The organism is Aeromonas sp. SE22 (assembly GCF_038739755.1).
GTDB classification, from domain to species: Bacteria; Pseudomonadota; Gammaproteobacteria; order Enterobacterales; family Aeromonadaceae; genus Aeromonas; species Aeromonas jandaei.
Genome location: NZ_JBCGFD010000010.1, coordinates 56,144 through 148,181, shown reverse-complemented (window position 1 = coordinate 148,181; position 92,038 = coordinate 56,144). Strand labels below are relative to the sequence as shown.

Here is a 92,038-nt window from a genome sequence, read left to right as displayed (position 1 = left end):
ATTACCTGATTACCTGATTACCTGATTACCTGATTACCTGATTACCTGATTACCTGATTACCTCTTTGGTGGTGGTTCGCAAGGTTGGTGATAACTATTACCAAATAACTTGAAGTTATTTTTGTTTTGCTTTTGTTGTATGCTTGTTAACCGCTTTAAATTCATGGCCTGACAATATTGAAATAGATGTCTCTTATATGAACTTTATTTATTTCATGAGATCTCCTTATGTTGCGTGGTCGCGCTAACCATTTGTTTTCATTGTGTTTATAAAAAAATTTATACAAATCAAAATGTATTTGATGTGCATCAAACGAGTCGTTAATTTGCTCGTCAAGCAAAAGTGGAATGCGGCTTTCTACACAGAAAACAAGGATGTATGTAGCTGTGTGGTTCAGGGGTAGCGGGAACTACCCCTGATGCGGTGTGTTGCTTTTGCTTATTTAAATAAACCTGAAAAGGCACAGTTTATTATTGGCATGACCTCTCATCGGCTTAATGAGGGGCGAGCGCCAACAGTTGCTGTGCAGTATATCGCCGCATCACTAAATATCGTGACTCCAGCATGATGTGAGTGATGCAGTACAACACACGTTAATGTAGGTATAAACGAATGAAAGCTAATAAGATTTTGGTTGCTATGGGTGTTGGTTCCATGCTGCTGTGCGGCTCCGCTTTTGCTGCTGGCGGCGCTGGTTCAGGTAAAGTCACCTTTAACGGTGAAATCATCAACGCCCCTTGCTCTGTAGCCCCTGAGTCTGTTGACCAGGTAGTTGAAATGGGTCAGATCAGCACAAAAGAGCTGGCTAATGGTGGTGAGTCCAGCTCCAAGCCGTTCAGCATCAAGCTGCTGAACTGTGAAATCTCCGATAAGGATGATGCCGTCAAGGTGACCTTCAGCGGTGCTAAGGACCCGGTAGATTCCACCCTGCTGGTTATCGGTGGTGGTGACGCCGCTGGTGCCGGTATCAAGATGACCGCTCCGGGCGGTGCTCCGATTGTTCTGGGTGCCCCGACTGCCGCCTTCGGCCTGGTCAACGGTGATAACGAGCTGCCCTTCAGCGCCGTGCTGAAAGGTTATGCAAGCCAAGACACCAACCCGCTGAAAGCAGGCGCTTTCACTGCAGTGACCAACTTTACTCTCTCCTACGAGTAATAGACTGCCTTAACGTGTGACAAGGGTTGTGGTGGAGTGAGCCACCACAACCTCACACATTCTGTCTCCTCACATCGAACCTTGATCATGAAAACTTCAATGATGACGGCCATGGTGCTGCAGCTGGTGATGATGGCGGGATCAGTCCACTCCAACGAACGCACGGATGGACTGGCCGAATCGGGCTGTACGCTGGAGGTGCATCGCAGCATTCCGCTGCAGGCTCAGCAGCCGGGCACGCTGAAAATCAGCGGCTGTCAGGTCGAGGGGGCGATGGAGGCATCACTGCCTTTTATTTCCATGTCCGTGCGCGGAGCCATGAGCGATGAGCTCGGCATTCTCAAAAACGGCCAATATCACAAGGTATCCGGCGAACGTTTTATTATCTCGGATATCGTCAACAGTGATCTGGAATTCAATTTGGGGTTCATCAGTAGTCAGCTGTTTTTTCCGGACAGTACGACTTTATTTGAACTCAATTATATGTAAGCAAGCCAATTGCTTAGTGTAGATACCTCATTACGTGAGACCGTTATGCAATTCCTAGAGTGAAAATATGAGCGTTTCAACATCAGACTCTGTGAGAAAAAAACATTATTCAAAAATGGCTTTTATGCTATGTGTGCCTGGCCTGATGGCGGTGGCAAATCACGCATGGGCAGAAACGGAGTTTAATATTGATGCGCTCGATCTGGATGAGCGAACCAAGATCGACCTCTCCCAGTTTGCCGACGAAGGCTATATCTTGCCCGGCGACTATTATCTCGAAATCGAGGTCAACAAGAACAAGCTGCCCCTGCAGAAGATCCCTTTCTACGAGACCGACACCGGTAAGGGAAAGGGCGGGGTTGCCTGCTTGCCACAAGAAGTGATCCCCAAGCTGGCACTGACCGACGAGGCTGTCGCCAAGATCGATACCTGGCACGATGGCCAGTGTGCCAACCTGTTGGCACTGGACGGTGTGGTGATCTCCAACGACATCGGTAACGGTTTGCTGCGCATCGCCGTGCCCCAAGCGTGGATGAAGTACAGCGATCCGAACTGGATTCCGCCCGAACAGTGGGATGAAGGGATCCCGGGGATGATGCTGGATTACAACATCAACGCCCAGGTCAACGAAGGGGATGGTTACTCCAACCGCAACATCAGCAGCTACGGTACGCTGGGGTTCAACTATGGCGCTTGGCGCCTGCGGGGCGACTACCAGGCCAGCTCTTACTGGGGCGACAATGAACGGACATCGACCGAGCTGAACCGTATCTATGCCTATCGCCCCTTGACCGACATGGCTGCCAAGCTGACGGTGGGCGAGCAGCAGCTCAACTCCCAGCTGATCGACGGCTTCCGTTATACCGGCGTCAACCTGGCCAATGATGAGCGCATGTTGCCGCCAAGTCTGCAGGGCTATGCGCCGGAAGTGAGCGGCATCGCCAAGACCAACGCCAAGGTCACCATCTCCCAGTCCGGCCGGATCATCTATGAGACCAACGTGCCGGCCGGTCCGTTTCGCATCCAGGGGCTAGACAGTTCGGTGCGCGGTCGTCTCGACGTGCGGGTGGAGGAGCAGGATGGCAGTGTCAGCTCGTTCCAGGTAGACACTGCGACCGTTCCCTATCTGACTCGTCCCGGTTACGTCCGATACAACCTGGCGGTGGGTGCGCCTTCCGAACAGACGGATTCGGTACACGATGTGCACGGCCCTGCCTTTGTGACTGGTGATTTCTCCTGGGGGGTGGCCAACTCCTGGTCGCTGTACGGTGGCAGCCTAGTTGCGGGTGAATACAACTCCATGGGGTTGGGTCTCGGTCGAGACCTCTATGCGTTTGGTGCCATCTCGGCTGACTTGACCCAATCCATTTCCAAGCTGCCTGGCCTGTCGACCAAGATTGGCCAGTCGGTGCGGGTGAACTACGCCAAGCAGTTCGATGAATACAACAGCTCGATCACCTTTGCAGGTTATCGCTTCTCCCAACATGACTTCATGACCATGTCGCAGTTCCTCAATAACAAGGAGCGGTTGGAGAAAAACGAGACCGCCTCGAGTGATGACTACAACAACTGGGGTGACAAGGAGCTCTATACCATCACCGCCAACAAGACCTTCTGGGCGGATGATGCAGCCAAGGCGCTGACCGTCTACCTGGACTACACCCACAGAACCTACTGGGATCATGATGCCGAGGATCGCTACGGTCTCTCCATCAACAAGAACGTGAACATCGGCAGCTTCAAGGATGTCTCCGTCTACGTATCGGCCTACAAGACCAAGACCGAAAACTACGAGGATGACAAGAGCATCATGCTGACCCTGAGCATGCCGATCGGGGATAGAAAGAGCGCGGGATATAGCGTGCAGTCCTCCAATGGCAAGGTGACCCATCTTGCCACTTATCAGGATTACAGCCGGCCGGATGATACCTATCAGCTGGGGGCGGGTGTGCAGAGCAATGGCCACGCCGTGGCGCGGGGCTACTACAACCACAATAGCGACATCGGGGCGGTCAGTCTCAATGCCTATAGCGTGCAGAGCGAATACACCTCTGTCGGGGCCAGCCTGCGTGGCGGCCTGACGGCGACCCAGCACGGCGCGGCCCTGCACCAGGCGACCCGCCGTGGTGGTACCCGCATGATGGTGGATACCGACAAGACCTCTGGCGTCTCCTTCAACAACGGCCGCGCCGTGACCAACCGTTTTGGTGTCGCGGTGATCAGCGACATGACCGATTATCGCAAGAGCGATACCCGGGTCGATGTGGATCAGCTGAGCGACGACATTGATGCGATGAACGCCATCAAGCAGGGGACCCTGACCGAGGGTGCAATTGGGTATAATGCCTTCGAAATTGCGGAAGGGTTCAAGCTGCTGGCCAATGTCAGGCTGCCCGATGGCTCAGTGCCGCCGTTTGGTGCTACCGTCGTCAAGAATTCCGGCCGGGTGCTCTCGGTGGTGGATGAAGATGGCCTGGTCTATCTGACCGGGGTGAAACCGAATGAAGCGTTTGAACTTTCATGGGGCGGGGCCCGCCAGTGCAAGATAGTGGCGCCGCAACAAGTAACCGATCTGTCGATGAAGACTCTCACTTGCAAGTAATGGGATACCGATGAAAAAGCTGCTCTCTTATACCTGTCTGGCTGTGCTGGGCATGACCTCGCTCAACGTCAGCGCCGCCATCGTGCTGGACCGTACTCGCGCCGTTTATCCGGGCGGTGCCAAGTCCATCAGCCTAAACATCAAGAACGAGAACCAGAAGCTGCCCTACCTGGCGCAGGCCTGGATTGAAGATGCCCAGGGCCAGAAGATCTCTTCTCCTTTCGTGGTGCTGCCGCCGGTACAGCGGGTGGATGCCAACCAAAAGTCCATCGTGCGCATCGCCAGCGTGCCGGCCATCGACAGCCTGCCCAAGGATCGCGAGTCCATCTACTACTTCAACCTGCGCGAAATCCCGCCCAAGAGCGAGAAGAGCAACGTGATGCAGATTGCCGTGCAGTCCAAGATCAAGCTGTTCTATCGCCCTGAGGCCATCCTGCCAGAGCGCGGTGCCGTATGGCAGGATAAGGTGCTGATCACCAAGCAGGGCAAAGCCCTGAAGGTCAACAACCCGACCCCTTACTACATCACCTACGTGGGCCTCGGCCATCCGCAGGGCAAGGAGCGGACCACCATCAAGGGTTTCTCTGCCTTTATGGTTGCCCCCAAGTCAGAGCAGACGGTCACTATCCCGGAAACCCTGGGCAACGAATTTGTGATCAGCTACGTCAATGACTACGGCGGATATATGGATATCAAATACCAGTGCACAGGCAATGCCTGTAAAGCTGTGAAGAGCGAGTAACGTTATGTATCGTTTCATTATCTGTGCAGGGATGATTGCTTTAGCTTCCCCGGCATTGGCAGTCAATGGCGCAGTGGTACCAGATGCAACTCAAACATATAATATAAATCTTGATAAGGCTGACATTGTAAATAAGCCAGGATCGAAGACTAAGCCTTTTAAATGGGAGCTGGGCACAACCTATGGTGGAACAGTCTATTGTCCAACCCAGACAATTCAGACATCTCCTATTTATTACAAAGCGGTGATCAGTGATGGTTTGCCACAGGTTGGTGAGGGTTTTGTAAAGCTTAATGAATTTTTGGATATGAAGGTTGAAATATTTATAGCGGGCAATAGAAGAGAACTTGTCACTGCACCATTCAATAATGAAACAAATAAAGGTAGATATGGGCCTTGTTATCAGGGTGGGAAGGTTAGGTTCAACTTTGAGAGTGGCAGTCATGGTCAGGTTACCTTCCGTGTAAGAAAACCCATCATAAATGGGGTGCATATATCTGACCACCAAATAGTGGAAATGTTTGGGCGATTGGGAATGACCGACTCAGACTTCAGTGGCGACGTAATGTCACGAATTGTAATTCAGTCATCTATTCTCTATGTGCCGGAAGAGTGTGTGATAAATGGCGGCCAGACCATCGAGGTTGAATTTGGTGATCTTCCTGGTAATGGATTGGACGGAAATAACTTTGAAAAAATACTTCCATTGACTTTCCAATGTAAAGGGGGGGCATTTGAGGGAAATGCGCTAAAAATCAACCTAGGTATTTCTGGAAGACCAGCATCCTTCAATCAAGACTATTTGCGAACAACCAAAGATGGCTATCAGGGGGGAACAGTTATCCCTGACTTGGGTATCAAGTTTAAACAGTTGGATGGTTCACCGCTTAATTTGAATACATTCTATCCAGTTTCCATGCAGGGCAATATCGGTGATTGGGGTTTTATCGCTGCGCCAGTAACACCCGCAGGAGCGGATATCCCAGCTGGTGACTTTTACGCCACAGCCACTATCGTTGCAGAGTTCCAATGAGGAGTCATTTTATGCTACGGACATTGTGGATAGGCTTGGCAGTGTGCCCACTGTTGGGGGTAACGGCAGCCCCCCGTGCTAGCAATGACTTGGAATTGTTGGGTAACACAGTTCATCTTCACGGCCGGATCATCGATCAGCCATGCGTGGTTGCCCCGGAATCCGTTGACCAAGAGGTCGACATGGGGGTGGTCGACGTGAAGGAGCTCTATGCCAACGGGGTCGGTGCCCACGTGCCTTTCGTGATCCGGTTGACCAACTGCAAGCCCGGAATCTTCCGTATGGCCAAGGTGACCTTTACCGGCTCGCAGGATACCCAACTCAGCGGCGGGTTGGCATTCACGGCTGGGATTGCCAAGGGGGCTGGTATCCGCCTATATGATGTGACTCAATCACCCCTGAATTTGGGTACTGCCTCTCGTGGCTATCTGCTGGGAGGTACGGCAGATAATCAGCTGCAATTCTTTGCCCGGGTTGAAGGGCATCCGGCGGCACTGGCGGCCAAGAACATCCAGCCTGGCGACTATTCTGCCGTCGCCAATTTCATCATTGCTTATGAATAAATTCAGAAGTCGTTGCGCTGGATGACTTTTGAGTTACCAAGGCTGGGCCAGGTGATGACGCCCCCCAGATAACTGGAGAGGTAAATTCCGCCAGGCAATTGAATGAACTGGGACTTTTGTTTAGGTGGTGTCAGCGCAGCCACCAGAGTCGCAACCATACTGTTATTGGTTAGTGCCTGCTGATCAATGAAATTGACAATGGTATTTTTGATCTCGACCGAAATATCGCCATTATCCCGTTCCAGATCCCCGACGGAATCCATATTGAACAGTATCTTTCCCTGATTGTCGGTTGCTATCATGGTTGCCACAACTATTTCCCTGTTCATGGTTACAATGAATTTACTCTTTCTGGTTATCTCTACCCAGTTGTCCGGTGCCTGACAATTTTTGTGATATCTGACAGTGGTGTCTGGATTATTGTAATAGTTGTGGAAAACATTGTCTCCCTGTTGGGTCATGGTTGTGATGACGCATTGCACTTCTTCAGCCACCGGATGACCACTGCGCAGCAAAAACACATTCTCTGATAATTTTTTGAGATTATTATCTATGGAAAAATAGCTGATAGCTTCTTTGCCAACCAAAATGGAGATCTGCTCATCAGCCTTGCGCGGAATTCGCTTTATCAAGGGGGTTATTGAATCTATTTTGACATTCAGCGCTTTTTCTGTATCGCTGGTCATATAGAGAGAAATCTGGCTGAGATTGATAGTGCGCAGCGTATTCGCCGTCACATAGTTATAAATAAAGATGGCCAGTGAAGTCAGTGAAACTAGCAGCAACACAAACAGCAGGATACGTTTCGGGTTGAAATAGCGATCATATTTTCGACGAGTATATTGCCGTCTTGCTTGAGGGGGATGGGAAGTCATCGCCGCTTGAGTTTCTTCATTTGACGTTGGTTCTTCCGTTTCACCTGCTGCCTCAATTGGGGCACAAAAGATATATCCCACTCGCGGAATAGTGTCGATAGCATCCATCAAACTGAATGATTCCAGCTTTCTTCTCAATGAGAGGATCTGCCGGTTCAAATTGGTGTCGGTATTGTCCTGATTGGGCCACAAGGCATCCTGCAGCTTGCTTCTGGGAATGACAGTACCTGCCTCATCACACAGCATTTCGAGCAGCTCGGCTTCCTTGTTGCTGAGCTTGATGTCCTTGTCTCCTTTTGAGAGTCTGAATATTGCAGCGGAGAAAAAGATATCCTCTGCAATTTTATAAATTTTGTTACTCATGTGTGACTCGTCTTACTGCCAAGGAGTGCATTTTACCACCATGCAGTCTTTGTTCAAATAATGATAAATTACTGATTTCCTTTACTATCAACCAGTTACCTCATTTCTTAAACGCATGGTGGGAGACATGGTACTACAGCTCATTAATTTGGTTCAAAAAATGTGCAAAAAAATGGCCGTTTATGTAATCGTTCTCACTTACTCCTGCCTGTGCGGGAAATTTTGACGCCGTCAGCATTTTCTTTCGAATAATGTGCGTATTTGGATGACTCTTGCATGCCGGTTTTTGTCGCATGGCCGATTATTGCGCCTTAAAAAAATTCTGATATTGCTTGCGCTGGGGTTTGAGATTACCGCCGAGATCGGGCCAGGGGAGCCAGCGGTCGGGCACCATAAAGCCGGGCAGGGTGGCACGGATCCAGGCTGCCAGCTCGGGGTAGGGGACCGGCTCACCGTGCCAGTCGATAAAGGCTGCGGGGCGCTGGCCCCACTCGTCGCTTGGCACCGGCACCACCAGTGCCTGGGCGACAGCCGGGTGGTCCACCAGCCGCTGCTCGATGGTTTCGGGCTGGATATTCTCCCCGCCCGAGATAAAGAGGTTGTCGAGTCGCCCCTCTACCACCAGTTCGCCTGTCTCGCTGAAGTGGCCCTTGTCGCGGGTATGAAACCAACCGTCAGCATCAAGGGGCAGATCGAGAGTTCCACCGCGGTAGTAACCGGCAAACAGGGTGGCACCGCGCACGCAGATCTCCTGCTCCCGGATGCACACCTCCCGTCCCGGTAGCGGGCGGCCGACCATACCGGCATTGCCGGGGATGGTGGTGCAGACCTGACTGCCCATCTCGGAGAGGCCATAACTCACCTTGGGTTCGAGCCCCATGGCGCAGAGACGGCTCACCAGTGGCTGCGGGATGGCGGCACCACCGAGCAGCAGCTCGCGCAGGCGGGTGCGGGCGGGGTCAAAGCCCTCTGCCAGCAGGCGCCAGAGCTGGGTCGGCACCAGCGAGAGGTGGGTGATCGGTTGCTGTTCAAGGCGCGCCTTGAGCGGCTGAGTGCGATCGTCCAGCACCAGAGTGGCGCCCGCCAGAAAGACCCGAAACAGGATGGCGTAACCGCCAACGTGAAACAGCGGCAGCGAGAGCAGCCAGCCGCACGTCTGATCGAGGGGGATCAGGGCGGCTGAACCGCGAGCCGAGGCCATATGGTTGGCCAGCCGGTGTACCACGGCCTTCGGCGTACCGCTGGAGCCCGAGGTGAGGATCATGTTGTTGAGCCGGGCTGGCTCCAACATAGAGTTGCTTTCGTCTGCTGGCAGCTCATGGGCGAAGTCGAGGCGCAAGGGTTGCCAGCTGCCCGTCGGGATCTCGCCAGCCGACCAGAAGGCAGTGGCATCGAGCAGGGTTGCCAGCTCGGCCTGCCGCGCCGGCGGAAAGGCGGGATTGAGCGGGCAGAAGATGATGCCGCTGCGCACGCAGGCCCACGCCAGCAGCACATCCTGCTGCGCGCCGCGCACTACCGCTGCAAGGTGATCGCCGTGCTGGAGCCCAGCTTGTGCCAGCTGTTGGCAGAGGCTGTTGATGTGGCGATCGAGCTGGCGATAGCTGAGCGGGGTTGGGCCATAAATGGCGATATGGTCGGGCGTGAGCCCTGCCCAGTGGTGTACCGGGCAGGGTTCCTTGCTGTAGGCGGGCTCAATCACGGAGAAAAAGCCGGGTCAGTTGGCTCACGTCGGGCTTGCCATCGCTATCGAGCAGCTCCCCCGCCATCCAGCGACGGGTATCGAGACCGGGAGCCTGCTCCGGCGCCCACTCACCCGCCAGACGGGCGAGCTGATTCAGCCCGAGACCCGACTCGAAGCAGGAGGAGATGATCACCTTGAGCCGCAGCTCGCGGGCACGGTTGACCAGTGCTTCGATGTTGGCGAGCGAGCCAAGCAGGGTGGGTTTGAGCACCAGCGCCTTCAGCTGCGGGATGGGCTCCCACGGTTTGCCCTGCGCCAGGAGTTCGTCCAGCGCTACCGGCATGCCGGTGCGGTTGGCAACGAAGGCGATATCGGCGAAGTCGGCGCAAGGGTCTTCCAGATACTCGATGCGGTTCGGGTCGAGATGGCCGCAGAAGGTCCAGGCCTCCTCGCGGGTCCAGCCCTGGTTGGCATCCAGCACCAGTTTGAGAGAGGGCACCCGATCGCACAGCAGGCGGATCAGTGCCAGCTCATCACGCATCGGATAGCGGGCTACCTTCAGCTTGGCCTTGCTGGGGGTGCTGTGGAGCCACTCTTTCCAATTTTTCAGCAGCTCTTGCGGCGAGCCCTGAATAAGGGGGTAAGGCGCGGGCAGCGGGTTGCTCTGCTCCGGCCATTTGCGGCGTGCGCAGTCGAGGCCAAATTGTACCGACGGCAGCACGGGATTCGGGGTATCTCCGGCGGCCAGGGCCGCCAGAGCGGCGAGCGCTTCCTGCTCCGCCTGTTGCAGGCTCTCTTGCGAGAAGCCGGGCAGAGGGGCAATTTCCCCCCAGCCGTCGTTGATGCGCACCAACAGCCCCTCTCGCGCCACCTCCACCTTGCCGTGAAAGGTCAGTGGCTGGGTAAAAGGCAGTTGATAGCGATAGAGGGCTAGTGTCATCAGGGGTTCCGCTTGTATTTGGAGAAGTCGGGACGGCGTTTTTCGTTGAACGCGTTGCGCCCTTCCTGACCCTCTTCGGTCATGTAGAACAGCATGGTGGCATTGCCAGCCAGCTCCTGCAACCCTGCCTGGCCGTCACAGTCGGCATTGAGGGCCGCCTTCAGGCAGCGCAGCGCCATCGGGCTGTTTTGCAGCATCTCGCGGCACCAGCGCACGGTTTCGCGCTCCAGATCCGCCAGCGGCACGACGGTGTTGACCAGACCCATGTCGAGGGCTTGCCGGGCATCGTACATGCGGCAGAGGAACCAGATCTCGCGGGCTTTCTTCTGGCCGACGATGCGGGCCATGTAGGAGGCGCCCCAACCGCCGTCGAAGGAGCCCACTTTCGGGCCGGTTTGGCCAAACTGGGCGTTGTCGGCGGCGATGGTCAGGTCACACATCATGTGCAGCACGTGGCCGCCACCGACCGCATAGCCGGCCACCATGGCCACCACCGGTTTCGGGCAGGTGCGGATGTCGCGCTGGAAGTCGAGCACGTTGAGGTGATGAGTCCCCTCGTCATCGCGATAGCCACCGTAGTCGCCACGGATCTTCTGGTCGCCGCCGGCGCAGAAGGCCTTCTCGCCAAAACCGGTCAGGATGATGGTACCAACCTGATCGTCATAACGGGCATCGGCCAGCGCCTGCAGCATCTCTTTGACGGTGCGGGGACGGAAGGCGTTGCGTACCTGGGGGCGGTTGATAGTGATCTTGGCAATGCCATCGCCGGACTTGTGATAGAGGATGTCCTCGTAACCGGCGGAGCAATCACGCCACTCGACAGGTGCGTAGAGTTCCGCTTCAGTCATTGCTTCAATCATGACTCTTCTCTTCTTGTTGTTGGTTGACCCACTCCGCAAGGAGTCGGGCAAAAGCCTCGGGCTGGTGGGCATGCAGGTTATGGCCGCCATCCAGCTCCAAGTGGTTGATTTTGCGATGCTGACTCGCCATGAGGCAAGCCAGCTGATGGAATTTGTGATCCCGCTTGCCGCTGACATACGTGACAGGCAACCCGCCTTGCGCCAGCCAGGAAGCGAGATCCGGCTGCTGTCCAAGGGAGGTGGCGCGCAGCATGGCGGCCACGGCCTTGCCGTCGTTGCCAAGGCGGCGGGCGATCTGGCGAGCACGGGCTGCCTCGTCGAGATCGGCAAACACCCCCTGCCGATACCAGTCGGCCAGCACGTCAGCCAGGGGCTCGCGCTCGAAGCGCCCTGCCCAGCTCTCATCGTGGGCGATGCGGGCGGCCCGCTCACCGGCTGGCAGCCCCGGGTGGCAGTTCTCCAGCAGCAGTCCCGATAGCCCTGCCGGCTCACGGCTGGCGTGGTAGAGGGCCAGTCGCCCGCCCAGCGAGTAACCGACCAGCAGGTAGCGCTCGATGCCGCGACTGGCTAGCTCCCGGCACAGCCACTGGTGACTCTGCTCGAAGTCGTTGACCCGCAGCTCGTGATGCTGGCCGTGACCCGGCAGGTCGAGGGCAATGCAGTGGTGGCCGGGCAGGCGGTCAATGACCGGTTGCCAGTCGTTTCCATCGCCGAGCAGACCGTGCAGCAGAACCAGCGGTGTGTCGTTACAGCTCACGGATGGTGGCTCCCAATGCCTTGAGATCATCGGCCACCTGCTCGCTCGGTACCCTGATCTCGATCAGGGTAACGCCACCCTTGAGGGCCAAACCGTACTCCTGCTCGAATCCGGCCAGGGTCGTCGGCGCGCGGTAGGCGAGGCCAAACATGGCGGCGGCATGTTCAAAGCCGAGGCCGTGGGGCAGCCGGTAGTAGCTCTCCAGCAGCTCCCCTTCGGTGGGGACGGGCAACATGCGAAAGATACTGCCGCCATCGTTGTTGAGCAGGATCACCACCAGCGGCTGGCTCGCCTTGCTGAGCAGGGCCAGGCTGTTGAGATCGTGCAGGGCGCTCAGATCGCCGATCAGCAGGGTGGTGGGCTGGTTGCTGCTTTGCGCAAATCCGTAAGCGGTGGCGATGAGGCCATCGATGCCGGAGGCGCCGCGGTTGGTCATTACCCGGCTCGGCCCCTTGCCCGTTTCGCCGAGCATGTCCATCAGTCGGGCCGGCATGCTGTTGCCGACAAAGAGCTGCCCCTCGATAAGGCTATTGATGCGATGGCAGACTCCGAGCTCGGAGAAGCGATCGCAGGCGGCGGCTATCGCCTGACCGACCGGTTGCAGCAGCGTGGCCAGCCGATGCCAGGGGGCATTGCTGGCCGTGACCGGATGGGCAGAGGCAAAGGCACCAGCGTTGCAGAGCAGGCGGTTGCGCAGCCGGTAGTCGGGGTCGAGCCGCGCCGGCTGCGGATCTACCAGCCAGTAGTCGTGCCACGCCTGCTGCTTGATGAACTGGCCAAGGCGCTTGGAGACCAGTCGGGCGCCAAATTGCAGCAGCACCTCGGCACAGCCCAGCTCGGCGGCCACGGCTGCATTGTTGAGGGCGAGATCCAGCTCGATCAGATTGCGGCGATCGAAGCGCAGCTGGCTCTGGATATCGGCCAGCAGCGGCCAGCCAAGTCGCTCCGCCAGCTCGGCGGCAGCCTCTGCTTGCTCCGGATCTGTAATGCGACCGGCAACAACGATGCCGCGCTTTTGCCGAAAGTTTTCCCACTCCGCCTGCGGTGGGCAGGTCGGTTCGCTCTGCTGCCACGGGCTCCAGGGCGTCTGCGAGTTGAGCCAGTTGCCGAGGGGGGTCAGATAGTCGGAGAAATCCTGATAGTGTTCGCCCGGGTAGAGGGGCTCGGGGTACATGCAGTTGAAGTGCACCACCCCGGGGGTGAGCGCCTGCCTGGCCAAGGCTTGATCTACCGAGCTCAGCACAAACGCCGCTGGAATGGTCGGGGTGGGGCTTGGCAGGCTCTGCTGATAGACGGGGTAGCGGCCGAAGATCCCCTGCTGGTCGATCGCCTGATTGGCGCCGTTGTCGATAAGCTCGTGGGGACGATCGGCGGAGAGAATGATTAGCGGCACACCGGTGAGCTGGGCTTCGGCTACCGCGGGCCAGAGGTTGGCCACCGCGGTGCCGGAGGTCATGATCACCGCCACCGGGCGATTGCTCCCCTTGGCCAGCCCGAGCGCCATAAAGCCGAGGCCGCGCTCGTCAAAATGCAGATGGCGGCGAAAGCCCTGATGTGCCGCAGCCGCCATGGTCAGCGGCGCGGAGCGGGAGCCGGGAGCCAGCACCAGATCGCGCACGCCGAGGCGAAAGAGCTCCTCCAGCAACAGGGAGGACCAGACATGGTTGAAGGTGGCGTGCTGATTTGAAAACGGGCGGCAGGCAAACACTTCGCTGGCTGGCTCTTTACGGGTGGGCATAGGGGCTCTCGTGGCGTGAAAAGGGTGAATGACTATCCCAGCAGGGAGAGCACATTGGCGATCTTGTTGTCGAGCTCGGCCCACTCTGCGGCAGGCTCGGAACCGGCGACGATGCCGGCACCGGCAAACAGGGTGACGCTGCCGGGCTGGATGCGGGCGCTGCGGATGGCGACCGAAAACTCCGAGGTCTCCCGGCTCAGCATGCCGCAGGCGCCGGCGTACCAGCCGCGCTCGTAGGGCTCGAACTCGCGGATAAAGGCGAGCGCCGCCTCGCGCGGGGCACCGCCCACCGCCGGAGTCGGGTGGAGGGCGTCGAGCAGTTGCCAGTCGCAGACGCCGGGTTTTAGCTCGGCTTCGATATCGCACTTGAGGTGTTGCAGCAGCCGCAGTTTGAGAATGCGCGGCTCGGTCAGGGTGGCATCGTGGGCCAGCGGCGCCAGTCGGCTCAGGATGTCGGCGTGAACCAGCCGGTTTTCCAGCCGGTTTTTGCTGTCGGTGAGCAGCTCGGTGGCCAGCGCTTCATCGGTCGCCTCGTCGCCAGAGCGGCGAATGGTGCCCGCCAGCGCCTCGGTAAAGAGGTGGCGCTCCTCACGGCGGTAGAGCCGCTCGGGGGAGCAGGCGATAAAGGCTTGCTCTGGAGAGAATTGAAAACCGAAGTGGAAGCAGTCCTGGGCGTGGTTGGCCCACTGATCCAGCATGGCCCAGGGATTGATCTGGTCGGCGTCATGCTGGCTGGTCAGCACGCTTTCGCGCGACAACACCACCTTGGGGGTGCAGGCCTGAAAGTCGGGGGCGGTGACGCGCTCCACCAGCATCTGCCAGCGCTCGGGGCCGGGGCAATCGTGACGATGCCAGCGCTGTTTTTGCAGCGGGGGCAGCGGCGCTTCCGGTTGCAGCGCATCGAGGGCGGTTTCGGCCGCGTGCAGCTCCTGCTCCAGATTGTCGCCGGTTAGCCAGAGGTTGAGGCAGAGGCTGACGCACTCGCCGCGGCGCACCAGCTCGATGCGCGGCAGTACGAAACGACAGGCGCCAAAGCCCTGCCAGCCTGGCTGGGTCGGGTCGAACGCCAGACCGCCATAGTAGCGGGGGCTGTCATCATGGGGCTCTGCCGTGTTGCTGCACACCTGACGGATATCTTCCGGCGCAGTCAGCTCCTGAATGGCGCCCAGCGCGACATATTCGGGGCTGCTCTGGCCACGGGCATGCCAATAGATACGCGGATAGAGGGTTTGCGCCGCGAGCCAGCCCAGAAAAGAGCGGATCTCGAACGTCACGCGCAGCCGCACGAAGCCGCTGGCCTTGCTGTGACGCAGGGCGTCCAGTTGTTGCTTGATATGGGTCTGAGCCAACATGGATTCTTGTCTGAGCCGGATAGTAACGGCCGATCCCGCAGCGGGATGCCGTAGGTTTATGCCAAAGGCGATGATTTCCTATATATTATCTGCCCATTCGTCCATGTAAATCGCCCGAGGGTGCTGCACTCTCAGGGGCCAAGTATACCCAAATCCGGTTCGATAACCCTTAATCCGATCAATATCCGATAGTTTGGCCATCACAATATGACAAATAACGTATCTGTTTGGTTGCTGGCGGCGCGTTTGCGCACCTTGCCGCTCGCCTGCTCCTCCATCCTGCTGGGCTCCGGGCTGGCTGCCAGCCGCGGTGCCTTTGATGGCACCATCATGGCGCTCTCCCTGCTGACCGCCATCCTGCTGCAGATCCTCTCCAATCTGGCCAACGACTATGGCGATGCGGTCTCCGGCGCCGACAACGGTGAGCGGATCGGGCCACAACGGGCAGTCGTTTCCGGCCTGATCACCCGCAAGCAGATGTGCGTGGCGATGGCGCTGACCGCGCTGGCTGCGGTGGCCAGCGGCCTGCTGCTGCTCGGTTGCGCCTTTGGTGGCCAGTGGTTGCAGATCCTCACCTTCGTGGTGCTGGGTGGTGCGGCCATTGTCGCGGCAGTGACCTATACGGTTGGCAAGACTCCTTACGGCTACCGCGGTTTTGGCGACATCTCTGTGTTCCTCTTCTTTGGCCTGCTCGGGGTGCTCGGCTCCTACTACCTCTTTACCAAGACGCTTGAGCTGGATCTGCTGCTCCCTGCGACAGCCTGTGGCCTGCTGGCGACCGCGGTGCTCAACATCAACAATGTGCGCGATATCGAGACCGATGCCGCCAGCGGCAAGATCACTCTGGCGGTACGCCTTGGCCGCAATCGTGCCATCGCCTATCACTGGGTTCTGCTGGGGGCGGCGCTGCTGGCGACCATCGCCTTTATCCTGACCCAGCCCGCCAGCTTCTGGCCGTGGATCTTCCTGCCCGCCATGAAGCCGCTCACCGATGCCGCCAGAACCCTGCGCGAAAGCTTCGATGGCGAGGTGCTGACCGGTGCCCTCAAGAAGACTGCCATCAGCGCATTTCTGTTCAGCCTGCTGCTCTCCATCGGGTTGGCGCTCTCCTGAGACTTACTGGATGGAACGGCGATAAATGAAAAGGGCTCCCGAACGGGAGCCCTTTTTGATCGTTATCGAGGCAGCTCAGCTGGCCTTGGCAAGCGCCGGAGTCCGGCGGGAGAAGAGCAGGGTATCCAGCAGCCAGATGGCGACCAGCGAGGCGCCCACCAGCGGGAAGGCAATGCCCAGCAGGATCAGCAGGATGATGGCGCCACGCATAGGCGGAAGTTTGGCGGGCAGCGGCGGTGCGGCGAGACGACCCTGCGGGCGGCGGCACCACCAGATCCAGAGACCGCTCACGGCGCTGGCCAGCACCATCAGGCAGATGAGCAGCATGGCAAGCTGGTGGGGCCAGCCGTAGAGCTTGCCCATGTGCAGCATAACGCCACTCTCCACCGTTTTGGCGACCGGGCCGTAATCCTGCCAGCGCACATCGGCCAGCACCTTGCCACTGTATTGATCGATATGCAGGGTAGCGTCGTTGCGCGGATCATCGGCAAAGATCGCGATGGTATAGACACCGGTGGTGCCGACCGGCGGGGTGATGCTGTACCCCGGACTCACCTTCCGGGCTGTGGCGATATCCACCACCTGTTGCAGCGGGATCCGCTGGCTGGCCATCACCATTCCCTCGTGCTCGCCATGGTTCATGGCGCCGTGATCGTGCCCCTCATCCACCGGCTGCGAGCTGGGCATCGGGGTGTTCTCCACCGCCCAGGGGACGGTCTGCTCATGGGCCTGATTCAGGCTGCGGGCCAGCGGTGCCGATTTGGGCACCTCGTTCCACATGGCGGCCGGGAAGCGGTTCCAGACCGCGGCAAACTGATCGCCCCAGAAGCCGGTCCAGGTCATGCCGCTCAAGAGCAGCAGCAACAGGAAACCTGCGCCCCAGAAGCCGACCACGGCGTGCAGATCGCGCCACCAGAGGCGGCCACGCTGGCTGACTCTGGGCCAGAGAATACCGCCCACGCCGGGCCCCTTGCGCGGCCACCAGAGATAGAGTCCGCTCAGCAGCAACACTATGCCCCAGCCGGCTGCCAGCTCGATCAGCCTATCTCCGGTGGTGCCGAGCAGCAGCTCGGCGTGCAGAGCACGAGCGACTGCCTGCAGATTCCACTTGTTATCCATGGTACCGAGCAGGGCGCCGCTGGCGGGATCGAGGAACAGGGTCAGTTCGCGATCCCCCTGATTGACGATGAACTGGGCGCTCTGGTCTGCTGCCGCAGGCGGCAGATATTTGCGCAGGCTGGCGTTCGGCATGGCGATCATGGCCTTGGCCAGCAGCTGGTCGGCACTCAGGGTTTGACTGGCGGGGGTGACCTTCATCAGCTCGGGATACATCAGGTTGTCGAGCTGGGGTTTGAACAGATAGACGATCCCGGTCAGTGACAGCAGGATCAGAAAGGGGGCGACAAAGAGCCCTGCATAGAAGTGCCAGCGCCAGATCCGCTGGTAGTGGTTAGAATCCCTGCTTTTCATTGCCCGTCCTTGTTGAGTGTTCAAACATTTCTGTAGGTGGAAGGTTTGTGGTGGCGCGGATAATAGCAGCAACGTTTCGTTAACTGCAATCACACATTCTGGCTATTCATCTGACCATGGGAGATGGTGCCGCCAGCGGGATATTCGAGGCATAACCCGCTCTGGAAGGGCTGGAGGGAGACCGGATTTATCTGGACTTTTTCATATAAATTATTACGTTATGGTAACAATCGGATTTCGGATGCCAATAAAAAGAGGGACGCAAGGATGCAGCCGCACGGTCAATTCGAGATGGAGCGCAGGGGACAGATGATGATCTGTCGGCCGAGCGGCCCCTTCAATCTGGCAGGGGCCGCCGCCTATGAAGCGCACTTTGCCCGTGAGCTGACCGGGTTGGTGGCCCATCCCTGGGGAATCGTCGAAGTGGCGACCGAGTTTGAAGCGGCCGGGCCCGAGGTGCTGAGCCGTTTTCGCCGCCAGTTTGGCTGGTGTGCCGAGAACGGCTGTCTCTTTCTGGCGGTTGTGCTGTCGGGGGGATTCAAGCGCTATCTGGCCGATCAAGTTTTCAGTGGCTTGCCGTTTCGGGCGGTGCACTATTTCGAGCAGGAGGGGGCCGCCATTCGCTGGCTGGAGCAGCAGCTGTCGCTCTGCGAAGTGAACAGCCGCTCCACTCACGTCAGCTGAGGTTGATAAACCACTTGTCCCGCTCGTCGATGCAGTCGGGTTCACCCATCTCGAAATCGCGGCAGATCAGCGGCCGAACTTCATAGATGCGGCACATCATGGTGTTGCGATCGAGCGCCGCGCACCAGCCATCTTCCAGCCGGTGCATGATCGGCACCTCGCCTTCCCGCTCTTCGATATAGCGATCCGGCACGCCGGTATCGGTAATGATCATCACTTCGAGACGGCAGCAGCAGGCTTCGCAATTCTGGCAGCTGACGGCTGGCTGGGTTGTCCGGGGCATGTTGTCTCTCTGGCCGGATAGCGGCATTGATGGATATGAAACAGGCGCCGTGACGGCGCCTGTGTCCGGGCAGGATGAACCTTAGCCCAGTTTGCGGGCGCGGTAGCTGCGGCCCTTGATCTTGCCTTCCTGCAGCCGCTTGAGTGCAGCCTTGGCCACGCTCTGTTTGACCGCGACGTAGGAGTACTGCTCGGAGATCTGGATCTTGCCGACGTCGGCGCCGGCAATGCCGCCTTCACCGGTCAGGGCACCCAGGATATCACCAGCGCGCACCTTGGTCTTGCGGCCCGCATCGATGGAGAGGGTCACCATCTGCGGCGCCAGCGGCTTGATGGCACGGCCGATGGCATCGAGATCCCCCAGCGGCATAGGTGCCTGCTGGTACTCCTCGATGACGTTTACCCGCTGCGCTTCATTCGGCTGATAGAGGCTCAGGGCCAGACCCTGCTGACCGGCGCGGCCGGTACGACCGATACGGTGTACGTGCACTTCCGGGTCATAGGTGAGCTCGTAGTTGATGACTGCGCCCAGCTCCTTGATGTCGAGGCCGCGGGCAGCCACGTCGGTGGCGACCAGAATGGTGGCGCTGCCATTGGCAAAACGCACCAGTACCTGATCCCGCTCGCGCTGCTCCAGATCGCCGTTCAGCGCCAGTGCCGAGAAGCCCTTGGCGGCCAGATGGTCAGCCACGTCATTGCAGGCCCGCTTGGTGTTGCAGAACACCACGCAGGAGCTTGGCTGATAGTGGCTCAGCAGCCAGGTGAGGGCGTCGAGGCGCTGGCCGGCCGGTACTTCATAGAGCTTCTGTTCGATGGCGCTCTCTTCATGGAGCGCCTCCACGCTCACCTCGACCGGATTGCGCTGCACGCCGCGGCTCATCTGGGCGATCCCCTCCGGATAGGTGGCGGAGAAGAGCAGGGTCTGACGGTCGCGCGGGGCATGGCTGATGACCCGGTTGATATCTTCGCCAAAGCCCATGTCCAGCATGCGATCCGCTTCATCCAGCACCAGCGTCTTGAGACTGTCCAGCTCCAGAGTGCCCTGCTCCAGATGCTTGAGAATGCGACCCGGGGTGCCGACGGCGATGTGGGCGCCAAAGCTCAGGGTGGCCGATTGCGGTGCTGTCGGGGTGCCGCCGCACAGGGTCACCAGCTTGACGTTGGGCAGGGTGCGGGCGAGACGACGGATCTCGGTCGCCACCTGATCCGCCAGTTCGCGAGTCGGGCAGAGCACCAGCGCCTGTACCTCGAGCCGGTTGACGTCGAGGCTGGAGAGCAGGCCGAGGCCGAAGGCTGCGGTCTTGCCGCTGCCAGTTTTTGCCTTGGCGATCAAGTCTTTGCCGTCGAGTACCAGAGGCAGGCTTTGAGCCTGGATCGGGGTCATCTGCAGATAACCCAGAGTGGTGAGGTTCTCGAGCAGGGCGGGGGAGAGGTTCAGGCTGCTAAATTCGCTGTTGTTCACAAAAAGGCTCTATTTCGGAGAAAAACGGGCAGCGCCATGGCGCCAGGGGCGCGCATCATACCAGAATCCGGCGCAGGATGTGGCGGAAATTTGAACGACTGGTCCGCATCGGGTCATCTCGGGGTCATTTGTCGCCAAAGTAACAAACACGCGAGACCGGGAATAAATAGCAGGCATTTTTTAAACGTGTTTTTAATTATTCATCACAGATAAACGTTTTTCGCTTGGATTGATTAAATTATCGGGTGAAAAAACGGCGCAAATGGGGGTAGAGCAATTAACTGGCTGTTATGAAAATGATATGAAAATATCGGTCGGTATCGTTGCTTACATCCGTTTATTTTCTATCATTATGTTTTATATGAAGTTTGTTGGCGGTGATGTTGCATGATTAATATGGTTTTATTGCTTAATTAATTTAAAAACGTTTGTATTATCTAGCATGCATATTATTGAGCAGGATTGTGATGGCTATCTGATTTTTAAATATGCAAATGTCTATGATGGCGCCGTCAAAAAATACAATTTACTCAGGTGCTACTGGTATGGAATACGTTCACTTTGTGCTCGGACTGGTAATGGTCCTTGCCCTCTCTCTGCTGGCTAACCGCCACAACTGGAAACAGATCAAGCTGCGTTATATCGGCCAACTGCTGGTGGTCGAACTGGCGCTGGCCTGGTTCATGCTGAACTCCGAAGTGGGTCTGGCAGTAGTGGGTGGCTTTGCCGCCGGCTTCACCAAGTTGATGGAGTTTGCCAAACAGGGTACCGACTTCGTGTTCGGTGGTCTGGTCAACGAAGGGGCCTTCTCCTTCTTCCTGATGGTGCTGATGCCTATCGTCTTTATCTCCGTGCTGATCGGTATTCTGCAGTACATCCGTCTGCTGCCGCTGGTGATCCGTGGCATCGGTACCGTGCTGGCCAAGATCAACGGCATGGGCAAGCTGGAGTCCTTCAACGCCATCAGCTCCATGATCGTCGGTCAGTCCGAGAACTTCATCGCGCTCAAGAACATCCTGCCGCACCTGAACGAGAAGCAGATGTACACCCTGGCCGCCACAGCCATGTCCACCGTCTCCATGTCCATCGTCGGTGCCTACATGCAGCTGATCGAGCCGCGCTACGTGGTCGCCGCGCTGGTGCTCAACATGTTCAGTACCTTCGTCGTGCTGTCGCTGATCAACCCCTACGAGCCGGACAATACCGTGACCGACGCCAAGGCGCTGGCCGAGGGTGACGAGCACCATACTCCGAAGAAAGAGAACTTCTTCGAGATGCTGGGCGAGTACATCATGGCCGGTTTCTCCGTCGCCGTTATCGTGGCTGCCATGCTGGTCGGTTTCATCGCCCTGATCGCGCTGGTCAACTATCTGTTCGAGATGGCGTTTGGCGTCAACTTCCAGTACGTCATGGGTTACATCTTCTATCCGATCGCCTGGATCCTGGGTATCCCGAGTGGTGAAGCGCTGCAAGCGGGCTCCATCATGGCGACCAAGCTGGTGACCAACGAGTTCGTGGCCATGATGGATCTGGGCAAGGTTGCTGCTCAGCTCTCTCCGCGCACCGTCGGCATCCTCTCCATCTTCATGGTCTCCTTCGCCAACTTCAGCTCCATCGGCATCATCGCCGGTGCGGTAAAAGCGCTGAACGAAGAGAAGGGCAACATGGTCTCCCGCTTCGGTCTGAAGCTGGTATACGGTTCTACGCTGGTCAGCCTGCTCTCCGCAGTTATCGCAGGCATCATGCTCTGATCCTCTAGTGGCACTTGCCACTGTTTAGGCCCCTGATTTCGGTCAGGGGCCTTTTTTGTTTCTGGCTTACAGGTGCCAGCCACACCACCAGCCCGCGACCAGCAGGGTGAGGGTGCAAAAGCCGGTCTCGATGGTGCCACCGCTTTTGAGCGGCCAGCCCGGCAGGCGGTAGCGGCGCTTGATGGGCCAGAAGAGCGGAATGCCCGCCGGGGTGAGCCAGTCCCCCAGCAGATGACTCAAGTAGCCGACGATCAGGGCATCCTTGACCCCGATCGGCAAGGTATCGGGCGGCAGCTGCTGGTTGAGCCCCCAGATGGCGGCCGCAACCGCCAGCAGGCTGTGGGTGAAGCCGCGATGGCCAAAGAGGCGCGACAGGGGCTTGGAGATCCACGGCAGTTGCTGCCCCAGCAGCGATTTGGGGTGGTCGAGATCCGGCAGCAGGGCGCTGGCCAGCGCGATCGGGATGCTCTGCCACAGGCTGGCATCGGCCAGGGCCGGTGTCAGCTGCAGTTTGTGGGCGATCAGGGTACAGGTAACGGAGAAGAGCAGGTGCCCTTGGGCGGTCATGGTGGCTACAACATGGGAAAATGGCGGCGCATCTTACCAGTGTTGTAGCCCGTTGCAGCAAAAAAGCGGGGCTGGCGGGTCGACCCGCTCAATCGTTGCGCGGGTCTTCCACTCTGGCGTCGGCAGGCACCCGTTTTTTGCCCACTATCATGGCACGCAGCAGGTCGTTGCGAGTGAGGCGGTCGGTCAGGATCACTACGGCGGTGTGGACGCCGACGGCTGCCAGCAGGGTGTTGGCGATGGTGCCGTGCAGCTCTTCCAGCCAATCTTCGCCCCAGAAGGCATCCCAGGTGGTGAGCCAGCCGATGGTGATGGTGCTCACCAGCAGCAGGATCAGCAGCCAGATCATCAGGGCTCCCATCGGGTTGTGGCCCAGATAGTAGGGGTGACGGCCTTTTAGCAGCTGCTGGAGGTAGCTTCGCACCTTGCCGGGGGTTGGCCACCACTGGCCGAAGCGGGCGTAGTAGGAGCCGGCAAAGCCCCATACCACTCTCACCAGCAGCAGGAGGGCCAGGGTATAACCGACGTAGCGGTGGGGCTTGCTCCCCTCTTCCAGCACGAAGAAGTTGAGCAGGCAGAGGGTGACGGTGGCCCAGTGAAACAGCCGGATGAGGGGATCCCACACTTTCACTTCAGATGAGGTTGTCATGGCAAGACTCCATGGAGGGGCCGCCAGCGCGGCCCGTCACTGCACTATTCGTCGATCTCTTCCTTCACTTTCTTCAGGTCGGTCGGATCAAAATAGATTTCGACTTTGCGCTTCTCCTTGTCCCAGCCGTAGATCTCGTAGCAGTTGGTCTTGGTGACCTTGAACTTCTTGATCTCGTAGCCCATCGCCTTGATCTGCTGTTGGGCATCAGACTCGCTCAGCCATTTGCTCTTGTCGGTCCGGGTACATTGGGGATCGGCCAGGGCTGCGCCGCTCAACAGGGGGATCAGTAACAACAGGGGGGTCAGTTTCATTGCTTGCTCCTTGCGGTTGATGTTGCAACAGCGACAAGGTTAGGCGGCAAGACTTAAGAGAGCGTTAAGAGGGGGAAGATATTTTCCCCGGCTTGCACCGGGGCTGTGTTTAGTCCAGCTTGCCCTTGACCAGCCACTTGTCGAGGGCATTGGCAAAACGCTGCTTGTCGGCGGCGTTGAAGGGGGCTGGGCCGCCGGTTTGCACTCCGGCTGAGCGCAGCTCCTCCATGAAGTTGCGCATGCCAAGACGCGCCTTGATGGTTTCGCGGGTGTAGATCTCGCCACGGGGATTAAGTGCCTCACCGCCGGCATCGATCACCCAGGAGGCGAGAGGGATGTCGCCGGTGATCACCAGATCGCCGGGTTTGACCTGCTGGGCGATGACATGATCTGCCACATCGAATCCTTTCTCCACCTGCTGGGTTTTGATGAAAGGCGAGGGGGGCACCCGCAGTCCCTGATTGGCCACCAGGGTGGTCACCACCTGGGCGCGGTGGGCGGCGCGGTAGAGGATCTCCTTGACCGGAATGGGGCAGGCATCGGCATCAACCCAGATAGGCATGGCATGGTTTCCTGTAGTCAAACGGACGACAAAATGGCAGCGCGCATGGTAGCACAATCCCCCCGAGGCTGGCTCGGGGCTGAGTCGGCCCCGCCTTTCGTGTAAGCTGGGGGCTGCATGTGACACGAGAAGGAGACGAGATGGATCGGGTGCCCAGTGATGTAATTTATGCCCTGACCCTGGATGGCAAGGGCGGCATGACGCCGCTGGCGGCGGGAAGCGAGATTCCGGAGCAGCAGCCGGGCTGGCTGCATCTGGACTACGGCAATCCGGAGGCGGCACGCTGGCTGCTGCAGACGCCGCTACTCAACGAGGCAGCAAAAGAGTCGCTGCTCGGCCAGAGCAATCGACCCAAGCTGGTCCGGATGGGGGAGACAGTGCTGCTGATCCTGCGCGGCATCAACCGCAACAAGGATCACCGGCCGGAAGAGATGGTGGCGCTGCGCATCTACATCACCCCGGATCTCATCATCAGCAGCCGGCGCCGGCCGCTGCTCTCCGAACAGGATGTATTCAACCAGCTCAAGCTGGGCGGCGGCGCAGATAGCCCGGCCGACTGGCTGGTGGAGATCTGCGATGCCCTGACCGATCGCGCCGGCGAATTTGTCGAGGAGCTGCACGACCAGATCCTCGAACTGGAAGAGATGGTGCTGATGCGTGACATGCCGGCCAATGGCCGACTGGCGCTAATCCGCAAGCAGCTCATCATGATCCGCCGCTACCTCTCGCCCCAGCGGGATCTGGTGGCGCGCCTCGCCAACGAGAAGATCAGCTGGCTGGATGAGGATGACCGCCGTCGTCTGCTCGACATCGCCGACCGCTTGCGGCGCTGGCTCGACGACCTCGATGCCGGGGTAGCGCGTACTGCCGTGCTGGCGGACGAGATCAACAACCTGATGGCAGAGGCGACCAACCGCCGTGCCTACCAGATGTCGGTGATGGCGCTGCTGTTTTTGCCCGCCAGCTTCCTGACCGGCCTGTTTGGCATCAACCTCGGTGGAATGCCGGGGGCCGAGAGCCCGACCGCCTTCTGGGTTTTCTGCTGCTCTCTGGTGGTGATGGCGGTAGGGCTGGCGTTCTGGCTCAAACATCGACGCTGGTGGTAGGGAGGAGCGAACCATGTGGCAATCCATCGGTTTGACCCTGCTGCTGTTGCTGGGTCACACCCTGATCCGGCGACTCATCCACAAGAGCCTGATGGCCCTTGGCCAGAGCCGGCAAGTGAGCGAGAACCGGGTCATTTACGTGGCCCACGTTTTCCACTTTCTGCTCGGCTGCGCCACTCTGCTGGTACTGGCCGGGGTGTGGGGGCTCGACTTCTCGCGGCTGGTGGTGCTCGCCTCCTCCTTCTTCGCGGTATTGGGCGTGGCCATGGTGGCGCAGTGGTCGATCCTCTCCAACATCACCGCCAGCATCACCATCTTCTTCGCCTTTCCCTACAAGATTGGCGACCGGATCCGCATCCTCGACAAGGATGATTCGGTCACCGGCGTCATCACCGAGATCGGTCTCTTCTATGTGCGGGTGCGCGATGACAACGGCGATCTGGTCACTTATCCGGCCAACCTGATCCTGCAAAAGCCGGTCAGAAAGCTGGAGTCCAAGGCGCCGGAACCGTTGCAACCGGAATAAGCGGAATGGCACGCAACCGGAACAGAAAAGGCTCCCTCGGGAGCCTTTTTAACGATGGAAGATGTTAGCGTTCGAAGAAGCGGTAGAGGTGCTCCACCTGTACCGGACAGTCCGCCACCAGATGCACATGTTCGCGCGCCTGATCGACCGTGCCGAAGCTGACCGGGCAGCCGAGGGTATCGGTCAGTTCATACAGGGTGCCCTTTTTGTCACGAAATTCGATGAGCCAGCCGGGAATGGCAACGTCGTGGAGGATTTCGGCTTCTTGCAGGATATGTTGCTGATAGAGCTTACGAAGTTCACTGACTGTCATGATGCTCTCCTGTGAGGGGATATCCGGTTCCAGTCTATGCCTGTCACCCTGCGGGGGGCAACCGGATCATCCGCGCAGGCACTCCCAGCCCCAGCGGATGCGGATAAAGGTCTCGGCATCGCCCCCCCGATCCGGATGATGCGCAAGGGCCAGCTCCCGCCAGCGGCGGCGGATGGCCTCTGGCGTGGCATCCATCGCCAGCCCGAACAGGGCCAGCGCCTCCTCTCGTTGTCCCGCACCATCGCAGGCGCGCCAGAAGCTTGCAAGCAGGGCTTCCACCTCCTCCCTACCGGTTTGCCAGAACACCTGCCAGTCGAGGTAGTAGCTGCGCAGCGCCTCGCCCCGGACGAGTGCACTCCCCGCATCAGCGTTGGAAGCAAGCGGTTCGAGGCGGATATCCAGCGCGCTTATCATCAGCCACCAACCCTCTTCATAAAGCTCGGCCTGCAGCTGGTAGAGGGCGTTCATGATGAGGAAGTTGAGCCGAAAAAGCTGGATCTGCTCATCGTCGGCCAGCAGCGGAATTGCCCCTTGCTGGCGCAGTGCCGCCATCAGTTCGTGCACCTTGTAGCTGCCATCGGCCCGTTGCAGCAGAGCCAGCAGCGGGGCGATCAGCGGGTTGGCACTCTGGTCGCTCATGGGGTGCGATTCCTCCGGATGAGATCTGTGGTGACAGAAGAGGCCACCGTACAGGCGAGGTGGCGATGAGCCAGAGTGACATCAGCCAGAGGGCGGGGCAAGACGCAGGGGCAAGGGCGGCGCAGAAAAAGACCGCTAGCAGGCGGTCATGTCATTTCATGTGGCCGGATTAGATGGGGCTCTCCTTGTGGAGTTCGCCGACACAGTCGGCCAGCGCCAGTACCAGTGCGGAGCGCACCATCTGATCGAGCCGGTTGAGCTGCATCTGGTAGAAGGCCCAATCCTCTTCGCTGGCAGGGGGCTCCAGCTTCATCATGCCGCCCTGATTGACCCCGTGCAGGCGGTCGAGCAGGTCGCGGATCGGCTTGTCGCTGAAGCGGTAATCCTTGGGGTCGCGCACCAGAAAGTCGCGGATCTTGAGATAGGCTTCCAGATCCTGATAGCGCTCAAGGGAGATGAGGCCGAGGGCGAAGATGAGCTTGAGGCGCACCTCCAGCTGGCCGAGGGGGCCGCTCTGGTTGAGCAGGGGTTCGATGGCGTATTTGACGGCATACTCCTCCTGACGAAAGGCGCGTCGCATCAGGGAGTCGACCGCTTCTTCCAGGATGGTCACGGCTTCGAGAAAGAAGCCGCGGGGGCCATCCTGCTCGTTCAGTCGTTCCAGTACTTCATCTTCCTGGTGTGTGGTCATAGGTGCATTGGGTCCAGCTGACAGGGAGAGAGTCAGCCTCTCTCCCGGTTTTTATCATATGGGGCGCATTTCCTTGCGATTCAATCAATTGGAGCATCCGGTCATGCGCCGCCAGCAGGGTATTACAAGGTCTCGTAACGAGCCACTATGGTGCGGACGATTTCGCTCTCTGCATCAAGTCCGGTGACGCGGGCCAACGCTTTGGCCGGGCCAAGCTCCGCCAGCAGCTGTTGCAGCTCGACTGCCTGCGGATCATCGGCATTGCGATAGTGGAGCGCCGCGGCGACCCCCTCCTGCAACTGCTCGTTGGGCAGGCCGTACTCCAGGGTGCCGAGCAGCGGCTTCACCAGTCGATCCCCCGCCGCCAGCTTGCGCAGTGGCTGACGGCCGACCCGGTCAATCTCGTCCACCAGATAGGGGTTGGCGAAGCGGGCCAGGATCTTCTCGATATAGGCGGCGTGCAGGCGCGGGTCGAAACCGTAGCGTTTTACCAGCACGGCACCGCTCTCCTCCATGGCGCGGCGCACCTTGCTGCGGATCACCGGATCTTCGATCGCCTCGCGCACTGTGCGGTAGCCCCTCAGCTTGCCGAGGTAGGCGGTGACGATGTGGCCGGTGTTGAGGGTGAACAGCTTGCGCTCGACGAAGGCCATCAGGTTGTCGGTGGGCTCCATGCCCGCCACCTGTGGCAGTTCCCCCTTGAACTGGGTCTGGTCGACGATCCACTCGCTGAAGCTCTCGACCGTCACTTCCAGCGGGTCATCGTTGGCAGCCGCGGCGGGCGGCACGATACGATCCACCGCCGAGTCGACGAAGCCGATGCAGGATTCGAGCGTGGCATGATACGCGACCGGCAGGTACTTGAGTACCTCCTGCTTGAGGTGACTGGTGCCGCGCACCATGTTTTCGCAGGCGATGACGTTGAGCGGTGTCAGGTTGCCGGCATCGAAGCGGGCCTGCAGCCCCTTGGCCAGGGTGCTGGCAATTTTGTCCAGAATGTTGGGGCCGACCGCAGTAGTGACCAGATCGGCGGTGATGATACGGGCGATCACCTCGTGACCGGCGGAGCTCACCGCCGCCACGTTGCGCACCACGTCCAGCTTCTGATCCGCTCCCACCACATGGACCTTGTACTCCTGACGGTGGTTGAGCTGATCGATCAGAGTGTCGTTGACGTCGGCGAAGGTGACCTGATGGCTGGCATCTGCCAGCACTTTGCCGATAAAGCCGCGACCGATGTTACCAGCACCAAAATGCAATGTTTTCATGATATTAACCTCTTGAACCAAAGACGATGAAAGATGATTAGGCAGCCTGTTCGGCACCCAGCAGATCCAGGAAGGCCTGGGGATCCGTGGTGCTGGCCAGCCGGTCGATGAGACCGGGTTCATCCAGTGCATTGGTCAGGCGGGTTATCACCTGCATGTGTTCGTCGTTGCGGGCGGCGATACCGATCACCAGCCGCGCTACCTCATCGGCAGCCTCGCCAAAGGCGACCCCGGCCGGGTACTGGCAGATGACGATGCCGGTCCGCTTCACAAACTCCTTGGCGGCGATGGTGCCGTGGGGCACGGCGATGGATTCGCCGAGGTAGGTAGAGACCAGCTGTTCACGCTCCAGCATGGCGTTGACGTAGTCGGGTGCCACGTAGCCGCGCTCTGCCAGCAGTCGGCCAGCGGTCAGGATGGCGGCCTCCTTGTTGTCGGCTTTCAGTCCCAGATGCACGTCATGACGGCTCAGGGTAAAGACTTCGGCCGCTTGCGGCTCGTAGCTGTCGTCGTTGGCCGCCACCAGCAGTTGCGGGTTGGCGACGTCATCGTTGGCGGCCTGAGTCAGGCTCTGTACCAGCTCCTGATAGAGACCGTTGTCGAGGAAGTTGGTCAGTGAAATATGGTGGGCATGCGGCGCATGGCGACGGGCCCGCTCGGTCAAATCCTTGTGGGTGATAACCCAGTCCACCTGATCGTCGAGCTGATCGATGGCGCGGTTGGTGACGCTGATATCGAGGCCAGCGGCCTGTACCCGCTTGCGCAGCATGCCGGCGCCCATGGCGCTGGAACCCATGCCCGCATCGCAGGCGACCACGATATTGCGCACCGCCATCAGTTCACCGCCCGGCTTCTTGGCCGCTGCGGTTTCGGGCTTGCCGCCCTTCATGGCTTTCATCTTGCGAGTAGCTTCACCGAGAGCATCGGCCTCATCGGCTTCCGGCTGCTGGGCGCGGACGAACACGGCGGCGACCAGGAAGGAGACCAGAGTGGCGGCTGTGATGGAGAGCGCGACCCCGATCAGGGAGGCTTTCGGCGTCATCAACAGCACAGCGAAGATGGAGCCCGGCGATGCGGGGGAGACCAGACCGGCGTTGAACAGGGTCAGGGTAAAGACCCCGGTCATGCCGCCGGCGATCACCGCCAGAATGAGGCGCGGGTTCATCAGCACATACGGGAAGTAGATCTCGTGGATGCCGCCGAAGAAGTGAATGATGGAGGCCCCGGCAGCTGACTGCTTGGCGGCGCCGCGACCGAACACCATGTAGGCCAGCAGCACGCCCATGCCCGGGCCCGGGTTAGCTTCAATCAGGAAGAAGATGGAGCTGCCGTGCTCGGTCGCCTGCTGGATCCCCAGCGGCGAGAAGATGCCGTGGTTGATGGCGTTGTTGAGGAACAGGATCTTGGCCGGTTCGACAAAGATGGAGGTAAGCGGCAGCATATGGTTATCCACCAGGAAGCCGACGCCACCGGCCAGTACGCCGGAGAGCACCTTAACAAAGGGGCCGATCACGAAGAAGGAGAGGATTGCCAGCAGCATGCCGATAAGACCGGCGGAGAAGTTGTTGACCAGCATCTCGAAGCCGCTCTTGACGCGACCGTCCATCGCCTTGTCGAAGCGCTTGATGGCCCAGCCACCGAGCGGGCCGACCATCATGGCGCCCATGAACATCGGGATGTCGGTCCCCACGATGACGCCCATGGTGGTGATGGCACCAACCACGCCGCCACGCTCACCGCCCATCAGCTTGCCGCCGGTGTAGCCAATCAGCAGCGGCAGCAGGTAGGTGATCATGGGGCCGACCAGCTTGGCCAAGGTTTCGCTCGGCAGCCAGCCGGTGGGGATAAAGAGGGCAGTAATAAAGCCCCAGGCGATAAAGGCGCCTATGTTGGGCATGACCATATTGGACAGGAAGCGTCCAAAATTCTGTATCTTGACTTTGGTATCCGGTGATAACATGTCGGGACCCCGTTTTAAGCCTGTTTGATTAAAAGTGGTAGTTCGGGATGGCCGGTTTTGCCGAACCGCCATCCCGGTCGTCTAAGCAACTTCAATCTACCAGCTTGATATCAAATTAGGCTGAAAACGGGGTGTCTTGTGATCCACGTCTCAGATACCCAGCGTTCCCCCCTCCAAAACCAGTGATCCTGATCACGTTCGAGAGCTGTAATTCGGCTACATTTCGATCTTTTCTGTTTTTAATGACTGTTTTTTGTGATGCGTATCACTAAATGAGCTTTGCCGCGCCATTACGTAAAGGTGATTCACATCGCAAATTCAGTTTTTGTATTCGAATGGGGCAAATCAATCAATAACTCATCAGCGGGTAGTGACGATGGATCTATCGAAATCTCTCTCTACTCTCCAATGAATCAATAGATTTGTAACCCGCTTTCAGTTTTTGCAGGCAGTGATGAGGGTTCTTTTGTGGCCGGTTGATGGAAATGGTCGGCAGATTGCAGGAGGTCGTGCTGGAGGTTATGGTGCGGTTGACGCAGGGGGATCTTGCTTGCCGCGCAGGGCTGACAGCAGATAAAAACAAACCGCCAGCAGGCGGTTTGTCGGTTTTGGCGATCTGGCCCCAGTCGGGGGCTGCGGCTTAGTAGAAACCCGCATCCTCGGGGGAGGGGCGGGTCTTGAAGCGGCGATGGAGCCACATGTACTGCTCCGGCGCTTTGCGTACGGCGGCCTCAATCTCGCGGTTGGCGCGGGCGGCATCGACCATGTCATCACCGCTCGGGTAGTCGGCGAGGGGCGCCCCGATATGCAGGGTGTAACCCTCGCTGGTGCGGATGTTGTAGCAGGGCAGGGTGACGGTGTTCTTCACCCGCGCCAGAGTGGCGGTGCCGGTGATGGTGGCTGCCTGCTCCACCGCGAAGTAGGGCACGAACACGCTGGCGTGGGAGCCATAGTCGTGATCCGGCGCGTACCAGAGGGCGTCACCGTTGCGCAGCGCCTTGATCATCCCCTTCACGTCCATCCGGTCTACCAGATATTTGTTGGAGGCGCAGCGACCGTGATACTGGGCATACTCCAGCACCGGGTTGGTGTTGGGGCGATAAACCCCGACCCCGGGGCGGACCAGACCGAAACAGCGGGCGTTGAGTTCAAGCGTCAGGAAGTGGCAGGAGAGCAGCAGCATGCCCTGCCCCTTTTCCATGGCGGCAATGACATGCTCTTCCCCTTCCACCTTCATCAGGTTGCGCATCCGCCAGTCCGGCCAGAACCAGGCGATACCCACCTCGAATACGGCGCAGCCCACGCTCTCGAAGTTTTGCTTGAGCAGCTTCTCGCGCTCGGCCAGAGTCAACTCCGGCAGCGCCAGCTCCAGATTGCGACGGGCAATCTTCACCCGTGACTTGAGCACTTTGGCGGAAAGATGACCGAGCTGACGACCCAGCCACATCTGGCAGCGCCACGGCAGCAGAGTCAGCAGCCAGAGCAGGCCGAGGCCAAACCAGCTGGCCCAGTAACGGGGATGAAACAGGCGGGGCTCGAGGCGGGGAGCGTTGTCATGGGCCATGGAGAATCTCTTTGCTTGCGAAAACAATCGGGGGATTCTAGCCGAAAAGGGGGGGCGGGGGCGAATGGCTATCTGCTGGTCAGAGGGGCTGCTTGCATCTTGTCCGTATGGCGCGAAGGGTAACTATGGGTTTCCTTCCGCGTTCTTAAGGGAAACCACGGGTTTGCTTTTTCTCCCTCAAATAAAAGAGTGTGATAAAATCGGCGACTGATTTTTCAGGTTTTGAGAGTCGATACAGATGAAGATCACCCTGCCCGAGTTTGAAAAAGCCCGCGTTCTGGTCGTTGGCGATGTCATGTTGGACCGTTATTGGCATGGCCCCACCGGCCGGATCTCGCCCGAGGCACCGGTGCCCGTGGTCAAGGTTGAACACATTGAGGAGCGTCCGGGCGGTGCCGCCAACGTTGCCCTCAACTCCGCCGCCCTTGGCGCTCATGCCGTGCTGCTTGGCCTGACCGGTCAGGATGAAGCGGCCGATGCGCTGGCTGGCCAGATGGCTGGCGTCAAGGTGGCCTGTGACTTCGTTCGTCTGGCCGACTTCCCGACCATTACCAAGCTGCGCGTGCTGTCCCGCAACCAGCAGCTGCTGCGTCTGGACTTTGAAGAGCCCTTCCACTCCGTCGATGCCACCCTGCTGATGAACAAGGTCGAGCAGGCACTGCCAAACAGTGACGTGATGATCCTCTCTGACTACGGCAAGGGTGCCCTCAACGATGTGCCCGGCATGATCCAGCGTGCCCGAGCCGCCGGCATTCCGGTGCTGGTCGATCCCAAGGGAACCGACTTCGAGAAGTATCGCGGCGCCACCCTGCTGACCCCCAACATGTCCGAGTTCGAGGCTGTAGTCGGCAAGGTGAAGAGCGAAGAGGAGCTGGTCGCCAAGGGGCTGGATCTGGTCAAGCGCTTCGAGCTGGATGCCCTGCTGGTCACCCGTTCCGAGAACGGCATGACCCTGATCCGCGAAGGCCAGCCGGAGCTGCATCTGCCGGCTCAGGCCCACGAGGTTTACGATGTGACCGGTGCCGGTGATACCGTCATCTCCACCCTGGCTACCTCGCTGGCCGCTGGCAAGAGCCTGGACGAAGCCTGTGCGCTGGCCAATACCGCCGCCGGTATCGTGGTCGGCAAGCTGGGTACCTCTACCGTCAGTCCGGTCGAGCTGGCCAACGCCCTCTACACCGAGCAGGAGACCGGTTTTGGCGTCATGTCGGAAGCCCAGCTGAAAGTGGCAGTTCGTGCCGCCCGTCTGCGCGGCGAGAAGGTAGTGATGACCAACGGCTGTTTCGACATCCTGCACGCCGGCCATGTCTCCTATCTGGCCAACGCCGGCAAGCTGGGGGAGCGCCTGATCGTGGCGGTCAACACCGACGAGTCTGTCCGCCGTCTGAAAGGGCCGGGTCGTCCGGTCAACCCGACCGAGCGTCGCATGGCCGTACTGGCTGCGCTGGGCGCGGTGGATTGGGTTGTGCCGTTCGGTGAAGATACCCCGCAGCGCCTGATCGCCGAGATCCTGCCGGATCTGCTGGTCAAGGGCGGCGACTACAAGCCGGAAGATATTGCCGGTTACGCCGAAGTGACCGCCAATGGCGGCGAAGTGCGCGTCCTCAACTTCGAGGATGGCTGCTCCACCACCGATATCATCAAGACGATTCGCGAGCGCAGCTAACCGCTCCCCTGGCCCCGTAATCTGGCGGGGCTCACTATCGGCGGGAGCAAGCCGACAGCAACACGGATAACAAAAAGGCGACCTTGCGGTCGCCTTTTTCATTCCCGATAACGGTTATCAGGCTTTGGTTTTGGCTTTTGCGGTAGCCGGCATCAGACCCTGGTTTACTTCCACCAGATCCTGCGCTTCCAGCACACCGGCAGCCTGCTTCAGGCTCAGGATATTGAGGATGTAGTTGTAACGGGCCTCGGAGAGCTTCTGCTTCGCTTCGTAGAGCTTGCGGGTGGAGTCCAGCACATCGACTATGGTACGGGTACCCACCTCGTAACCGGCCTCGGTTGCCTTCAGGGCGCTGTCGGCGGAGACCACAGACTGGCTGTAGGCGCGTACCGAGCCGATGCTGGCGTTCACGTTGTTGTAGGAGGAACGCACTGTGCTCTGCACCGAGCGGAAGTTCTTCTCCAACAGCTCGCTGGCTGCCACGTAGTTGAACTGGGCCTGCTTCACTTGGGAAGTGGTTGCGCCACCGCTGTAGAGCGGCAGTTTGAAGGTCAGACCGATATTGGCCTGGTTGTCGTTGCCACCCGGAATACTGTCCAGCTTGTAGTCGGTATTGCTGGTTTGCAGGCCGGCACCCAGATCCAGAGTCGGTTCGTGGCCGGTCTTGGCCAGATCGATCTGCTGCTTGGCGATGTCCTTGGCGATGCGGGCATTGTGCAGTTGCAGGTTCTTGTCCAGCGCCAGCTCCAGCCACTTGTCAGAACCGAAGGCGGTCTTCTGCGGGCTGAAACGCTCGGTGTTGAGGATGTCCAGATTGCGGTGATCGACACCGGTCAGCTCGCGCAGGGCTTCGTAGCTGTTGTCCAGGGTGTTCTCGGCATTGATCTCGTCAGCCAGCGCCTGGTCGCGGGAGGCTTCGGCTTCATGGACGTCGGTGATGGCGGTCAGACCCACCTCAAAACGCTGCTGGGTTTGTTCCAGCTGACGCTCCACGGCAACCTTGTTGGCGCGAACAAATTCCAGGGTATCCATCGCCTTGAGCACGTTGAAATAGGCGGTGGCGCTGCGCACCATCAGGTTCTGGACTTCGAGGTTGTAGGCGACATCGGACTGGGTAGCGCCCTTCTCGGTCAGATCCAGATTGACCCAGTTGCTGCGACGATAGATGGATTGATCCAGAGAAATAGAACCGGAGGCTTTGTTGTTGGTCTGGGTATCATTCTTGTTCTGCAGGTAGTTCAGACCGGCACCCAGGTTGATTTGGGGCAAGAGCGCAGCGCGAGATTCGTTGATCTTCTCGAAGGCCTGGTCGCGAACCGCTTTGGATTGCAGCAACTGCGGATCTTTGATCTGTGCTTGCTGGTAGATATCGAGCAGGTTTTCGGCGTGGGCACCGGCACTGACGCCCAGCAACACCATGACGGACAAAAGTGTTCTTTTCATAGATCGTTTTAACCTTATGTAGTAACCCAAAATGGTTGCTGGAGAGGGCAAATATTGTCATCAACCAAGCTTGATTGCAGCTTAATCACTCTACTATAAGCAAAATTTAATGCTAAGAGTCTTCGGTCCGGTAACGGGAACGTCAAGAACCAGCGGCAGTTTTCTCCCCGCGCGCCTAGCCAAATGGTCTGTGGCTGCTAAAATCCACCCCTCATTGCCATGGCACGCCGAGTGAATGAACGTTCATTCATGTTCCTCGGATTTTATGGTCAAACTGATACAAGTCAAGCTGACGGGAGCCCCGGATGTCGCAGCAACCCTTGCCACAAGATCGGCACTATGCCGCTGATGATGTGAAAATCATTGAAAAATCAGCTGGATATGACGGCTTCTTCAAGGTGAACGTCTATCGCCTGCAGCACAGGTTATTTGCTGGTGGCTGGAATCAGCCCATCGTCCGCGAGCTGTTCGAGCGGGGCCATGCGGCCGCGCTGCTCCCCTATGATCCGGTGCGCGACCAGATCGTGCTGGTGGAGCAGTTCCGTATCGGTGCCATGGAGACCTGTTCCACCCCCTGGCTGCTGGAGCTGGTAGCCGGCATCATCGATGAAGGGGAAACCGCCGAGGCGGTGGTGCGCCGCGAAGCGGTGGAAGAGGCCGGGATCGAGGTTGCCCGCTGCGAACATGCCATCAGCTATCTGGTGAGCCCGGGCGGCAGCACCGAGCGGATCGAGGTTTATGTGGGCGAGGTGGATGCGAGCAAGGCGAGCGGTCTGCACGGCCTTGCTGATGAGGGCGAGGATATCCGGGTGCACGTGGTGAGCCGCGAGCAGGCCTATGCCTGGCTCAAAGAGGGACGTATCGACAACGCCGCCTCGGTCATTGCCCTGCAGTGGCTGGCCCTCAACCATGGCGAGCTGCGTGCCCGCTGGCTGGCGGATCGCTGAGGTGGCGCTGACCCTGCAACAGAGCAGGCGCTATGTGCCTGATCTGATGTCCTTGCAGAGAACTTGCGAGGTCAACTATATGGCGCTGATGAAGCTGCTGCCGCCGGAAGGGGAGGTGGGAGCCGAGCGCCGCTATCGGGTCGGCAACGATCTGCAGTTCCAGCTCACCATTTGTGGTGAGAGCCGCTTCACAACTCAGGTTCTTTTGAGTCAGCACAACCCCGAATTGCCCGAATATTTACAGGCTCAAATAGAGATTCGTTTGTATCATGATGTGCGGATGGCGGAAGTGTGTGCAGCGCAACAGATTTCCCGTTTGCAACCACGTTATGATTATCCCAATAAAAAGATGCACCAGCGGGATGAAAAGGAGCAGGTAAATCTGTTTCTGGCCGAGTGGCTAAAATTTTGTCTCAGACATGGTACCAGCCCGATCAATATCTCCAGTTGAACAAATATAAAGAAGCGTGATTTTGGAAACAGAGCTCCCCCAGGCGCAGGACGGCAGTGTGCGCCTGTTGCAAATTACTGATACCCATCTTTTTGCCAGTGCCGAGGGTCGGCTGCTGGCTGTGCGCACCGCCGAGAGTCTGGCTGCGGTGCTGGAGCGGGTGCAGGCCAACGACCATCCCTACGAGGTGATTCTGGCGACCGGCGACCTGTCGCAGGATCACAGCCCGGAGTCCTATCAGCGCTTCGCCTCCATGATGGCGCCTCTTGGTCGCCCCATTTACTGGCTGCCCGGCAACCATGATGACAGTCCCCTGATGACCGAGCAGCTCCATGCCGCCGGGATCAGCGAATCCAAACAGCTGGTGGGCGACCACTGGCAGGTGATCCTGCTCGACACCCAGGTTCGTGGCAAACCCCACGGCATGATCGGCGATCACCAGCTGGAGGCGCTCGACCGCGCCCTGCGTCAGTATCCGGATCGCCATGCCCTTATCGCCCTGCACCATCAGGCGGTGCCGGTGGGCTGTGCCTGGCTGGATCAGCACAATCTCAAGAATGCCGACGATCTGTTTGCCGTGCTGGCGCGTCACCCACAGCAGAAGACCATCCTGTTTGGCCACGTCCATCAGGAGTTTGACGAGGTGCACCGCGGCGTGCGGCTGATCGCCAGCCCATCGACTTGCATTCAGTTCAAACCGCTCTCCGATGGCTTCGCGCTGGACGAGTCAGGCCCGGGCTGGCGCTACCTCACCCTCTACCCGGATGGTCGTATCGCCAGCCAGGTGTGGCGTCTGCCGGTGGGGCAGTTTGTGCCCGACCCCAATGCCACCGGTTATTGAGGAGTCGTCATGAAGCCTGTTCTCCTCTACCTGCACGGTTTCAACTCCTCGCCCGGTTCAGCCAAGGCGCAGCAGATGGCTGCCTGGGTGGCAGAACACAGATCCGATATCGAGGTGGTGATCCCGGCCCAGCCCAACACCCCGGCGGCGGCCTGGGCGGCCATCCAGCAGACCATCGCTGATCTGCAGAGCCGTTATGGCAACGAATTCAAGCTTGGCGCCGTGGGCAGCTCCCTCGGCGGCTTTATGGCGACCCGGGTCAGCGAGCAGTACGGCTGCCGCGCGGCGCTGATCAATCCGGCGGTGCGCCCCCACGAGCTGCTTTGTGATTACCTAGGCCCCCAGACCAATCCCTATACGGGCGAGCAGTACGAACTGCTGCCTGAACATATGGACGAGCTGCGGGCACTGGCGGTACCGGTGACGGCGCCGGAGCGACTCTGGGTGCTGCAACAGCAGGAGGACGAGGTGCTCGACTACCGCAAGGCGCTGGACGAATACCGTTTTGCCCGTCTCTCGCTGGAGTGCGGCGGCGACCACGCCTTTGTGGCGTTCGAGCGCTACCCCGCCCAGATTATCCGTTTCCTCGGGCTTTAATCATGCAACCGCCGTTGGCCGCCTTTCTGGAACAGGTACTGGCCACGGCGCAAGCGGGCCTCACCTACTCCAAAGATCCCTTCGATATCGGCCGTTTCGAGGCGCTGCGAGCGGCCACCGTGGCCCTTATCGCCAACCAGAGCGAGCTGGCGCCGGAAGCCATTAGCGACTGGATTGCCCTCGACAGCGGTTATCCCACCCCCAAGCTCGATGTGCGGGCCTTCATTCAGAACGATGCGGGCCATATCCTGCTGGTACAGGAGCGCAGCGACGACTGCTGGACTCTGCCCGGTGGCTGGTGCGATATCGGTGACTCGCCGGCGGATGCCGTGGTGCGTGAAGTGGTGGAGGAGACCGGCCTTGAGTGCCGTGCGGTGCAACTGCTGGCCCTGTTCGACAAGCTGAAACATCCTCATCCGCCCCAGCTGCCCCACGCGCACAAGGCTTTCTTTCTGTGCGAGGTGACCGGCGGCCAGATGCTGGGCGAAACCGATGAAACCAAAGGGGCGGGGTACTTCCCCATCGACAACCTGCCCCCGCTCTCCCGCCATCGGGTGGTGGCCTCCCAGTTGCGCACTCTCCATGAGCACTTGCAGCAGGGGCTGCGCGATACCCTGTTTGATTGACATCTGAGGAAGTGAACCCGTCTGCAAGGAGGCAGGATGATCAAGCGCATCGGCAATACCCCGATTCAAGAGAAACACAAGGCCAGCTGCCACTGCGGCGCCGTGGTGCTGGAGCTGACCCTGCCGGATGGGGTGGTTGATCCGCGTCGCTGTGACTGTTCGTTATGCCGACGTCGGGGCGCTATCGTCGCCTCTGTGCCGCTGTCCGGCATCCGCATTCTGCAAGGGGAGGAGGTGCTGCGCAGCTACCAGTTCAATACCCGCACCGCCAAACACTACTTCTGCAGTATCTGCGGCATCTATACCCACCATCAGCGCCGCTCCAACCCAGCCGAGTATGGCTACAACCTCGCCTGTCTCGAGGGGGTCAACCCGTTCGAGCTGGGGGAGGTGCCGACGCGCGATGGCGTGCATCACCCAGCGGATCGACATGTCTGAACAAAAGGGGCTCATATGTTCCTGTTGCGCCCTGCGGGGCAGTGTTAATCTTTAGCGGCCTGTTTACTTTGCCTCGCCCGGGGCAGGGGATGGCCTGACTCTTCTGAACTTCACTGCCAACAGGGAGCACGTTTGTGACAACTCCTTCTGCGCTGCCGGATCTGGTACTGGGCGCCTCTCTCTATTTTCCGCCGCTGTTCAAGGCGGTGTTGCTCGGCCTGCTCGGCTGGTTGCCGGTGCACCATCTGCTGCGTGACTGGCTCTATGGCGGGGATGTCTGGCACCCCTTGTTGATGGATCTCTCCCTCTTTATCCTCGCCGTCAGCGGCGCTCTATGGATGCTGTTACATGGCTAAATCACCTCTCGCGACCCTCAAATACTTCTCCACCCTGCTGGTCTGCGCGCTGGCGCTGGCGGCGGGCTGGTGGCTGTGGAACTACTACATGCAGGGGCCCTGGACCCGGGATGGCAAGGTGCGCGCCGAGCTGGTCAGCATTACCCCCGAGGTGTCGGGCAAGATCATCAAGATCGCGGTGAAGGACAACCAGCTGGTGAAGGCGGGGGAGGAGATCTTTACGCTCGACCCCGAGCCCTACCGGATCGCCCTCGATAATGCCCGGGCGGCGCTGGCCAAGGCGAAATCGGATCTCGACAAGGCCGAGCACGAGGCGAACCGCCGTAGCGGCCTGTCGCGCAGCGTCATCTCAGCCGAGACGATGGACGAAGCGCGCCTCAATGCCCAGGCGATGCAGGCGGCCTATCAGGTGGCACAGGCCAATCTGGAGAAGGCGGAGTGGTCGCTGGCCAAGACCCGGGTGCATGCCGCGAGCGATGGCTACATCACCAACCTGCAGACCCGGGTCGGCAACTATGCCAGCGCCGGCGTGCCGCTGGTGGCGCTGGTAGATACTCACTCCTTCTATGTGCAGGGTTATTTTGAAGAGACCAAGCTTGGCCACATAGCGCCGGGCAAACCGGCCGAAGTGGTGCTTTACAGCGGTGAGCAGCGGTTGCGTGGCGAGGTGGAGAGCATAGGGCGCGCCATCCACGATCAGAGCGTCGATGGCGGCAACGGCCTGCTGATCGACGTCAAACCCAACGTGCCCTGGGTGCGGCTGGCCCAGCGGGTGCCGGTGCGGATCAAGCTGCTGGAGGTGCCGGCGGACGTGACGCTGATCGCCGGTACCACCTGCACCATCACCATTGGCGAGTAGGGTGAGCAAGTCATTCTGGCTGCGCACCCCTTGGGGGAAGGCGACAGGGGGGCAGTGGCGTTATGCCCTGCGCAATGCGCTGGCCATGTGCCTGTCGCTCTGGCTGGCCTTCGTGCTGCAGCTCGACTCCCCCTACTGGGCGATGAGCTCGGCTGCCGTGGTGAGTTTTCCCACCGTGGGCGGGGTGATCAGCAAGAGTCTGGGGCGGGTGGTTGGCAGCCTGATGGGGGCGATGGCTGCGGTGGTGATCACCGGTCTTGGCATCAGCGATCCCTGGCTGTTCAGCTTCCTCATCGCCCTCTGGCTGGGTTTGTGTACCTACATCTCCAACCACTATCAGAACAACGTCTCCTACGCCTTTGCCCTCGGTGGTTATACGGCCGCCATCATCGCCTTCTCCTGCGTCAATGTGGCGGATCCCCACCACATCTTCGATATTGCCCAAGCGCGGGTGAGCGAGGTGATCATCGGTATCCTCTGCGGTGGCCTGATGATGATGATCCTGCCCAGCACCTCGGATAGCGAAACCCTGCTGGAATCCCTGCGCAAGAGCCAAGCCCGCCTGCTGGAGCATGCCCAGCTGCTCTGGCTGGGGGAGATGACGCCCGAGGTGCGCAGCTCCCACGAAGGGCTGATCGGCCAGATCCTCACCATGAACGTGCTGCGTATTCAGGCGGTCTGGAGCCATCACCGGCTGCGGCGCCAGAACCGGCTGCTCAACTTCCTGCTCCATCGCCAGCTGCGGCTCATCAGCCTTATCTCCAGCCAGCGCCGCATGCTGCACAACTGGCCGGAACAACCGGAAGGCATTCAGGCGCTGCTCGCTACCCTGCTGGCCGAGCTTGGCAAGCCGGGGTGCGACAAGTATCGGGTTGCGAGGTTGCTGGCTCCCCTGATGCCGACCAGCGAGCATGATTACCGGCTGCGCACCTTTTTGCTGCGGCTGCGCCATTTCTGCTGGAGCTATCTGGAGTGCCAGCGCTGGCTCGATCGGTTGACCCGCTACGACGATCAGGAGTGGCCGGCGCCGCCCCGTCACACCTCCCTCACCAGCCATACCGACACGCTGGAGGCCGCCTACAACGGCGGGCGCACCTTCCTCTGCGTGCTGCTCGGTTGTACCTTCTGGATCAACAGTCAGTGGGATGCGGGCAGCTCGGCGCTCACCATGCTCTCCATCTGCTGCGTGCTCTACTCGGCGACCCCGGCCCCGGCTCAGGGGGCCAACACCATGCTCAGGGCGATCCTGCTGCTCAGCCTCATCTGCTTTGCGGTCAAGTTTGGCCTGATGATCCGCATCGACGACTTCTGGGTCTTCTGCCTCTTGCTCTTTCCGGCGCTGCTCACCATGCAGCTCTGCAAACAGCAACAGGTGCGGCAGGCGGGCCTCTGGGGCCAGATGATCGTGCTGCTCGGCTCGTTTCTCGCCATCACCAATCCGCCCAGCTACGACTATCAGCAGTTCATCAACAGCAGCCTCGCCCAGATGCTGGGGGTGATGAGCGCCGCGCTGGCGTTTCAGCTGCTGCGCCCCAGCTCGGATCGGCGCAAGAGCCGCCGCCTCATCCGCTCCCTGCGCCGCCACTTCATGGATCAGCTGGAGCCGGCCCCGCGCCAGAGCGAGAGCCAGTTCGAGTCGCTGATCTACCACTGCATCAGTCAGCTCGGTCAGAGTCAGGATCAGACTGCCCGCCTCTGGGTGCTGCGCTGGGGCGTGGTGCTGCTCAACTGCAGCCATATCGTCTGGCAGCTGCGCCAGTGGCGCGGTGACGAGCACCCCCTCTATCTGGTGCGCGACAACTGCATCCGTTGCCTGAAGGGGATCCTCACCGAGCAGGGAGTGCAGCACGCCTCCCTCGACCGCACGCTGGCCGAGCTGCAGCGGATCAGTCAGGGGCTGGCCAACCATGGCGATGGCACGGCGCGAGAGCTGGCAGGCATGGTGTGGCGGCTGCAAAGCTCGCTCTCCCAGCTGCAACAGGCGCTGCCGGGCCCTGCCGAGGGGAGCTGAAATAGCCTTGGGAGGGGCACAATCCCCTCCGGATCACCCTTTCCCGCAGCCAAGTTTGTCCAATACCCTCCCAACGAGTAAGATTCTCCCCAAACGTCAATTCGCAAGGCCCTCCATGTCTACTCAATACAATGCGGATGCCATTGAGGTCCTCAATGGCCTTGAACCGGTGCGTCGCCGCCCCGGCATGTATACCGACACCACCCGGCCCAATCACCTCGGCCAGGAGGTCATCGACAACAGCGTCGATGAAGCGCTGGCAGGTCACGCCCGCAATCTGGAGGTGATCCTGCATGAAGACCAGTCCCTCGAAGTGATCGACGACGGCCGCGGCATGCCGGTCGATATCCACCCGGAAGAGGGGGTCAGCGGGGTGGAGCTGATCCTCTGCAAGCTGCACGCGGGCGGCAAATTCTCCAACAAGAACTACCAGTTCTCCGGCGGTCTGCACGGGGTGGGTATTTCGGTAGTAAACGCCCTCTCCGATCGGGTCGAGGTGACGGTACGTCGCGACGGTCAGGTCTATGACATCGCCTTCGAGCGTGGCGAGAAGGTGCAGGAGCTGACCATCACCGGCACCTGCGGTCGTCGCAACACAGGTACCCGGGTGCGCTTCTGGCCGCAGGCGAGCTACTTCGATTCGCCCAAGTTCTCGGTCACCAAGCTGGAGCACCTGCTCAAAGCCAAGGCGGTACTTTGCCCCGGCCTCACCATCAAGTTCCTCGACAAGAACACCGGCATCAAGCTGGAGTGGTGCTACGAAGATGGCCTCAAGGATTATCTGGTCGATGCGGTCAAGCAGTACACCTGCCTGCCGGAGCAGCCCTTTATCGGCTCCTTCAGCTCCGAACAGTCGGCGGTGGACTGGGCACTCTGCTGGTTGCCGGAAGGGGGTGAATGCCTCGCCGAATCCTATGTGAACCTCATTCCCACTGCGCAGGGCGGTACTCACGTCAACGGTCTGCGTCAGGGTCTGCTCGACGCCATGCGCGAGTTCTGCGAGTTCCGCAACCTGCTGCCGCGCGGGGTCAAGCTGACCCCGGAAGATATCTGGGATCGCTGCGCCTACATCCTCTCCATCAAGATGCAGGATCCGCAGTTCGCCGGTCAGACCAAGGAGCGCCTCTCCTCCCGTCAGAGCTCGGCGTTCGTCTCCGGCGTGGTGAAGGATGCCTTCAGCCTCTATCTGAACAGCAACACCGAGCTGGCGGAGCAGATCGCCGAGCTCTGCATCTCCAGCGCCCAGCGCCGGATGCGTGCCGCCAAGACGGTGGTGCGCAAGAAGATAACCCAGGGCCCGGCGCTGCCCGGCAAGCTGACCGACTGTGGCTGCGCCGACCCCATGCAGGGGGAGCTGTTCCTGGTGGAGGGTGACTCCGCGGGTGGCAGTGCCAAGCAGGCGCGGGATCGCGAGTTTCAGGCCATCATGCCGCTGCGCGGCAAGATCCTGAACACTTGGGAGGTGGAGGCCGGTCAGGTGCTCGCCTCGCAAGAAGTTCACGACATCTCGGTCGCCATCGGTCTTGACCCCGACTCCAACGACCTCAGTGGCCTGCGCTATGGCAAGGTGTGCATCCTCGCGGATGCGGACTCGGACGGTCTGCATATCGCCACCCTGCTCTGCGCCCTGTTCGTAAAACACTTCCGTGCGCTGGTGGAGAAGGGCCACGTCTATGTCGCCATGCCGCCGCTTTACCGGATCGATATCGGTAAAGAGGTCTACTACGCCCTCGACGAGGACGAGAAGAACGGCGTGTTGCAGCGGGTCGAAGCCGAGAAGAAGAAGGGCAAGGTGATGGTGACCCGATTCAAGGGCTTGGGTGAGATGAACCCGAAACAGCTGCGGGAAACCACCATGGATCCCAACACCCGCCGTCTGGTGCAGCTCACCATGGATCCGGCAGGGGAGAGTGAAGGGGATGCGGCTGACGAGACCCTGCAGCTGATGGACATGCTGCTGGCCAAGAAACGGGCGAGCGATCGCCGCGAATGGCTGGAAGAGAAGGGCAACCTCGCCATCATCTAAGCCGTCGGTCACTTGCCGACCCGCATTTCAGGCGTGCCCTTCAGGGGCGCGCCATAGCAAGAGAAAAACATATGAGTGATGCTATCGAGCTCAGTCTGGACGGGGTAGAGCGCCAGCCAATGCGCACCTTTACCGAACAGGCTTACTTGAACTACTCCATGTACGTCATCATGGATCGGGCCCTGCCGCATATCGGCGACGGCCTCAAACCGGTGCAGCGGCGCATCATCTACGCCATGAGCGAGCTGGGGCTGTCGGCGCTCTCCAAGCACAAGAAATCCGCCCGTACCGTGGGTGATGTGCTGGGTAAGTACCACCCCCACGGCGACAGCGCCTGTTATGAAGCCATGGTGCTGATGGCCCAGCCCTTCTCCTACCGCTACCCGCTGGTGGATGGTCAGGGTAACTGGGGTGCGCCGGACGATCCCAAATCCTTCGCTGCCATGCGTTATACCGAGGCGCGGCTGTCGCGCTTCTCCGAGCTGCTGCTCTCCGAGCTGGGTCAGGGCACGGTGGAGTGGACGCCGAACTTCGACGGCACCATGAAAGAGCCGGTGGTGCTGCCTGCCCGCCTGCCGCACATCCTGCTCAACGGGGTGACCGGTATCGCGGTGGGGATGGCGACCGACATCCCGCCCCACAACGCGCGGGAAGTGGCCTACGCCTGTGCCGAGCTGCTCGACAACCCCAATGCGGGGCTCGATGTGTTGATGCAGCACATTCAGGGGCCGGACTACCCGACCAACGCCGAGATCATCACGCCGCGCGACGATATCCGCAAAATCTACGAGACCGGCAAGGGCTCCATCAAGCAGCGGGCGGTCTGGAGCGAGGAGGATGGCGACATCGTCATCACAGCGCTGCCCCATCAGGCCTCCGGCGCCAAGATCATGGAGCAGATCGCCGCCCAGATGGTGGCGAAAAAGCTGCCGATGGTCACCGACCTGCGCGATGAATCTGACCACGAGAACCCGACCCGTCTGGTGATCGTGCCGCGCTCCAACCGGGTGGATGTGGAGGGGCTGATGGCCCACCTGTTCGCCACCACGGATCTGGAGAAGAACTACCGGGTCAACCTCAACATCCTCGGCCTCGACAACCGGCCGCAGGTGAAGTGCCTCAAGACCATCCTCAGCGAGTGGATCCAGTTCCGCCGCGAGACCGTGCGTCGCCGTCTGCAGTTCCGCCTCGACAAGGTGCTGGCTCGCCTGCACATCCTCGAAGGCTTGCTGATCGCCTATCTCAACATCGACGAGGTGATCGAGATCATCCGCACCGAGGATGAGCCGGGCAAGGTGATGGTGGAGCGCTTCAACATTACCGAGACCCAAGCCGAAGCGATCCTCGAGCTGAAACTGCGCCATCTGGCCAAGCTCGAAGAGTTCAAGCTGCGCGCCGAACAGAACGAACTGGCCGAAGAGCGCGACAAGCTGGAGCTGATCCTGGGCTCCGAGCGTCGCCTCAACACCCTGCTCAAGAAAGAGCTGCTGGCCGATGCCGAGAAGTATGGCGACGATCGCCGCACCCCGCTGGTGGAGCGTGCCACCGCCGTGGCGCTGACCGAGAAAGAGCTGGTGCCGAGCGAACCGGTCACCGTCATCCTCTCCGACAAGGGCTGGGTGCGCGCCGCCAAGGGCCACGATGTGGATGTCGAGGGGCTCTCCTACAAGGCGGGGGACAACTACCTCACCCACGCCTTTGGCCGCAGCAACCAGCAGGCGGTGTTCCTGTCGAGCTTTGGCCGCACCTACTCGCTGGAGGCGCACACCCTGCCCTCCGCCCGCAGTCAGGGCGAGCCGCTCACCGGCCGCTTTGCACTGGGTGCCGGTGAAGAGGTGCGTCATCTGGTGATGGGCAATGAAGGCGAGCCGTATCTAATCGCCAGCGATGCCGGTTACGGCTTTGTCTGCACCTATGACGACCTGATCGGCAAGAACAAGAACGGCAAGGCGCTGCTCACCGTGCCGGAAGGGGGTCTGGTGATGGCCCCCCAGAAGATTGGTTCGCCCGAGACCGATCTCTGCATGGCCATCTCCAACGAGGGGCGGATGCTGCTGTTCCCGATGAACACCCTGCCGGTGCTTGGCAAGGGCAAGGGCAACAAGCTCATCAGCATCCCCTCTGCTCGCGTCAAGGCGCGGGAGGAGTTTGTGGTGATGGCCGCCGTTATCCCGCAGGGGCAGTCGGTCACCCTGTTTGCCGGCAAGCGCAAGCTCACTCTTAAGCCATCTGACCTTGACTACTACCGCGGCGAGCGTGGCCGCCGTGGCGCCAAGCTGCCCCGCGGTTTGCAGCGGGTGGATCGCATCGAGATTGAACCCGCTGCCGGAACCGAACCGGTAGCCGGGGAAAATCAGGAAGGGTAATTAATATAGAAGGGCGCGAAAGCGCCCTTTCTTATTATAAATATTTTTTTTGGTGGATTTATGTACGACTTTATAAAGGATTTCTCACCTGTCTTTTTAGCCTTTTTTGGATTGTTTGTCCCAATTTATCAGGCTCAACGGGAAAGAAGGGCCAATTTTAAAAAAGAACATCAAATTAAAATATTTGAACAATTGCTTTCTGTCTCCAATTCACTGACATCTACTTGTGATGAACTATCTTTAAAAGCGTTGATATTGCGTGTTAATAAAGCAGATGGACATGAGGCGGAACTCCCTAAAAGAATTGACTACGCAATGCAACTTGAGCATGTCACGTATTTGTTTTGCAAAGAATTGGAATGCCACGAAATTTTAAATCCTTTGTTATTTAGAACAACTCGCCTCATGATTAAAGCAAAATTATACGAGCTTTCTAGGGAGCAACCATATCTTGAAAAAAATGATTTTTTTAGTAAGTTAGAATGGGTATCTAGAGAAATATCGTGTTTCACCAGAGATCTCATATCATGTTTGCAAAATGAGATTTATGGCGAACTTTTTTCAACCAAAGTTTTACCAAGGGAAACGACGATGGATAGCCTGAAAGTGATAAGAAATGAACCTGATGAGTTATATAAGCTTCTAGAGTACGTGCAATGTAACACTGCGTATGGCAAGGAAATTCTGAAGGTTAATTAATTTAATGGGTGGTTGTAGTCATTTACAAACCACCCAATCAAATACTTCATGAGTCTTTTTTTGTTATGTTGTCGATGCAATTGCTGAAAGTTAATATTGCATCCGAATCTAAGGCTTTATCTAAGGAGTCAATAATCTTTGTTTTTACTCCAGAAGTTAACATTATTTTTTTGTTTGTGTATGGTGTTATACACTCCTTCAGTTGATTTTTATCGCAAAAATAACTTGCTGTATATCTCGAGTCACAATTAACAGTATTGCTTAATGGGTGCGCTTTATTATTCAATAAAGTTGAGTTATCACTTATTTGCAAAGATTTAATATGTACGTTTTTCTCATTGCAAAAAAGTTGACTGGAGTCTCTGCTATTTGTGAAAATACCGATCCCTTTATCATCTGAGAAAACAATAGAAAGAAATCCACTCTCTGTACTTTTTGATACAGAGCAGCTTTTTAATTTCTTTTTTGAACTATCTTGAAAATACTCGACGAGGATATTCGATATTGGTGTGTTACGTTCATATAGGCGTAATGGTGGATTATTATGTCCGTTTGCAAGTAAAAATGATGGAAACATAATTAAAGTTATACATAACAGGTTACGCATGTTTTTAAATGCCTTAGATATACTATAAATTGTTTTAATATCTTACATATAAATAAAGTTCATTGCTATAAAACGGCGGTAGGTCTGATTAGCGCAGCGTAATCAGACGATCGTGAAAACAGGTTGCCGTAATTCTGCTGGTGCTCCAGCTGATCTCTTTTCTATGTCCATCGCCACCGAGATTGCGGTGCGGACGATTACGCTTCGCTAATCGACCCTACTTCTCTCTGTTTTCTTTAACGTTCTGCTGCTTGTCGGTTGCTTCTGTTGTGATAGTTTGTTCCCCCTCATCCCCGACCCTTCTCCCGCAAGGGGAGAAGGGAGCGCCGCTCGTAGCAAAATCGGATGGCGGTGACATAAGCAGCTGGTGATGCGTGGCTTAGAAGAAGGCAGCTAGAGCACTAGGCAGGTTCGATACAGTCCCCTCTCCCCTTGGGAGAGGGTCAGGGTGAGGGGAGCTAACCGTAGGGTGCAATGAAATTGCACCGCTATTAAACCCGCGAGGTTGCTGCTGCAACGGGTCGGGTTTGTTGCGCCTTTCGGCAATATATCGCGGCAATAAAAGGTGGCGGACTGGCCGCCACCTTGAGGGTGATTAACGCAGGCTCAGCAGGTCATAGATAACGGGATTATCGGCGCACTGTCCCGCGCCGCACTCCAGCACGGTAGAGATCAGGTTTGCCGCAATCAGCAAGACAAACAGCAGGGAGGCCATGCGTCCCCAGCGCGCCAGACCCAGCTTGGGCAGCGCAATAGCGAGCCCGTCCCGCACCATCAATATCAGGGCGACGGCCAGGATGATCAGCAGGGCGCTGATCAGCGACCAGCTATAAAAGTGCAGCCCGAGAAAGGTGGAACCGTAGCCGGGATCGCCGGGCAGAATATGCAGCAGCACCTGTCGGGCGCCGATCATAGCGGTGGTCAGGGCACCGACAATCACGATGCCGTAGTGGGCCCCTTTTGCGCCAAATTGCAGGTTGAACATAAAGCCGAAACCGGCGACGACCAGGCCGACCCGCTGCAATAAACACAAGGGGCAGGGGAGTTCGGCCAGATAGAGCTGGTAATAGAAGGCGACGATCAGGGTCAGGCAGATGCCCGCCAGCCCCAGCGTATCGAGCAGCTGGGGCAGGTTACTCTTCGCGGCGGTGGCAGAGGTCGAAAGGCTCATGGCGGGCTCCTAGAACGAGAGGGTGAGCGGGTCGGTCACATGGTGCATAAAGGAGAGCAGGGTCACCACCAGCAACAGAGCCCAGAGCAGATAGGAGGCGCCACGCTTGTTCAGCAAGATGCTGATCCCCGTTATCAGCGCCAGCAGGAAGGGTAAAAACATATACATCTCATCTCTCCTTATCGTGGTGAGTCGGGCTCACAAGGCTTTGAGTATATGGCGGGCGGCACAGGGCGACCCGGCTAACAGCCGTCGCTATATGGCTCCGACTTCACTCATCGTACCCCTGTCGGCGGGAAATACCTACCGGGCTGCTGACGTTGTGTCGATTCCCCTTACCCCCGATCTGCGCGATTGTTTCATCAGTGCGACAGTAAAAAATAGATTGGCTTCTTTGGTGCAAAAATAACCATTGGCGTCGCACCGCCAGCCTGAAACGAATCAGCCATCCCACCAAAAGCAGAGGCCCCGCAATCCATGATTGCGGGGCCATTTTCGAGGCGATCAGCAGGCGCAGACGTGGCGCCTGCGCTGCTCATAATCGAACTGTTGAAACTCTTCCTTGATAAATTCGATAAACACCCTGGTTTTGGACGGAATAAAGTTTCTGTTTGCATAGGCCATGCCGATGGAGAGGTCGGGCAGTGTCCAGTCGGTGAGTACAGGTTTAAGGCGCTGGCTGCGCAATTCGTCATAAATGGCATAAACGGGCTGCGCCAGGATCCCCATGCCGTTTTTGGCATTGGCGAGCAGGATCTGGGCATCGTTGGACTCAATGGTGGGCGTGGTTGGCACCCGTAATTTTATCGAGCCCTTCATCATGGTCAGCTCTCCGGGATTGTGATAGCTGTAGAGCAATAGTTGGTGTTTTTTCAGATCGTGTGGCGTTTCCGGTTCGCCATAATGCTCAATATATTCCGGAGAGGCCGCCAGAATACGTGGTGCAGTGGCCAGAGGTTGAATAATCAGGCTGGAGTCCGGCTCTGACTCTCTTGAGCGAATACTGATATCGATATTGTTTTCGATAATATCCAGATAGCGATTATTGGCAATCAACTCGACCTGAATGCCGGGATATTTTGCCATGAATTTCGGTATCAAGGGGGAGATGACATTCAGCATCAGTGACAGCGAAGCCGTCAATTTCAAGACCCCGGTTGGCATTCCAGTCTTGATACTGACTTCATCGATGGCTTCTCGCATCTCATTCAGCGCTGTTTTGCAGCGGGCATAGAAGTGCTCACCGATTTCAGTGACAAACAGGCGCCGGGTCGTTCGCTCGACGAGCCGTGCATTGAGTCGCTGCTCCAGTGCGGCCAGATGCCTGCTGGCTGCTGGGTTGGACAAGCCCAGTGCATCTGCGGCCTTGCTGAGGCTCCCCAATTCGACCACCTGCACAAAGACTTCATATTCAGTCCATCTATCCATGGATTCTTCCTGATTTTATAAAAGAGATTTCCTGTTATTGCATTTATCATCTCCTGCCGGATTTGTACTATGGCCCCGTCTGGCAGTAACAGATATTCCATGCATCATATTTTCTAGTTAAATTGGATGTCAATTAATAAAACGGGAGTCGCCTGTGAGCAATAACGTCGATACAGTCATTAATTACTTTAAATATTGCGTAGATGGCAAGGATGTTGAACGGGTGAGTGAATATTTTTCGGAAGATCTTTGTATATTCAGACCTGACTGCGCAGAGCCTATTACCACCCTTGAGCAATTTAAAAAGTCATTGTCAGCCTGTGTGGTCGACCGTTATGAGTCTATTGAAACCTCCTTTCAGAAAATAATGAGCTCGGAAGACGAGGTATTCGTTGCATTGACCCACGTCGCCAAAGGCTCAAATACCTGGAAAGGATTCGATGTTACTGGCAAGGATGTGACCTGGAGTGCCTTGACCTATTTCAGATTCAACGCCGAGGGCAAGGTGGTGGAGGAGATTGTCGAACGCAACGAGCTGGCCATGGCCAAGCAGCTGGGGATCGTTGACTTCGCCTGAAACAGGGGTGGCTGCTGATTTCAGGTCTGAACTATCAGAGGAAAGCCAAGGCAGTGCTACGGCTCGGTCTATTGCCTGACGGTCAGTAAAAGAGGGCCCCGCAACCGGAGTTGCGGGGCCCTTGTTCTTGCCTGTTGATCACGCCGCCATTATTGCAGGCGGTGCAAGCCCATCAGACGGGGATAGCTGCCGCCGCCGGAGGTGGGGTGATTTTCGAGGCGATCAGCAGGCGCAGACGGGGCACCAGCAACAGCAGGACGATCCCGCCCGCCATCGAGCCCCAGCCCAGCATGTTGAACACCGAGCTGTAGCCCGGGTTGGTGGCCACCGGTGAGCTGCCGATATTCTGCGGCATGGCGCTGGAGACATAGCCCGCCAGCACGGAGGCAACGCCGGTCACCATCATCCAGCAGCCCATCATCAAGCCTTGCAGGCTGGCGGGGGCCAGCTTGCCGATCATGGCGTAACCGATGGGGGAGATAAGCAGCTCGCCAAAACTCTGCAGCACATAGCTGATGGCGATCCACTTGAAGGCGACCAGCCCGTCGGCCCCCGCCAGATGGATGCCGAGCGGCAGCACCAGCATGCCGAGCCCCATGCAGAACAGGGAGGCGGCAAACTGGGAGGGGATGTCGATATTCCACCCCTGTTCGCGCAGTCGCTTGAACAGCAGCGCCATCAGCGGGCCACCGATGACGATGACGAGGGTGTTGATGTTCTGGATCCACTGGGGAGCAACCCGCAGCCCGAACACGTTGAGGTTGATGTTGTGCTCGGAGAAGAGCATCAGCCCCATGGGCGCCAGCTGGTAGAGCGACCAGAAGATGAGGGAGCCAAGGGCGAGGATCAGATAGGCCACCATGCGGCTGCGCTCGGCGGCGTCCGGGTGGCGGGCGGTCATCACGCAGAGCAGCACCAACACCACGGCGCCCAGGATCAGCACGAAGCTGCCGCTGAAGCTGGCATGGGTCAGCAGCAGACGCAGCGCCGGCACCAGCATGGCCAGAATGGCGATACCGGCCAGCATGCGGCGGTAGAAGCCGCTCCCTTTGACATGGCGCAGCGGGGTGCTGATATCCGCCAGAATGGGCCAGCAGGCGAAGGTGGCGATGATGGCAATGATGTTGCCCAGCGTCGCAAACAGGAACAGGGTGCGGTAATCCTCGGTGAGCTGGAAGTAGCCCGCCACCGTGAAGCCGATAAAGAAGCCCAGATTCATCCCGGCGTAGTTCCACAGGAAGGCGCTCTCGCGGCGGTGATCATCCGGGGCGAAGCGCTGGGTCAGCATCATGTTGAGGCAGGTGACGTTGAGGCCGCTGCCGGTGAGGAACATGGCGAGCCCCCAGTAGAGGCCGGTGATCCCCATCTCGGCGATGAAGTAGCAGCCGATCACCTGCAGCGCCATCCCCATCACGAACAGGTTGCGGTTGCTGAGGTAGCGCCCGCCGAGATAACCGCCAAACAGGTGCAGGCCATAGTTGAAGGCCCCGAAGACCCCCATCATGGCGTTGGCCTGGGATTCGCTAAAGCCGAGCCGCTTGGTGGCGTAGAGCACCAGCGTGGAGTAGAGCACGGCAAACCCCAGGGTCGAGAAGGTCTGGATAAAGAACAGCGCCCCGGAGCCGGGGGGAATGGTGGGGTGTTGATTCGAAGCGCTCACGGTCTGTCTCCTGTGAGAGAAGAAAGTCATTACTCGTCCTGAGAGCGTACCGGTCTGCTGCCGGCTAGCCTTGTGCGCTTCCATGCTGGTCTGAAGGCCGGTCTGTCATTTAGCGGCCAAGCGGTGCAAATAGCCATACCTGAAATTTAATCTGGCGAGATTAATTGTCTTTTATTGATCTATTCCGGTTTTTTATGCGGTTTGGGCTGCTGAAAAGCTGGCGCTGGCGGGGTAGGAATCAGAGTGTGAGGGGTTGAATGGAGCCTATTTGGGCCTGAACTGATTTGATAGTGAGATCACCATCCCGCTTTTGGCTGCTCTTTCGCCATCGCCGCCGGCATGTTGAGTGGCAGCTTATTTATTCAGTTTCACTGTTTGAGTGAATAAATATTGAAAATGAGGACTTGCTCAGAGCCAGATGGTGTGGGGGATTTTTGAGCGTTTCATCGCAGGGGCTAATATATATTCTTGTTGTAATAACGTGATACAGATTAGTTTCGACAGATAGGTGACTTAAGATAGTCGAATAATATATCAATCAGAGCATTTAGGGGCTGGAAGTCGTGATGCTATCTGTTAGGGAAATATATTTCTTTTGTATGCTTTGAGTATTTTCCTCAGAGAGAAAATCTGATTATGGTGAGAAAAGCTCGTAGTCCGGTGTGATAATAGAACCTTTCCGATAGGTCATATAGACAATAGTCCCTTCCTCATCGACCATGGCATATGGCCATTTTCCGTTGGCTCCATACATGGCCACATAGAGTGGGTTGAAATAATCTTGAGTCTGACCACCCGGGTCATACGGGAGTCGAACATGATAGATTGGATATTTACCATCGTTACATAACTCGACTTTTTTTAATATAACGCCTCGTTCCAGTAATACCTTTCTGGTCGGATGTTGCCAATTTTCCAACTCTACATTTTTACAATTATTGGTAACTTCTCGATAAAGGCGGGTATCTGACAGTAGCGGAGTATTGGCGCTGATAAGCATTAAAAGTGGCAGCAGCATAAAAATCTGACCTGTATTATGACCGGTTTATTCAGCCCTGAATCAGGGGGGCAGTATAGCTGCGAACAAGGTTTGAATGAAGCCATCTGAACTGGTTGCATCCCGATTTGTTACGTCAATCGTGGGGGGCTGATGACGTAGATAGAACAACGCCCGGCGGGCCGGGCGTTGGGTTATCCCACATTGGGGGCAACATAAAGAGGCGGCGAAGCGCGCCCTAGAAGTTGTGGTAGAGCGGCCAGCCGAGCAGCGGGTGCTTGAGACCGGCGCGCATCTCGATGTTGTCGAGCTTCTCCGGCGAGGCGTTCTCTTTTTGCAGCAACTGGTACTGGCGCACAAAGCCGAGGGTGTGTAGCAGGTTGGGCACAAAGCCCGGGCTCAGCTCCTGACGCAGGGCGGCGGCCATGTCGGCGGGCAGCGCATTCAGCATCAGGGCGAGCTGGGTGGCGAGATAGTCGGTATCGTACCAGCCCTCGTCGAGCTCAATCTCCCGCGCCAGTTTGCGCTTGAGATCCTGCTTCACCTTGAGCGGGGCTGCGCCACTGCCCTTGCCGCAGAGGATGCGGTAGAGCAGCGCTTCGGCCAGCTTGTCCTCCATGGTGGGGTGGTCGCTCTCGCAGGCGAAGAAGTGCTGGTCGATGAGCTCCATCAGGCGGCTCTTGTTGTGCTCGGTCAGCGCCTTCTCGTACTCCTGCCACCCTTGCCACTCCTCCACATCGGGCGGGCTCGAGATCTTGTCCAGCAAGCGCGCATCCACGTCACCGTAGAGGCTGTTGCCAGCCTGCTTGGGGCTGACGGTGATGAGCATTGACCAGCCCTTCTGGAACGGCTTGATGGGGCCTTCCGGCGCCTGCAGCAGCGCCAGCGCCTTGGCCGGATCCCGCGCCGAGAGCTCCTGCAGGCCGAGGCTCACCACGCCGATGACGTCGTGGGCGGCCTGCTCCAGCAGGTGCATCTTGTACTTGTTGTAGTACTTGTCGGCGAATTTGAGGCTCATCAGCACCGCCTTGCCCTTGATGGCGGCCAGCTGCTGCTGACTCAAGAGTTCATTGTCGCGGCCAAAGCGCAGCACCTGGGTCAGAAAGGGGCCCTGGTTGGCATCGCGAATGACTAACTGCATGAATGGGCTCCTTAATCCAGAAAGCTGAACATGTCGTCGACGTCGCCGTACTCGTCTTCCTCGACCTTGTTCTTCTCTTTGGCCTGCATCACCAGCTCGGCGGCAAACTTGTTGATGATGCCGTCCCAGCTGGAGTGCTCGTTGCGCAGCAGTGCCTTGATGGCTTTCTCCACCTCGGGGGCCAGCTCGCGAATGAGCATCAAGAGGCTGCGCGGGTCATCCAGCGCGTAGTCGTGGACATCCTCGCTCTGCTGGCGCTCGCTGTAGCGCAGGGACTCTTCAAGATCTTCCTCTTCGGCGTGCAGCACGTCGCGATAGCCTTCGTCCTCTTCATAGCGATCGCCGCGATAGAACTCGATAAAGGGGATGGCGAGGTAGAAGAGACCGGCCGGATCTTCGGCCACGCACTCGAGGATCTCGCGCTGCTTGGCTTCGCTATCCTGGGTGCGGATCAGGTAGTTGAGGAAGTCGAAGGTGTGCTGTTGCAGCTCGTCGGCGTTGTTCTTGATCGCCTCTTCCCAGTAGAGCGGCTGCTGGCAGACGATGTCGCGGATCCGCTCCGGGGTCATCAGCTCGGAGATGATGGAGGGGAAGGATATGTCGTGCTGGCCGTTGATCTGGGTCAGGGTAACGATATCAATGTTTTCAATCACTTCTGCCAGCTGGTCGTCAGACATGGTCTTGGCGATCAGCTCGAACTTCTCGCTGGCCTGCTTCGGCTCGATAACGGCCAGCTCTTTGATCTCGATGGCGGTAATTTCTATCAGACTGTTGCTCATGCCTTGCCCCAATTAGAAACGGACTTCGTCGTACATATCCTGATCGCCGTCGTCATCGCCATAGCGGTCACTGCCGCCATGGTAGTCGGCGTCGGCATCTTCCCCGTCTTCATCTTCTTCGTCGCGCAGCTCATAGTCGTCATCGCCGCGGTGGCTGCCGCGCGGCAGCGGGTTATCGAGCAGGAACAGCACGGCGCAGGCTTCCATCAGCTGATCTTCGCTCTGGGCCCGCACCGCCTTGACCAGCGGCAGGGCGGCGTTGTTGAAGCCGACGCTCACCTTGAACTCGTCCCAGCTTGGCTGCTCGCCGCTGGCGAGCCACTTGTTCCACTGCGACTTGGCCTTGGCCGGGAACTGCACCCGGCCATAGAGGGCCAGCGGCAGATACTCGGGCATAAACTCCAGCATGCTCATATCGGCCAGCAGCAGGCTCTTCATCTGATCGGTGAACTGTTCCAGCCCCTTGGGGTCGTCCTGATCCCGGTAGGATTCGATGTTTTCGCTGGCATCGCTTTGCAGCGACTTGAGCCGCGCCTGGTCCCATCTCTTTTGCATAGTTGCTCTTTCTGCCTGCTGTTTCAGGGGTAGAACTGATCCCACATCTCCTGCATGGCGGAGGCGGGGTCGGTCACGATGACGTTGTTGAAATCCTTGATAAAGGCGGCCCGCTGTTTCGGATCGGACAGCACTTCATAGGCCTGCTTTACCTGGTGCAGCTTGATGGCTGCCTGCTCTTTCTCTTCTTCACTGGCCCCGTGCAGCTTGTCGGGGTGGTACTGGTTCGACAGCCGACGATAGGCTTTCTTGATGTCGTTTTCGCTGGCGTTGGACTTGACGCCCAGCACCCGAAAGTAGTTGTTCATGGCAGATCCTGCATCACTGGCATCATAGGATTCACGCTGCGAGTGCCTGATGGTGGGGATTGGCAAACCAGGCACGGCAAAAACCCGTCATTTTAACGGAAACAGCCCGCCAACGCGATGAGTTGGGCGATCAATTAACGGGCGAAATGAAGAGGGGTCAGTTGAGTGCCTATTGTTGCCAGTCGGTCTGGCCAGTGCAAGGGCGGCGGGGCAAAAGCGATGAAAAAACGGGCAGGAAAGGGGCGGGCGGCAGGCCGGGGTAAGGCTGCCGCCGCAGGGGTTACTCCTCCCAGAAGGAGGCGGAGGTGTGGTAGATCATCTTCTTGCTCATCCCGCCATCGACCACCAGATTGGCACCGTTGATAAAGTCGTTGCGAGGATCGGCCAGAAAGAGGCAGGCGCGGGTGATGTCGTCGGGGCGACCAACCCGGCCGCTCGGGTGCTGGCGGTGATCCGCCTCGGTCAGGGAGTGGTAATCCTCCGCCTGGATCCAGCCCGGACTGATGGCATTGACCGTGATGGGATGGTCGGCCAGCGAGTTGGCGAGGGACTGGGTGAGAGCGACCAGCGCTCCCTTGGAGGCGCCGTAGGCATCCCAACCCGGTTCGTTCTGCTGCCAGCGGGTGGAGGCGATATTGATGATGCGGCCATAAGGCAGATCGCGGTTGGCCTGCACAAAGGCGCGGGCACAGAGCATGGCGCCGCGCACATTGACCGTCATCACCTGATCGAACTGGGCTGCGCTCAGATCCTCGAAGCGGGTGTGGAACTTGCTGATGGCGCCGTTGTTGATCAGCAGATGGATGCCGCCGTGCTGCGCGTGCACCTCGGTAAAGAGGCGTTCGATGGCCTGCTCATCGCACAAATCGAGCGGACGAAAGTGGATTTCGGGATGGTCGAAAGCGTGAGGCGCCAGATCGGTGGCGATCACCCGATAACCCGCCTCGGCCAGCCCGATACAGAGCTGGCGGCCAATCCCGCCAGCGGCGCCGGTGACCAGAGCGATTTGTTTACCGTTCATAGTGCCGCTCCATTGCGTGCCCGCAGCACCTTGATGAGGGCTGACACCTCCTGCTGACCAAACCCTTGCGCCACCCCTTCCTCAAACAGATCGGCGGCAAAACGCGGGAAGCGGCTGTCGATCCCGGCATCGGTGGCGTGACCGGCGAGGCGGCTGATGGCGGCGCTCCAGGTTTTCAGGCTGGCGTAGGGGTGATCGAAATCGCCGCTCGTCAGCGTCTTGCCAAGGTGGGCCACATCGCCACCGAGAATGGGGGAGAGCTCGCTGAACTGGGCGCACACCTTGGCCACCGGTAGCCCTTCCGCCTCGCAGATCAGCGCGCCGTGCAGAGCACCGAGCAGACCACCGGCAAAGTAGGCGGCGACGGCACAATCTTGCGCCGCGGCGGCGCCCACCGCCTCGGCCACATGGTCGAGGGTGGGGGCGAGCAGGCGCAGCACCGGCTCGGCGTCGCTAAAGGCAGCGCTGGCCCCCGAGCAGATGATGCTGGCGTCAGTGGTGCCGATCTGATCCGGGAAGCAGAGAATGGCGCCATCGAGATAACGGGCGCCGCGGGCGTGGCTCCAGCTCTCCAGCGCTCTGGCCCCCTGCGGGCTGCCGGTGGAGAGCTGCACCAGCAGCTTGCCCGCCACGGCGTCGCTTGCCTCATCCAGCAACTGCTGGCTGACGGCGTAGTTATCGACGCAGACAAGGGTGATATCACTTGCAGCGATGGCTGCGCCAACCGAGGGGGCGAGTGTCGCACCCAGCGCCTGCAGTGGGGCTGCCTTGGCGGCGCTGCGATTCCAGACGGTGACCGGATGGCCCGCCTTGAGCAAGGTGGTGGCGAGGGCGGAGCCCATGGCCCCGAGGCCGATGACAGAGAGATGGCGCATGATGGCTCCTGACGGTGTTGATAGACGCTGATATAGAGAATTGGGATGCCTTGTGGCAGGTAAGCCACTATATTTGCCCCGTGTCGCCGTGAAAAATGGCTTTTATGACTGTCTGGTATAGGTGAATTCTATGGATGTGCGAACCCTGCGTGCGTTTGTGGCTGTCTTCGAGGAGCGCAACATCACGGCGGCGGCCACCCGCCTCTTCATTACCCAACCCACCCTCTCCACCACCATCAAGACGCTGGAGGATGAGCTGGGGGTGACCCTGTTTGTGCGGCAGGCGCGCGGGGTTGAGGGGACCGAAGCGGCGCACCGGCTCTATCCCCGCGCCAAGCGGCTGATTGCCGACACCGACTCCCTCGCCCGCGAGTTTCGTGAAACCTCCCCCTGTCTGGAGGTGACGGTGGGGATTGAGGCTGATCTGGGGGATGGCGTGGTGGGTGCGCTGGTGCAAGGGGCGCTCGCCCACGAGGAGATCCTGCTGACCCTGGAGGAGGGCTGCTGTGGCGATGTACGGCTGGGGTGCGAATCCCTGCGTTGTGGTGACGAGCTCTTTATCCCCCTGCTGGAGGAGGAGTTCGTGCTGGTGCTACCGCCGGATCACCCGCTAGCGGGCAAGGGGGCGCTCACCCCGGCAGCGTTGGCGGACGAGCCCTGGGTCACCTGCCCGCGTCACGACTCCCACCTGCGGCTGATCGCTATTCTCGGCAATCAGGCGCCCCTCTATCCACGGCGGGCGGGGTCGCTGCGACTGGCGGCGACTATGGTGGCCGCCGGGGCGGGGATCGGCTGGCTGCCCCGTTCGCTTTGTCCGCCCGGTTGTTCGGTCGCCGAGCTGGCGGCCTCTTCCTTCAAGCGGCGGGTGGGGCTCTGCTACGCCCCCGATGCGTTGCGCTCGGCGGCCGTGGTCGCCCTGCTGGCGCAGGTACGCGGCATGCAGCTCCCCGCCTGATGTCGGGATAAAAATGTCGGCATAAAAAAGGGCCATCCGGTGGGATGGCCCTGTTGAAGGCAACGATGCTAGCGTGGCTAGAGCGACGCCCACCAGAGCCGCAGTTGCAAGCCCCACTTCGAGCTCCAGCCGGTGGTGCTGCTCACAAGCGTCCCATCCTTGATGACGAGGAACGTCGGGGTGACGCCCACCTGCCACTGGGCAGCCAGCGCTCCCGACTCGTCGTTGTGGGTCGCAAAGGTCAGCCCCTTCTTGCTCATCCCCTTGCCAAGCTGCTCTGCGTTGCCGGAGCGCAGCGCCACCGTCAGCACGTTTTCACCCTCTTGCCAGAGCCGCTGCACCGCCGGGGTGGTGAAACGGCAGACGCCGCACCAGCTGGCCCAGTAGTAGACCAGCAGCGGCTTGCCGCGGCTCAGGGTGGCGAGATCCGTACTGGTGCCATCCTGCAGAGTGACGGGGGCGCTCATCGCTCCCTCTGGCAGGGTCGGGCTGCGCCACAGATCGAGCAGGGTCGAGATGACCAGCGCCAGCAACAGCAGCCAGAGTGCCTCCTTGATCCAGCGTCGCCAGCGGGGTTGAGGGTTGGTGCTTGCCATCCCTTATCCCAGCTTGGCCAGTTCGGCCTTCACCAGCTGCTCCAGCTCCTCATAGGGAACGGCGCCCGGCACCAGCTGGTTGCCGATCAGGGTCGCCGGTGTGCCCTGTACCCCGAGGATGGTGCCAATGCGCAGGCTGTTGCGCAGCTCTTCGGTCGCCTTGGGCGCGGGCTTGAGCGCCACGTTGCCGGTGGCCGCCAGCGCCTTGTTGATATCCGCCTCGGTCAGCATCCCCTGCTTGCTCATCAGCTTGTCATGCAGGGCGAGGAAGCGGGCCGGATCCTGCTGCCACAGGGTCAGGCTGTATTGGGCCGCCTTGGCAGAGCTCTGCCCCTTGAACGGCAGCAGCTTGATCACCAGCCCCAGATCGTCCGGATAGGCCTTGAGCAGCTTGGTCAGCCGGGGATCGAACTGCTTGCAGTAGGCGCAGTTGTAGTCGGTGAACAGCACCAGCGTCAGCTTGGGGTTCTTGGCGCCGAGGCGCGGGCTGGTTGGGCTGTTGAACAGCACATCCTTGTTGCCCTTGATGAAGTTGCCAAGTTGCGCCTGTTGGGTTGCCGCGTTCTGCTTCTCCCAGGATTCGGCCGCCTCGTCGAGGATCTTGGGGTTGGCGATCAGGGTCTCGCGGATCAGCTCCTTGATGCGGGCCTCCTGCTCCGAGGTGAAGGGGGCGGCGTGCAGGGCCGGAGCAGTCAGCGAGCCCGCAAACAGGGCGGTGAACAGGGCGATGGAGCGCAGGTTCATGGAGTTCTCCTTAAAAATGGGTGGCGTTGGTCTGGATCAGACCGGCCTGATTCAAGAGGGTAAGCAGATCGGCCTTGTCCAGCAGGGGGGAGAGGATCTCTCCCTGTGGCAGGCCGGGGCCGTAGATCTGGTTGAAGGGGACGGCTGCCGCCCCGCGCTGGCGCAGGAAGGCGGCGATGGTGTCGTCCGGTTTGCTCCAGTCGCCGCGCAGGGCCACCACATCGGGGGCCGAGAGGGCGTTTTGCACCTCATCGCGCAGCAACACGTTGTATTTGTTTGCCTTGCAGGTGACGCACCAGTCGGCTGTGACATCGACGAAGACCCGTTTGTTCTGGGCAAGCGCATCGGTGATGGCGCGTTCCGAGAGCGGCTGCCAGACCACCCGGTCGATGCTGCCTGTCCCATGCGCCGTGAAGGCGCCCCCCAGCAGCAGGGCAGCGCCGACAAGCGCCGAGAGGGAGAGGGCCAGCGTGAAGCCGCGCATGCCATAACGCCAGATGATGCCAATCAGCAGTGCCAGCAGCATGGCGGCCATCAGCCAGTAAACCTGCATGTTGCCCAGATGGCTGCCAAGCAGGCTCGCCAGCCAGAGGCTGGAGCCCAGCATCATCAGCCCGAGCAGGATGCGCAGGCGCCCCATCCAGCGACCTGGCTTGGGCAGCCAGAGGGCGAGCCGCGGCAGGGCCGCCACCAGCAGCCAGGGTAGGCTCATACCAATCCCGAGCGCGGTGAAGATAAGCCAGAGCTGGCCGAGTGGCGCCGCCAGCGCAAAGGCCACTGCAGTGCCGAGGAAGGGGGCCGAGCAGGGAGTCGCCAGCAGAGTGGCGAAACTCCCCTGCAGAAAGTGACCGCCGAGGCCATTGCCGCCACTGGTGGCGAGGCGGGTATTGAGGTTGCTCGGCAGGCGGATCTCGAACAGCCCCAGCAGGTTGGCGCAAAACAGCAGGGTGACCAGCACCATAAAGCCGATAAAACCGGCGCTCTGGAACTGGATGCCCCAGCCGACGGCCCCTTGCGTGGCGCGCAGCAGAGTGCTCATGGCCGCCAGCACCCAGAAGGAGACGATGATCCCGGCGCTGGCAGCGAGGAACTGCTTGCGCACTATCCCCTGTTCACGCACCTGATGTTGCAACACAGTTCCCAGCTTGAGCGCCAGCACCGGCAGCACGCAGGGCATCAGGTTGAGGATAAGGCCGCCGAGCAGCGCCGCTCCCAACAACCAGAGCAGGGGTTGGCTCGGCGCTGGCGATACGAGCGCTTCGCCAATCGAGCCTTTGGTCTGCCACACCTGTTCGCCACTGGTCAGCAGCAGGCCGAGGGATTGGCCGCGCAGATCCGGGGCATCCCCCTGCCAGCCATCGCTCACCGGCACCCGGGCGATCAGGGTGTTGCCCTCGACCTCGAGCACCGGCTTGCCAAACTCGGCCCCTTCCAGAGCGTCGATAAAGAGGGTGGGTGATTGCCAGCCCTCTGCCCGCTCGGCGCGCAGTTGCAGCTGGTTGTGCTGATAACCGAGCTCGACCCGGGTGGCGGCGGGCAGCGGTTGGGGCAGGTTGCTGATGGCCTTGGCCCAGCCGAAGTCGAAACCGGCCGGAGTCTGCCCATCTACCGCGAGGGTAAAGGGGAAGTCGGTCAGGATGCAGACGTTGCTGCAGGTGGAGAGGCGCAAGGTGCCCTTGAGCGGTTGGCCGGCGGGGTAGTTGAGGCTTAGGGGGAAACGCACCTCCCCCTGATAACCCTGGGTGCTGAGCCCGGCCACTTCGAAATGGCGCGGAGCGGGCCAGCGCCACTGGAAGTCTCCGACCGGTTCATCCCACAGGATCTGGGGCGCAATGCCCCCTTCGCCCGGGCTGTGCCAGTAGGTCTTCCAGCCGGACTCGAGGGCTACGTCGAGCAGGATGCGGGTGTGGTCAGGGGCGCTGCGGTCGGCCTGCAGTCGCACCCTGGCGTGAGCATTCTGTGGGCTGGTGAGCCAGCCGGTATCGCTGGCCAATCCCGTGGATTGCCACAGCAGGCAGGCCATAAGCAGGGCTGCCTTGAAAAAGTTTGTCATCTGTCTGGTCTCGTAAAAAATGAGTAACGGCGAATGGAAAAAGGCCGGAATCATTCCCGCCAGACGCAGAGCGTGAGGTGAAGTCGCCGCTCGGGTGGTGAGATAACCCTTGGCGGTGGTAAGGGAGGGGTATAGCGCCAGAGTGGCGCCAGCAGGGCAATCAGCAGGGCGACGGCAAAGAAGAGTTGTTCGACACAGAGCAGGGTGGCGGCGCTCAACCATTTGCCATTGAGCTGGCAGCTGGTGGGCTGCGGGCTGACCGGCTTGCCGTCGTTCTGCTCATCATCGATGCTCTGAACGGGCAGGGCCTGACAGGTGAGGGCATGATCGAGCAGTGCCAGCCTGGCCAGCGGCTGGGCCGCGCAATTGAGCACCAGCAGGCAGACCAGCAGCAGGAGTCGTTTCGCCACGCGTTGTTGGTGAATCATGCTCGCCCCGTTCATCAAGATGGCCACATCCTAACGGCCAATGGCGGGTGGGGCAAGTTGCCGGCCGTTTTATGAGCGCTGAGGTTGGCACCGTGTGGTCGGTTCTGTTTGGCGAACGCTTGTTCGCTAAAAGGGGGATCAGTATACTGCGCCGAGTTAAAATTCGAGGTGTTCGATGCTCAAAATTGCCCGTGTGCTGCTGCTTGGTCTGCTGCTCATCTTCTGGTTCCTGTTCGGCCTGCTGCTCTGTCTGGTTCGTCCGCGCCACCCCAACAACGTCTATGTCTTCGCCCGCATGTATCACGCGGTCTGCCCGCTGATCGGGGTCCGGGTCAAGGTGACGGTGGCCGACGAGGTGAAATCGGTCGGGCCTGCGGTCTATGTCTGCAACCACCAGAGCAACTATGACATCTTCACCGTGACCGGTGCCGTGCAGCCCGGCGTGGTTGCGGTGGGCAAGAAGAGCCTGCTGTGGCTCCCCTTCTTCGGCCTCATCTTCTGGCTCTCCGGCAACGTGTTGATCGACCGCTCCAACCGCTCTCGCGCCATTGGCACCATTGGTCAGGTGGTGGAGCGCATCAAGGCGCGCGGCACCTCCATCTGGATGTTCCCGGAAGGGACTCGCTCGCAGGGGCGTGGTCTGCTGCCATTCAAGGCGGGCGCTTTCCATACCGCCGTGCAGGCTGAAGTGCCGGTTGTGCCCATCGTCTGCTCCAGTTACTTCGGCCAGATCGACCTCAACCGCTGGGATAACGGCGAGGTGCTGCTGGAGGTGATGGCCCCGGTTTGCAGCAAAGAGCACGGTGCCGCCGGCATTCGCGAGCTCTCCGAGGTGTGCCGCGCCCGGATGGAGGCCAAACTGGCCGAGCTGGATGGCAAGCTGGGTCGCCATCACGCCGCCTGAACGCCATCATAACTGTATTGAACAGGGAGCCACGGGCTCCCTGTTTTGTTGGTAAAAATCACCACATTGTTGGCTATTTTCACCAATAAACCATTCTTGGTTTTTCTCGTGAAAACCTCATCTATATGTAAAACAACAATAATTTTTCTTGGCACGGCTCTTGTAATGCAATGGGAAGAGATAGCCATCCCATCCACAAGGAGCCAGACCATGAGCGTGTTCAGCCGCCTGACCGACGTAATCAATGCCAACCTGCACAGCCTGCTCGACAAGAGTGAAGAGCCCGAGAAGATGCTGCGCCTGATGATCGAGGAGATGGAGCAGGTGCAGGTCGATATGCGCACCCAGGCAGCTCGCGTCATCGCCGAGCAAAAACAGCTGGAGCGCCATCAGCAAGCGTTGCAGGTACAGATCCAGGAGTGGTCGGCCAAGGCCGAGCTAGCCATCCAGAAGGGACGTGAGGATCTGGCCCGCGCCGCCCTCACCGAGAAGCTGGCGGAGGTCAAAAAATGTGAACAGCTGGAGCAGGACAAGGCCCGGGTCGCCGAAGTGCTGGCCCAGCTTACCGCCGACAGCGAACGGTTGGCCGCCAAGCTGACCGAGGCGCGGGAGAAGCAGAAACTGCTGACCCTGCGCGAGCAGACCGCCCATAGCCGCATTCGTGCCCGCGCTCAGGTGGACAACCAGCGCATGCATGAGCTGATGGCCCGCTTCGAAGGCTTTCAGGGGCGGGTCGATCAGCTGGAAGCCCAGCTGGAGGCGGCCACTCTGGGGCAGAATCCCTCGCTGGAGGCGCAGTTCCGCGAGCTGGAACTCAATGACGAGATAGAGCGCGAGCTGGCCCGTCTCAAGGGTCAGAAGGTGGAGGCATAACCATGACTCCCTGGCCCAAGGATCTTGTCCATCGCAAGCTGACCGGCGTCTGCGCCGGCATTGCCAAACGGCTGGGGATATCCAGAGTGACGGTGCGAGTAGTGGCCCTGCTCGCCCTGATCCTGGTGCCGCCGCTGGCTCTGGCTGCCTATCTGCTGGCGGTGCTGGTGATGCCGCCCCGTTATGAATTGAAACGCTGGCTGGATTGACCGCAAGGCAGCCCGGCGGCACAGAGTGCCTGTAAGGAGCAAGTTATGCTGGAATTTTTCATATTGCTGGGAGTGTTGCTGGTGATGGCGCTGACCGGTTTTACCCTGGTGGCCATGCTGCTGGTGAGCGGCGTGTTTGTGCTGCTGGGGCTGTTGAGCGGCATGCTTGCCCTGATCATCAAGCTGGCCCCCTGGTTGCTGCTGGTGCTGGTGGTCTGCTGGCTTATCAGCCACCGCTGCAGGCGGTCCAATACCTACCTGTAATCGCCGCAAGTCGTGTCGTTATCCCTGAACTCCCTTTTGTCGGCCACCCGTGAGGTGGCCTTTTTTATGGCCCGGCTTTGCCTTTTATGGTTCTGCGTTGCCGGGATTGAGCCAGCGCAGGCTCCACGGCAGCCAGAGATCAGGGCGGGTGATGAGTTGCTCCTTGAACGCCTTGGGCTGCTGCTTGAGGCGATATTCGAGGCGCAGGGCCGCTCCTTTGTCGCCTACCTCCTGCTGCCACACCAGTGCCAGCGGCCCCTTGCCACGCAGGGCGCGGGAGCCCTTGCCGCTCTGATGCTGGCGCAGGCGGCGCTGCGGCGCAGTGCTGATCCCGGTATAGAGCAGGCCTGCAGCGGTGCGCACCATATAGATTGACCAGCAGGAGGGCGGGGTGGATGGCGATGCCGGAGCCCCGGTCGGGGGTTTTCTCATTCATGTTCTCTGTGCCAAACTCAAAAGCAGCTCAAGGAGGTGCGATGAGAGTCTGGTTCTGGTTGTGGTTGCTGTTGTCGGTTCCGGCTCTGGGGGAGACGATCCGTCTCTATGATTACCACCAGCATCCCCCCTTCAATACCGGGGTGAATGCCGGCTTGAGCAGCGAGCTGGTGAAGTATCTCAATGAAAGGCTGGGAGGTGAACCCAGGATCGAGCTCTGGCTGGTCAATCGCGCCAGACTGGCGCTGGAGATGTCGGATCCTGCCTTCAACGGTCTGGTCGCCTGGGTCAACCCGGCCTGGGTCGGGGATCCCCAGCGCGAGCTATACCTCTGGACTTTCCCCATCATGCGCGACACCAACGAGCTCATCTCAAGTCGCCAGCATCCGGTTACCTATCGTGGCCCTGACTCCCTCAAGGGGATGGTATTTGGCGGTGTCGAGGGGTATCGCTATCTGGGGATCGATGATGCTGCGGCCCGGGGCGAACTGGAGCGCCACGATGCCAAGAAGGTGAAGACCAATCTCGATCTGCTGGTGCGCGGCCGCATCGATGTGACCCTGGTGCCCGGTTCGGCCCTCGCATTTTTCACCCACGTCCCGGACTATGAGGGCAAGCTATTCGTCTCGCCCTTTGCCCAGTCCAGCTATACCCGCCACATTCTGGTGCCCAAGTCCCGCCCCGAACTTCATGCCCGGCTCAACGACATTGCCGAGCAGATGGATCGGGATCCCGCCTGGCACAAGATCCTGGAGTCCTACCGCGGCTCCCCCTGAGGCTGACGCTTGAGGCGGTGCAGCGGCACCAGACTCACCAGCAAGCCCGCCCAGACGAAGGCGAAGCCGACCGTCTTGATGGGATCCGGCGTTTCACCAAACCAGTAGATGGCGAGCAGGAAGGCGAGGCTGGGCTCGATATATTGCAATAGTCCCACCGTGCTCATCCGGGTTCTCGCCACCGCGTAGCAGAAGAGCCCCACCGGCAGCAGGGTGGCGGGCGCACTGCCCATCAGCAGCAGTTTGTCGGCCAGATCTCCGTTCACGAATGCCCCTTTCCCGTGCCACGCCAGCGTGCCGATGATGATCAGCGCGACGGGCAGTTGCACCATGGCTTCCAGATAGAGGCTGGTGCCGGTGTCGTAGTGGATCTTCTTCTTGATAAGGCCGTAGCAGGCGAAGTTGGCACCCATGATGAGGGAGAACCAGGGGAGTTGGCCGTAGCAGAAGAGCATGTAGGCGAGACCCGCCAGTGCCAGGGCGACCGCCAGATGCTTTTGCGGGGTGAGCCGCTCTTTGAGGAAGATGACGGCGAATACGATATTGAACAGCGGGGTCATGAAAAAGGCGAGGCTGGTGGTCAGCACCTGCCCTGTGGTGAGGCACCAGGTGAACATGCACCAGCTGATCGACATGACCGGGCCGGCCAGCAGGATTAGGCCGAGCTGGCGCGGCTCGCTGCGCAGCCGTGCCCAGGGAACCTTGTGGCCAAGCAGCAGAAACAGGCCGCCAAGCAGGATAACCGACCAGAGCACGCGGTGGGAGATGAGCTCCCACATGTTGACCTCGGGCATGAACTGATAATAGAGCGGCAGCATCCCCCAGAGGATGAAGGAGAGGGTCGCCGTGCCCGTGCCCGTGCCTAGCCAGTTTTTCATCTCTACCTGTTTATTAAATTAAACATCTATCAGTGAATAATAAATAGAGGCCACCCCTTTCACAAGCGAGATCTGGTGGAAAACTCTGTTACTATCGCGCTCATGAGTCGACTGGATAGCCTGTTTGAAGAGATCCGTGCCTGCCGTCTGTGCGAGGCGCATCTGCCGCTCGGGCCGCGGCCGGTAATCCGCGGGGCCGAGAGTGCCCGCCTGCTGATCATCGGTCAGGCGCCGGGCACTCGTGTGCATGCCAGTGGTATCCCGTGGGATGACCCCTCCGGCGATCGCTTGCGTCAGTGGCTCGGGGTCGATAAACCCACCTTCTACGACGAATCACGCATTGCGATTATGCCGATGGGGCTCTGTTATCCCGGCAAGGGCAAGTCGGGCGACCTGCCGCCCAGACCCGAGTGCGCGCCCACTTGGCATGATAAGGTGTTGATGCTGCTGCCCAATATCGAGTTGACCCTGCTGATCGGTCAATATGCCCAGCATCGCTATCTGGGCAAGGCGGCCAGGGGATCGCTCACCGACACGGTGCGCAACTGGGCCGGCTATAGCCCTGGCTGGTTGCCGCTGCCGCATCCCTCCCCGCGCAACACCCTCTGGCTCAAAAAGAATCCCTGGTTCGAGCAGGAGGTCATCCCTCACCTGCAACTAAGGGTCGCTCCTTTGCTGAAATGACCCTGAGTATTAGACCGCTGGCTCGGCCAGCGGTTTTGGTTTGCTGCGCGCCATGGCGATGAGCGGCAGGACGATGCAGATACAGCCCAGCAGCAGCGGCAGACCCGGCTGCTCGTCAAACAGCCATACCCCGATGGCGACGGCCATCAGCAGACCGGTATATTCCGCAGAGGCGATCTTGCTCGCTTCCGCCTTGCGATAGGCCACCACGCACAATCCCGCATAGACCATGATCAGCGCCGAGGAGCCAAAGGCGGGCCACCACATCTGCCACTGCCAGTCGCCCCCTTCCCACCAGGCCAGCGCGAGAATGAAGGGCATGCTCAGCACGTTGGTGAAAAACAGGGTCTGGGCGATGGGCTGCTTGAGCGGGATGCGCTTGATCAACAGATTGTTGAGCGCCATCGACAGCGCCACTCCGAGCGCCGCCAGTGCGGCCCAGTTCACTTCGGTCGGGCGCAGCACGATCAGTACCCCGATAAACCCGATGACTGCGGTCAGCACCTTCTGGCGCGAGATCGCCTCTCCTGCCATCCACACTGCCAGCGGCACCATCATCAGCGGCGCGGCATAGAAGAGGGCGTTGGCAGTGGCGAGCGGCAAGCGGGTGAGGGCGACTACCATCAGGCAGACACCGACCGCCCAGATATGGGCCCGCAGCAGGTGCCACTTGATGGCCACCGGCGGGTTGCGACGCCATGACCAGAGCAGCCAGGGCATCAGCAGGAGGGCTGCAGAAACCTGGCGGAAAAAGACAAACTGGAAGATGGGCTGATCCGGCTCCAGTACCTTGACCAGTGCATCGGAAAAAACCGCCACCATATTGCCCAGCACCAGATAAAGGATGCCGATCCCCACTGCATTCATACCACCTCCCACTTCAGATGAGGGGAGGGTAGCGTGCTGGTTGATATCCAGTAAAATGATAAAAAATGACCACCCATGAGATATTTAGATAATGAAGCTTCCTCCCCTGCGTGCGGTGCAATATTTCGAGGTGGTGGCCCGGCTACTCAGCTTCTCCCGCGCCGCCCTTGAACTGAACGTCAGCCAGAGTGCGGTCAGCCACCAGATCCGCCTGCTGGAGGACTTTCTGGGGGAGCGGTTGCTGCTGCGTCAGGGGCGCCTGCTCTCGTTGACGACGCAAGGGGAGAGCTATTTCGAGGGGATTGCTGCCGGGCTCGGCCAGATTGCCCAGAGCAGCGAACAGCTGCGCGGGGGCTGCGAGATGCGGTTGCGCCTCGCGGTCTACAGCTCGTTTGCGGTGAAGTGGTTGATCCCGCGGTTGGCCGGGTTACGCCAGCTCTATCCAGAGCTGGATCTCAGTCTGGAGATGGTGGCGGAGGATCCCGAGCTTTCCGATCGGGTGGCCGACTGTTTTATCACAGTCTCACCCCACGGGCGGGGTTACTGCCACGACCTTATCTATCAGGAGCGGCTCTTTCCGGTTTGCAGCCGCCGCTTGCTGCAGCAAGTGGAGGGGGAGTGGCCAGATGCAATCTGGCAACTGCCGCTGCTATCGGTGCAATCCATCTACAAGGCGCGGGGGGAGGATTGGCAGCGCTGGGCCAAGGCGGGTGGCTTGGTGATCCCTGACGAAGCGCGGATGCACCACTTCAGCCATGTGTTGCTGGCGATGGAGGCGGCGGCCTGGGATCAGGGGGTGGCGTTCGTGAATGACTACATGCTGCGGCCCGATGATCCCCAGCTGGTGGCCTTGCCGGTACACCAGCTGGAGACGGGGGATGCCTTCTATTTCACCTGCAAGCGCTCACGGGCCCATGAGCCCGCCATCAACCGGTTACGCCAGTGGCTGATGATGGAGACACGCCAGAGCATGCCGCTCTAGCGTGGTATCAAGCCTTCTTGAACTGGCTTAGGACAAACAGGCTGGTGGCACAGACCACTACTGACGGGCCCGCCGGAGTATCCTGATACCAAGATAGGGTCAGCCCGCCGAGTACGGCAAGGCAGCCGATCAGTGCGGCAAAGCCGGCCATCTGCTCCGGCGTCTGGCTGAAACGGCGGGCGGTAGCGGCGGGGATGATCAGCAGGGAGGTGATGATCAGCGCCCCGACAAACTTCATCGCTACGGCGATCACCAGCCCGATCAGCAGCATCAGCACGCAGCGCAGCACATCGACCCGAACCCCTTCAACTCGCGCCAGTTCTTCCGAGATGGTCATGGAGAGCAGGGGATCCCACAGTCGCCACAGGGTGAGCAGCACCAGCGCACCACCGCCATAGATCCAGAGCAGATCCATCGGTTGTACCGAGAGCAGGTCGCCAAACAGGTAGGCCATCAGATCCACCCGCACGTTATCCATAAAACTCAAGGTAACCAGACCGAGGGACAGGGCGCTGTGGGCCAGAATCCCGAGCAGGGTATCGGTCGCTACCTGCTGGTTGCGGCTCATGATCACCAGCAGCATCGCCATGGCAAGGCAGCAGACCACTACCGCCAGGGTGAGATCGACCTGCAGCAGGATGCCCAGCGCGATGCCGAACAGGCAGGCGTGGGAGAGGGTGTCGCCAAAATAGGCCATTTTGCGCCATACCACGAAGCTGCCGAGGGGGCCGGCCAGCAGGGCGATGCCGAGGCCGGCCGCGAGGGCGTATAACAGAAAGCTGTCCACTTGAATGTCCTGTTGCTTGCGCTATTTGCTGTGAGCGTTGTTGCGAGAGGGCAGGCGGATGACGGGGGCCTGCGGTTCATGATGATGGTGTTCGCCGTCGCAGTGGTGATGATGGGTATAGACCGCCAGCACCTCCTGCTCCGGTCGCCCGAACAGGCGGGCAAATTCGGGATGGCGGGCCACGCTCTCCGGCTCGCCATGACAGCAGACGTGGCGATTGAGGCAGATCACCTCGTGGGTGCTGGCCATCACCAGATGCAGGTCGTGGGAGACCATCATCACGGCGCAATTGAATTCGGCGGCGAGCTTGCCGATCAGGGCGTAGAGCTCGATCTGGCCGTTGATATCCACCCCCTGCACCGGCTCATCCAGCACCAGCAGTTCGGGTTTGACCAGCAGAGCGCGCGCCAGCAGTACCCGCTGCATCTCGCCACCGGAGAGCTTCTGCATCCGGTTGTCCAGCAGCCCTTCGGCGCCGACTCTGGTCAACGCCTCTTCGATGGAGATCCGCCCCTTCTTGCCCAGCTGCAGAAAGCGGCGCACGGTGAGCGGCAGGGTGGGATCAAGATAGAGGCGCTGGGGTACATAGCCGACTCTCAGATCGCGGCTGCGTATGATCTGGCCTGAATCCGGGGTGAGCAGACCCAATACCAGTTTGCTCAGGGTGCTCTTGCCCGCCCCGTTGGGGCCGACCAGGGTGGTGATTTTGCCTTTATTGAGGGTAAAGGAGACCTTGTCGAGCACTGAGCGTCCATCGAACGAAAGACAGACCTCTTTCAGCTCTACCAGTTGGGTCATGACAGCTCCGGGGTTTACAGCCAGTGAGAGTTATAATATAACAAAAAACAGAAGCTGTTATATTATCACACAATCACCCGCTGACGAGATTCACCAATGAGAATTATTGCTTTTTTCACTGCCCTGCTGGCGGTGAGTTTGCCTGTTCGTGCCGTGGAGGTGCTGACCACCATCAAGCCCCTCGGCTTTATTGCGGCGGCGATCACGGAAGGTGTGAGTGAGCCGGAAGTCCTATTGCCAACCGGCGCTTCTCCCCACGACTTCTCTCTGCGCCCCTCCGATGTTCGCAGCATCAGAGAGGCCGATTTGGTGGTCTGGGTCGGCCCCGAGCTGGAGGGTTTCATGAGCAAACCTCTGGCCAATCATCCCCATGTCTTGACCCTGACCCAGGTGCCGGGCATGCCGCTGTTCAACTACGCGACCAAGGGTTGCCATGATGGCCATCAGCACGATGACCATGCGGCTCATGACCATGGCGATGAAGGACATGAAGGACATGAAGGACATGAAGGACATGAAGGACATGAAGGACATGAAGGTCATCATCATGAAGGGATCGATCCCCATATCTGGCTTGGACCGATGCAGGCCAAGGTGATTGCCGGCGCTATCGCCAGCGAGCTGGGCAAGCAGGATCCGGCCAACAAGGCGCGCTACGAGGCCAATCTGGCCGCGTTTACTGCCAAGGTGGATGCCAAGGACAAGGTGATTGCCGGCCAGATGAAGGCAGTGAATGAGAAGGGGTACTTTGTCTTCCACGAGGCGTATGGCTACTGGGAGCGTCACTATGGCATGAGTTCCAAGGGCCACTTTACCGTCAGTCCGGAGCGTCGCCCGGGAGCAAAAACACTGGTCGAGATCCGCAAGGCGCTGGAGGAGAAGCAGGCAAGCTGTATCTATGCCGAGCCGCAATTCTCGCCGGCGGTGATCGAGTCGGTTGCCCGCAATACCGGCGCCAGAGTGCTGTTGCTGGATGAGGTGGGTGAACAGGTGCCGCTCGGCCCGGATGGTTATCCCCAGTTCATGGAGCAGTTGGCCAACGCTTTTGCCCAGTGTCGTTGACACTGGGCCCGAAGAGCCTGCTCTCTGTTGTCTGGGACTATACTGACCTCCAGCATCTGACATGGAGTGTCCGGTATGAAATGGCTGTTAATCCCCACCTGCATGCTGGCTCTCGGTTGTGCCGGTGTGCAGGCTTCCCGCCTGTCGGAATATATCGCCAGCCCCGAGCTGCGGGAGAAGTTGCAGGAGGTCTACGGCGGGCGTGCCATTCAGCGCGCCGAGGCGTTTTCCCGCTTGCTGACGCCCAGAGCCGGCACCACGGATCAGCAGAAGATCGAGCTGGTAAATCACTACTTCAATAACCTGACCTACAGCGATGATCCCAGATTGTGGGGAGAGGCGGACTACTGGGCCAATCCATTGGAGTTTATCGGCGCTCGCGGTGGCGACTGCGAGGATTACAGCATCTCCAAGTACTACACCCTGATGGAGCTGGGAGTGGACGAGAAAAAGCTGCGGCTGGCTTACGTCAAGGCGGTGCGTTACAACCAGTTCCACATGGTGACGCTCTATTTCGCGACCCCCAAATCAGATCCGTTGGTGCTCGACAACATCAACAGTCGAATCCTGCCCGGCAGCCAGCGCACCGACCTTATCCCTGTCTACAGCTTCGATGCCAAGAGCATCTGGATCATGAAGTCCCGCCGTGAGGGAACGCTGGCAGGCAGTGCCGACAGGCTGGCGCAGTGGACGTCGATGAAGACCCGGTTCTCCAGCGAGCAACTGCGCTCTCCCCGCCGCCAGCTATAGCTTCCCGGCGGCTTTCAACTCGGCAAAATAACGGGCTGCGCCCGGATGCTGCTCAATGCTCAGCACCGGGCCTGTTTTGTTGCGTGCCTGATGGAACATGTTGGCGTAGCCATAAGTCTGCTCGTTGAACTTGGTCTGCTGCGCCAGCATGGCACGGGTCAGGTTATAGACCTCTTCTTCAGGAGTGGTTGCATTGGTCACCAGAGTGGCCGCAATGGCAAAGGTGGGGGTGGCTTTCAGATTGCCCGGATAGATGCGCGCGGGCACCTGGCTGCGCTGGTAATACCTGACCCCCTTGATCAGCTGGTCGCGCAGAGCGCCATCGACCGGCAGAAATCGGATGGCACACCGCTTGGCAGTATCGAGCACAATGCGGTTGGGGTGTCCCATCACCAGTCCATAGGCATCGATCTGTTTGCTGCAGAGCGCCTCGGCTTCATTGGCCACGCTTTTCAGGTCGAGATCCTGCTCCTTGACGCCCAGCAAGTTGAAAAGAGCCAGCGCAGTCTGGCGGGTACCGGAGCCCTTCAGCCCCATATCAATAGGGGCGAGTTTGAGTTGCTCCAGCGAGGAGATATCGCCGTCGGCCCGGATCACTATGGTAAAGGGTTCGGCATGGGTTGCGAACAGCGCGCGCAGGCCGGTTTGTGCGGCGTTGGCGAAGGGGCCGCTACCCTGACTGGCCTGATAGAGCCAGTCAGACTGCACCATGGCGTAGCGGCTTTCACCGCTCCGCAGTCGCTGCAGGTTCTCCATCGAACCGGAGGTTGCCTGCAGCGCACAGCTGATCTGCGGGTCAGTCTTGTGTGCGAGCCGGCAGAATTCGCTGGTGACCTGATAGTAGATCCCCTGTTCACCCCCTGTTGCTATGGTGGCCGGTGCGGCCATTGCTCCGGCTTGGCCGAACAGCATCAGCAAGATAGCCAGCTTTTTCATGATTGTGCCTCCCTGGCATAACCATCAATTCCCCAGGTGCGCAGCTTGTCGATATCGCTGCCAGTGCCCGCCTCGGCCAACAGGGTGTAGCCAGCCGCATGCATGGTTTGCGAGAGAAGATGCCAGTAGAGCGGCTCCTCGCTCAGCTGACAGCAGACAAAGACAGGATTGAGGGGATCGAGTTGATTGCAGGTCTCCGTATTGAGCGGAATAGCGCTAAACGCCAGCTCGACCCCCTGTTCCTGCAAGCGGGTCAATATCGACTCACCCTCAGCCGGGAAAGCGGTGACATCCCAGCGCCAGTCGAGTGTCTTTCCTCTTCCCCGGGTCAGCTGCGGTGCTATGGCTTGCCACTGCGGGTGGTGGAGCAGGGAGAGTGGTAGCGAGATCCCTTCAACATGGTGCTGCAACCACTGTTCCAGAACCGCTTGAATGGTGGCCAGCTCGCTGTCGGCGGTGAGTGCCGGGTGTGGCAGGAAGCGTTGGTAGAGGGTGATCTCGCCCTGTGTCGAGACGAAGGTTTGCAGGTGGCCGCCACGGGTGTCGGTCAGCCCTTGCAGGGGCTGCGCTGCGGATGGCTGCAGTTGCTTGCCCATCTGGGTGATTTTGAGGCGTTGCTGCAACAGGTCGCGCTTGCGCTCGGAGACCAGCTGGTTGATGGAGAGCACCACCTCTTTGAGATCCAGCAGCCAGGGGGTGGGGAGGGCGCTGTTGAACTGGTGCTTGCGGACCCGGATTAACTGCTGGTTGATCTGTTCCAGCGGCTTTAGCAGCCGTTGGCTGACCAGGGAGATCACCAGGGTAAAGACAACCAGTCCACCCAGCAGTGCCAGTCCGATACGGCTGATGGCATTCCACAGGTGCTGGTAGGCGTAGCCGCTGTGACCTTCCAGTGTCAGGGTTCCGAGCATGCGCCAGCCATCGGTCAGTTCTTGCTCAATCTTGACCGGTGGCATGCCGATAACCGAGGGAAGCCAGCCAGGCACGTTTTGCTGGGTGGCCTGGAACACCTTCTGGAACAGCAGTTGTCCGTCCGGGTCGACCAACCTGACAGAGCTGACGAAGCCGCCATCGAACATGGCATTGACGATGGTTTCGGCCAGCACCTTGTCATCGTTGAGCAAAGTACCTTGCAGCACCAGACCCAGAGCGGTGACGGCAGTCTCCAGATTGGCAGACATCTGGTCGATGATGGATTGGCGGACAGTGGTGATTTCCAGCACAAACAGCAGGATGGCACCGATCAGAAACAGGATGAGGATTATCCTGCTCAATAGTTTTGATAACGTCATCTCCACTCCATGGAAAAGTTATTGCAACATTTGCGGTTTTTATTCTGGCGCTATGGCGAGCCGGTTCTTAAAAATAGGAAAAAATGGTTAAAAAAGACGATCATTTCTGCCCATCCGGGCTGGTTATGCATAAAATGTGAAGTTCATGCAGATTGCGATGAACTATTTGTATCGTTTTTTGTCAAACAGACAGTTTTATGCGGATTTGGTACTACCACATCGCAACTCACACTCTTCAGATATAAAGACAGGATAGCGGATGAAACGTCTCCGTCCCTTGGTAGCACAGGCTGCCAATTGGGAACCACCGGTTCCCCGCAAACACTTTTACGCAATGGTGATGCTGACGGCGATGACCCTGTCAGCAGTGGCATTGCTGCCGGCTCCGGGGGACATTCTGGAGCGGCCCCTGCGTTTGGAGTTGCCGATTGATACTGCGGGTACGGCAACCAACGAAAACAACACCGACTTTAACGAAATCCCCGATCACGAACTGGTTGATCCCGCCACGCCGGACGATGATATTCCGGTTGATACCGCGCCGCAGTGGCAGGATTACCGGGTGCGCAATGGCGAGAATCTGACCGCCATCTTCAACAATCTGGGGCTCTCGACCACCACCCTCTACAAGGTGCTGGATGCGGACAACAAGAACTATCTGGCGCGGCTCAAACCGGGTCAGACCATCGAGTTGCTGATCGATCAGGACAACATCCTGCAGCAGCTCAAGATCCGCCTGAACATCAAGCAGACGCTGGTGATGGCGCGCACCGACGACACCTATACCGCCTCGATGATCAACGAGAAGGTGGACTGGCAGCCGCAGCGCTACGATGGCGTGATCAATGGCAGCTTCTATGTCAGCGCCCGTAATGCCGGTATTCCGGCCAACCATATCCAGAAGATTGCCAACCTGTTCCAGTGGCGAATGAACTTTGCCCAGGATCTGAAAAAGGGTGACAAATTCAAGGTGCTGGTACGTCAGGAGACCGTCGAGGGCAAGAGCACCGGCAACAGCCAGCTTCTGGGTGTGGAAGTGACCAGCCAGGGCCAGACGGTATCTGCCTGGCTCTCCGATGACGGCAACTATTACGACGGTCAGGGCAACAGTCTGGAGCGCGGTTTCCGTCGCTATCCGACTCACAGCCGCTACCGGATCAGCTCCAACTTCAACCCGGCGCGTAAACATCCGGTAACCGGTATGGTGCGTCCTCACGAGGGCACCGACTTTGCAGTGCCGGTCGGCACTCCGGTGCTGGCGACCGGTGACGGTGTCGTCCAGAAGGCAACCAGCCACCCGCTGGCAGGTACCTATGTCGTCATCAAGCATGGCCGTACCCTGTCGACCCGTTATCTGCACCTGAGCAAGCTGCTGGTCAAACCGGGTCAGCGGGTCAAGATGGGCGACAAGATTGGCCTCTCCGGCAACACGGGTCGCTCGACCGGTGCTCACCTCCACTACGAGCTGCGCATCAACAATCGACCGGTCAACGCCATGACTGCCAAGCTGCCGATGGCCGAACCGCTCAGCGGCAAGGAGCGTCGCCAGTTCCTGGCCAAGGTGAAAGGCTACCGCAAGGAGCTGGCTGCAGGTTGATACCTGTCATCGCCTGAAATGAAAAGGCCCCGCCAGATTGGCGGGGCCTTTTTGCATACGAAATCAGGAGTCAGTAGCCCTTGTCGAAGTCTATTTTGCCGTCGAGGGGCTGGCCGTCGATGAAGCGGATATAGTTGCGCACGAAGATCTGGGCCACATCTTCGGGGAAGCTGTAGGCGCTGTTGTGAGGGGTAACGATGAGGTTGGGTTGCCCCCACAACGGGCTGTCGGCGGGCAGTGGCTCCTGCTCGAACACATCCAGCACCGCCATCGCCAGCTTGCCGGTGCGCAGGGCTGTCAGCAGATCGCCGGAGTGAACGGCATTGCCACGCCCCACGTTGAACAGGATGGCGCCCGGTTTGCAGAACTCGAAGCGGGCGGCATTGAAGAGGTGGCGGGTGTCGCGGGTCGCCGGCAGCACGCTGACGATGACATCGGCCTGCGCCAGGATCTTATTGAGCGCCGGCAGCTGGTAAACCTGATCGAAGCTGGCACGCTCCCGGCCGCTGCGGCTGATACCAAGTACCTTCATGCCAAAGTGCTTGCCGGTCTGGGCGATATGCTGGCCAATGCTGCCTGTGCCAAGGATCAGCATGGTTTTCCCCTTGAGCCCCTGATAGGGGTGGCTCTGCCAGAGACGCTGCCTTTGCTGTTCCCGATAGAGAGGAATTTGTCGCATCAGGCTGAGCAGATGGCCAAAGACATATTCGCTCATCAGCGGGCCGAAGATGCCGCGCACGTTGGTAAGCTGGTAGTCGCGCCGGCTGTCCGGGTCGAGCAGTACGTCCACTCCGGCATAGGTAGACTGGAACCATTTGAGTTTCCCCGCCTTGGGGAGGAGCGGTTTGGCACGGGCCGGTTCTGCCATCAGAATATGGGCTTCGCCAATCAGCTTCTCGGCATCGCTCTGGTTATCGGCTCGCAGAATGCGCAGATGGGGGAGATTGGCGGCCTTGAGCAGACGTTCGTAGTGAGCATTATCCTGGCTGAGCAAAAGAAGGGTACGTTGGCTCATACTCTTGTTCCTTATCAGAATTTGCGGCGCGACAAGATGCCGCTTTCGTCCCATCTTACCCGAGTTGCCAGCGCAACATAGCCGACCAGGGCGCTTTTTCGTTTTCGCAGCGCCCCTCGTGGGCTACAATCTGCCCCACATTTTGCAGAGGATCCGACTCCAGTGTTTGGTGACAAGTTTTATAAGCGACTGGCCGAGCTACAGCCTTGGCAACAGACCGTCTACACCCTGGCGCTGGCAGAGCGCATGTACCCCAACTATGCCCTGTTCAGTCAGGCCTCCGGCTTTGGCAATGCAGAGGCCTTCCGGCATGCGCTGGATCAGATGTGGAACTACCTGACCGTCAAGGGTTCCCGGGTCAATCTGGGGGCCATTCTCGAAGAGTTCGAAGCCCATATTCCGGATCCCCGCAAGTTTGAGTCCTACGGTGCCTATCCGGCACTGGATGCCTGCGTGGCGCTGGGCTGTGCCTACAACTCGGTGATCTGCCGGGTCGGCGAAGAGGCCAACGATGCCAGTCATGCCTCCGTCGGTACCGTTGCCGGTTTTATCGAGATGATGGAAGAGCGGGATCTGACCGAAGAGGAGCTCTACGAGCACGAATACATGGAAGCCGAGCTGGAGTTTCAGGTCGAGCTGCTCAAGCGGGTTGCCCATGAGCGCGACAGCGACCGCATTCTGGCCATCAAGGCCTTTGCCGCTCAGGATGGCGTCTCCAACATCGGTATCAGCCTGGAAGAGTAATCGCCGGTGCCAACCACTAAATAAGCTCCCGTTTCGGGAGCTTTTTTTATGCCTGCTCGGCGGTCAGGGGGCTGACGCTCAGCACCGGGGCGGCATCGATTCCATCGGCATTCATCATGGCTGAGATGCGCTGCAGGGAGGAGAGCAGCAGGGTCTGTTCCCAGGTTTCAAGGGATTGAAAACGCTGGATAAAGCTCTCTTGCAGTGGTGTCGGCGCCTCGGCCAGCAGGGCGCGGCCGGCATCGGTCAGGGTCGCGTGTACCTTGCGCTTGTCGGTCTCGCTGCGAACGCGCTGCACCAGCTGGCGGCTCTCGAGGCGATCCATGATGGTGGTGGCGGTGGCCTGACTCATGTTGGTGTGGTCGGCCAGCTGGCGCATGGAGATCTGGCCCAGCTCGTCAATTCCTTTGAGCAGCAAGAGTTGTGGCGAGGTGAGACCCGCCTCCTTGATCAAGCGCTTGGAGTGCATGTCGATGGCACGAATGATCTGGCGCAGCGCTACCAGCACTTCATCATGTTTTTCCATGGTGTCGGAGTAGGAAGTCGGGTTGAAAGGGGGAAAATTCTGCTCCCGGCAGATAAAAAGGTCAATATGGTTATTACTCAAATGGTTTATGTTCAAATTAATTTTGTGTTAGTTTAGCCCCTCTTTGCGCTGTTTAACCTGACAAGAGAGGAGTAAACATGACCAATGAACTGGATATCAAGACCCTGGCCTGCGGCCTGAAAGTCGTGCGGGTTCGCTATGAACTGCCTGATACGTCAGCCTTTGTCCGCTATCAGCCCGTCTACGATGAAGACCCGAACAACCTCAAGGTTCACCATTACGATGGCGAACTACCGCTCTCCTGTAGCGAGACAGGTACTTTCAACCTAAAGGAGTTGGTGAACGAATTGCGCTACGCCTATGTGCTGGTGCACCTCTTTCCTGACGAAAGCGCCATGCAGTTCTATCTGACCGGCCTCGATACCGGGTTGGCCCAGCTGGAGTTCATCGGCGGCTCCTACGACTTCAACCGGCTCTGGATCACCAGCGGTATCTCCAATCTGGGTGTGCCCATGGCCATCTTCCTCGGCAAGCGCCACGCGGTGAACGGTCAGCCCTCGGTCACTCTGGTGGATCACCGTGAACAAGCGGCAGGCAAGCTGGTCTATCGCGCCATCGGTGGTGCCGGTGATCACGTGGGCGAAGAGTTTTTCAACAACGACTAAGGAGGCTGGATGAGAGCAAGCAAAGGGCTATTTAAAGGCCTCAACCCCACCATGGCCATGACGGCGTTGACCGTTATCACCCTGTTTCTGCTGTTCGGGGTCTTTGTCCCCGAGACGGCCGCCAGCTGGTTTGTCGGGGCCAAGGATCAGATTATTGCCGGGTTCAAGTGGTACTACATTCTGGTGGTCGCCCTGTTCCTGTTCTTCGCCGTCTACCTGATGTTCAGCCGTTTCGGCAACATCCGGCTGGGCGACGACGACCAGGTACCGGAGTTCGGCTACTTCGCCTGGTTCTCCATGCTGTTTAGCGCGGGCATGGGGATCGGGCTGGTGTTCTGGAGCATCGCCGAGCCGATGAACCACCTGCAGGGCAACCCTTTCATTACTGAAGGGATGACCCCGGAGGCGGCCCAGATCGCCATGCGCCTCACCTTTTTCCACTGGGGCCTCCATCCATGGGCAATCTATGTGATCGTCGGCTTGTCGCTCGCCTTCTTCAGCTACCGGCGCAAGCTGCCACTGGCCATTCGTTCCGTGCTCTATCCGCTGCTCGGCGATCGCATCTACGGCTTCTGGGGCCACGCCGCTGACGTGCTGGCGGTGTTCGGTACCGTGTTCGGGGTGGCGACCTCCCTTGGCCTGGGGGTCTCCCAGATGAATACCGGCCTCAACCAGATGTTTGGCATGGAAGTATCGCAGACGAACCAACTCTGGCTTATCGGTGGTATCAGCCTGATCGCCACCCTCTCGGCGGTCTCCGGGGTCGGGCGTGGGGTGAAGATCCTCTCCGAGCTCAATATCTGGTTGAGCGTGTTCGTGCTCGCGCTCTTTCTGGTGCTGGGGCCGACCACCTATATCCTCAACGCCTATGTGCAGAACATCGGTGATTACCTGCAGAACATCGTCAAGCTGAGCTTCTGGACCAACACCGAAGCCAATGGCACCTCGGCCTGGCAGTCGAGTTGGACGGCGTTTTACTGGGGCTGGTGGATTGCCTGGGCGCCATTTGTCGGCATGTTTATCGCCCGCATCTCCAAGGGGCGTACTATCCGCGAGTTCGTGCTCGGCGTCTTGTTGGTGCCTTCGCTGCTCGGCATGTTCTGGCTCACCGTCTTTGGCGGTACGGCGATGAATCTGGAGCTGTTTGGTGGCGGCGGCGTGGTCGCGGCAGTCAATCAGGATGTGACGTTGGCGCTCTACAAGACGGTCGAACTGCTGCACTGGGAGACCTTTGGCTGGATTGCCAAGGGCGTGCTGACCCTGCTTATCTGCACCTACTTCATTACCTCCAGTGACTCGGGCACGCTGGTGATTACGACCCTGCTCTCCATCGGTGATCAGGATCCTCCGGTGCCCCACCGCGCGCTCTGGGGGCTGGGCCAGGGGCTGGTCGCTGCGATTTTGTTGGTCTCCGGTGGTCTTGCTGCCCTGCAGGCGGCCAGCATCATAGCCGCGCTGCCCTTCTCGGTGATCATGCTGGCCATGTGTTATTCGCTGATGCTGGGGCTTAAACAGGAGAGCCAGCGCCAGTTCGAGTATCGTCAGAACCTCAAGCGCCACGATGGCTCATCACATATGAGCTTGCTCGAGCGCATCGGCCCGGCGTAAGCCGCCAGTCTGAACTCTGCTAAATGACAAAACGGCCGTACTGGTGAGCTCTCCTGCGGGAGCCTTGCCAGTACGGCCGTCTGTTTTTGCGCCGGGGCAGGGGTTACTCCTCGATAAAGGTCCAATCATCCTTGATGCGGCTGATGGCATCGCTCCGCTTTTTGGCGAGCTGCTCCTTGATCTCTTCCCCCTTGTAACCGGCCGCCACTATCTCTTTGACCGGCACCGCCTGGGCGGCTGCCAACGCTTCGGCCACATAGTCTGGCTCGGCGTAGACCCGCTCCTCGAAACCGGTGCGGCCGTGGAAGTCGGCGCGGCAGGCATCCAGCAGCTGGGCAAAGCGCTCGGGGCGGCGCCAGGCATCTGCCTTGTCGAACACCTTGAGCAGGGTGGCGGGCTTGAGTTCAAAGGCGATGTGGATGTGGGTGTGCAGATCGCTCACCAGCAGCGCCAGATCCCGGCACTCGTTGGGTACCCGGAACCGCTCGCACAGGGCGCGAATAAGCGGCAGCCCCTTCTGGCCGTGACCATGATGGCTGGGCCAGAACTCCTTGGGGGTCACTCCCTTGCCAAGGTCGTGGCAGAGGGCGGCAAAGCGCACCGTCAGCTCGGGGGAGAGCCGGCACGCCTGCTCCAGTACCATCAGGGTGTGGATGCCGGTGTCGATCTCGGGGTGCCACTTGGCCGGGGCGGGCACGCCGAACAGGGCATCGATCTCGGGGAAGAGCGCCTTGAGGGCACCACATTGGCGCAGCACCTCGAAGAAGATCTGCGGGGTTGGCCCCAGTAGCACTTTTCCCAACTCCTTCCAGACTCGCTCCGGCGTGAGGTGGGCCAGCTCGCCAGCGGCCGTCATCTCGCTCATCAGGGCCAGAGTTTCCGGCGCGATGGTAAAGCCCTGAGCGTGGAAGCGGGCGGCGAAGCGGGCGACCCGCAGGATGCGCAGCGGGTCTTCGGCAAAGGCGGGGGAGACGTGGCGCAGCAGCCGTTGTTCCAAATCTTTGATGCCGCCGTAGGGATCATGGAGCTCTCCCTGTTCATCTTCGGCGATGGCGTTGATGGTGAGATCCCGGCGCAGCAGATCCTGCTCCAGCGTCACATCGGGGGCTGCGTGGCAGACAAAGCCGGTGTAGCCCTGACCCTGCTTGCGTTCGGTACGGGCGAGGGCATACTCCTGCTGGGTTTTGGGGTGAAGAAACACGGGAAAGTCGCGACCGACCTGGGTAAAGCCCAGCGCCAGCATCTGCTCCACGGTGGCGCCGACCACCAGATAATCCCTGTCGCCCTGCGGCAATCCCAGCAGGCGATCCCGTACTGCGCCCCCAACCAGATAAGTCTGCAAACCATCTCTCCCATCAACAATCGTGGGGCCGAGTATATCGTCTTTGTTACTGCATTGCTGCCCGGCCGTGACCGGGAAAATGTGGGGTAATCGAGTGTGTCAGCAGGGCTTTGACTTGGGCGTGACGAGGCCTTACCCTGCCGCACCAGACGGCTGGCTCTGTATTGCTGCATGGCTTTACTACCGAACAGCCAAAATAAGCCGAAGGAACCGCAGAGTTCCCTATATATCAACGACATGAGAACAACGTGAATCAATCAACCTTCGCAAGCCGGGTTCTGGAGTGGTACGAGCTTCATGGCCGCAAGAGCCTGCCCTGGCAGCAGGAGAAGACTCCTTACCGGGTCTGGGTCTCGGAGATCATGCTGCAGCAGACCCAGGTCGCTACCGTGATCCCCTATTACCAGCGTTTTATGGCGCGCTTCCCCGATGTGGTGGCGCTGGCCGATGCCCCCGTGGACGAAGTGCTGCATCACTGGACCGGGCTTGGCTACTACGCCCGGGCTCGCAACCTGCACAAGGCGGCCCAGCAGATCCGCGATCATCACCACGGCCTCTTTCCCGAGCGCTTTGACGAGGTGATGGCGCTGCCGGGCATTGGTCGCTCAACCGCCGGGGCCGTGTTGTCGCTCTCCCTCGGTCAGCCTCACGCCATCCTTGATGGCAACGTGAAGCGGGTACTCACCCGCTGGCTGGCGCTGCCGGGTTGGCCCGGCCAGAAGCAGGTTGAGAACGAGCTGTGGGAGATCGCCATCCGGCTCACTCCCAAGCTGGGCGTGGCGCAATACAATCAGGCGATGATGGATATCGGGGCGACGATCTGCACTCGCAGCAAGCCTGCCTGTGAACGTTGCCCGGTGCGGGCAGATTGCCAGGGGCTGTCGCAAGGCAACCCGACTGCCTACCCCAACAGCAAGCCGAAGAAGAGCATTCCGGCCCGGGATGGCATCATGCTGCTGATCCGCCATGGCGACGAACTGCTGCTGGAGAAGCGCCCGCCGCAGGGGATCTGGGGTGGGCTCTACTGCTTCCCGCAGGTCGCCTCGCTGGCGGAGGTAGAGGGTCTGCTGGCGTCCCTTGGCCTGAGTCATCACGGTTATCGGGAACTGGCCGGTTTTCGCCATACATTCAGTCACTTCCACCTCGATATCCAGCCGCTGCTGATCGAGATTGAGGCTGCGCCAGCGCTGCGCCTCATGGAAGCAGATAACCGACTCTGGTATAACTTACGCCATCCTGCCGAGGTGGGGTTGGCGGCCGCCACTGCCCGCCTGCTTACCTATCCAGAGTTACAACCATAGAGGTCAACATGAGCCGTACTGTATTTTGCCAACGCCTGAAAAAAGAGGGCCCGGGCCTGGATTTTCAACTCTACCCGGGTGAACTCGGCAAGCGGATTTTTGACAACATCAGCAAGGAAGCCTGGGCCGAGTGGCAGAAGAAGCAGGTGATGCTGATCAACGAAAAAAAGCTCAATATGATGAATCTTGAGCATCGTCAGTTGCTGGAAAAAGAGATGGTCAGCTACCTGTTTGAAGCGGGTGAAGTGCAGATCGAGGGTTATACCCCTCCCAGCCAGTAAGCAATCAAACTGTAGTACCTGTGAGCGGGGAGTGGAGCCAAAGGTGGTCAGTCTCCCCTTGTTTACTCGCGGCATATGAATGATGGGCGGTACTGCCGCCCTGTTTGAGGATCCTATGGGCCGAATTTTCTGGCTGCTGTGCACCCTGCTGTTTCTCTCTGCCTGTTCATCTTCCCCCAAGCCCAGCGGGAATGAGGATGACGATCTCGTCAACGGCAAGGACATCCGCGGCTTTGAACACATGATCAGTGCGCTCTCCCATAACGTGAACGAAATATGGGGGCGAGAGGCGCTGTTTGCGGGCAAGTATGACTACGTCAAATACACGGATCAGTACAAGAGCCGTGCCCACATCGACTTCTCCAGCGGCCATATCATGGTCGAGACGGTATCTGGCATAGATCCCCGTGCTCACCTGCGTCGTGCCATTGTCGAGACCCTGCTGACACCGGACGATCCGGCCGAAGTGGATCTTTACTCCGACCGGGAGATCATGCCCGGCGGCGAGCCTTTCCTCTATGGCCAGGTGGTGGACAATCAGCGTCAGCCCATTCGGGCATCCTGGCGTGCCGAACGTTACGCCGACTACCTGCTCAACACGGCGATGAAGAAGCGTACCCTTGGTATTCGCACCATCTTCTTCGTCGATATCCCCATGGTGGCCAACCACGAAGACAGACGGGGTTACAAGTACGCCAGCCTGATCCGTGAAGCCTCCCGCAAATACGGGGTCTCTGAAAGCCTGATCTATGCGGTGATCAAGACCGAGAGCAGCTTCAACCCCTATGCGGTGAGCCATGCCAACGCTTATGGCCTGATGCAGGTCATTCCGGCGACGGCTGGGCGTGACGTCTATGTGCGGGTCAAGGGCAAGAGCGGTCAACCGACCCGGGAAGACCTGTTCAATCCGGCCTACAACATCGATGTCGGGACTGCCTATCTGCATCTGCTGCAGACCGTCTATCTATCGGATATTCAGGATCCCCAATCCCGTCGCTATGCGGTGATCTCCGCCTATAACGGTGGGGCTGGCGGGGTGCTCAACACCTTCTCCAGCGATCGCAAGGCGGCGCCAGGCATGATCAACCAGCTCTCACCTGAGGCGGTCTATCAGGTGCTGACCGAGCAGCATCCCAAGGCGGAGGCTCGTCGCTATCTCTACAAGGTCAATCAGGCCGAGAAGGGGTTCAAGCGGACATTTGCCAGCCGTTCCGGTTAACGGGTCGCAGCGGCAGAACGGAAAATGAAAAAGGGCGCTTTCAACAGCGCCCTTTTTTACGTCTGGTCAGTCAGGGATCATCCCGGCCTTACTTGGCGATGAAGCCGCCTTTAGCCTTGGGCGCCGCACCCACTTTCTCCAGACTTTCCACATCAAGCTCGGTTTTGTTCCAGCTGTGGTCCACCTCGCCACGGATGCGGATCAGGTCGTCCGGCCCGACCTCGGTGCCGCGCCATACCTTCTCGTCCACCTCGACCTCTACTTCGCCGCTCTCGTCGCGGAACAGGTAGTTTTCACCGCCGAGGTGCTTGACCAGCTTGCCTTCCAGCGTGGCCCAGCTGTCATCGGCCAGATCCTTGAGTTGCGCCACGGAGACCTTGTTCTGCTCCATCGGGCCCGTGTAGGCCGCCATGGCGAAAGAGGATACGGACATCAGGGTCAACATTCCGATAATGGCTGCGCTTGCTTTGTTCATTTCATGCTCCTGTCGTTGGGATGGGGGCATTGTGCGGAGGGGGGCGTGAAACAAGCGTGAAAGCATCCGTTTTATTTGCGAGAAGGGGATAGAGCACAAAAAGCACGCGCTGTTTCCGACTGTGGCTGCAGCCGAAATGGGGTGAAAATGGAATAAGAGATCGTCTGTTTTGTGAGCGCAATCGATTCTATTGCGCGAAAGAGTAGGTGAAGGTTTAGCCAGCTCGTTAATCTGTCGCCCTGATCAGGCGTCAGTGGAGATCTGCTTCTTCCCAAAGAGATCTCCGTTCGAGGAAAGCGAGCAAGGGTAACCCTTGCCGAACAATGAGAATAACAATATGAAAAAGTGGCTTGTTTGTTTATTGGGGTTGATGGCATTGACCGTTCAGGCGGTCGAGCGTCCTGCCTTTTCCCGTATCGTGATGTTTGGCGACAGCCTCTCCGATACCGGCAAAATGTACCAGAAGATGAAAGGGTACCTCCCCTCCAGTCCCCCCTATTTCAAGGGGCGTTTCAGTAATGGGCCAGTCTGGCTGGAAGTGTTGCAACAAGAGCATTTCCCGGGGCTCAAGCTGGCCAACGAGGCTGAAGGCGGTGCCACTGCGGTGGCCTATAACCACCTTGGCCCCCTGAATGGCTGGCTTGGCTTCTGGTCCTGGGATCCCAAGTATCAGGTGATCAATAACCTGGAGTACGAGATCAAACAGTTCCTGAAAAAAGACAAGTTCCGCCCCGATGATCTGGTGGTGATTTGGGTGGGAGCCAACGATTATCTGGCCTATGGCTGGAACAAGGAGAAGGATGCAGATCGGGTGATAGCCACCATTCAGGCGGCAGCGAATAATCTGGTTTTAAATGGCGCCAAACAGATACTGCTGTTCAACATTCCGGATCTGGGGCAGACCCCGTCGGCTCACAGCATGAAGGTGGTCGACAAGGTACGCCATGTGGCCAAATACCATAACCAGCGTTTGCAGGCGCTCACCAACGAGCTTGCCCCTCTTGGCATCGTGAAGCTGTTCGAAGTCGACAAGCAGTTTGACGAGATGGTGCGCGACCCGCAGCAGTTCGGGCTCAGCGATATCGAACATGCCTGCTACGGCGGTGGCTATGTCTGGAAGCCCTTTGCCAAGATGCCGAAAGCGGCGGCGCTGACGCTGCCGGAGCAGCTTGCCATTGCGAGCAACCCGATCCTGGCACAGGCTGTGGTCAGCCCCGAGTTGATGCGGGCGGCCATGACAGCCAATTGCGAGGGCAACATGTTCTGGGATCAGGTACACCCGACTCGTACCGTGCATAAAGTTCTGGGTCAGCGTGTGGCCGATTTTATCGAGAAGAACTACGAGTTCATCCGTCAGTAACAATCCTTCCGGGCCAGCGACAGGCTGGCCCGTTTCCCCTCAGAATGATGCATTCATCCCTTCCTTGGTCAAATAACAGACATTTGTTGCTGTTTTTGCAATGCTATTGAGTTAAAGTGTTGTTTGTTAATTGATATCAGGTACTTGAAAATAGGCTAACGTTGATATGCTGCGATCGTGTTTGTGCGATTGCGCCTATAAGACGAGGTGATATCAATCAACCTCCTCCTACATAAAGTTGCAGAGGCTAAAACATGAAAAAATCATTGATTACCTTACTGGTTACCGGTTTGCTTGCTGCCAACGCACAGGCGGCCGGTCAGGACAACACCTGGTATGGCGGTGCCAAACTGGGCTGGTCCAACTTCTATGGCGTTGATGAAAGCAACAGTTTCACCATTGATAAGGAGACCAATGATGCCCTTGGGGCAGGTGTTTTTGCGGGCTATCAGGTCAACAGGAATCTGGGTATTGAGTATGGGTTCGATTATTTGGGTAAATATAAATATGATGCTCGTACCGCAACAGGAGCAGTGTTCCAAGATGAGGTACAAGCTCAGCTTATCCATTTGACCTTGAAGTTGGGCTTCCCTGTGACCGATAGCTTGGATCTGTACGGGCGTCTTGGAGGTGGTTATGCAGCAGCCAATAGTGACATCAAAGGAGGAGATGGGCGCTTCAATTTTGTCAGTGCGTTAGGGGCTGAATATGCCTTCAACCGCGACTGGGCTGCTCGCCTCGAGTATCAATACTCCACTCCGTATGGCAGCCGTGACGACACCGGTCTGCGCATGGACAATGGCCTGCTATCGCTGGGCGCAGTCTATCGCTTCGGTCAGGTTGCTCCTGTGGTTGCCGCACCGGCTCCTGCGCCGGCACCCGCTCCCGAGCCTGTTATTGTCGAGAAGCAGTTCACCCTGAGCTCCGACGTGCTGTTTGACTTCAACAAGGCAACGCTGAAGCCGAAAGCCAGCGAGGCTCTGGACAACCTCTACAGCCAGATTGAGTCTGCGCGTCCGAAGGATGGCGTCGCCACCGTGATCGGTTACACCGACCGCATTGGCTCTGACTCCTACAACCAGAAGCTCTCCGAGCAGCGTGCCCAGACCGTTGCCAACTATCTGGTTGGCAAAGGGATCCCGGCCAGCAAGGTCAATGTGGAAGGGCGTGGCAAGGCTTCCCCGGTTACCGGCGACAGCTGCGTCAGCAAGTCCAAGCGCGAGCTGATCGTCTGCCTGGCTCCGGATCGCCGTGTCGAAGTGAAAGTGGAAGGGGTCACAGAGGCCCAGCAGTAATCGTCTGACTGGTGCCGCCGTGGTTTAACCCTGGCGGCATTGGTAAGAGATGAAGAAAAGCCAGTCAGTGATCTGACTGGCTTTTCTATTGGGGAAGATCCGGCAATTCGACGGCTCTCAGGAGGGGAGTGGCATGACCCGGTTACGGCCAAGCTCTTTGGCCTTGTAGAGCAGCTTGTCGGTCCGTTCGACCAGGCAGTCGGCACTCTCCTGACCATTGAACTCACCCACGCCGAACGAGGCGGTGATGTGATCGATGCGTCGGCCTGACTTGCGATCCAGAATCGACATCCGCTCGATGGCGCGGCGCATGCTCTCTGCCATCTGTCGGGTCAGTGCCAGATTGCGATGGGGCACCAGCATGGCGAACTCTTCGCCACCCAGCCGATAGGCGGTGACCCCCTCCTTGCAGGCATCGCGCAGGCGTTTGCTGAAGGCGCGCAGCACCTGATCGCCAAGCAGGTGACCATATTCGTCGTTGAAGTTCTTGAAGCGGTCGATGTCGGCAAGGATCAGCGAGAAGGGCTGCTGGCTGCGGATCAGGCTCTCCAGTTCGAGGTCAAAGGCGCGCCGGTTGAGCAGGCTGGTAAGGGCATCCTCGTTGGCCAGTTTGCGGGTCTCGTTGAGTGCCGCCCGCAGCTCCTTGATCTCTTTCTCGGCATTGCTGAGCTGGTTGCGAAAGTGCATGGTCGACATGCGTACATCCCGCGATTCGCGCACCAGATCCCGCAGGATCCCCATGGTGTCTTCCAGACTGAAACCCTCGTCGTCGATACGGCTCAGCTTGTCGAAGCTCTTGTCGAGCATCTCCTGAAACATGCCGGTATCCGAGATGGCATCCTGCATGGAGTGGCCCAGCTCGTTGGCCATGGCGGCGAGGTTGAGCTTCATCGCCTCCATCTGCTTCTCGTCCTGAGCTGCCAGATATTGGTGGTAGAGGCGCTCGCAGGTGGTGAGAGAGCAGGTTCCCTGCAGCTTGACAGCCTGATCGATCGCCTGATTGAGCTCGGGCATGCTGGCCGCAACGTAGTTGTACCAGAGGTGATAGTTATCCGGCGTCGTGGGGATCTGGTACTTGATCATCAGGGGAACTGCCTGCTTGAGATAGGCGGCAGATTGGGCAAATGTGTCCTTACTCATGAGTTCTGTGTCTCATCATGCCAGCGAACTGAAGATAGTATGACAGAGAGATTGGCCAAAAGGCAGCCGATGGATGCCATTCGCCCCCCCCTCCGATATAATGGCACCGTTACCACCTACCCTAAGGCCTGCTTATGTCTCAAAAAGATCCTTTCCTCGAACGCGAGGCCGAAAAATACGAGAATCCCATCGCCAGTCGCGAGATGATCCTCGACCTCATCAAGGGCCACGAAAAACCCATGTCACGGGAAGAGCTGGCCAAGGTTCTCAAGCTGACCGATGAAGAGCCACTGGAAGCCCTGCGTCGCCGTCTGCGTGCCATGGAGCGCGATGGACAGCTGGTATTCACGCGTAACCAGTGTTATGCCCTGCCGGATCGCCTGAATCTGGTGAAAGGCTACGTACTCGGCCACAAGGATGGCTTCGGTTTCCTGCGTCCCGAGGGTGGTGGCCCGGATCTGTTCCTCAACAACCGCGAAATGCAGCGTCTGATGCACGGCGACTATGCGCTGGTGCAGCCGACCGAAATCGACCGCAAGGGGCGCCAGGAGGCGCGTCTGGTGCGTCTGCTCAAATCCCGCGAGGCGGATATCGTCGGCCGTTACTTCGTCGAGAACGGCGTTGGTTTCGTGGTGCCTGACGACAGCCGCATCGGCCAGGACATCATCATCCCGGAAGGGGAGAGCAGGGGGGCTCGCCAGAGCCAGGTCGTGGTCGTGCGCATCAACCAGCGCGCTACTGCCCGCTTCAACGCGGTCGGCACCGTGCTGGAGGTGCTGGGTGAAAACATGGCGCCCGGCATGGAGATCGAAATTGCCCTGCGTACCCACGGTATCCCGCACACCTGGCCGGAAGAGGTGACCAAAGAGGTTGCCGGTCTCGGTGAGCAGGTGCCGGAGAAGGCCAAAGAGGGTCGTATCGACCTGCGTGCCCTGCCGCTGGTCACCATCGACGGGGAAGACGCCCGTGACTTCGATGACGCCGTCTTCTGTGAAGCCAAGCGTGGCGGCGGCTGGCGCCTGTGGGTTGCCATTGCCGACGTTTCCGCCTATGTGAAGCCGGGCACAGCCCTCGACACCGAAGCCTATCAGCGCGGCAACTCGGTCTACTTCCCCGAGTTCGTGGTGCCCATGCTGCCGGAGGTGCTCTCCAACGGTCTCTGTTCCCTGAACCCGCAGGTTGACCGCCTCTGCATGGTGTGCGAGATGACCATCTCCGCCTCTGGCCGCATGTCCGGCTACAAGTTCTACGAAGCGGTGATGAACTCCCATGCCCGTCTCACCTACACCAAGGTGGCGGCGATCCTCGACGGTGATCCCAAGCTGCGCCAGCAGTATGACCCGCTGGTGGGCCATATCGAGGAGCTCAATAACCTCTACAAGGCGCTCAAACAGGCCCGTCATCAGCGCGGTGCGGTGGAGTTCGAGAGCGAGGAGACCCGCTTCATCTTCAACGCCCAGCGCAAGATCGACCGCATCGTGCCGCTGGTGCGCAACGACGCCCACAAGATCATCGAAGAGTGCATGATCCAGGCGAACGTGGCTGCCGCCCGTTATATCGAGAAGAACGAAGCCGCCGCCCTGTTCCGGGTGCACGACCGTCCGGGCGAAGAGCGTCTGACCGGTTTCCGAGACTTCCTGGCTGAACTGGGTCTGGAGC

The 92,038-nt window shown here is 59.1% G+C and carries 95 protein-coding genes (1 of these 95 only partly in view); 45 read left to right on the top strand and 50 right to left on the bottom strand.

Going from position 1 to position 92,038, the window contains the following annotated elements:
* The first annotated feature begins 613 nt into the window (after positions 1-613).
* The 6 genes from AAHA39_RS15595 (at position 614) to AAHA39_RS15570 (ending at position 6,585) form a co-directional block, all read left to right on the top strand.
* Positions 614-1,156 carry a fimbrial protein gene (locus tag AAHA39_RS15595; protein WP_042032805.1) on the top strand — a complete coding sequence of 181 codons (543 nt, stop codon included), beginning with the start codon at positions 614-616 and terminating at the stop codon, positions 1,154-1,156.
* A 99-nt stretch (positions 1,157-1,255) separates the two neighbouring features.
* On the top strand, positions 1,256-1,645 hold the full coding sequence (locus tag AAHA39_RS15590) for a hypothetical protein (RefSeq protein ID WP_320657371.1): 390 nt from the start codon (positions 1,256-1,258) through the stop codon (positions 1,643-1,645).
* A gap of 67 nt (positions 1,646-1,712) precedes the next feature.
* Positions 1,713-4,247, top strand: a complete 2,535-nt coding sequence (locus AAHA39_RS15585) for a fimbria/pilus outer membrane usher protein (protein WP_320657360.1) — start codon at positions 1,713-1,715, stop codon at positions 4,245-4,247.
* A gap of 10 nt (positions 4,248-4,257) precedes the next feature.
* Positions 4,258-4,989 (top strand): fimbrial biogenesis chaperone, encoded by a 732-nt coding sequence (locus AAHA39_RS15580; RefSeq protein WP_201909792.1) that lies wholly within the window; start codon positions 4,258-4,260, stop codon positions 4,987-4,989.
* A gap of 4 nt (positions 4,990-4,993) precedes the next feature.
* The gene (locus AAHA39_RS15575; protein WP_182926301.1) at positions 4,994-6,022 is read left to right on the top strand and encodes a fimbrial protein; all 1,029 of its coding nucleotides are present in this window, start codon (positions 4,994-4,996) and stop codon (positions 6,020-6,022) included.
* 11 nt (positions 6,023-6,033) lie between these two features.
* Positions 6,034-6,585: a fimbrial protein gene (locus AAHA39_RS15570; protein ID WP_320657361.1), complete on the top strand. Its 552-nt coding sequence runs from the start codon at positions 6,034-6,036 to the stop codon at positions 6,583-6,585.
* Positions 6,586-6,587: 2 nt separating this feature from the next.
* Here the strand turns inward: AAHA39_RS15570 and AAHA39_RS15565 are convergent, their stop codons facing one another.
* The 7 genes from AAHA39_RS15565 to AAHA39_RS15535 all read right to left on the bottom strand — a co-directional run bounded on the left by AAHA39_RS15565 (position 6,588) and on the right by AAHA39_RS15535 (position 15,151).
* Positions 6,588-7,823 (bottom strand): winged helix-turn-helix domain-containing protein, encoded by a 1,236-nt coding sequence (locus AAHA39_RS15565; protein WP_320657362.1) that lies wholly within the window; start codon positions 7,821-7,823, stop codon positions 6,588-6,590.
* 301 nt (positions 7,824-8,124) lie between these two features.
* The gene (locus AAHA39_RS15560) at positions 8,125-9,522 is read right to left on the bottom strand and encodes an AMP-binding protein (protein WP_320657363.1); all 1,398 of its coding nucleotides are present in this window, start codon (positions 9,520-9,522) and stop codon (positions 8,125-8,127) included.
* On the bottom strand, positions 9,515-10,444 hold the full coding sequence (menC, locus tag AAHA39_RS15555; protein WP_320657364.1) for an o-succinylbenzoate synthase: 930 nt from the start codon (positions 10,442-10,444) through the stop codon (positions 9,515-9,517). The genes AAHA39_RS15560 and menC overlap by 8 nt, the downstream gene beginning before the upstream one ends.
* Positions 10,444-11,304 (bottom strand): 1,4-dihydroxy-2-naphthoyl-CoA synthase, encoded by an 861-nt coding sequence (gene menB, locus AAHA39_RS15550; RefSeq protein WP_041209282.1) that lies wholly within the window; start codon positions 11,302-11,304, stop codon positions 10,444-10,446. Before menB ends, menC begins: the two co-directional genes overlap by 1 nt.
* Positions 11,297-12,091, bottom strand: coding sequence for a 2-succinyl-6-hydroxy-2,4-cyclohexadiene-1-carboxylate synthase (menH, locus tag AAHA39_RS15545; protein ID WP_320657365.1), 795 nt, complete (start codon positions 12,089-12,091; stop codon positions 11,297-11,299). The genes menB and menH overlap by 8 nt, the downstream gene beginning before the upstream one ends.
* Positions 12,051-13,799: a 2-succinyl-5-enolpyruvyl-6-hydroxy-3-cyclohexene-1-carboxylic-acid synthase gene (gene menD, locus AAHA39_RS15540; protein ID WP_320657366.1), complete on the bottom strand. Its 1,749-nt coding sequence runs from the start codon at positions 13,797-13,799 to the stop codon at positions 12,051-12,053. The genes menH and menD overlap by 41 nt, the downstream gene beginning before the upstream one ends.
* Positions 13,800-13,831: 32 nt before the next feature.
* On the bottom strand, positions 13,832-15,151 hold the full coding sequence (locus tag AAHA39_RS15535; protein ID WP_320657367.1) for an isochorismate synthase: 1,320 nt from the start codon (positions 15,149-15,151) through the stop codon (positions 13,832-13,834).
* Positions 15,152-15,358: 207 nt separating this feature from the next.
* Between AAHA39_RS15535 and AAHA39_RS15530 the strand changes: the two genes are divergently transcribed.
* A complete protein-coding gene (locus AAHA39_RS15530) occupies positions 15,359-16,264 on the top strand; it encodes a 1,4-dihydroxy-2-naphthoate polyprenyltransferase (protein WP_041209279.1) in 906 nt (301 codons plus the stop codon).
* Positions 16,265-16,339: 75 nt separating this feature from the next.
* Here AAHA39_RS15530 and AAHA39_RS15525 read toward each other — a convergent pair whose 3' ends face one another.
* The gene (locus tag AAHA39_RS15525) at positions 16,340-17,734 is read right to left on the bottom strand and encodes a PepSY-associated TM helix domain-containing protein (RefSeq protein WP_320657368.1); all 1,395 of its coding nucleotides are present in this window, start codon (positions 17,732-17,734) and stop codon (positions 16,340-16,342) included.
* 267 nt (positions 17,735-18,001) lie between these two features.
* Here AAHA39_RS15525 and AAHA39_RS15520 point away from each other — a divergent pair, with 267 nt between their 5' ends.
* Positions 18,002-18,418 carry a hypothetical protein gene (locus AAHA39_RS15520; protein ID WP_320657369.1) on the top strand — a complete coding sequence of 139 codons (417 nt, stop codon included), beginning with the start codon at positions 18,002-18,004 and terminating at the stop codon, positions 18,416-18,418.
* On the opposite strand, the gene AAHA39_RS15515 is transcribed toward AAHA39_RS15520, so the two are convergent.
* Positions 18,411-18,701 carry a YkgJ family cysteine cluster protein gene (locus tag AAHA39_RS15515; RefSeq protein ID WP_320657370.1) on the bottom strand — a complete coding sequence of 97 codons (291 nt, stop codon included), beginning with the start codon at positions 18,699-18,701 and terminating at the stop codon, positions 18,411-18,413. The two genes, AAHA39_RS15520 and AAHA39_RS15515, sit on opposite strands and share 8 nt — an antisense overlap.
* Before the next feature lie 81 nt (positions 18,702-18,782).
* Positions 18,783-20,162 (bottom strand): ATP-dependent RNA helicase DbpA, encoded by a 1,380-nt coding sequence (gene dbpA, locus AAHA39_RS15510; protein WP_108570503.1) that lies wholly within the window; start codon positions 20,160-20,162, stop codon positions 18,783-18,785.
* Positions 20,163-20,707: 545 nt separating this feature from the next.
* Between dbpA and AAHA39_RS15505 the strand changes: the two genes are divergently transcribed.
* Positions 20,708-21,913, top strand: a complete 1,206-nt coding sequence (locus tag AAHA39_RS15505) for a NupC/NupG family nucleoside CNT transporter (RefSeq protein ID WP_042032686.1) — start codon at positions 20,708-20,710, stop codon at positions 21,911-21,913.
* Between the two features lie 66 nt (positions 21,914-21,979).
* Here AAHA39_RS15505 and AAHA39_RS15500 read toward each other — a convergent pair whose 3' ends face one another.
* The 4 genes from AAHA39_RS15500 to AAHA39_RS15485 all read right to left on the bottom strand — a co-directional run bounded on the left by AAHA39_RS15500 (position 21,980) and on the right by AAHA39_RS15485 (position 24,005).
* The gene (locus tag AAHA39_RS15500; RefSeq protein WP_108570504.1) at positions 21,980-22,480 is read right to left on the bottom strand and encodes a metal-dependent hydrolase; all 501 of its coding nucleotides are present in this window, start codon (positions 22,478-22,480) and stop codon (positions 21,980-21,982) included.
* An 88-nt stretch (positions 22,481-22,568) separates the two neighbouring features.
* Positions 22,569-23,129, bottom strand: coding sequence for a cytochrome b/b6 domain-containing protein (locus AAHA39_RS15495; protein ID WP_320657350.1), 561 nt, complete (start codon positions 23,127-23,129; stop codon positions 22,569-22,571).
* Positions 23,130-23,173: 44 nt separating this feature from the next.
* Positions 23,174-23,443: a PepSY domain-containing protein gene (locus AAHA39_RS15490; RefSeq protein ID WP_320657349.1), complete on the bottom strand. Its 270-nt coding sequence runs from the start codon at positions 23,441-23,443 to the stop codon at positions 23,174-23,176.
* Between the two features lie 109 nt (positions 23,444-23,552).
* Positions 23,553-24,005: a YaiI/YqxD family protein gene (locus AAHA39_RS15485; RefSeq protein ID WP_041209271.1), complete on the bottom strand. Its 453-nt coding sequence runs from the start codon at positions 24,003-24,005 to the stop codon at positions 23,553-23,555.
* A 140-nt stretch (positions 24,006-24,145) separates the two neighbouring features.
* Between AAHA39_RS15485 and zntB the strand changes: the two genes are divergently transcribed.
* Together zntB and AAHA39_RS15475 are read left to right on the top strand one after the other, a co-directional pair.
* Entirely contained in the window at positions 24,146-25,111 is a 966-nt protein-coding gene (gene zntB / locus AAHA39_RS15480; protein WP_162516787.1) for a zinc transporter ZntB, read from the top strand.
* A gap of 13 nt (positions 25,112-25,124) precedes the next feature.
* A complete protein-coding gene (locus AAHA39_RS15475) occupies positions 25,125-25,637 on the top strand; it encodes a mechanosensitive ion channel domain-containing protein (RefSeq protein ID WP_043849638.1) in 513 nt (170 codons plus the stop codon).
* 64 nt (positions 25,638-25,701) lie between these two features.
* Here the strand turns inward: AAHA39_RS15475 and AAHA39_RS15470 are convergent, their stop codons facing one another.
* The 6 genes from AAHA39_RS15470 to lpxL all read right to left on the bottom strand — a co-directional run bounded on the left by AAHA39_RS15470 (position 25,702) and on the right by lpxL (position 32,072).
* Positions 25,702-25,950, bottom strand: coding sequence for a hypothetical protein (locus AAHA39_RS15470; RefSeq protein ID WP_033113006.1), 249 nt, complete (start codon positions 25,948-25,950; stop codon positions 25,702-25,704).
* A gap of 66 nt (positions 25,951-26,016) precedes the next feature.
* Positions 26,017-26,589, bottom strand: coding sequence for a DNA-J related domain-containing protein (locus tag AAHA39_RS15465; protein WP_320657348.1), 573 nt, complete (start codon positions 26,587-26,589; stop codon positions 26,017-26,019).
* 169 nt (positions 26,590-26,758) lie between these two features.
* Positions 26,759-27,280 (bottom strand): MltR family transcriptional regulator, encoded by a 522-nt coding sequence (locus AAHA39_RS15460; RefSeq protein WP_005354914.1) that lies wholly within the window; start codon positions 27,278-27,280, stop codon positions 26,759-26,761.
* A gap of 122 nt (positions 27,281-27,402) precedes the next feature.
* Positions 27,403-28,548: a mannitol-1-phosphate 5-dehydrogenase gene (locus AAHA39_RS15455; RefSeq protein ID WP_320657347.1), complete on the bottom strand. Its 1,146-nt coding sequence runs from the start codon at positions 28,546-28,548 to the stop codon at positions 27,403-27,405.
* 37 nt (positions 28,549-28,585) lie between these two features.
* Complete coding sequence (locus AAHA39_RS15450) at positions 28,586-30,508, bottom strand: PTS mannitol transporter subunit IICBA (protein ID WP_320657346.1); 1,923 nt, start codon at positions 30,506-30,508, stop codon at positions 28,586-28,588.
* 640 nt (positions 30,509-31,148) lie between these two features.
* Positions 31,149-32,072, bottom strand: a complete 924-nt coding sequence (lpxL, locus tag AAHA39_RS15445; protein ID WP_320657345.1) for an LpxL/LpxP family Kdo(2)-lipid IV(A) lauroyl/palmitoleoyl acyltransferase — start codon at positions 32,070-32,072, stop codon at positions 31,149-31,151.
* A gap of 238 nt (positions 32,073-32,310) precedes the next feature.
* On the opposite strand from lpxL, the gene hldE reads away from it, so the two are divergent.
* Positions 32,311-33,738, top strand: a complete 1,428-nt coding sequence (hldE, locus tag AAHA39_RS15440; RefSeq protein ID WP_320657344.1) for a bifunctional D-glycero-beta-D-manno-heptose-7-phosphate kinase/D-glycero-beta-D-manno-heptose 1-phosphate adenylyltransferase HldE — start codon at positions 32,311-32,313, stop codon at positions 33,736-33,738.
* Between the two features lie 117 nt (positions 33,739-33,855).
* On the opposite strand, the gene tolC is transcribed toward hldE, so the two are convergent.
* Positions 33,856-35,181, bottom strand: a complete 1,326-nt coding sequence (gene tolC / locus AAHA39_RS15435) for an outer membrane channel protein TolC (RefSeq protein WP_040067069.1) — start codon at positions 35,179-35,181, stop codon at positions 33,856-33,858.
* A gap of 305 nt (positions 35,182-35,486) precedes the next feature.
* On the opposite strand from tolC, the gene nudF reads away from it, so the two are divergent.
* The 12 genes from nudF to AAHA39_RS15375 all read left to right on the top strand — a co-directional run bounded on the left by nudF (position 35,487) and on the right by AAHA39_RS15375 (position 47,398).
* Entirely contained in the window at positions 35,487-36,128 is a 642-nt protein-coding gene (nudF, locus tag AAHA39_RS15430; RefSeq protein ID WP_320657343.1) for an ADP-ribose diphosphatase, read from the top strand.
* Positions 36,091-36,579: a DUF1249 domain-containing protein gene (locus tag AAHA39_RS15425; protein WP_156853645.1), complete on the top strand. Its 489-nt coding sequence runs from the start codon at positions 36,091-36,093 to the stop codon at positions 36,577-36,579. The genes nudF and AAHA39_RS15425 overlap by 38 nt, the downstream gene beginning before the upstream one ends.
* A 22-nt stretch (positions 36,580-36,601) precedes the next feature.
* The gene (gene cpdA, locus AAHA39_RS15420; protein WP_033113016.1) at positions 36,602-37,420 is read left to right on the top strand and encodes a 3',5'-cyclic-AMP phosphodiesterase; all 819 of its coding nucleotides are present in this window, start codon (positions 36,602-36,604) and stop codon (positions 37,418-37,420) included.
* 9 nt (positions 37,421-37,429) lie between these two features.
* Positions 37,430-38,017: a YqiA/YcfP family alpha/beta fold hydrolase gene (locus AAHA39_RS15415; RefSeq protein WP_320657342.1), complete on the top strand. Its 588-nt coding sequence runs from the start codon at positions 37,430-37,432 to the stop codon at positions 38,015-38,017.
* 2 nt (positions 38,018-38,019) lie between these two features.
* The gene (locus tag AAHA39_RS15410) at positions 38,020-38,643 is read left to right on the top strand and encodes an NUDIX hydrolase (RefSeq protein WP_320657341.1); all 624 of its coding nucleotides are present in this window, start codon (positions 38,020-38,022) and stop codon (positions 38,641-38,643) included.
* 36 nt (positions 38,644-38,679) lie between these two features.
* Positions 38,680-39,081: a GFA family protein gene (locus tag AAHA39_RS15405; protein WP_320657340.1), complete on the top strand. Its 402-nt coding sequence runs from the start codon at positions 38,680-38,682 to the stop codon at positions 39,079-39,081.
* Positions 39,082-39,194: 113 nt separating this feature from the next.
* A complete protein-coding gene (locus AAHA39_RS15400; protein ID WP_104016595.1) occupies positions 39,195-39,437 on the top strand; it encodes a DUF1656 domain-containing protein in 243 nt (80 codons plus the stop codon).
* Positions 39,430-40,296, top strand: coding sequence for an HlyD family secretion protein (locus tag AAHA39_RS15395; protein WP_320657339.1), 867 nt, complete (start codon positions 39,430-39,432; stop codon positions 40,294-40,296). Before AAHA39_RS15400 ends, AAHA39_RS15395 begins: the two co-directional genes overlap by 8 nt.
* A gap of 1 nt (position 40,297) precedes the next feature.
* Positions 40,298-42,307, top strand: a complete 2,010-nt coding sequence (locus tag AAHA39_RS15390; protein WP_320657338.1) for an FUSC family protein — start codon at positions 40,298-40,300, stop codon at positions 42,305-42,307.
* Positions 42,308-42,422: 115 nt separating this feature from the next.
* The gene (gene parE, locus AAHA39_RS15385; RefSeq protein ID WP_201909748.1) at positions 42,423-44,333 is read left to right on the top strand and encodes a DNA topoisomerase IV subunit B; all 1,911 of its coding nucleotides are present in this window, start codon (positions 42,423-42,425) and stop codon (positions 44,331-44,333) included.
* Positions 44,334-44,404: 71 nt separating this feature from the next.
* Complete coding sequence (gene parC, locus AAHA39_RS15380) at positions 44,405-46,699, top strand: DNA topoisomerase IV subunit A (RefSeq protein WP_201909745.1); 2,295 nt, start codon at positions 44,405-44,407, stop codon at positions 46,697-46,699.
* 60 nt (positions 46,700-46,759) lie between these two features.
* Positions 46,760-47,398 carry a hypothetical protein gene (locus AAHA39_RS15375; protein WP_342690025.1) on the top strand — a complete coding sequence of 213 codons (639 nt, stop codon included), beginning with the start codon at positions 46,760-46,762 and terminating at the stop codon, positions 47,396-47,398.
* A gap of 46 nt (positions 47,399-47,444) precedes the next feature.
* Here the strand turns inward: AAHA39_RS15375 and AAHA39_RS15370 are convergent, their stop codons facing one another.
* The 4 genes from AAHA39_RS15370 to AAHA39_RS15355 form a co-directional block, all read right to left on the bottom strand.
* Positions 47,445-48,005, bottom strand: coding sequence for a hypothetical protein (locus AAHA39_RS15370; RefSeq protein WP_320656082.1), 561 nt, complete (start codon positions 48,003-48,005; stop codon positions 47,445-47,447).
* A 595-nt stretch (positions 48,006-48,600) separates the two neighbouring features.
* A complete protein-coding gene (locus AAHA39_RS15365; protein ID WP_320656083.1) occupies positions 48,601-49,176 on the bottom strand; it encodes a disulfide bond formation protein B in 576 nt (191 codons plus the stop codon).
* A 9-nt stretch (positions 49,177-49,185) separates the two neighbouring features.
* Entirely contained in the window at positions 49,186-49,344 is a 159-nt protein-coding gene (locus AAHA39_RS15360) for a DUF5993 family protein (protein ID WP_005343116.1), read from the bottom strand.
* A gap of 336 nt (positions 49,345-49,680) precedes the next feature.
* Positions 49,681-50,604 carry a LysR family transcriptional regulator gene (locus AAHA39_RS15355; RefSeq protein ID WP_320656084.1) on the bottom strand — a complete coding sequence of 308 codons (924 nt, stop codon included), beginning with the start codon at positions 50,602-50,604 and terminating at the stop codon, positions 49,681-49,683.
* Between the two features lie 154 nt (positions 50,605-50,758).
* Here AAHA39_RS15355 and AAHA39_RS15350 point away from each other — a divergent pair, with 154 nt between their 5' ends.
* Positions 50,759-51,181 (top strand): ester cyclase, encoded by a 423-nt coding sequence (locus tag AAHA39_RS15350; RefSeq protein ID WP_198505729.1) that lies wholly within the window; start codon positions 50,759-50,761, stop codon positions 51,179-51,181.
* A 172-nt stretch (positions 51,182-51,353) separates the two neighbouring features.
* Here the strand turns inward: AAHA39_RS15350 and AAHA39_RS15345 are convergent, their stop codons facing one another.
* The 8 genes from AAHA39_RS15345 to AAHA39_RS15310 form a co-directional block, all read right to left on the bottom strand.
* The gene (locus AAHA39_RS15345; RefSeq protein ID WP_320656085.1) at positions 51,354-52,841 is read right to left on the bottom strand and encodes a peptide MFS transporter; all 1,488 of its coding nucleotides are present in this window, start codon (positions 52,839-52,841) and stop codon (positions 51,354-51,356) included.
* Positions 52,842-53,475: 634 nt separating this feature from the next.
* The gene (locus AAHA39_RS15340; RefSeq protein WP_320656086.1) at positions 53,476-53,859 is read right to left on the bottom strand and encodes a hypothetical protein; all 384 of its coding nucleotides are present in this window, start codon (positions 53,857-53,859) and stop codon (positions 53,476-53,478) included.
* A 217-nt stretch (positions 53,860-54,076) separates the two neighbouring features.
* Positions 54,077-54,979 carry a cold adaptation protein AtcC gene (atcC, locus tag AAHA39_RS15335; protein WP_320656087.1) on the bottom strand — a complete coding sequence of 301 codons (903 nt, stop codon included), beginning with the start codon at positions 54,977-54,979 and terminating at the stop codon, positions 54,077-54,079.
* Between the two features lie 11 nt (positions 54,980-54,990).
* A complete protein-coding gene (gene atcB / locus AAHA39_RS15330; protein ID WP_005343119.1) occupies positions 54,991-55,758 on the bottom strand; it encodes a cold adaptation protein AtcB in 768 nt (255 codons plus the stop codon).
* A gap of 12 nt (positions 55,759-55,770) precedes the next feature.
* Positions 55,771-56,313 (bottom strand): cold adaptation protein AtcA, encoded by a 543-nt coding sequence (atcA, locus tag AAHA39_RS15325; protein WP_042032639.1) that lies wholly within the window; start codon positions 56,311-56,313, stop codon positions 55,771-55,773.
* Between the two features lie 23 nt (positions 56,314-56,336).
* On the bottom strand, positions 56,337-56,621 hold the full coding sequence (atcJ, locus tag AAHA39_RS15320) for a cold adaptation protein ActJcold adaptation protein ActJ (protein ID WP_005343121.1): 285 nt from the start codon (positions 56,619-56,621) through the stop codon (positions 56,337-56,339).
* 280 nt (positions 56,622-56,901) lie between these two features.
* Entirely contained in the window at positions 56,902-57,642 is a 741-nt protein-coding gene (locus AAHA39_RS15315) for an SDR family NAD(P)-dependent oxidoreductase (protein WP_320656088.1), read from the bottom strand.
* Positions 57,639-58,517: an NAD(P)-dependent oxidoreductase gene (locus AAHA39_RS15310; RefSeq protein WP_320656089.1), complete on the bottom strand. Its 879-nt coding sequence runs from the start codon at positions 58,515-58,517 to the stop codon at positions 57,639-57,641. The genes AAHA39_RS15315 and AAHA39_RS15310 overlap by 4 nt, the downstream gene beginning before the upstream one ends.
* A 130-nt stretch (positions 58,518-58,647) precedes the next feature.
* Between AAHA39_RS15310 and AAHA39_RS15305 the strand changes: the two genes are divergently transcribed.
* Positions 58,648-59,472: a LysR family transcriptional regulator gene (locus AAHA39_RS15305; RefSeq protein ID WP_320656090.1), complete on the top strand. Its 825-nt coding sequence runs from the start codon at positions 58,648-58,650 to the stop codon at positions 59,470-59,472.
* 77 nt (positions 59,473-59,549) lie between these two features.
* Here the strand turns inward: AAHA39_RS15305 and AAHA39_RS15300 are convergent, their stop codons facing one another.
* From AAHA39_RS15300 to AAHA39_RS15285, 4 genes are read right to left on the bottom strand one after another with little or no spacing between them, the layout of a single operon-like run.
* Positions 59,550-60,068: a protein disulfide oxidoreductase gene (locus AAHA39_RS15300; protein WP_320656091.1), complete on the bottom strand. Its 519-nt coding sequence runs from the start codon at positions 60,066-60,068 to the stop codon at positions 59,550-59,552.
* 3 nt (positions 60,069-60,071) lie between these two features.
* On the bottom strand, positions 60,072-60,812 hold the full coding sequence (locus AAHA39_RS15295) for a DsbA family protein (protein ID WP_320656092.1): 741 nt from the start codon (positions 60,810-60,812) through the stop codon (positions 60,072-60,074).
* Between the two features lie 10 nt (positions 60,813-60,822).
* Positions 60,823-62,865 (bottom strand): protein-disulfide reductase DsbD family protein, encoded by a 2,043-nt coding sequence (locus AAHA39_RS15290; RefSeq protein WP_320656093.1) that lies wholly within the window; start codon positions 62,863-62,865, stop codon positions 60,823-60,825.
* A gap of 50 nt (positions 62,866-62,915) precedes the next feature.
* Positions 62,916-63,293, bottom strand: a complete 378-nt coding sequence (locus tag AAHA39_RS15285; RefSeq protein ID WP_033115100.1) for a hypothetical protein — start codon at positions 63,291-63,293, stop codon at positions 62,916-62,918.
* A 175-nt stretch (positions 63,294-63,468) separates the two neighbouring features.
* On the opposite strand from AAHA39_RS15285, the gene AAHA39_RS15280 reads away from it, so the two are divergent.
* Positions 63,469-64,197, top strand: coding sequence for a 1-acylglycerol-3-phosphate O-acyltransferase (locus AAHA39_RS15280; protein ID WP_033115089.1), 729 nt, complete (start codon positions 63,469-63,471; stop codon positions 64,195-64,197).
* Here AAHA39_RS15280 and AAHA39_RS15275 read toward each other — a convergent pair.
* Positions 64,185-64,385, bottom strand: a complete 201-nt coding sequence (locus AAHA39_RS15275) for a hypothetical protein (protein WP_320656094.1) — start codon at positions 64,383-64,385, stop codon at positions 64,185-64,187. The genes AAHA39_RS15280 and AAHA39_RS15275 overlap by 13 nt on opposite strands.
* 22 nt (positions 64,386-64,407) lie before the next feature.
* On the opposite strand from AAHA39_RS15275, the gene pspA reads away from it, so the two are divergent.
* From pspA to pspG, 3 genes are read left to right on the top strand one after another with little or no spacing between them, the layout of a single operon-like run.
* Positions 64,408-65,070: a phage shock protein PspA gene (gene pspA, locus AAHA39_RS15270; RefSeq protein ID WP_139394224.1), complete on the top strand. Its 663-nt coding sequence runs from the start codon at positions 64,408-64,410 to the stop codon at positions 65,068-65,070.
* Between the two features lie 2 nt (positions 65,071-65,072).
* Positions 65,073-65,279, top strand: coding sequence for a PspC domain-containing protein (locus AAHA39_RS15265; protein ID WP_033115086.1), 207 nt, complete (start codon positions 65,073-65,075; stop codon positions 65,277-65,279).
* Between the two features lie 45 nt (positions 65,280-65,324).
* Entirely contained in the window at positions 65,325-65,543 is a 219-nt protein-coding gene (gene pspG, locus AAHA39_RS15260) for an envelope stress response protein PspG (protein ID WP_209297180.1), read from the top strand.
* An 84-nt stretch (positions 65,544-65,627) separates the two neighbouring features.
* On the opposite strand, the gene AAHA39_RS15255 is transcribed toward pspG, so the two are convergent.
* Positions 65,628-65,975 carry a GIY-YIG nuclease family protein gene (locus AAHA39_RS15255; protein WP_320656095.1) on the bottom strand — a complete coding sequence of 116 codons (348 nt, stop codon included), beginning with the start codon at positions 65,973-65,975 and terminating at the stop codon, positions 65,628-65,630.
* Between the two features lie 44 nt (positions 65,976-66,019).
* Here AAHA39_RS15255 and AAHA39_RS15250 point away from each other — a divergent pair, with 44 nt between their 5' ends.
* A complete protein-coding gene (locus tag AAHA39_RS15250; RefSeq protein WP_320656096.1) occupies positions 66,020-66,754 on the top strand; it encodes a substrate-binding periplasmic protein in 735 nt (244 codons plus the stop codon).
* Here the strand turns inward: AAHA39_RS15250 and rarD are convergent.
* Complete coding sequence (rarD, locus tag AAHA39_RS15245; protein WP_320656097.1) at positions 66,736-67,632, bottom strand: EamA family transporter RarD; 897 nt, start codon at positions 67,630-67,632, stop codon at positions 66,736-66,738. The two genes, AAHA39_RS15250 and rarD, sit on opposite strands and share 19 nt — an antisense overlap.
* A gap of 102 nt (positions 67,633-67,734) precedes the next feature.
* Between rarD and AAHA39_RS15240 the strand changes: the two genes are divergently transcribed.
* Positions 67,735-68,316: a uracil-DNA glycosylase family protein gene (locus AAHA39_RS15240; RefSeq protein ID WP_071912579.1), complete on the top strand. Its 582-nt coding sequence runs from the start codon at positions 67,735-67,737 to the stop codon at positions 68,314-68,316.
* A gap of 9 nt (positions 68,317-68,325) precedes the next feature.
* On the opposite strand, the gene AAHA39_RS15235 is transcribed toward AAHA39_RS15240, so the two are convergent.
* Positions 68,326-69,183 (bottom strand): DMT family transporter, encoded by an 858-nt coding sequence (locus AAHA39_RS15235; RefSeq protein ID WP_041209234.1) that lies wholly within the window; start codon positions 69,181-69,183, stop codon positions 68,326-68,328.
* Positions 69,184-69,274: 91 nt separating this feature from the next.
* On the opposite strand from AAHA39_RS15235, the gene AAHA39_RS15230 reads away from it, so the two are divergent.
* Positions 69,275-70,165: a LysR substrate-binding domain-containing protein gene (locus tag AAHA39_RS15230; protein ID WP_219278802.1), complete on the top strand. Its 891-nt coding sequence runs from the start codon at positions 69,275-69,277 to the stop codon at positions 70,163-70,165.
* Positions 70,166-70,172: 7 nt separating this feature from the next.
* Here AAHA39_RS15230 and znuB read toward each other — a convergent pair whose 3' ends face one another.
* Positions 70,173-70,952, bottom strand: coding sequence for a zinc ABC transporter permease subunit ZnuB (gene znuB / locus AAHA39_RS15225; RefSeq protein WP_043849673.1), 780 nt, complete (start codon positions 70,950-70,952; stop codon positions 70,173-70,175).
* Positions 70,953-70,973: 21 nt separating this feature from the next.
* Complete coding sequence (gene znuC / locus AAHA39_RS15220; RefSeq protein WP_320656098.1) at positions 70,974-71,750, bottom strand: zinc ABC transporter ATP-binding protein ZnuC; 777 nt, start codon at positions 71,748-71,750, stop codon at positions 70,974-70,976.
* A 96-nt stretch (positions 71,751-71,846) separates the two neighbouring features.
* On the opposite strand from znuC, the gene znuA reads away from it, so the two are divergent.
* Complete coding sequence (gene znuA / locus AAHA39_RS15215) at positions 71,847-72,812, top strand: zinc ABC transporter substrate-binding protein ZnuA (protein WP_320656099.1); 966 nt, start codon at positions 71,847-71,849, stop codon at positions 72,810-72,812.
* Positions 72,813-72,887: 75 nt separating this feature from the next.
* Positions 72,888-73,562, top strand: coding sequence for a transglutaminase-like cysteine peptidase (locus AAHA39_RS15210; protein ID WP_071912588.1), 675 nt, complete (start codon positions 72,888-72,890; stop codon positions 73,560-73,562).
* On the opposite strand, the gene AAHA39_RS15205 is transcribed toward AAHA39_RS15210, so the two are convergent.
* Positions 73,557-74,498 carry a TAXI family TRAP transporter solute-binding subunit gene (locus AAHA39_RS15205; protein WP_320656100.1) on the bottom strand — a complete coding sequence of 314 codons (942 nt, stop codon included), beginning with the start codon at positions 74,496-74,498 and terminating at the stop codon, positions 73,557-73,559. The two genes, AAHA39_RS15210 and AAHA39_RS15205, sit on opposite strands and share 6 nt — an antisense overlap.
* The gene (locus tag AAHA39_RS15200) at positions 74,495-75,790 is read right to left on the bottom strand and encodes a LapD/MoxY N-terminal periplasmic domain-containing protein (RefSeq protein ID WP_320656101.1); all 1,296 of its coding nucleotides are present in this window, start codon (positions 75,788-75,790) and stop codon (positions 74,495-74,497) included. The genes AAHA39_RS15205 and AAHA39_RS15200 overlap by 4 nt, the downstream gene beginning before the upstream one ends.
* A gap of 259 nt (positions 75,791-76,049) precedes the next feature.
* On the opposite strand from AAHA39_RS15200, the gene mepM reads away from it, so the two are divergent.
* Entirely contained in the window at positions 76,050-77,387 is a 1,338-nt protein-coding gene (gene mepM / locus AAHA39_RS15195; protein WP_043849679.1) for a murein DD-endopeptidase MepM, read from the top strand.
* Positions 77,388-77,457: 70 nt separating this feature from the next.
* Here mepM and AAHA39_RS15190 read toward each other — a convergent pair whose 3' ends face one another.
* The gene (locus AAHA39_RS15190; protein ID WP_033115071.1) at positions 77,458-78,402 is read right to left on the bottom strand and encodes a D-2-hydroxyacid dehydrogenase; all 945 of its coding nucleotides are present in this window, start codon (positions 78,400-78,402) and stop codon (positions 77,458-77,460) included.
* A 162-nt stretch (positions 78,403-78,564) separates the two neighbouring features.
* On the opposite strand from AAHA39_RS15190, the gene AAHA39_RS15185 reads away from it, so the two are divergent.
* A complete protein-coding gene (locus tag AAHA39_RS15185; RefSeq protein ID WP_041209226.1) occupies positions 78,565-79,146 on the top strand; it encodes a YjaG family protein in 582 nt (193 codons plus the stop codon).
* Between the two features lie 46 nt (positions 79,147-79,192).
* On the opposite strand, the gene AAHA39_RS15180 is transcribed toward AAHA39_RS15185, so the two are convergent.
* Entirely contained in the window at positions 79,193-79,672 is a 480-nt protein-coding gene (locus tag AAHA39_RS15180; RefSeq protein WP_041209315.1) for a MarR family winged helix-turn-helix transcriptional regulator, read from the bottom strand.
* 158 nt (positions 79,673-79,830) lie between these two features.
* On the opposite strand from AAHA39_RS15180, the gene AAHA39_RS15175 reads away from it, so the two are divergent.
* Together AAHA39_RS15175 and AAHA39_RS15170 are read left to right on the top strand one after the other, a co-directional pair.
* Positions 79,831-80,358, top strand: coding sequence for a hypothetical protein (locus AAHA39_RS15175; RefSeq protein WP_320656102.1), 528 nt, complete (start codon positions 79,831-79,833; stop codon positions 80,356-80,358).
* A 9-nt stretch (positions 80,359-80,367) separates the two neighbouring features.
* Positions 80,368-81,966 (top strand): BCCT family transporter, encoded by a 1,599-nt coding sequence (locus AAHA39_RS15170; RefSeq protein ID WP_042032611.1) that lies wholly within the window; start codon positions 80,368-80,370, stop codon positions 81,964-81,966.
* A gap of 103 nt (positions 81,967-82,069) precedes the next feature.
* Here the strand turns inward: AAHA39_RS15170 and AAHA39_RS15165 are convergent, their stop codons facing one another.
* Positions 82,070-83,308 carry a multifunctional CCA addition/repair protein gene (locus AAHA39_RS15165; RefSeq protein WP_320656103.1) on the bottom strand — a complete coding sequence of 413 codons (1,239 nt, stop codon included), beginning with the start codon at positions 83,306-83,308 and terminating at the stop codon, positions 82,070-82,072.
* 248 nt (positions 83,309-83,556) lie between these two features.
* On the opposite strand from AAHA39_RS15165, the gene mutY reads away from it, so the two are divergent.
* The 3 genes from mutY (at position 83,557) to mltC (ending at position 86,109) form a co-directional block, all read left to right on the top strand.
* A complete protein-coding gene (gene mutY / locus AAHA39_RS15160) occupies positions 83,557-84,609 on the top strand; it encodes an A/G-specific adenine glycosylase (RefSeq protein WP_320656104.1) in 1,053 nt (350 codons plus the stop codon).
* An 8-nt stretch (positions 84,610-84,617) separates the two neighbouring features.
* On the top strand, positions 84,618-84,890 hold the full coding sequence (locus tag AAHA39_RS15155; protein WP_041209221.1) for an oxidative damage protection protein: 273 nt from the start codon (positions 84,618-84,620) through the stop codon (positions 84,888-84,890).
* A 115-nt stretch (positions 84,891-85,005) separates the two neighbouring features.
* Positions 85,006-86,109 carry a membrane-bound lytic murein transglycosylase MltC gene (mltC, locus tag AAHA39_RS15150; protein ID WP_033115098.1) on the top strand — a complete coding sequence of 368 codons (1,104 nt, stop codon included), beginning with the start codon at positions 85,006-85,008 and terminating at the stop codon, positions 86,107-86,109.
* Between the two features lie 88 nt (positions 86,110-86,197).
* On the opposite strand, the gene AAHA39_RS15145 is transcribed toward mltC, so the two are convergent.
* Complete coding sequence (locus AAHA39_RS15145) at positions 86,198-86,584, bottom strand: YgiW/YdeI family stress tolerance OB fold protein (RefSeq protein WP_033115065.1); 387 nt, start codon at positions 86,582-86,584, stop codon at positions 86,198-86,200.
* A gap of 337 nt (positions 86,585-86,921) precedes the next feature.
* On the opposite strand from AAHA39_RS15145, the gene AAHA39_RS15140 reads away from it, so the two are divergent.
* Both AAHA39_RS15140 and ompA read left to right on the top strand, forming a co-directional pair.
* Entirely contained in the window at positions 86,922-87,944 is a 1,023-nt protein-coding gene (locus AAHA39_RS15140) for an SGNH/GDSL hydrolase family protein (protein WP_043849685.1), read from the top strand.
* 254 nt (positions 87,945-88,198) lie between these two features.
* Complete coding sequence (ompA, locus tag AAHA39_RS15135; RefSeq protein WP_320656105.1) at positions 88,199-89,239, top strand: porin OmpA; 1,041 nt, start codon at positions 88,199-88,201, stop codon at positions 89,237-89,239.
* A gap of 117 nt (positions 89,240-89,356) precedes the next feature.
* On the opposite strand, the gene AAHA39_RS15130 is transcribed toward ompA, so the two are convergent.
* Entirely contained in the window at positions 89,357-90,379 is a 1,023-nt protein-coding gene (locus AAHA39_RS15130; RefSeq protein WP_033115062.1) for a GGDEF domain-containing protein, read from the bottom strand.
* A gap of 134 nt (positions 90,380-90,513) precedes the next feature.
* Here AAHA39_RS15130 and rnr point away from each other — a divergent pair, with 134 nt between their 5' ends.
* On the top strand, positions 90,514-92,038 hold the 5' portion of the coding sequence (gene rnr / locus AAHA39_RS15125) for a ribonuclease R (RefSeq protein ID WP_320656106.1). Its footprint extends 875 nt past the window's final position; 1,525 of the gene's 2,400 nt are visible here — the first part of the coding sequence; the start codon lies at positions 90,514-90,516; its stop codon lies off the right edge, out of view.

Excerpts from the sequence above, each read along its gene's own strand:
- AAHA39_RS15515 (WP_320657370.1), bottom strand. The coding sequence starts at position 18,701 with ATGCCCCGGACAACCCAGCCAGCCGTCAGCTGCCAGAATTGCGAAGCC.
- AAHA39_RS15425 (WP_156853645.1), top strand. The coding sequence starts at position 36,091 with ATGGCGAGCTGCGTGCCCGCTGGCTGGCGGATCGCTGAGGTGGCGCTG.
- AAHA39_RS15210 (WP_071912588.1), top strand. The coding sequence starts at position 72,888 with ATGAAATGGCTGTTAATCCCCACCTGCATGCTGGCTCTCGGTTGTGCC.
- AAHA39_RS15580 (WP_201909792.1), top strand. The coding sequence starts at position 4,258 with ATGAAAAAGCTGCTCTCTTATACCTGTCTGGCTGTGCTGGGCATGACC.
- AAHA39_RS15475 (WP_043849638.1), top strand. The coding sequence starts at position 25,125 with ATGTGGCAATCCATCGGTTTGACCCTGCTGCTGTTGCTGGGTCACACC.
- AAHA39_RS15300 (WP_320656091.1), bottom strand. The coding sequence starts at position 60,068 with ATGGCAAGCACCAACCCTCAACCCCGCTGGCGACGCTGGATCAAGGAG.
- AAHA39_RS15130 (WP_033115062.1), bottom strand. The coding sequence starts at position 90,379 with ATGAGTAAGGACACATTTGCCCAATCTGCCGCCTATCTCAAGCAGGCA.
- AAHA39_RS15155 (WP_041209221.1), top strand. The coding sequence starts at position 84,618 with ATGAGCCGTACTGTATTTTGCCAACGCCTGAAAAAAGAGGGCCCGGGC.
- AAHA39_RS15395 (WP_320657339.1), top strand. The coding sequence starts at position 39,430 with ATGGCTAAATCACCTCTCGCGACCCTCAAATACTTCTCCACCCTGCTG.
- zntB (WP_162516787.1), top strand. The coding sequence starts at position 24,146 with ATGGATCGGGTGCCCAGTGATGTAATTTATGCCCTGACCCTGGATGGC.
- AAHA39_RS15490 (WP_320657349.1), bottom strand. The coding sequence starts at position 23,443 with ATGAAACTGACCCCCCTGTTGTTACTGATCCCCCTGTTGAGCGGCGCA.
- AAHA39_RS15565 (WP_320657362.1), bottom strand. The coding sequence starts at position 7,823 with ATGAGTAACAAAATTTATAAAATTGCAGAGGATATCTTTTTCTCCGCT.
- AAHA39_RS15145 (WP_033115065.1), bottom strand. The coding sequence starts at position 86,584 with ATGAACAAAGCAAGCGCAGCCATTATCGGAATGTTGACCCTGATGTCC.
- AAHA39_RS15365 (WP_320656083.1), bottom strand. The coding sequence starts at position 49,176 with ATGAGCCTTTCGACCTCTGCCACCGCCGCGAAGAGTAACCTGCCCCAG.
- AAHA39_RS15460 (WP_005354914.1), bottom strand. The coding sequence starts at position 27,280 with ATGACCACACACCAGGAAGATGAAGTACTGGAACGACTGAACGAGCAG.
- AAHA39_RS15415 (WP_320657342.1), top strand. The coding sequence starts at position 37,430 with ATGAAGCCTGTTCTCCTCTACCTGCACGGTTTCAACTCCTCGCCCGGT.
- AAHA39_RS15280 (WP_033115089.1), top strand. The coding sequence starts at position 63,469 with ATGCTCAAAATTGCCCGTGTGCTGCTGCTTGGTCTGCTGCTCATCTTC.
- AAHA39_RS15410 (WP_320657341.1), top strand. The coding sequence starts at position 38,020 with ATGCAACCGCCGTTGGCCGCCTTTCTGGAACAGGTACTGGCCACGGCG.
- AAHA39_RS15180 (WP_041209315.1), bottom strand. The coding sequence starts at position 79,672 with ATGGAAAAACATGATGAAGTGCTGGTAGCGCTGCGCCAGATCATTCGT.
- AAHA39_RS15355 (WP_320656084.1), bottom strand. The coding sequence starts at position 50,604 with ATGGATAGATGGACTGAATATGAAGTCTTTGTGCAGGTGGTCGAATTG.
- menD (WP_320657366.1), bottom strand. The coding sequence starts at position 13,799 with ATGCCCACCCGTAAAGAGCCAGCCAGCGAAGTGTTTGCCTGCCGCCCG.
- AAHA39_RS15505 (WP_042032686.1), top strand. The coding sequence starts at position 20,708 with ATGGAATACGTTCACTTTGTGCTCGGACTGGTAATGGTCCTTGCCCTC.
- AAHA39_RS15255 (WP_320656095.1), bottom strand. The coding sequence starts at position 65,975 with ATGAGAAAACCCCCGACCGGGGCTCCGGCATCGCCATCCACCCCGCCC.
- mltC (WP_033115098.1), top strand. The coding sequence starts at position 85,006 with ATGGGCCGAATTTTCTGGCTGCTGTGCACCCTGCTGTTTCTCTCTGCC.
- AAHA39_RS15370 (WP_320656082.1), bottom strand. The coding sequence starts at position 48,005 with ATGCGTAACCTGTTATGTATAACTTTAATTATGTTTCCATCATTTTTA.
- mepM (WP_043849679.1), top strand. The coding sequence starts at position 76,050 with ATGAAACGTCTCCGTCCCTTGGTAGCACAGGCTGCCAATTGGGAACCA.
- AAHA39_RS15230 (WP_219278802.1), top strand. The coding sequence starts at position 69,275 with ATGAAGCTTCCTCCCCTGCGTGCGGTGCAATATTTCGAGGTGGTGGCC.
- AAHA39_RS15175 (WP_320656102.1), top strand. The coding sequence starts at position 79,831 with ATGACCAATGAACTGGATATCAAGACCCTGGCCTGCGGCCTGAAAGTC.
- AAHA39_RS15235 (WP_041209234.1), bottom strand. The coding sequence starts at position 69,183 with ATGAATGCAGTGGGGATCGGCATCCTTTATCTGGTGCTGGGCAATATG.
- AAHA39_RS15310 (WP_320656089.1), bottom strand. The coding sequence starts at position 58,517 with ATGCGCCATCTCTCTGTCATCGGCCTCGGGGCCATGGGCTCCGCCCTC.
- AAHA39_RS15190 (WP_033115071.1), bottom strand. The coding sequence starts at position 78,402 with ATGAGCCAACGTACCCTTCTTTTGCTCAGCCAGGATAATGCTCACTAC.
- AAHA39_RS15585 (WP_320657360.1), top strand. The coding sequence starts at position 1,713 with ATGAGCGTTTCAACATCAGACTCTGTGAGAAAAAAACATTATTCAAAA.
- menH (WP_320657365.1), bottom strand. The coding sequence starts at position 12,091 with ATGATCTCAAGGCATTGGGAGCCACCATCCGTGAGCTGTAACGACACA.
- AAHA39_RS15375 (WP_342690025.1), top strand. The coding sequence starts at position 46,760 with ATGTACGACTTTATAAAGGATTTCTCACCTGTCTTTTTAGCCTTTTTT.
- AAHA39_RS15290 (WP_320656093.1), bottom strand. The coding sequence starts at position 62,865 with ATGACAAACTTTTTCAAGGCAGCCCTGCTTATGGCCTGCCTGCTGTGG.
- AAHA39_RS15265 (WP_033115086.1), top strand. The coding sequence starts at position 65,073 with ATGACTCCCTGGCCCAAGGATCTTGTCCATCGCAAGCTGACCGGCGTC.
- AAHA39_RS15455 (WP_320657347.1), bottom strand. The coding sequence starts at position 28,548 with ATGAAAACATTGCATTTTGGTGCTGGTAACATCGGTCGCGGCTTTATC.
- atcB (WP_005343119.1), bottom strand. The coding sequence starts at position 55,758 with ATGAGCAACAGTCTGATAGAAATTACCGCCATCGAGATCAAAGAGCTG.
- AAHA39_RS15205 (WP_320656100.1), bottom strand. The coding sequence starts at position 74,498 with ATGAAAAAGCTGGCTATCTTGCTGATGCTGTTCGGCCAAGCCGGAGCA.
- pspG (WP_209297180.1), top strand. The coding sequence starts at position 65,325 with ATGCTGGAATTTTTCATATTGCTGGGAGTGTTGCTGGTGATGGCGCTG.
- AAHA39_RS15170 (WP_042032611.1), top strand. The coding sequence starts at position 80,368 with ATGAGAGCAAGCAAAGGGCTATTTAAAGGCCTCAACCCCACCATGGCC.
- AAHA39_RS15285 (WP_033115100.1), bottom strand. The coding sequence starts at position 63,293 with ATGATTCACCAACAACGCGTGGCGAAACGACTCCTGCTGCTGGTCTGC.
- AAHA39_RS15470 (WP_033113006.1), bottom strand. The coding sequence starts at position 25,950 with ATGACAGTCAGTGAACTTCGTAAGCTCTATCAGCAACATATCCTGCAA.
- ompA (WP_320656105.1), top strand. The coding sequence starts at position 88,199 with ATGAAAAAATCATTGATTACCTTACTGGTTACCGGTTTGCTTGCTGCC.
- znuC (WP_320656098.1), bottom strand. The coding sequence starts at position 71,750 with ATGACCCAACTGGTAGAGCTGAAAGAGGTCTGTCTTTCGTTCGATGGA.
- AAHA39_RS15595 (WP_042032805.1), top strand. The coding sequence starts at position 614 with ATGAAAGCTAATAAGATTTTGGTTGCTATGGGTGTTGGTTCCATGCTG.
- AAHA39_RS15275 (WP_320656094.1), bottom strand. The coding sequence starts at position 64,385 with ATGGCTATCTCTTCCCATTGCATTACAAGAGCCGTGCCAAGAAAAATT.
- AAHA39_RS15570 (WP_320657361.1), top strand. The coding sequence starts at position 6,034 with ATGCTACGGACATTGTGGATAGGCTTGGCAGTGTGCCCACTGTTGGGG.
- atcC (WP_320656087.1), bottom strand. The coding sequence starts at position 54,979 with ATGCAGTTAGTCATTCGCGATGCCAACCAGGGCCCCTTTCTGACCCAG.
- AAHA39_RS15140 (WP_043849685.1), top strand. The coding sequence starts at position 86,922 with ATGAAAAAGTGGCTTGTTTGTTTATTGGGGTTGATGGCATTGACCGTT.
- AAHA39_RS15295 (WP_320656092.1), bottom strand. The coding sequence starts at position 60,812 with ATGAACCTGCGCTCCATCGCCCTGTTCACCGCCCTGTTTGCGGGCTCG.
- rarD (WP_320656097.1), bottom strand. The coding sequence starts at position 67,632 with ATGAAAAACTGGCTAGGCACGGGCACGGGCACGGCGACCCTCTCCTTC.
- AAHA39_RS15305 (WP_320656090.1), top strand. The coding sequence starts at position 58,648 with ATGGATGTGCGAACCCTGCGTGCGTTTGTGGCTGTCTTCGAGGAGCGC.
- AAHA39_RS15450 (WP_320657346.1), bottom strand. The coding sequence starts at position 30,508 with ATGTTATCACCGGATACCAAAGTCAAGATACAGAATTTTGGACGCTTC.
- hldE (WP_320657344.1), top strand. The coding sequence starts at position 32,311 with ATGAAGATCACCCTGCCCGAGTTTGAAAAAGCCCGCGTTCTGGTCGTT.
- atcJ (WP_005343121.1), bottom strand. The coding sequence starts at position 56,621 with ATGAACAACTACTTTCGGGTGCTGGGCGTCAAGTCCAACGCCAGCGAA.
- AAHA39_RS15315 (WP_320656088.1), bottom strand. The coding sequence starts at position 57,642 with ATGAACGGTAAACAAATCGCTCTGGTCACCGGCGCCGCTGGCGGGATT.
- AAHA39_RS15250 (WP_320656096.1), top strand. The coding sequence starts at position 66,020 with ATGAGAGTCTGGTTCTGGTTGTGGTTGCTGTTGTCGGTTCCGGCTCTG.
- AAHA39_RS15525 (WP_320657368.1), bottom strand. The coding sequence starts at position 17,734 with ATGAAAAGCAGGGATTCTAACCACTACCAGCGGATCTGGCGCTGGCAC.
- znuA (WP_320656099.1), top strand. The coding sequence starts at position 71,847 with ATGAGAATTATTGCTTTTTTCACTGCCCTGCTGGCGGTGAGTTTGCCT.
- AAHA39_RS15360 (WP_005343116.1), bottom strand. The coding sequence starts at position 49,344 with ATGTATATGTTTTTACCCTTCCTGCTGGCGCTGATAACGGGGATCAGC.
- AAHA39_RS15535 (WP_320657367.1), bottom strand. The coding sequence starts at position 15,151 with ATGTTGGCTCAGACCCATATCAAGCAACAACTGGACGCCCTGCGTCAC.
- AAHA39_RS15485 (WP_041209271.1), bottom strand. The coding sequence starts at position 24,005 with ATGCCTATCTGGGTTGATGCCGATGCCTGCCCCATTCCGGTCAAGGAG.
- menC (WP_320657364.1), bottom strand. The coding sequence starts at position 10,444 with ATGACACTAGCCCTCTATCGCTATCAACTGCCTTTTACCCAGCCACTG.
- tolC (WP_040067069.1), bottom strand. The coding sequence starts at position 35,181 with ATGAAAAGAACACTTTTGTCCGTCATGGTGTTGCTGGGCGTCAGTGCC.
- AAHA39_RS15500 (WP_108570504.1), bottom strand. The coding sequence starts at position 22,480 with ATGACCGCCCAAGGGCACCTGCTCTTCTCCGTTACCTGTACCCTGATC.
- pspA (WP_139394224.1), top strand. The coding sequence starts at position 64,408 with ATGAGCGTGTTCAGCCGCCTGACCGACGTAATCAATGCCAACCTGCAC.
- menB (WP_041209282.1), bottom strand. The coding sequence starts at position 11,304 with ATGATTGAAGCAATGACTGAAGCGGAACTCTACGCACCTGTCGAGTGG.
- AAHA39_RS15590 (WP_320657371.1), top strand. The coding sequence starts at position 1,256 with ATGATGACGGCCATGGTGCTGCAGCTGGTGATGATGGCGGGATCAGTC.
- nudF (WP_320657343.1), top strand. The coding sequence starts at position 35,487 with ATGTCGCAGCAACCCTTGCCACAAGATCGGCACTATGCCGCTGATGAT.
- AAHA39_RS15530 (WP_041209279.1), top strand. The coding sequence starts at position 15,359 with ATGACAAATAACGTATCTGTTTGGTTGCTGGCGGCGCGTTTGCGCACC.
- AAHA39_RS15200 (WP_320656101.1), bottom strand. The coding sequence starts at position 75,790 with ATGACGTTATCAAAACTATTGAGCAGGATAATCCTCATCCTGTTTCTG.
- AAHA39_RS15520 (WP_320657369.1), top strand. The coding sequence starts at position 18,002 with ATGCAGCCGCACGGTCAATTCGAGATGGAGCGCAGGGGACAGATGATG.
- AAHA39_RS15340 (WP_320656086.1), bottom strand. The coding sequence starts at position 53,859 with ATGCTGCTGCCACTTTTAATGCTTATCAGCGCCAATACTCCGCTACTG.
- AAHA39_RS15495 (WP_320657350.1), bottom strand. The coding sequence starts at position 23,129 with ATGACAACCTCATCTGAAGTGAAAGTGTGGGATCCCCTCATCCGGCTG.
- parE (WP_201909748.1), top strand. The coding sequence starts at position 42,423 with ATGTCTACTCAATACAATGCGGATGCCATTGAGGTCCTCAATGGCCTT.
- AAHA39_RS15575 (WP_182926301.1), top strand. The coding sequence starts at position 4,994 with ATGTATCGTTTCATTATCTGTGCAGGGATGATTGCTTTAGCTTCCCCG.
- parC (WP_201909745.1), top strand. The coding sequence starts at position 44,405 with ATGAGTGATGCTATCGAGCTCAGTCTGGACGGGGTAGAGCGCCAGCCA.
- lpxL (WP_320657345.1), bottom strand. The coding sequence starts at position 32,072 with ATGGCCCATGACAACGCTCCCCGCCTCGAGCCCCGCCTGTTTCATCCC.
- AAHA39_RS15240 (WP_071912579.1), top strand. The coding sequence starts at position 67,735 with ATGAGTCGACTGGATAGCCTGTTTGAAGAGATCCGTGCCTGCCGTCTG.
- atcA (WP_042032639.1), bottom strand. The coding sequence starts at position 56,313 with ATGCAAAAGAGATGGGACCAGGCGCGGCTCAAGTCGCTGCAAAGCGAT.
- AAHA39_RS15405 (WP_320657340.1), top strand. The coding sequence starts at position 38,680 with ATGATCAAGCGCATCGGCAATACCCCGATTCAAGAGAAACACAAGGCC.
- AAHA39_RS15465 (WP_320657348.1), bottom strand. The coding sequence starts at position 26,589 with ATGAGCGACCAGAGTGCCAACCCGCTGATCGCCCCGCTGCTGGCTCTG.